Here is a 109,927-nt window from a genome sequence, read left to right as displayed (position 1 = left end):
CGACGCGCAGTTCCACCTTCGTGAAATCGTCCCAGCCGATCTGCTGCATGGCGCCGTCGCCACTCATGTCGTGCTCCCTTGCGTGCGTGCAATCGCGCGCGGCCGCGCCAGTCGCGCGCAGGTCTCGATGGCGGCCAGCAGGCTCGACGGATCGGCGGCGCCCTTGCCGGCCAGGTCGAGCGCGGTGCCGTGGTCGACCGCCACGCGCGGGTAGGGCAGGCCGAGGGTGAGGTTCACCGCGCGCTCGAAGCCGCTGTACTTGAGTACCGGCAGGCCCTGGTCGTGGTACATCGCCAGCACCGCGTCGAAACCGGCGAGCTTCGCCGGCAGGAAGGCCGTGTCGGCCGGCAGCGGGCCGTGCAGCACCATGCCTTCGCCGCGCAGGCGTTCGAGCAGCGGTTCGATCACGTCGAGTTCCTCGCGGCCCAGGTGCCCGGCTTCGCCCGCGTGCGGGTTGAGGCCGAGCACGGCGACGACGGGCGCGGCGATGCCGAAATCGTCGCGCAGCGCGGCGTGGAGGATGCGCAGGGTGCGTTCGAGCGCGGCGGGCGTGATCGCGTCGGCGACCTCGCGCAGCGGCAGGTGGGTGGTGGCCAGCGCCACGCGCACGATGTCGTTGGCCAGCATCATCACCACGTCGCAGCCGGCCTGTGCGGCGAGCAGCCCGGTGGTGCCGGTGTAGGGGATGCCGCCGGCGTTGATGTTGGCCTTGTGCACGGGGCCGGTGACGAGGCCATCGAACCGGCCCGCGAGGCAGCCCGCGGCCGCCTGCTCCAGCGCGGCGATCACCGCGGCGGCGTTGGCCGGTTCGGGCGTGCCGAAGCGCGCGGCAACGGCGTTGGGGAGGTCGACCAGGCGGATCGTGCCCGGCGCGTCGTCGTCCGCATCGGCGGCGGCGAAGGCAACCGGCAGGCCGAGGGTGCCTGCAGCGCGTGCGAGGGTGTCACGGTCGCCGAACACGACGATGTCGGCGGCGTGCGGCTGCTGCATCGCGCGGATGCACAACTCCGGCCCGACGCCGGCCGGTTCACCCGGGACCAGCGCGAGCCGCGGACGCATTCGATCAGCCGCCGCTGCCGTCCGCGGCAGCCGGGGTGCCGGTGCGGATGTCGACGTAGGCCTCGCCGCGCATTTCGCGCAGGTAGCGGTTCCACTCGTCCTCCAGCTTGCGCTGGCCGATGCGCTCGCGCATCTGCGCGCGGCGGTTGTCGTCGGTGACGTTGGCCTGGCGCGAGGCTTCGCGCAGGACGATGTGCCAGCCGGCCTGGGTCTTGAACGGCGCGGACACCTGGCCATCCTGGAGTCCCGCCACCGCGGCGCCGAATTCCGGCCCGAACTGGTCCTGGGTGAACCAGCCCAGTTCGCCGCCCTTGTCCTTGCTGAAGGTGTCGTCGGAATCTTCCTTCGCCACCTCGGCGAAGTCGGCGCCGCCGGCGACGCGCGCGCGCAGGGTGTCGATCCGGGCGCGGGCCTTGGCGTCGTCCGCGCCGTCGCTGCGGACCAGGATGTGGCGCGCCTGGTACTGGGTGACGCTCTGCGCAGCGCCCTGGTCGGCGGCGCGGGTGTCGACCAGCTGCAGCAGCTGGAAGCCGCTGGGGCCGCGGATCGGGCCGATCACCTGGCCTTTCTGCAGGCCGCGGATGGTGTTGGCGAACGCGGCCGGGATCTCGTCGAGGCTGCGCCAGCCCAGGTCGCCGCCTTCCAGCGCGTTGGGGCTGTCGGAGTAGCGCACGGCCGCGGCCGGGAAGGTCATCTCGCCCTTGTCGAGCAACGCCTTGATGCCGTCGACCTTCTGCTGGCCGGTCGCGATCTGCTCGGGGGTGGCACCGTCGGGGAGGGCGACCAGGATGTGCGCGAGGTGGTACTGCTCGCCGTCCTGGGACGCCAGCGCGGCCTCGACTTCGGCCTCGCTGACGCTGATCCGGGTCTGCGCGAAACGCTGCCGCAGGCGCTGGCTCAGCAGTTCGTCGCGCAGCGAGCGGCGGAAGTCGTCATAGGACATGCCGTCGCGGGCGAGCTGCTGGCGCATCTGGTCCGGGCTGAGCTTGTTCTGCGCGGCGATGTTGGAAATCGCGCTGTCGATCTCCTCGTCGCTGACCCGCACGCCGGTCTCGTTGGCCCGCGCCGACTGCAGGTGCACCAAAATCAGGCGCTCGAGCACCTGGCGCTGCAGGATGTCGCGCGGCGGCAGCTGGTCTTCGCGGCCTGCGTACTGGGCCAGCACGTTGTTGAGCGCGAGGTCGAGTTCGCTTTGCAGGATCACGTCCTCGTCGACGACCGCGGCGATGCGGTCGAGCGGCTGGACCTGCTGCGCATGCGCCGCCGTGCCGGACAGCAGGGCGACGGCAAGGAAAGAGGCAATGAGTGTCTTCATGGGGAGTCGTCGGGGGAGTCGTCGTCGCCACTGCGGACTTCGGGCGGCGGTACGAGGTAGAGGTCCTCGCGGTAGTAGCCGAGGATAGCACGGCGCAAACGGCTCTCCGTGTCCGGGCCGGCCGAGCCCAGGCCCTTGAGTTCGATCTCCAGCTGGATCGCGTCGTTCATGTCGCCGCTGCGGTTGCGCACGTAGCGGCGGGCGACCAGGCGGGCTGCCAGGCAGCAGCTGTCCCACTGCACGCCGGCGATGCCTTCGAGCAGCTGCTTGTCCAGCAGCGAGTAGTAGTAGCGGCCGACCAGGCTCCACGACGGCGAGACCGGGTACAGGAACGACAAATCGGCCTGCTCGAGCAGGTCCCGGCCGTTGCCGGCGTTGCGGCGATAGCGGTAGCTCAGGTTGACGATGCCGTCGTCGCCGATCAAATAGCGCGTGCGCACGCTGGCGAGGTCCTCGCGCCCGTACTTGGGGTCCCACTGGTAAGACGCGCCGATGTTCCAGCGGTCGTTGATCGCGTAGCTGGCGTCGGCGACCCACGCCGAACGGCCGCTTTCGAGCACCGGGCTGGTGGAGCGCAGCCCGACCCGGGAGTCCTCGAAATACTTGATCTGGCCGATGCTGGCCGACAGCTTCTCGCGCCCGTCGGACTCGCGGATCAGGCGGCTGGTCACCGCCATGGTCAGCTGGTTGGCGTCGGTCTGGCGGTCGGCGCCGGAGAAGCGGTTGTCGCGGAACAGCTGGCCCCAACTGAAGGTCATCGGGCCGGTGTCGAAAATCGGCAGGTTGTCCTGGTTGCGGTACGGCGCGTTGAGGTAGAACAGCCGCGGTTCGAGCGTGTTGACGTAGTCTTCGTCGCGGAAGCTGACATGGCGGTCGAAGTACAGGCCGGCATCGATCGAGCTGATCGGCAGGCTGCGGCTGGGCGAGGTCTCCGGGGTGCCGGTGCCGGCAAGGTTGTCGGCCAGGTCCTGGTCGAGCCGGTAGCCGGTGTAGCGCCATGCCAGGGTCGGGGTGATGAACCAGCTCGACCCGCCGAGCGGCATGCTGACGTAGGGTTTGAGGTCGACGCGGCTGCCGCCGGGACGGGCATCGCCGTCGATGTGCTGGAACCGCGCCGCCTCGGCGTTGACGCCGGCGGTGAACCAGCGGCCGAAGGACTGTTCCCAGTTGAAGTACGCGCGCGGCAGGCGGTAGTACGGCAGGCTGGTTTCCGACAGCGTGTAGTCGGCCAGCTGGTAATAGTCGGCCATCACGCCGGCGTCCCAGTGGCGGCCGCGACCGTAGACGCCGATGTCGCTGTTGACCCGGTAACTGGACAGCGAGCTGAGGTTGTTGCTGAAGTCCTCGAGGTAGCGCGGGTCGCTGATCCAGTTGAGGTTGGCGCGCGCCTGCCACGACCGGTCGAGGTTCTGCCTGCCGACGAATCCGAAGCGCCCGCGGTCGTCCTTGCGCCGGTTCTCCAGCGGGTACCTGTTGGCCGGGTCCAGGAATTCGGCCAGTTCCTGGTCGCGCTCGCGGCTGGTGAGGTCGTCCGACGGCAGGTAGCCGATGTCGAACTCGCCGCGGCCGCTGGGCGTGAGGTAGCGGAATTCGGTGTTCAGCATCAGGCCGCGCTTGGTCATGAGCCTGGGCTGCAGGGTCATGTCGTAGTTCGGCGCGAGGTTGAGGTAGATCGGCTGGCGCCAGTCGAAGCCGTTACGGCCGGACTGGCTGATGTTGGGATAGAGCAGGCCGGTCACGCGGCGGTCGTCGATCGGGAACCGGAACCAGGGCACGTACAGGATCGGCACCTTGCCGACGCGGATGCTTGCGTTGTGCGCGGTGCCGAAGCCGGAGTCGGTGTTGATGTCGATGCGGCTGGCGTGCAGTTCCCAGTGGCGGTCGTTGGGCGGGCAGGTCGAGTAGGTCGACCCCATCAGCGCGCCCTGGGTGCCCTTCATCCGGATGCTGTCGGCACCGCCGTTGCCGCGCCGCTCGATCAGCTGGTAGCGGACGTTGTCGATCTGGTGGGTGTCCTCGTCCTGGTCGCCGTGCGCGGACTGGGCGACCATGCGCATGCCCGAGTCCTGGTAGCGCACGTTGCCTTCGGCGGCGTACTGCGAACTTTCCTGGTCGAAACGCAGGTTGTCGGCGTGCAGGAACTGGTCGCCGCGCTGCAGGGTGACGTTGCCCTTGCAGACCACGGTCCCGCCCATCACGCCTTCGGTGCTGTCGCAGGCCAGGTCCGTGTCCTGCAGCGCGCGATCGTCCGGCGAGCCGGTCGGGGGCGGCGCATCGGCGAACACCGGGACCGCGTCTTCCACCGGGCACAGCGACCAGTTTTCCGGACGGTCATCGTCGGCATGGGCAGCCAGCGAGAAGGCGATGCACAGCGGCAATGGCAGCAGGCGGAAAACTGGGCGCACGCGGGCATCCGATCGGCGAAAAGCGGCGATTAGCTTGCCGCATCCCCCGTCAAGCGGCAATGCACGCGCGGTTTCCCCTTCAGCTTCGTCGCGGCCGGGGAAAATCCCGGCGGGGGCATGCGCCGCCCCGCAATGCCAGCTGAACGCAACCGCGTGCCGTGGCTTCAGACATCACGCAGCGCGCGCACGTGGGCAACGCTGCATTCGCGCAGCGCCTGCAGGTCGTAACCGCCCTCGAGCGTCGAGACCAGCCGCCCGCAGGCATGCCGGCGGGCGCGCTTGCGCAGCTCCCCGGTGATCCAGGCGAAATCGTCGGCGTCGAGCTGCAGTTGTGCCAACGGGTCGCGCCAGTGCGCGTCGAAGCCCGCCGACACCAGGACCAGCTGCGGCGCGAAGGCGTCGAGCGCCGGCAGCAGGTGTTCCCCCCACGCGGCGCGGAAGCCACGGCTGCCGGTGCCCGGCGGCAGCGGCGCGTTGAGGATGTTGCCGACGCCGCGCTCGTGCGCATGGCCGGTGTCGGGGTACAGCGGCAGCTGGTGCGAACTCAGGTATTGCACGCGCGGCTCGGCTTCGAAGATCGCCTGGGTGCCGTTGCCGTGGTGGACGTCGAAGTCGGCGATCGCCACCCGCGCCAGCCCGTGCCGATCCAGCGCGTGGGCCGCGGCAACGGCAACGTTGTTGAACAGGCAGAAACCCATGGCGGTTTGCGACGTGGCGTGGTGCCCCGGGGGCCGGACCGCGCAGAACGAGGTCGTCGCCTCGCCGGCCATCACCGCGTCCACGGCCGCGACGCCTGCGCCGGCCGCGCGCACCGCGGCTTCGGCCGACTGCGGCGACAGGACCGTGTCCGCGTCCAGTTCAAGCTGGTTCGCCGGCCGCGACTCGAGCACCGTTTCGAGCAGCGATGCCTCGTGCACGCGCAGCAGCTGGCCGCGGGTCGCGCGTGGCGCTTCGCGCCAGTCGAGGTCGTCGAACTCGCTGCGCAGCGCGCTGATCACCGCGCCCAGGCGCTGCGGCTTCTCGGCGTGGCCGGCACCGGTGTCGTGGCCGAGGCAGGCGGAGTGGGTGAAGACCGGCAGGCTCATGGGAATGGCGGGCGCCGGCGGCCGGTCACGACTGCGGCTTGCGGCGCTCGTGCTGCCAGATGACCTCGCCGTGGCCGCTGCCGCGGGCCAGCACGCGCGCGAGCACGAACAGCAGGTCGGACAGCCGGTTGAGGTAGCGGATCGGCTGCGGCCGCACCGGTTCGGCGCGTGCGAGTGCCACGGTCGCGCGCTCGGCGCGCCGCACCACGGTGCGGGCGATGTGGCAGCGCGCAGCGGCATCGCCGCCGCCGGGCAGGATGAATTCCTTCAGCGGCGGCAGCGCCTCGTTGTAGTGGTCAAGGTGCTGTTCGAGGCGATCGATGTCGGCGTCGTTGATCGCGGCGTGGCCGGGGATGCAAAGCTCGCCGCCGAGGTCGAACAGCTGGTGCTGGATCGTGGTCAGCAGGTCGCGGATGTCATCGGGCACATCCGCGGCCAGCAGCAGGCCGATGGTCGAATTGGCTTCGTCCACCGTGCCATAGGCCGTCACCCGCGCCGAATCCTTGCCCACGCGGCTGCCGTCGCCCAGCCCGGTGCTGCCGTCGTCGCCGGTGCGGGTGTAGATCTTCGACAGGCGGTTGCCCACGGCGAGTGACCGGTCAGCGCAGCGTCTTGCGGTCGTGCGCGAGCGGGCCGGCGTTCCTGGCCACCTGCTCGCCCACCGCCTGGGCGATCGCGGCCACGGCCACGAACATCGCCGCGCCCTGCAGGTAGGGCCCGAACCAGTCGCCGTAGTTCTTGGCCCAGCCGGCGAACGTCGGCTCGGCGACGGCGTTGCTCAGCCAGTAGAAGCCGCCCTGCGCGAACAGGTGGCACAGCGCCACGGTCGCGACGAGGCTGGCGGCCAGCCGGCCCAGCGCCGGGACGCTGGCGCCGGCGTAGTTGCGGCGCAGCCACAGGCCGCCCATCCACATCGCCAGGTGCGCAGGCACCAGCAGCCAGTAGCCCGGCGAGACGCAGTAATGGCTCCAGAAACCCTGGCCCTGGCCGGTGATCACCGCCCAGTCGATCCCCACCGCCAGCACCATCAGCAGCGGGAATGCCCAGCGCGACCAGCCGCGCAGGTAGAAGCCGCCGATGAAGAACACCGCCCAAGATGCGTCGGGTACCGGGGTGAAGTGGGAGAAGACGTGCGACCGCGTCGCCGCCATCAGCAACACCAGCAGGGACAGGACGATGGCGCGTTGCAGGTTGGTGTTCATGGGGTGGGCGGCTCCGGGCGCGGCGTGCGAATGGCGACCATTCTAGCGAACTGGCCGCGGCAGGGCCTTATCATGCCGGCATGACCCAGGCTCCCGGCAACAAGAGGCACGACGTGGTGGTCGTCGGTGGCGGCCTGGTCGGCGCCAGCCTGGCGATCGCGCTGGACCGGATCGGGCTGGACGTCGGCCTGGTCGAGGCCGCGCCCGCCGGCGCGCTGCCGGCGGTGTTCGACGAGCGCAACCTGAGTTTCGCCGACGCCACCGTCAACGCGCTCGAGGCGCTGGGGGTGATGGCGAAGCTGCGTGCGCCCACCGGCGCCATCGTCCGCATCCACATCAGCCGCCGCGGCGATTTCGGTCGTGCATGCCTGGCGGCGGCGGACTATGGGCGCGAGGCGTTCGGCCAGGTCGTGGTCGCGCGGGACTTCGGCGAGGCGCTGGAGGCGCGGCTCGGGGAACTGCAGCGGCTGACGCGCTACCGGCCGGCGCGCTTCATCGGCCTCGGCGAGGGCGACGAAGCCACCCGCGTGATCCGGATCGCCGGCGACGAGGGCGAGCGCGAACTGTACGCGCGGCTGCTGGTCGCCGCCGACGGCACCGGCAGCGGCGTGCGCCATGCGCTGGGCATCGAAGCCGACCGCCACGACTACCTGCAGACCCTGTTCGTCGCCCGCCTGCGCGCCGCGCGCGCGCCCGACGGCACCGCCTACGAGCGGCTGGGCGACCACGGCCCGACCGCGCTGCTGCCGCGCGGCGACCGCCACTTCGGCCTGGTGCACGGCGTCGCCCGTGATGAAGCCGCGGCGGTGCAGGCGCTGGACGACGCGGCGTTCCTCGAACGGATCCAGCGTGCATTCGGCTGGCGCGTCGGCCGCTTCGAATCGATCGGCGCGCGCAGCGTCTATCCGGCGATCCGCACGGTCGCGCGCAGCACGATCGCGCCGCGCGCGGTGCTGGTCGGCAATGCCGCGCAGACCCTGCACCCGATCGGCGCGCAGGGCTTCAACCTGGGCCTGCGCGACGCGCTGACGCTGGCCGAACTGATCGAGGCCCGCGGTGGCGGCCAGTCCGTCGATCCGGGCGACGCGGGCCTGCTCGCCGAGCATGCGCAGCGGCGCGGGGAGGATCGCGCCCGCACGCTGGCGATGAGCGATGGCCTGGCGCGGCTGACCGCGAACGACGCGCCGCTGCTGCGCCCGCTGCGCAGCCTCGGGCTGTTCGCGCTGGATCGGGTGCCCTCGGCGCAGGCCCTGCTGGTGGGCGGCGCGATGGGCTATCGCGGGCAGGTGCCGGCGCTGTGCAGGAAGGCCTCGTGAGTCGCGGCGCGCGCAACGACGCGGTGGTGGTGGGCGGCGGCGTGGTCGGTGCCGCGTGCGCGCTGGCGCTGGCCGGGCTCGGCCTCGAAACCACGCTCGTGGAAGCGGCGCAACCGCCGCGCTGGTCGCGCGAGCAGCCGGACCTGCGCGTGTTCGCCTTCGCCCCCGACAACGCCGCGCTGCTCGACACATTCGGCGCCTGGCGCGAGGTGCTCGATGCGCGCGCGCAGCCCTACCGGCGCATGCGCGTGTGGGACGCGGCGGGCGGCGGCGAACTCGCGTTCGATGCCGATGCGGTCGGCCGCGGGGAACTGGGCTGGATCGTCGAGAACGGGCTGCTGATCGACCGCCTGTGGGCCGCGCTGCCGCGTGCCGGAGTCGACGTGCGGGTGCCGGCGCGGGTGGAGGCGCTGGAGCAGGACGACGACGGCGTGCGCCTGCGCCTGGATGACGGCAGCCGCGTCGATGCGCGCGTGGCGGTCGCCGCCGACGGTGCCGAATCGACGCTGCGCCGGCTCGCCGGCGGTGAAGTCAGCCGCCACGATTACGGCCAGCGCGGCGTGGTGGGTTACATCGAGACGCAGCAGCCGCACGCGGACACCGCCTGGCAGCGTTTCCTGCCGACCGGTCCGCTGGCGGTGCTGCCGTTCGCACATGGCCGCAGCTCGATCGTGTGGACGCTGCCCGACGCGCGCGCAGCGCAGGTGCTGGCGCTCGACGACGAGGCGTTTTCGCGCGAGCTCACGCGCGCCTTCGATGCGCGGTTGGGCGGGATGCGCGTGGTGTCGAAGCGGGCGGCGTTCCCGCTGCGCCGGCAGCTGGCGCAATCGCAGCTGGTCGGGCGAGTGCTGGTAGTCGGCGACGCCGCGCACGTGGTGCATCCGCTGGCCGGGCAGGGCGTCAATCTTGGCCTGCGCGACGTGGCCGCGCTGCGCGACGTGATCGCCGCCGCGCAGGGGCGCCGCGCCGACTGGGCATCGCCGCACCGCCTCGCGCGCTGGGCGCGCACGCGCGCCAGCGACAACGCGCTGGCCGCGCACGCCTATGACGGCATCAACCGGCTGTTCTCCAGCGACGGCATGCACCGCACCCTGCTGCGCGGGCCGCTGCTCGGGCTGGCGGGCCGGCTGCCGCCGCTGACCGACGCACTGTGGCGGCGCGCGGCCGGGCTTTAGATTGCCGGTTCGATCGCGGCGTGCTTCGCAACCACCGGCGGTTGCGGAGAAGCCCGCGGCTGAAGTCCACGGATCCCGTGCAAGAAAAAGCCCCGCTTTCGCGGGGCTTTTCGTTGGCTGTGCCGGCAAGGCGCGGCTACATCCAGCCTTCCAGTTCCTGCTTGTCGAGCTTGCCGTCGTGGTTGTTGTCGACCGCGTCGAACTCGGCGCTCAGCGTGGCATTGGAGTTCGCCTCGCTGCGACTGATGCTGCCGTTGCCGTTGCTGTCCATCGCCGCAAAGTCGATCTTGTAGTCGCCGACAATCGAATTCGAAGGGCTTGAAGTGATGGTGACCTGCGGCTCCACCGGGCCGGTGGCGGCCGCCTGCACCGGTGCCGGCTGCGCCGGTGGGGCGTTGACTGCGTCGGTCGCGGCCTGCGCGGCGAGCGAGGCGCCGGTTGCGGCGGCGGTGGCCTGGCTGCTGGCGGCCTGCGCGGCGTTCGCGGCCTGGCGCGCCTGGTAGACGGCATTGTCGGGCTGGCGGGTGCCGCCGGCCGCGGCCGAGTACGCGGCGCCGGCCTGGTTCGCGGCCTGGGTGGCGTCGCGCGCCGCCTGCTCGGCCTGCACCGAAGACTGGTCGGCGACGTAGGCCTGGTACTCGGCATGCGCGGCACCGTCGCTGGTCTGGGCGCCGGCGCGCTTGCTCGCCGCGGCCTGCTGTGCAGCGTCGCGGGCGGCCTGCGCCTGGTTGCGGGCCACGTCGGCCTCGGCAGCCGCGGCCTGCGCCGCATCCCTTGTCGAGGCCTTCGCCGCACCTGAACTCACGGCGGTCTGCGCCTGGGCAGTGCCCGCGGCGAACGCGCCGAGCAGTGCCAGGGCCAGCAGCGAGGGGGTAAGTGAGTGCTTCATGTCGATCTCCGGGCTGGTATGTGTGGCCACGCCGGGATATGCGCAGTGGCGTGGAGGAAAGCGGGCGCTGCGTTCGATCGTGGAACCCGGCGCGGGACGGGACACGGCGGCCGGGTCTTGGCGATGCTGGGCGGGAACCCGGCCGGTCCGTCGGGACATTCCCGGCGAGCCGTCGTGCGGCGAACACTATGCCCGGGGCAATGAATCCGGCGTCAACTGCGCGAAACGGCGCCTGAACGTTCGAACCGCAGCGTGCGGCCGGTCGTCGGCGATCCAGTCGGGATCGCGCCGGCCGCCACGGTCAGGGCTTGGCCGCGGCGAAGACCGTGATCTCCTCGCGGTCGTGGTAGAGCTGGCGCGCGCGCACCACCAGCGGGCGCTGCGCCTGCGCGGCGAGCAGGTCCAGGCACAGCCGGGTTTCGTCCCAGCGCTTCTTCATCGGCAGCTTGAGGTTGAAGATTGCCTGCCTGCACCAGCCTTCGCGCAGCCAGGTGGCCATGCGTTCGGCGACGCGGCGCGGCTGCTCGACCATGTCGCAGACCATCCAGTCCAGCGGCCGCGGCGGCTGCCAGTGGAAACCGTCGGCGCGCAGGTGTTCGACCAGCCCGGTGTCGAGCACGTGCTGGCGCAGCGGACCGTTGTCGATCGCGCTCACGTGCAGGCCGTGGCGGACGAGGACCCAGGTCCAGCCACCGGGCGCGGCGCCCAGGTCGGCGGCACGCATGCCTTCGCGCAGGAACCTGGTGCGCTCGCCGTCGTCGAGCAGGGTCAGCAGCGCTTCTTCGAGCTTCAGCGCCGAGCGCGACGGCGCATCGGGGAGCAGGCGCAGGCGCGGGATGCCCAGAGGCCATGGCGCGCTGTCGGCGACATCGCCGCTGGCGACGAAGGCGTGGTCGCCGGCGGCGAAGCACACGTGCAGCCGCGGCAGCGCGACGTCGTCGCTGGCGGCGAGCAGCCCGGCCTTGCGCAGCGCCGGACGCAGCGCGTTGCCGAACGCGCGTGCCAGCCCGGACAGCGGCTTGCCGGCATCGCTGTCGGGGTGCTCGACCAGCAGCGTGCCGTACCGCAGCGGCCGGCTGGACAGCGCGTCGACGATGGGCGTGATGCGGTCGCGCGGGTCCAGCCCGTGCAGTTCCGCGAGCAGCTGCAGTTTCTGCCGTGCGAACACGAGGCTGCGCCACGGCAACGCGCGCGACAGCGCCTGGGCCTGGTCGCAGGCGAACACCACGAAGCCGCTGCCGCGTTCGGTGCGTGCGTAGCCGGCGAAGCCGGCCTCGGCGGCGCGCGCGGTGAGTTCCGCGGCGAGCTCGGGCTCGAAGCCGGCGCGGCAGTAGCAAAGAAGGCCGGTCATTGGATGCAGCTTACGTAGGAGCGGCGGAAGCCGCGAGGTTTTTGATCCTGGGGTGTTTCGAGAAGCTCGCGGCTTCCGCCGCTCCTACAAACAAAAGCCGTGGCGCTCAATACCGCCGGCCGCCGCGCTCGCCGTAGGCGCGCAGCACCGCGCGGGCGTCGTCGCGGTTGAGGTCGCGCGCGACTTCGATGCCGCGCTTCTCCAGTTCGCCGATCCAGTCCGCCGGCAGCGGGCCTTCGTCGAACTCGGTCAGCTCCATCACGTCCTGCGCGCGCGCGCCGATCAGCAGGCGGTCGATGCCCGCCCAGATCGTGGCGCCGTAGCACTGGCAGCACGGCTGTGCCGAGGTGGCCAGGGTGTAGCGGCCGTCGGGCTGGCCGGCGTCGTCGCGGTTGAGTCGTGCCCGCTGCAGCCGCTGCTGGGCGAGCATGTAGGCCATGGTTTCCGCGTGCCCCAGCGAGGTGTTCTGCGGCAGCACCACGTTGACGCCGACCGCGACGATGCGGTCGTCGGCGTTGAACACCGCGGCGCCGAACGGGCCGCCGGTGCCGGCCTCGAGGTTGCGGCGCGACAGTTCGATCGCCAGCGCGACCTTGTCGTCGTCGGAACCGTAGCTGCGCGCGCGATCGACCGCGTCGTGGACCCATGCGGGCAGGGTGAGGTGGACCTGTGCGTACAACATCAGTGCTTTGCCTCCGGGCGCGACAGTGACTGCGACGGCATGAAGGCCTCGGTCGGTTCGCAGCGCCCGGCGTTGCACGAGCAACTGCTGATCTCGCGGAAACCGCAGACGTCCATGCGGCCTTCCTTCGCGCATTGCGACTGCACGGCGGCGGGATCCGTGGGGCTGTCCTTGTTGACGCAGGCCGGCATCTCGCCGCAGCAGTTGCCGACGTTCTTGACCGCGCAGTCGGTGTCGGCCTTGCAGCTGTAGTCGATCAGCGGCGCCTCGCGCACCCGATTGGCCGGCAGCGGCCGCGACATCGGCGGCGGCGCCTTGGCCGCGGGATCCTGCGGCGCGGCGTCCGCGCTGGTCGCCGGCGCGGTGCAGGCGACCAGCATGGCGCACGCGCACAGGATGACGGCATGGAGGAATCTTGGCATCGTCAGTCTCCCTTCTGCATCCAGGTGTCGCGCAGGCCGACGCTGCGGTTGAAGACCGGCGCGCCTGCGCGGTGGTCGCGGCGGTCGGCGACAAAGTAGCCGGTGCGTTCGAACTGGAAGCAGGTTTCCGGTGCGGCCGCCGCGGCGGCGGGTTCGACATAACCCTGCACCACCCTGCGCGAATCCGGATTGAGGTGGTCGCGGTAGGTCTTGCCCTCGCTCTCGTCGTCCGGGTCGGCGACCGAGAACAGGCGGTCGTAGAGGCGGATCTCCGCGGCCACGGCGCGGGTCGCGTCGAGCCAGTGGATGGTGCCCTTGATCTTGCGGTTGGCGCCCTCCATGCCGGGGCGCGATTCGGGATCGAGCGTGCCGCGCAGTTCCACGACGTTGCCATCGGCGTCCTTGACCACTTCGTCGCAGCGCACGATGCCGGCGCCGCGCAGTCGCACTTCTCCGCCGGGCACCAGGCGCTTCCAGCCCTTGGGCGGGACTTCGGCGAAATCCTCGCGCTCGATCCACAGCTCGCGCGAGAACGGCACCTCGCGCGTGCCCAGCGATTCGTCCTTCGGGTGGTTGGAAAACACCAGCGTCTCGGCGTGGCCCTCGGGCAGGTTGGTGAGCACGAACTTCAGCGGCTCGACCACCGCCATGCGCCGCGGCGCGTGCGCGTCGAGGTCGTCGCGCAGGGCGCCTTCGAGCACCGAGAAGTCGATCACCGAGTTCTGCTTGCTGATGCCGACGCGGTCGACCAGCAGCCGCAGCGACGCGGGCGTGTAGCCGCGCCGGCGCAGGCCCTGCAGGGTCGGCATGCGCGGGTCGTCCCAGCCGTCGACGAGGTTGTCGTTCACCATCGCCACCAGCTTGCGCTTGCTCATCACCGTGTAGTTGATGTTCAGGCGCGAAAACTCGATCTGGCGCGGCTTTGCGGCCTCGTTGGGCAGGCCCCTGGCCAGCAGCGGCGCCAGCAGTTCCGGCGAGTTGGCCAGGTCCACCTTGTCCACGCACCAGTCGTACAGCGGGCGATGGTCCTCGAATTCCAGCGTGCACAGCGAGTGGGTGATGCCCTCGACCGCGTCGCCGAGCGAATGCGCGTAGTCGTACATCGGGTAGATCGGCCAGGCGTCGCCGGTGTTCTGGTGCGCGACCTTCTTGATCCGGTACAGGGCCGGGTCGCGCAGGTTGATGTTGCCGCTGGCCATGTCGATCTTCGCGCGCAGGGTGCGCGCGCCGTCCGGGAACTCGCCCGCGCGCATGCGCCGGAACAGGTCGAGGTTCTCCTCGACGCTGCGCTCGCGGTACGGCGAATTGCGGCCCGGTTCGGTCAGCGTGCCGCGGTACTCGCGCACCTGTTCGGCGGACAGGTCGCAGACGAAGGCGTCGCCCTGGACGATCAGCTTTTCGGCGGCGAGGTAGAACACCTCGAAGTAGTCGGAGGCGTGGCGCAGGCTGGCCCAGTCGAAGCCCAGCCAGCGCACGTCGTCCTGGATCGCCTGCACGAACTCGGGGTGCTCCTTCTCCGGGTTGGTGTCGTCGAAGCGCAGGTTGCACAGGCCGCCGAACTCGGCGGCGATGCCGAAGTCCAGGCAGATCGCCTTGGCGTGGCCGATGTGCAGGTAACCGTTGGGCTCGGGCGGGAAGCGGGTGCGGATCGCCACGTGCTTCCCGCTGGCGAGGTCCTGGCGGACGATCTGGCGGACGAAATCCTGCTTTTCGGCGGGCGCGGCGGGGGCGCCTGCGTCGGCGGCGATACTGTGGCTCATGTGCGGGGGTGCCGGGAAAAACAACAGTTTAGCCGAGCCCGCAGGCCCGCGAGTGCGGCCATCGTCGCCTTCGGATCGGCTCCGAAGTCGCCCTGGAACGCTTTTCTGCGCCTCTGGCATGCAATTTGCGTGCGCCGGGGTACGGAATCGGGGGTGGGTCTGGTGTCACGAGCAGCACCACTGGAACGAATGACCGCGATGGGACGTCCCGTCGGCAGCCGCATGCCCGGAGTTCCCGGGTGAGCCTGCATTCCCTGCGCCGCGTATCGCACCACGAATGGCTGGTCGCCGCCGGCCTGCTGCTGCTGTGCGGGCTGTTTGCCAGCGCCGTCGCCGGTGGCATGCAGGGAGCCGACGCAATGCCGGTGCAGCTGTCGGCGCCGCCCGGGCAGGACGGGAACCGGGCGTCGATCAGTGCCGACGGGCGGGGCATCGTGGTTGCGGGCAAGCCGGGCGAGGCCGTCGCGCGGATGCGGTTCACGCTGCCCCAGCGCAGCGACCGTGACGAGCCATGGGTGGTCTGGGTAGAACGCAAGCCGGTCGAGCGGATACAGCTGGTCCGGGACGGCTGGCGCAGCGAACAGCGAGGGTTCTTCAAACCGCATGCGAATGCCGGACCGCTGCCGACCGGCTACCTGTTCCAGCTGCCCTATGGCTGGGAGGGCGACATCGAGCTGGAGCTGCACGTGACCGGCGCGATGCCGGCGGTGCTGCGTCCGCGGGTGGTCGGCAATGCCGAGGCGTGGCGGGTGGAGCGCCAGGGCGTGGCGATCAGCGCGACGATCTACGCCAGCCTGTTCACCCTGGCACTGCTGGCGCTGGCGCTGTTTTCGGCGGCTCGCGACAGCCTGTTCCTGACCCTGTTCGGCTGCGCTGCGCTGACCCTGCTCACGCTGGCGGCGGTCAACGGCCATCTGTACCAGGTGCAGGGGCTGCGCTGGCTTGCCCTGTGGGGCGCGCAGGGACTGCTGGCGCTGCAGTTCCTGCTGTGCGCGTCGCTGCCGCAGTTGCTGATGCGCTACGCGGGAACGCGGCGGGCGCATCCGGGGGTTGCGCGCGGGGTGGACATCGCCTGCGTTGCGATGGCGTTGCTGGCCGCGACCTGCCTGCTCGACCTGCAACCGATGCTGCGCTGGCTGCAGCCGCTGGCGATGGTGGCGCGCGTCGCGTGCGCGCTGGCCTGCATGGGGCTGGTGCTCGATGCTGCGCGCCGTCGCCTGCCGATGGCATGGCCGCTGGCGATCCTGGCGCTGCTGACCATCGTCGCCGGGGTCGCCAGGCAGTTGATGCTGTGGGGATACCTGCAGGACGTTCCGTGGGTGCGTTCCGGCGACCAGGTCGCGCTTGCCGGCGCCATGGCGATCCTCGCCGTCGGAGTGATCAACCGCATCAGCGACTATCGGGACCAGCGCGACCGCGACCAGCTGGCGCGGCTGGATTCGGAGCGGCGGATGCAGCGCGAGGCCTCGCGGTCGGACCTCAATGCCGCGCTGCAGGTCAAGCTGCGCAGCTGCGCCGAGGGCGACATCGAATGGACCGCCTTCCACCAGCTGCTCGAACACCTCGTGCCGCTGGTGCGGGCGGGCAGGGCGATCGTGCTGGCCCGTGGTTACCACGGGCAGGACGTGCAGGTGGTGGTGCCGGCGGTGCGCAGGGGGGAAGCCGAGGCACTGCTGGGCAAGCGCGAGCTGTCGCTCAAGCGCCACGCAGCCAACGGCATCCCGCTGCAGCAGCCGCTGAGCGTGGGCGACGCCGGCGGGCTGGCGATGGAGGCGCTGGTACCGCTGCCGATACGCGCGCCGGCCTGGGGCATGCTGCTGCTCGAGCGCGCCGGCGGCGAGGGCTTCACCACCGAGGAGCTGGCGCTGGCCGGCGAGTTCGTGCGCCTGGCGCTGGTCCACGTCGACCAGGCGCTGACGGCGATCCAGCTGCGCCGTTCGGCCGAGCTCGACGCCCTGACCGGCACCTTCAACCGCCGCACCATCGACCAGTGGGTGGTGCGCAGCTTCGGCGAGGCCGAGCGCGACGGGCAGCCGATTTCGGTGCTGTTCGTCGACATGGACCATTTCAAGGCCATCAACGACAAATATGGTCATGCCTGCGGCGACCACTGCCTGCGCGAGGTGGCCCGGGCGCTGCGCAATGCGCTGGGCGAAGGCGACCTGCTTGGTCGCTACGGTGGCGAGGAGTTCATCGCGGTGCTGCCTGCGCGCGGCGGTGCGGCGGCGCGGATGGTCGGCGAACTGCTGCGCGGCGACGTCGAGCGGCTGATGCTGGAGTGGGAAGGGCAGCCGCTGCGGCTGACGGTCAGCGTCGGCGTGGCCACCCGGCTGCGCGACGAGCGGCCGCCCGAAACGATCGACCGCGCCGACAAGGCGCTGTACGCGGCCAAGCGCGGCGGCCGCAACTGCGTGCACGTGGCGCCTGCCGTGTTCAGCTGAGGGCCGCAGCGCCAGCGGGCGGGGCATTTCCGCGGGAGCAGCCCGGGGTGCCTTGGCTTGCGATGGAAGCGATCACGGCCACGGCCGGATCCGCCGGAGTCATTACCATGTGCGATCGCCGCTCCGGCGAGGCCATGCAGGCGCGTCGATGACCCATTCGAAGACCGAACCCCGGGCGCTGGCCTGGATGCTGGCCGGCGCCGCGATCATCGGCACCAACGGGATCATGGTGGAACTGGCCGGCACGCCGCCGACGGTGTCGGCGTTCTGGCGCATGGCGTTCGCCGGGACGATGCTGCTCGGCTGGGTGCTGGCGTCGGGCGGCTGGCACGCGCTGGCGCCGCGGACCTGGGGCTGGATCGCGGTCACCGGCGCGTTCTTCGCCGCCGACCTGTGGCTGTGGCATCGCAGCATCCTGCTGGTCGGCCCGGGCCTGGCGACGCTGCTGGGAAATGCGCAGGTGTTCTTCATGGCGCTGGCCGGCGTGCTGTTCTTCCACGAACGCCTCGGCCCGCGCTTCCTGGCCGGGCTGCTGCTGGCCTTCGCCGGGCTGTGGCTGATGCTCGGGTCGAACTGGTCCACCCTGCCGCCGCAATACCGCTGGGGCGTATGGCTGGGCCTGGGCACCGGCGTCTGCTACGCGGCCTACAACCTCACCCTGCGCCGCTCGCAGCGCGAAGCGCACGTCGACCAGGCGCGCTCGGCGCCGGTGGCGCAGGTGCTGGGGATCGCGGCGCTGGTCAGCGCGGCGTTCCTCGGCGGGGCCGGGCTGGCGGAAGGTGCGGCATTCGCGATCCCGTCGCTGAAGTCGCTGGTGGTGCTGCTGGCGCTGGCCGGCGTCGGACACTGCCTGAGCTGGGTACTGATCTCGCGCGCGATGTCGCACCTGCGGGTGGCGCTGGTGGGCCTGTTGTTGCTGCTGCAACCGGTGGTGGCGTTCGTGCTGGACGTCTGGCTGTTCGAGCGGGCCACGCAGCCGCGCGAATGGCTCGGCCTCGGCCTGAGCCTGGCGGGCATTTTCCTCGCCGGCCTGAAGGGCCGTTCGCGGCTGCCCGAACAGCCCGTCTGAGGGAACTCCGGGCAACGCCCTGGCGTTCATGCACATCGCCCGGCACGGGTCGGAAGATCGCGGCTCAGGCCGCGCCTGTCAGAGCGTGGAGGCGTTTGCCCCACGACGCCCGCGCATGCCGGAACCGCCTCGCGGCATCGCCGCCAGTGCCGGCGTGGATCGCGGACTCAGGCGCCCGAGATGCCCGGCGCGTGCGTGAACAGGCTCCCGGCTTCGGCGGTGGGAACCAGCAGGTCGGCGGGCAGCTGGCGGAACACGCCCGACAGCTGTTCCAGGAAACCGGCCATCGCCGAACTCCTGCGCCAGACCATCGCGATCCGCCGGCTTGGCGCGTTGTCGCGGAAGCGGACCAGGCGGATGTTGTCCGAGCGTGCGACCGGCGGCTTCACCGCGAGCGTCGGCAGCAGGGTCACGCCGACGTCCGCCGCGACCATCTGCCGCAGCGTCTCCAGGCTGGTGGCCTGGAACTCGGCCTTCTCGCTGGCACCCGACATGTGGCACACGTCGAGCGCCTGTTCGCGCAGGCAGTGGCCGTCGGCGAGCAGCAGCAGGCGTTCGTTGGCGAGGTCGCGCAGCGACAGCGAATCGTGCTGCGCCAGCGCATGGGCTTCCGGCACGGCAAGCACGAACGGCTCCTCGAACAGGAATTCGACGTGCAGCTGGTCGTCGTGTACCGGCAGCGCGAGCAACGCGGCGTCGAGCCGGCCCTCGTGCAGGCGCGAGAGCAGCACGTCGCTCTTTTCCTCGACCAGCAGCAGTTCAAGCTGCGGGAAACGCGCGCGGATGCCGGGCACCACGTGCGGCAGCAGGTATGGGCCGAGCGTCGGGAAGATGCCCAGGGTGACCGTGCCCGCCTCGGGGTCCTGGCTGCGCCGCGCGGCTTCGCGCATCTGCTCGATGTCGGCGACGACGCGGCGCGCGCGCGCGGCCACGTCGCGCCCGGCGGGAGTCAGCATCACCTTGCGCGGCGCGCGTTCGACCAGCGGCACGCCCAGTTCCTCCTCCAGCTTGCGGATCTGGGTGGACAGCGTGGGCTGGCTGACGAAGCAGGCGGCGGCGGCGCGGCCGAAGTGCAGGTGCTCGGCGAGGGCGACGAAGTACTTGAGGTCACGCAGGTTCATGGGAGGTCCTCTGCTTCATGTCGCCCTTGCCGGGACGGTGCCCGGATCCCCGGGCGCGTTCGTGTTTCACTCCCTCGCGGCGCGGGGGAGGGCAAAGCGCATCCCGGACCGGCAGGCCGCGTCAGGCGACTTCGGCCTCTGCCGCCACCTTCACCGCCGGGCTGCTGGTGCGGATCAGGTGGTCGAACGCGCTCAGCGCGGCCGTCGCGCCGGCGCCCATCGCGATGACGATCTGCTTGTAAGGCGTGGTGGTCGCATCGCCGGCGGCGAACACGCCCGGCAGCGAGGTGCGGCCGGCGTGGTCGACCTCGATCTCGCCGCGCGGCGAGAGCTTGACGGTGCCCTTGAGCCACTCGGTATTGGGCAGCAGGCCGATCTGCACGAACACGCCCTCCAGTTCGATGCGATGGCTGTCGCCGGCGACGCGGTCCCGGTACACCAGCCCGGTGACGCGATTGCCGTCGCCCAGCACTTCCAGGGTCTGGCCGGAGGTGATGACGTCGACGTTGCGCAGGCTGCGCAGCTTGCGCTGCAGCACTTCGTCGGCGCGCAGCTGGTGGTCGAACTCGATCAGGGTGACGTGGGCGACCAGGCCGGCCAGGTCGATCGCCGCCTCCACGCCCGAGTTGCCGCCGCCGATCACCGCCACCCGCTTGCCCTTGAACAGCGGGCCGTCGCAGTGCGGGCAGTAGGCCACGCCCTTGTTGCGGTACTGGTCCTCGCCGGGCACGCCCATCTGCCGCCAGCGGGCGCCGGTGGACAGGACCACGCTGCGCGCGCGCAGCGAGGCGCCGCTTTCGAGCTTCACCGTGGTGATGCCGTCGTCGTCCTGCTCCAGCGCGCTGGCGCGCTGCAGGTTCATGATGTCGACGTCGTACTGGCGCACGTGCTGTTCCATCTGCGCGGCCAGCTTCGGGCCTTCGGTCTCCTGCACGGAGATGAAGTTCTCGATCGCCATCGTGTCCAGCACCTGGCCGCCGAAGCGCTCGGCCACCACGCCGGTGCGGATGCCCTTGCGCGCGGCGTAGATCGCGGCCGCGGCACCGGCTGGGCCCCCGCCGACGACCAGCACGTCGAACGTGTCCTTGCCGTCGATGGCGGCGGCGTCGCGCGCGGCGGCACCGGTGTCGAGCTTCGCGACGATCTGCTCCAGGCTCATCCGGCCCTGGTCGAACGGCGCGCCGTTGAGGAACACCGACGGCACCGACATCACCTCGCGCGCCTCGACCTCGGCCTGGAACAGCGCGCCGTCGATCGCGACGTGGTGGATGTTCGGGTTCAGCACCGCGGCCAGGTTCAGCGCCTGGACCACGTCCGGGCAGCTCTGGCACGACAGCGAGAAATAGGTTTCGAAGCGATACTCGCCCTCAAGCGCGCGCACCCGTTCCAGCAGCTCCTGCGCGGCCTTGGACGGATGCCCGCCCACCTGCAGCAGGGCCAGCACCAGCGAGGTGAACTCGTGGCCGAGCGGGATGCCGGCGAAGCGCAGGCTGATGTCGTGTCCGGGGGAGGTGATCGCGAAGGAAGGCTTGCGCTCGCCGTCGTCGCGGCGCACCTCGACGCCGACCTTGTCCGACAGTGCGCGGATGTCTTCCAGCAGTGCCAGCAGTTCGCGCGACTTGTCGCCGTCATCGACCGAGGCGACCAGCACCACCGGGCGCACCAGGCGCTCCAGGTAGGCGGCGAGTTGGGTCTTCAGGTCATCGTCGAGCATGGCTTCGAGTCTCCGTGTTCAAGGCAAAGGCGTGACGTGCGCCCTGCGCGCGGCAGGTCGCTTCCGGCGTGGGGGTGGACCGCAAACCGCGCCGGCATGCACGGGTTCCGGTCCATCCCCACCCCCGCTCGCGCGGGGATGGAAATGGTGGTGGCGCTTAGATCTTGCCGACCAGGTCCAGCGACGGCTTCAGGGTCTTCTCGCCTTCCTTCCACTTGGCCGGGCACACTTCGCCGGGATGCGCGGCGACGTACTGCGCGGCCTTGACCTTGCGCAGCAGCTCCTTGGCGTCGCGGCCGATGCCCTCGGCGGTGATTTCGACAGCCTGGATCACGCCCTGCGGGTCGATGATGAAGGTGCCGCGGTCGGCCAGGCCAACGCCCGGGCGCATCACGTCGAAGTTGTTGGTGACGGTGCCGGTCGGGTCGCCGATCATCGCGTACTTGATCTTGCCGATCGCGTCAGAGGTGTCGTGCCACGCCTTGTGCGAAAAGTGGGTATCCGTGGACACGCTGAAGATCTGCACGCCGAGCTTCTCGAACTCGTCGTGGTTGAGGGCCAGGTCCTCGAGCTCGGTCGGGCAGACGAAGGTGAAGTCGGCCGGGTAGAACACCACCACGGACCACTTGCCCTTCAGGTCGGCGTCGGTGACTTCGATGAACTCGCCATTCTGGTAGGCGGTGGCGCGGAACGGCAGGATTTCGGTATTGATGACGGACATGCGGGTTCCTCGGTTGGTTGCAGGAAAAGGCCGGCGACTGCCGGCGTCGAAGCACAGGTTAGGGGTTGCCTATCGATATGTAAAATCGATTATATCGATACTATCGATAGATTTCAGCTATCGTGCCAAAGAGTCGCTGATCGCTTCTGTTGGCTTCCAGCAGCTTCCTTTTAATCATAAACCTTTGATTTTACATAAATAAATTAATGAATCATGGCAGTCCGAAGACGATTGACTCGCGCAGGCGCGCCATCGCCACTTCCGTGCCCGGCCGCATGAACGCCGTTCCGATAGGCATGTCGTGGCTCCGGCCGCGTTTCCGTCGACCCGGCGATGCAAAACGGCATGACTGACCAGGCCGGCCGGGAAGTGTCTGCCGACGCCTGCCTGCGCGCCGCGCAGGGCCGCGTCGCCGCCGGCGAGGCCGCGTTGCTGCTGGCGCACGTCCTGGATCGCAGCCGCAGCTGGCTGTATGCGCACGGCGAGGCACCGGTGCCGGAGCGGGACCTGGCCCGCTTCGAGCAGCTGGTCGCGCGCCGCGCCGCCGGGGAGCCGGTCGCCTACCTGCTGGGAACGCGCGGTTTCTGGCGCTTCGACCTGGCGGTGACGCCGGACACCCTGATCCCGCGCCCGGAGACCGAACTGCTGGTCGAACTCGCGCTGGCGCGGATTCCCGAGCAGGCGGCCGCGCGGGTGGCCGACCTCGGCACGGGCAGCGGCGCAATCGCGCTGGCGGTCGCGGGCGAACGGCCGCAGGCGCAGGTGGTCGCCGTCGATCTCAGCCTCGAGGCGCTGGACGTGGCCCGCGGCAATGCCGCGACGCTGGGCATCGGCAACGTGGAGTTCCGGTCCGGCGACTGGCTGGCGCCGCTGTCCGGCGAGCGCTTCGACCTGATCGCCAGCAATCCGCCGTACATCGCCGAAGGCGACGTGCACCTGGCGCAGGGCGACCTGCGCTTCGAGCCGCGCGGCGCACTGGCCTCGGGTACAGACGGACTCGATGCGATCCGCACCATCGTCGCCGCCGCGCCCGCGCACCTGCACGACGGCGGCTGGCTGCTGGTCGAACACGGCTGGGAGCAGGGCGCCGCCGTGCGCGCGCTGTTCGCGGGTGCCGGCTTCGTCGACGTCGCGACCGAGCGCGACCTGGAACAGCGGGATCGCGTCACGCTGGGCCGTCATCGCCTGTCCCGCTAGCGCCGCGAGCTTTCGCTCCATCTCCATGCGACGGCAGGGGGCGAAGCGCGTGCGAACCGTTGGCTCGCGGCCTGGCGAACGCCATCGGGCCGCGCCCGATGGCTGGGCGGGCCGGGAGGTTTGACCGGGGCACGGATGCGGTCCACGGAAGTCCGCCGGATGGCCCGGCGCGGCGAGCCCCGGCGCAACGCCGCCGACACGATGCACTTCGCCTCCGACCCGGCCATCGGAAAGGCGCGCGGACGCGACTGATAGACTCGGCGCACGCTTTTTTCGACGGATTCCACGCATGCGCACGCTCTATCCCGAGATCGAACCCTTCGACACCGGCAGGCTCGAAGTCGACAGCCGCCACACGCTGTACTACGAGCAGTGCGGCAATCCGGATGGCAAGCCGGTGGTGCTGCTGCACGGCGGCCCGGGCGGCGGCTGCAGCGCCAAGATGCGGCGTTTCCACGACCCGGCGAAGTACCGCATCGTGCTGTTCGACCAGCGTGGCAGCGGCCGTTCAACCCCGCATGCGGACCTGGTCGACAACACCACCTGGGACCTGGTCGAGGACATCGAGAAGCTGCGGGTGAAGCTCGGTGTCGACAGGTGGCAGGTGTTCGGCGGCTCCTGGGGCTCGACGCTGGCGCTGGCCTATGCGCAAACGCATCCGAAGCGCGTCACCGAACTCGTGCTGCGCGGCATCTTCATGCTGCGGCGCTGGGAGCTGGAGTGGTTCTACCAGGAGGGCGCGTCGCGCCTGTTCCCGGACGCCTGGGAGCACTACGTCAAGGCGATCCCGGAGGTCGAGCGCCACGACCTGATCTCGGCCTTCCACCGCCGCCTGACCAGCGACGACGAAGCCACGCGCCTGGCCGCCGCGCGCGCCTGGAGCGTGTGGGAAGGCGCGACCAGCTTCCTGCACATCGATCCCGACTTCGCCGACAGCCACGCCGACGCGCGCTTCGCGCTGGCGTTCGCGCGGATCGAGAACCACTACTTCGTCAACGGCGGCTTCTTCGAGGTCGATGACCAGCTGCTGCGCGACGCACCGAAGATCGCGGACATCCCCGGCATCATCGTCCACGGCCGCTACGACGTGGTCTGTCCGATCCAGAACGCCTGGGACCTGCACAAGGCGTGGCCGAAGGCTGAACTTTCGATCTCGCCGGCGTCCGGCCATTCGGCGTTCGAACCGGAGAACGTCGACGCGCTCGTGCGCGCGACCGACGGCTTCGCCTGATGCTCCCGGGCGAGATCAATCCGCAGGCGAGCCGTCCGGGTTGTGCTCGATCATCCACAGCCCGGCCCAGAGCTTGAGGTCGAGCTCATAGCCTTCCGCGTACTTGCGCATCAGCCAGGCCGGCGCCTGCGCGCGCGGGATGCTGTGGACGGTGATGTCCTCGTCGGCAACGCCGCCGCCTTCGCCCACCTTCGTCAGGTCGCGGGCGCGGGCGAAGGCGATGCGTTCGTTGCTCATGCCGGCGGTGGTGGGACCGACCAGCAGCACGTCGATGCGGCCGGCGTCCCAGCCGGTTTCCTCGATCAGTTCGCGGCGCGCGGCGCTTTCCAGGGTGTCGCCGGCGTCGTCGTCGCCGACCAGCCCGGCCGGCATCTCGATCGTCTTCGCGCCCAGCGGCACGCGGTACTGCTCGACGAACAGCACGTGGTCGTCGGGGGTCACCGCGATCACCAGCACCGCCAGGCCGTCCTTGCCGTGGGTGCGTTCGCAGGACTCCCACTGGCCGCGCTTGACCATGCGCAGCCATTCGCCCTGGTAAAGGAGTTCGGGGGTTTCTTTCGTGGTGTCGTTCATCCGCTGATCCTACCGCGGCGGGGTTGGGCCTGGGTTGCCATCACGGGCAGGGGCGAATGGTGCAATATCCCGCTTGCATGGTCGGCGTAGGTCGGGGACACGCCCCCGATGCGCCTCTCGTCGCCGGCTGCAGCGCGGGTCTTGACCCGCCTGCAGTTTGGCCGATATCGCCAGGATCAAGAGCTTTCGCGCCGTGACGGCGCGAGTCACCTTTCTTTGCTTGTGCAAAGAAACGTGACCCAAAGAAACACACCCCGCCTGCGCGCCCGGTGTTGCGCACCGGGTCCGCGGAGCCGGCGGGATTTTCCGAAGGGGCTTCCTGCCCCTGCGGAAAACGCCGCACATCCCTGTGCGGCGCCCTGCGGGTCTTGTCCGCCGGCTCCGCCGCTTCGGAGGGGGCCCGGAAGATCAAGATCAAGGTCAGCAGCAACTGCAACTGCAACGGCAACAGCAACAGCACGACTAAAAGTCGCCTTGTAGGAGCGGCTTCAGCCGCGAGCTTCTGTTCGTCGACGGGCCTTTCGAGAAGCTCGCGGCTGAGGCAGCTCCTGCAGGCCTGGCTCAGACGCCCGGCGAAAACTCGACGCCGGCCGCGGTTTGCAGCCGCCGTCTTGTCATCGGCCCGAAGCGCATCGCCTCGCACAGCGCGAGCAGGGTCGGGGCATCGGCCTTGCCGCGGGCGAACGGCGGCGCGGCGCCGGACAGCGGCGCATCCAGTGCGATCGTCGACAGCTGCCGGTACAGCAGCGCCTGCTCGCGGTGCAGGCGCAGTTTCGCGCCGGCCTGCGCGGCGCCGCGGAAACGCAGGAATTCGATCTCGTCGATGCGTTCAAGCAGCGCGTCGAGGCTGTCGAAGTGGGCCAGCAGCACCGCCGCGGTCTTCGCGCCGATGCCGGGCACGCCGGGGATGTTGTCGACCGCGTCGCCGCTCAGTGCGAGGTAGTCGGCGATCTGCCGCGCCTCCACGCCGTGGCGGGCCTTGACCCCGGCCATGCCCCAGCGCTGGTTGCGGCCGAAATCCCACTGCTCGTCGTGCTCGCCGAGCAGCTGCGACAGGTCCTTGTCGGCCGAGACGATTACGCCGCGGTGGCCGTGCGCGCGCGCTTCGTGCAGGGCAGTGCCGATCAGGTCATCGGCCTCGTAGTCCGAATGCGACAGCGACACCAGGCCGAGCGCGTCGCACAGCGCGCGGCAGTACGCGAACTGGCGCTTGAGCTCCGGTGGCGCCGGGTCGCGGTTGGCCTTGTAGGCGGGATAGATCGCATTGCGGAAACAGGTGTCGAGCGCCTCGTCGAAGGCGACCACGATGTGCTTCGGGCGTTCGCGCTCCAGCAGTTCGAGCAGGAAGCGGGCGAATCCGTGCACCGCGTTGGTCGGCCAGCCGTCGGCGTCCTGGAACTGGTCGGGCATCGAATGCCAGGCGCGGAACACGTAGAGGCTGGCGTCGACGAGATAGAGGGGTTTCATGGGGTCGATGTAACACAAGGCCGCCGCCGCCGCCGCAACCGTGCAGGCTTCGGAACGTTTGCCCAGCGTCGGACCGGGGGTTCCCTTGCGTTGCCAGCGCGAACAACGCGCCGGCTAGGCCGGTTCGCCCACCCAGTCCGAGAGCAGGGTGCTTGCGTCGGGTCGATCGCGTTCCGGAACCGCCACCGCCGGCGTGCCGATGTGGACGAAGCCGACCACGCGCTCGTGCGCGCCCATGCCGAGCAACGCATGCACGTCCGGGTCGTACGCCGGCCAGCCGGTCAGCCAGTTTGCGCCGAAGCCCAGCGCCTGCGCGGCCTGCAGCAACGCGAAACAGGCACAGCCGGCGCTGAGCAATCGCTCCTGTTCGGGGATCTTGGAATCGTCGGGATCGAGGACCGCCAGCACCGCGACCACCAGCGGCGCGTGGCTGAAACGCTGGCGGTCCTTGTCGACGGCCCCGGCGCCGGCCTGCGCGTCCCGTTCCAGAGTGATCGCGGCCAGCGCTTCGCCCAGCGCCAGGCGCGCGTCGCCGGCGATGCGCAGGAAGCGGAACGGCACGCGCCTGCCGTGGTCGGGGACGCGCGAAGCCGATTGCAGCAAACGCAGGAGAGTGTCATGGTCAGGGCCCGGCGCATGGAGCTGCCGGGCCGGAACCGAACGGCGCGCATCGAGCGGTTCGAGCGCAGAAAAAAGCCTGTTTTGGCTATTTGCGGGCTTGGTCACAGACATGAAGCTCCACTTAACGGATCGTATTCAGCTCGGGCATTCCGCCCGTGCGCATTGTCCCCCGAAATGACGCAACTCGACGACATCGACCCCCACGCCACACCGACGCGGCAGCGCGCAGGCAGCGATGCGGTGCGCGTCTACGAGACCTTCAAGCGCCACGCGCTGACCGAGATGGCGGGCGTCCTGTCGGGGTTCTGGGGCAGCATCGAAGAGCAGGTGCGGCTTGCGGCGCTGGCCGGGCACGACTACAGCGCCAACCAGGACGATCGCGTGGCGATCACCGCGCTGCACCAGCGCGCGCTGGAACTGGCGACGCGCTACCGCGACGCGATCGAGCGCGAGTTCACCCGCTGGCTGGATCCGAAACCGCCGCAAACGCTGGAAAAGTCCCTGAGCCTGATGTCCGAGGACGAGCTGGAGATCCATCTCGCCGGGCAGCAGACCACCGAGCTGCTCGACCACCAGTTCCTGCATCCGCTGGAAATGATGGACGAGCGCCTGCAGTCGCTGGCCAACGCCCTGGGCGTGCAGGGCAAGCGCGCCAACCCGCTGCGTCCGGAAGCGGCGGTGTCGGCGTTCACCAGCCTGTTCGAGCGCGATGACCTGACCCCCGGCTTGCGCACGATGGTGTTCCGGCTGCACGAAAAACGCCTGCCGCATGCCCTGGGCGCGATCTACGAACGCACCAACGCCGCGCTCGAGGCTGCCGGGTTCGGCGGGATGGGCGCCAATGGCCCGAAGCAGCAGCGCTACGCCGGCAGGGGAGTAACGGCATCGTCGCCTGCGGGCGGCCGCGCGAATGCGGGCGGCGCAGACGAACTGTGGGTGCCCGACGGCGGCGTGGTCGAGCATACTCAGGGCTTCGTGCAGCCAGGCGCGTTCATGCAGCCTGGCGTCGGCGGACAGCCGGGACAGGTCATGGCCGGGCCGATGGCGATGCAGATGCCCATGCAGCAGATGCCGATGATGCCCGTGGGCGCTTACGGCGCCGCCGGTCCGATGGTGGGGCAGCCCATTGGCGCTTCCCTCGCATCGCAGGTCGCCGCGGCGGGCGGGTCGATGTCGCAGCAGGCCCCCGATTTCGCCGGTCGCGCGCCGCGCTACCGCGACGTCGTCCGCGAGCAGCTGCGCACCTGGCGCACGCGCCAGGCCGAGGCGAACGAGCAGGCCGCGCGGCAGGCCGCCGAGCACGCCGCGGCCGACGCCGCGAACCACGTGCTGGGCACCGAGGACCTGCTGAACGTCGCACGCCTGCTGCAGGGCGACGACCCGGCGCCGTTCGTGCGCGCGCTTTCCGGCCAGAGCGACTATGCCCTGGCCGGCGCGCTGCGCGAGGAAATCCTCGACGGCATCCGCCAGCTCGGCTTCGATCCCGAGGCCACCGCGCTGAGCAATGACGAGCAGGATGCGATCGACCTGGTCGGCATCCTGTTCCAGTCGCTGGTCGAGGCCAATGAACTGATGCAGCGTGCCCGCGCCATGTACGGCAAGCTGGTGGTGCCTTACCTGAAGGTCGCGCTGACCGACGACTCGATGTTCAACCGCCGCAGCCACCCGGCGCGGCGCCTGCTCGATGCGCTCACCGAAGCCTGCGACGGCAATGCCGGCGACACACCGCAGGACCGCGAGACGCTCGATCGCGCCGAGCAGGCCGTCGACCGCGTGGTTGCCGAGTACGACGACGACCAGGCGATCTTCGAGCTGGCCGCCAGCGAACTGCGCGACCAGCTCGACCAGCAGCGCAAGCGCTCCGAACTGGCCGAAAAGCGTACCGCCGAGGCGATCCACGGACGCGAACGCCTGCAGCACGCGCGCCGCGCGGCCGAGGGCCTGGTGGCGTCGCGCGTGGCCGATCGGCCGCTGACCGAGGCAATCGCGAACTTCCTCGACGGCCAGTGGCGCCACTACCTCACCCAGACCTGGCTGCGCGACGGCGCCGACTCGGCGCGGCACCACGCCGCGATCGCGCTGGGCGACGCGATGGTGCAGGTCGATACCGATGCCGCGCACGCCCGCGGCGCAGTGGTGGCCGACCAGTTGCTCGCGCTGCAGGCGCCGCTGGTGGACTGCTACTCCAGCTGTGGACTCGATGCCGGCAGCGCGCGCGACTCGATGGCGCGCATCATCGCCGCGCTCGGACTGCCCGACACCCCGCGCAAGGTGCACGTGCCGCGCGCCGACGAGGGCGGGGCCGATGCCATCGATGACGAGCAGAAGCCGCCGATCCTGCGGGTGGTGGGCGGGCACGACGCACTCGAATTCGACCCGGCCATCGCCGCGCGCATGCGCCGCCTGCGTCCGGGCCAGGGACTGCGCCTGGTTGACGAGGAGGGGCGCGAAACCGCGGCACGCGTGGCCTGGATCAGCCCGCTGACATCGCGGCTGCTGATCGTCAACCGCCGCGGTGCACGCAAGATGGTGGTGTCGCCGGAAGAACTGGCAGTTTTGGTCGGCAACGGCCAGGCGATCGTGCGCTCGGTGGACGCGCCGTTCGACGAAGCGATGAAGCAGCTCTGGCAGCGCCTCAACGAGGTGCCGGCGGCACCGGCATCCGCGGCGAACTGACCCTGCCAATCCCGGTTGCCGGCGCACGCCGGCGTTCCCCGCTGCAGTGGCGCAATCGCGCCACCCCGGGCGATTCGCTACGATGGCGAATGAGCGGACCTCGGAGCCAGGCATGACAGTGACGATCGGAATCGCGCGCGAGACCGCGCCCGGTGAGCGGCGCGTCGCCGTCACCCCGGAAACCTGCAAGAAGCTGGTCGCCGCCGGCGCCACGGTGCGCGTCGAACGCGGGCTGGGCGATGGCGCGCACTTCCCGGATGCCGCCTATGCCGAAGCCGGCGCGCAGCTTGTCGACGGTATCGACGACGCATTGGCGCAGGCCGACGTGGCGCTATGCGTGCAGCCGCCCGAACCCGCTGCGATCGCGCGCCTGAAGCGCGGCGCGGTCCTGGTCGGCAGCCTGCAACCGGACGCCGACCCGGCGCGCGCCGAAGCGCTGCGCGCGAACGCGATCGTGGCTTTCCCGCTCGAACGCCTGCCGCGCACCACCCGTGCGCAGGCGATGGACATCCTCAGCTCCCAGGCCGGCATGGCCGGCTACAAGGCGGTGCTGATCGGCGCGCAGCTGGCGCCGCGGTTCTTCCCGATGCTGACCACCGCGGCCGGCACGATCCGGCCGTCGAAGGTGTTGATCGTCGGCGCCGGCGTCGCCGGCCTGCAGGCGGTGGCCACCGCCCGGCGCCTGGGCGCGCAGGTCGAGTGCTTCGACGTGCGCCCGGAAACCCGCGAGCAGATCGAATCGCTCGGCGGCAAGTTCCTCGACCTGGGCGTCAGCGCCGCGGGCGAGGGCGGCTATGCGCGCCAACTCACCGACGAGGAACGCGCCGAGCAGCAGCGCCGGCTGGGCGAACACCTCAAGGGCATCGACGTCATCGTCTGCACCGCGGCAGTGCCGGGGCGCCCGGCGCCGAAGATCATTTCCGCGACGATGGTGGCCGGGATGAAGCCGGGCAGCGTGATCGTCGACCTGGCTGCCGAAACCGGTGGCAACTGCGAGTTGACGCAACCCGGGCAGACCGTCGAACACGGCGGCGTGGTCATCGCCGGCCCCCTGAACCTGGCCAGCAGCGGCGCTCTGCACGCCAGCGAGATGTACGCGCGCAACGTCTTCAACTTCGTCTCGTTGCTGCTCAAGGACGGCGCGCTGGGTTTCGACTGGAACGACGAGCTGCTCGCGAAGACCGCCTGGCCGGGGCCGCCGGCCGCCTGACCGCTGCTTTATTTGTAGGAGCGGCTTCAGCCGCGAGCTTTTCGAACGGCGATGTCGCCCTGGAAGAGCTCGCGACTGAAGCTGCTCCTGCAGAAGCGAATAAAAGGCCGGCCGATTCGCGGACGCCGGCTCAGTCCTCTGGCGGCGGCGGGTTCTGCTCGACCCACTGGCGCCGCTGTTCGGGCGTCATCCCGTGCCAGCGATCGCGCAGTTCCTTGCGCTGTTCGGGCGACATGCCGCGCATCTGCTGGAACAGTGCGCGCGCCTGCTCCCGCTGTTCCGGATCCATGTGGCGCCAGCGCTTCATGCCGCGATGCGCGCGCTCGCGCTGTTCGGGCGTCATGTCCTGCCAGCGCCGGGCGTGTTCGTACATGCGCGCGCGTTTCTCCGGATTGTCGTTCCAGCGCGCGCGCATCGGTGCGATGAGCGTGTCGCGCTGCGATTGCGTGAGTTGTTCCCATGCCGGCATCGGCCTGGCGTCATCCTCGCCGGCTTGCGGTGGCGAGGCCAGCGCGCTGCATGGCAGCAGCAGGGCAAGGGCGAGTGTGGTGAAGGTTCGCATGGCTTACTCCATGGCCAGGGCGTAGGCATCGTTGGATGCCAGCCACAGGTAGAGGTCGGGATTCTCGTCGAGCACGGCATCGATGTCGTCGCTGTTGTCGGCAACGACGTTGGCGGCGGCGGGAGGTGCCGGCAACGGCGCCGGATCATGCCGCAGCTGCAGGCCGACCATCAGTGCCAGCGCGGCGGCGAACGAGGCCGCCAGCGGCCAGCCGAAGCGATGCGCTGCGGGCCGCACGGTCGAAGTCGTGCGCGCACGCTGCTGCAGCTGCAGCCGGGTGCGCCCGGAAATCCGCTCGGTGGCGACTCCGTGCAGCTGCCGCATCGCCGCGTCGAAGCGTGCGTCGCGGTTGTCTTGGTTCATGCGAAATCCTCCAGTTGCCGTTGCAGCGCCGCGCGTGCGCGCGACAGGTGGGTTTTCACCGAACCCTCGCTGCATTTCATGATCCGTGCCGTATCGGCGACATCGAACTCCTCCAGCACGCGCAGCGTGAACGCCTCGCGCTGGCGCCGCGGCAGTTCGCGCAGCGCCGCCAGCAGCCGGCCGTAGGCCTCGCGCCCGTCGTGCGCGCGCGACGGATCCGGCCCGTCGTCGGCCCAGTCGAGGCTGGCGTCCTCGCCGCCGGGGCCGCTGCTGCCCAGCCAGCCCAGCCGGAACGTGCGCCGTCGCTGTACGTCGATGATGCGGCTGCGCAGGATGCTCCAGAACAGCGGCGTCCATTCGTCCGCCGGGCGCTCGCGGTAGGCCAGCATCTTCATCATCGCTTCCTGCACCGCATCCATCGCGTCCTCGCGGTGGCGCAGGCCGGCCTCGGCGAAGCGGAAGGCGCGTGCGCCCACGCCGGCCAGGAAGCCGTCGAGGGTGACGGCCACCTGCGCGGCGGCGGCGCCCGCGGCGGCGGGATCGACGATGGCGTTGGCATCGGTACTCACCAGGCCGAGCTTAGCGGCAGGGCGGGCAACCGCGGCTGTCCCGGCCGCGGGCCGACGTGCCGCGCGGTGGGGCGCGGAGCGGGGCTGGCGGTCGTGGAGCGTGGCCTCGGGCATGTCATCGGGCATCGCGGCGTGGAAACTCCCATGGGAACGCCCCGCCGCCTGCCGGGTTGACAGCACCGGCCGGCAAGCTTCGACGGGAACCTGCGGCCCGCGGCCGGCCGGTTATGATGCGGGCAACTGGGATGGGGAGAGCGGCGATGGAAGACGGTTTCGTGGCGCTGTACATCTTCATGCTGGCGGCGATCGCCGGCAACGTGATCATCGCGCGGGTGCCGGTGATCCTGCACACGCCGCTGATGTCGGGCAGCAATTTCATCCACGGCATCGTCCTGATCGGCGCCATGGTCGTGCTCGGCCACGCCGACACGCCGCTGGAAAAGGTGATCGGATTCGTCGCGGTGCTGCTCGGAGCGGGCAACGCCGCGGGCGGCTACGTGGTCACCGAGCGGATGCTCGACATGTTCAAGTCCAGCAAGAAGCCGGCCGCGCAGCCGGAGGCAAACTCGTGAGCTGGACGCTGCCGGAAGTGCTGCTGCTGGTCGTCAAGGCCAGCTATCTGGTCGCCGCGACGCTGTTCCTGCTGGGCCTGCAGCGCATGGCCTCGCCGCTCACCGCGCGCAGCGGCATCCGCTGGGCCGGGCTGGGCATGGTGATCGCCACGGTGGCGACCCTGTTCGTGCCGGGCCTGCACAACCTCGGGTTGATCGTCGCCGCGACCGTGATCGGCATCGCGCTGACCTGGTTCTGGGGCAAGAAGGTGGCGATCACCGACATGCCGCAGATGGTGGCGCTGTTCAACGGCATGGGCGGCGGTTCGGCCGCTGCGATCGGCGCGGTCGAGCTGCTGCGCTTCGCCGGCGTCGGCGCGGCGCCGTCGAAGACCACGCTGGTGCTTGGCGTGCTCGGCGCGCTGATCGGCTCGGTGTCGCTGTCGGGTTCGGTCATCGCCTGGGCCAAGCTCGACGGGCGCATGGACAAGCGCTATACGTTCCCGGGGCAGCAGCTGTTCAACGCCGCGGTCGCGATCGCGACGGTGATACTGGGCGGCATCGTCGTGCATTCGCTCGGCGTGCCTGGCTCCGCACAGGCGTTCATCATCGCGTTCTTCATCGCCGCGCTCGCGCTGGGCGTGCTGATGACGCTGCCGATCGGCGGCGCCGACATGCCGGTGGTGATCTCGCTGTACAACGCGCTGACCGGCCTGGCGGTGGCGTTCGAAGGCTACGTGCTCGGCAACGAGGCGCTGATCATTGCCGGCATGATGGTCGGCGCGGCCGGCATGCTGCTCACGCGCCTGATGGCCAAGGCGATGAACCGCTCGATCAAGAGCGTGCTGTTCTCGAACTTCGGCGGTGGCGGCGAGGCGCAGGAGATCACGGGCTCGCAGAAGCCGATCGAGGCCGGGGACGTCGCCGCGATGATGGCGTTCGCCGAGCGCGTGGTGATCGTGCCCGGCTACGGCATGGCCGTGGCGCAGGCGCAGCACAAGATCTGGGAGCTGGCGAAGAAGCTGATGGATCGCGGGGTGAAGGTGAAGTTCGCGATCCATCCCGTCGCCGGGCGCATGCCCGGGCACATGAACGTGCTGCTCGCCGAAGCCGGCGTGCCCTACGACCTGATCGTCGACATGGAAGACATCAACCCCGAGTTCGCCAACACCGACGTGTCGCTGGTGATCGGCGCCAACGACGTGGTCAACCCGGTGGCGAAAACCGACCCGGCCTCGCCGATCTACGGCATGCCGATCCTCGACGTGGTGGATTCGAAGAACACCATCGTCATCAAGCGCGGCAAGGGCACGGGCTTCGCGGGGATCGAGAACGCGCTGTTCTACGCGGACAACACTCGCATGCTCTACGGCGACGGCGCCGAGATGGCCAACGCGCTGGTCAGCGAACTCAAGGCGCTCGACGGCGGGCACTGAGACGGCGGATCGGCCGACGCCCTGTCAACTTCGGCGGGGCGGCTGTGCCGGATTCGGGGTTTGGTTGCGTTCGGCGCGAACGCCGGGGCCGGGATCGAGCAGGCGCTGCACTGGTCGCGCGAGTCAGGACGCGGTGTTCCCGTGCTCAGCGCGAAGCGACCGCTGCGATCACCAGCGCCGCGCCCCACCAGGCGAACTCGACAGGGCCGTTCGCGAGCAGCGTCAGGGTCCAGATGAAGTCCGGGCCGAGCCGGAACATCGACTCCCACGGCAGCAGCGCCATCGACTTGCCGACCTGCCCCGCGACGATGCCCCAGTTGGCCAGTGCGATCGCAAGCGCGGTTCCGAGCACGGCGCAGGCAGCGCGCGGCCAGCCCGGCCGCATGCGCCCCAGGCGCAGCATCAGGGTGACGTCGAGCGCGGCGACCACCGCCAACCAGCCCAGCTGCCGGTCGCTGGCGAGGGCCAGCAGCACCCACGCCGCGGCAATGCCCAGGCTGCCCAGCAGCAGCAATGCGAGTGCGGGCACGGGGCCGCGGAATCCGGTACGTGGGGGCATGGGCCAGCCAGTGGGACGACAGCCCGACAGCATACCGTCGGCGCGGCGATACAATGGCGTCCTTGCGCGGCGGCTGGCCGCCACCGTCCTGGGCCTGTCACGCCTTCCCGGCGAAAGCGACCCTGCGGACCGCATTCCACACAGGCCCACGACCGACCATGTATTCCCGCAGCAGCGAACCCGTCCGTTTCGAACGCGACTGCACCGCCGTCCTGGTGCCGCAGGGCGATGTCGTGACCCTGCCGGCCGGCAGCGTCGGCTACATCACCCAGGCGCTCGGCGGCAGCTACACGGTGTTCGTCGAGGGCAACCTGTTCCGCATTGCCGGCCCGGACGGGGACGCGATCGGCAAGGAGCCGGCCGAGCCGCTGTCGCTGCCCGATGACGCCAGCGACGACGCGGTGGAAAAGCTGGTGTGGCAGCAGTTGCGCACGTGTTTCGACCCTGAAATCCCGATCAACGTGGTCGACCTGGGGCTGGTCTACGAGGCCAACGTCACCCAGGGCGACGACGGCAAGCGCCTGGTGGAAGTCAAGATGACGCTCACCGCGCCCGGCTGCGGCATGGGCGACATCCTGGTCGACGACGTGCGCAGCAAGCTGGAAATGATCCCGACCGTCACCGAGGCCGACGTCGAACTGGTGTTCGACCCGCCGTGGAACCGGGCGATGATGTCCGACGCCGCCAAGCTCGAAACCGGGATGCTGTAGCGCCGGTCCGGCGCCCGGGATTCCACCCGGGCGCTGGGTTGTTCGATTCTTCCGCCGGCCAATGCGCACCATCGGGCGCCGGCCACTGCCCGCGATCGCGGGAATCCGCGACTTGCGCAGTCCTGACGGGCTGCCCGCTCCCTTCGTGCCCGATGGCGCGCGTCCCTGCGCGCGACCCGGCCGCGCACGTCAATCCGCAGGCTCCGGGGCTGGCTGCGGGTTCGCCATCGAGCGTGAGGTTGGTCACAGATCAATCAATTCCTCGCTGCAATTTCAGTGTGAACGTCCGCTGAGTTGCCGTTTTTCGTCAGTATCAGGACGCACAGGGTCATGTTCCGGGGGATGTCCGGGGCGGTGTTCGATGGTGGCGGAACCCTCTTTTCGCGGCTGGCCGACGGCTTGCGGCTGAAGCGGCAGTCCGCGCATCGAAGCCGGATGCTGTGTCCATGGGGTATCGCGGGACTGTTCTCCAAACCGGTCCCGCGCTTGGTTCCACTTCTTCGATGAAGGAGGTTCGTGCGGCAAGAAGCTGCGGAAGAAGCGATGGGCATCCATCGCGCCACGGGGTCCACGAAGACGCCGGGGGCGTCCGGCACGCGCCGGATATCAGGACAGCAGCAGGGATGCGACGGCTGGAAGGGGGTGGCCGTGCGCAGTCGTTGGAAAGCAAGAGAGGGGCCGGCCAGGCGGCCGGTCGCGTGTCCAACCATCGGGAGATCCACTTACGTGATCCACTCAAAGAAGCGTTCCCTACAGCTCGTCACACTCACGCCGCTGGCGTTCGCCTGCATGGCGATGTCCGCCCAGGCCGCCACGCGGACCAACCTGCACCACGAGGATGTTTCCAGCATCAATGCGCGCTACGCGCAGGCCAGCGTGGCGATCGGCATCAGCAAGCAGGCCAGCATCCGCCACGCGGAGATGCTGGGCCTCGGCCAGGATTCCGCGCTGGCAGTGCTCAGTACCCGCACCACCCGCAACGGCGTGCGCAACACCCGTTACCAGCAGACCTTCCGCGGCGTGCCGATCTACGGCGAGCACGTGGTGGTCAGCGAGGACGCCAACGGCGCGATCCGTGCGCTGTTCGGCCGCAAGGTCGGCGGCCTCGAAAGCGAACTGCCGGCGGTGGCCGCGAAGGTCAGCGGCGCGCAGGCGCTTGCCGCCGCCAAGCGCGCCGCGCTCGGCAGCCGCCTGCTCGCCATGCGCGTGCAGGGCGAGCAGGCCCGCCAGGTCATTTTCGTCGACGACAACAACCGCGCCCACATGGCCTGGGAAGTGTCCTTCTTCGCGGATTCCGCGAAGGGCGGCTCGCCGACCAGCCCGAAGGTGATCGTCGACGCCGCCAGCGGCGCCATCCTCAAGCAGTTCGACAACCTGAAGAACGCCGAGATCGGCACCGGCCCCGGCGGCAACGAGAAGACCGGCCAGTACGAGTACGGCACCGACTTCGGTTTCCTCGACGTCGAGGAAAACGGCACCACGTGCACGATGAACAGCGCCAAGGTCACCACGATCAACCTCAACCATGGGGAGACCGGATCCACGCCGTGGAGCTATACCTGCCCGCGCAACACGGTCAAGGCGATCAACGGTGCGTTCTCGCCGCTCAACGACGCGCACTTCTTCGGCCACGTCGTGTTCGACATGTACAGCGACTACCTGCAGACCTCGCCGTTGACCGGCAAGGTGACGCTGAAGGTGCACTACAGCACCAACTACGAGAACGCGTTCTGGGAGCCGGCCACGCAGACGATGTACTTTGGCGACGGCGCCAGCATGTTCTATCCGCTGGTGGGCCTGGACGTGCTCGCGCACGAGGTCTCGCACGGCTTCACCGAGCAGAACTCGGGCCTGGAGTACTCCGGCCAGTCCGGCGGCATCAACGAATCGTTCTCCGACATCGCCGGTGAAGCCGCGGAGTTCTACTTCAAGGGCGGCAACGACTTCCTGGTCGGCGGCGAGATCTTCAAGGCGCCGGGCGAGGCGCTGCGCTACTTCGAGGATCCGACCCTGGACGGGATCTCGATCGGCAGCGCCAACGACTACTACGACGGCCTGAACGTGCATTACTCGTCGGGCGTGTTCAACAAGGCGTTCTACCTGCTCGCGCACACCGCCGGCTGGGACACGCAGAAGGCGTTCCTGGCCTTCGCCGGTGCCAACCGCGACTACTGGACCCCGGACGTGAATTTCTATGACGGCGCGTGCGGCGTCGAGACGGCCGCCGAGGACCTGGGCTACGCCAAGGCAGACGTGACCGCGGCCTTTGCCGGCGTCGACGTCGAATGCGGCGGCGGCCCGCCGCCCGACCCGGATCCGGTCGCGCTGGAGAAGGGCGTGCCGGTGACCGGCATGGAGATCGCCAAGGGACACGCGCTGCGCTACACGCTCGAAGTGCCGGCGGGCGCGGCGAACCTGTCGTTCACCATCTCGGGCGGCACCGGCGACGCCGACCTGTACGTGAAGTTCGGCGAAGAGGCCACCGACACGGTGTACGACTGCCGCCCGTACAAGGCCGGCAACAGCGAGGTGTGCGAGTTCGCGGCGCCGTCGGCGGGAACGTACTACGTCCGCGTCAAGGCGTATTCGTCGTACAGCGGCGTCTCCCTGGTCGCGAACTATGACGGCGATGGCGGCGGCGACCCGGGCGGCGGCGACGAGGTGCAGACCTACACCAACGGCGACGACTTCGTGATCTACGATCGCGGTTCGTTCCGCAGCCCGGTCACGGTGGCTGATCGCACGGGTTCCGGGCTGGCCGAAACCCAGGTGAAGGTGGACATCACGCACACCTACATCGGTGACCTGAACGTCGACCTGATCGCGCCGGACGGCAGCGTCTACAGGCTGCACAACCGCACCGGCGGCAGCAGCAACAACATCAACAAGACCTACACGGTCGATCTGTCCGGTGAAAGCCTCAATGGCGTGTGGAACCTGCGCGTCAAGGACAACGGCAAGGGCGACACCGGCGTGCTCAACAGCTGGAGCGTGACCTTCTGATCGCATCCGGTCCCGGCCAGGACGGCCGGGGCCGGCTTCGTCGAGGAGGCAGGGATGCCTGGGCGGGCGGGGACTTCCCCCGCCCGTTCGCATGTCCGGCCCCTGGAAACCGTGTCCGGTGGCCGCTCAGGACAGGCCGCTGCGTGCCAGCGCCGCGCGCAGCGGATCGAGCAGTTCGCGGTAGCGGCCGGTGCGGGCGGTATCGGATTGCAGCGGCTGCCGGACCTGGGTCGCGCTGGCGGTACGCACGCTGCGCCGTGCGTCCTTGAAGGCCAGGCAGGCCGGGTCGAAGGGCAGGCCGCACGCATCGAGCAGCTCGCGGATTGCCGCGTCCGGGTCGTGCAGCAGGGCCTCGTACGATTGCAGGTGCACGTGGCCGGGATCGCGTTCGCGCCAGGTGTCCATCGCACGCTGGCTGTCGCGCATGAAAGCTGCGATGTCGCCGAAGTCGCAGGAAAAATGCGGCAGCCGGTAGAAGTGCTGCCGGTAGCACGACCACGCGGTTTCGATCGGGTCGCGGCGGGTTTCGAGCACCGTTGCGCCGGGCAGCATCGCGCGCAGCACGCCCGCGTGCAGCCAGTTCTCCGGCATCTTGTCGGTGAAGCGCGGACGTCGCTCGCGCCAGCGCGCGGTGCGCTGCAGGTAGTCGCGGCCGAGCCGTTGCCAGTCGTCGGCATCGGCCTGCGCGATCCACTCCGGGAACGCCCGTTCGCGCCGGGCCGACTCCTCGTCCAGCACGTAACCAAGGTCGGGCAGTTCGCTCGCACCTTCGACCTGCGGATGGGCGGCGAGGATCTGTTCGAACAGCGTCGAGCCCGAGCGCGGCATGCCGGCGATGAAGATCACTTCGCTGCCGAGCGCCCGATCGATGGGCGCCGGCAACCGCGCGGTGGCGGCGATGATCGCGTCCACGCGCGCGCTGAAGGCGGCCGCATCCCACGGCGCTTCGCTGCGCAGGCGCGCGTTGGCCGACTGCAGTGCGGCGAATGCTTCGTCGTGGCGGCCATGGTCCTCGCAGACCTTGCCCAGCGCGTAGCCCATCGCGACGCGATCGGGTTCGCCGATGTCGGCGCGGCCGTGGTTGAGGGCGAGCTGCTCGCGGTCTTCGCCGGACAGCGGCCGGGTCTTCATGTTGGCCAGCCCGCGCCACGCATCGCCGCAGGCGGGGTTGCGCCACAGCGCCTCGCGATAGTGCGCGTCGGCCTCGTCGAAATGCCCGGCGTGCACCAGCGCGTCGCCGAGCAGGATGCGCGCGGGCATGAAATCCGGGGCCAGTTCCACCGCGCGCGACAGCATGGCGATCGCGTCGGTGGTGTGGCCTTCGAGCTGCAAGTCGCGGCCGAGGTTGTACCAGGGCATCGGGTGTCTCGGCGCCAGTTCGCATGCCTTGCGCCAGCTGGCGCGCGCGGCAGCCTGGTCGCCGCAGCGCTGCTGGGCGTTGCCCAGGTCGATCAGCACCAGGGCATCGTCGGGCCGCTGCTCATGCGAGCGCTGCAGCGCGTCGCGCGCGAGGTCGTGGCGGCCGCTGGCGTTGTGCGCGATGCCGGCCAGGCGCAGGGCTTCGGGGTGCTCCGGCGCAATGGCGAGGACCTCCCCGGTCAGTCGCAGCACCGCCATCGCATCGCCTTGCCGGATCGCCTGCATCGCCGCGTGCATCCGTTGCACCGCCTCTGGCGGAAGCGCCGCGAGGCGCGGGTCGATGGCGTGAGAGTTCGGTGGGGAATGCGGCATTGCAGCGCCGGGGATCGGGGAGCACCGATGATAAGTGGCCTCGACCGGCGATGCCCGGCTGCGGAATGATTGCTGCCGCTCGCTGGGCCGTGCCGGTCCGCGCCAGCGATCTTCGCGATCCGGCTGCTCGCTGTGCCAAGGCGCTTGCGGCAGCGCCCGCGCAGGACGCCGGCTGTGCCATGGCGGCTGGTGAAGCCGGCGGGTAGCGCCTCGCCGTGAATGCGCGTCCCGGATTAGTTCCGCATGTAACCGTCTACATTCCGGAATCGGGAGATCCATCACGATTAGCGCGCGGAAATTGCTGCACTTGCAGCGTGAATATTTTCCGGGCTGTCATTTATCGTCAATACAGGACGCATTGCGTCATGCGTCTGTTCCCGGTGGACGGGGTTCGACACGATCCACCGGTTCTCCGCCAGCGGCGGTCCTTCCAGCACGAGGCTACCCATGCGCGGCCTTTTCCGGAGCTTGGCTTCAAGCCGGCCACTGCCGGTAGTCCCGGCGCTCGAGGCGCCCGGCGTCGCGGCGCGGGAAGCGGGTCGTGCGTGCGGGGGAACGCGGCCGGGGGCAGCGCCGACGGAAGCGTGGGTGCGCATTGCGGGACATCTGTCGGACCCATCAACGATCGATATCTGAAGAAGCTGCGGGGACCTGGACCAGCGGGCGGGGGGCCGTCGCCGCTGGTGGCTCGGGTCCGGAGAAAAGCAGTGCTCAAGCCGGACGCGGGCGATGCAGGCCCGTGCCGGTGCAGTTGGAAAAGCGTCGAGAGAGGTCGCCATGCAGGCGATCGACATATCCAACCATTCGGGAGAAATGCAATCGTGACCCATTCCAGCAACCATCCGCTCGCTCTTTTCGTGGCGACGCCGCTCGCGCTCGCGCTCGCCGCGGTTTCGGCCCAGGCTGCAACCCGCGTCGACCTGCAGAAGCAGGACGTGGCAGCGATCAACAGCCAGTACGCCAACGCCAGCGTGGCGATCGGCGTCAGCAAGCAGGCCAGCCTGCGCCATGCCGAGATGCTCGCGCTCGACGCGCATTCGGCGCTGTCCGTGATCAAGGCCCGCACTGCAGAGAACGGCGTGCGCAACTATCGCTATGCGCAGACCTGGAACGGCATCCCGGTGTACGGCGAGCAGATCGTCGTCAGCGAGGACGCCAACGGCCAGGTGCGCGCAATGTTCGGCCGCAAGGTGACGGGCCTGGAGAGCGAACTCCCGGCGTCGGTCGCACCGAAGCTGACCAGCGCGCAGGCACTGGCCGCGGCCAAGCGCGCGACCCTGGGCAACCGCCTGCTGGCGATGCGCGTGGAGCGCGAGGAAAGCCGGCAGATGGTCTTCATCGACGACAACGACCGTGCGCACATGGCGTACGTGGTGTCGTTCTTCGCCGATGCCGCCAGGGGCGGCAGCCCGACGCGCCCGGTGGTGATCATCGACGCCAACAGCGGCCGCATCCTCAAGCAGTTCGACAACCTGCAGAACGCCGAGATCGGCACCGGCCCCGGCGGCAACCAGAAGACCGGCCAGTACGAATACGGCACCGACCACGGCTTCCTCGACGTCACCCAGAGCGGCAGCACCTGCACCATGGACAACGCCGTGGTGAAGACGGTGAACCTCAACGGCGGCACCAGCGGCAGCACCGCGTTCGGCTACACCTGCCCGCGCAACACGGTGAAGTCGATCAACGGCGCCTATTCGCCGCTCAACGACGCGCACTACTTCGGCAAGATTATCTTCGACATGTACGACGCCTACGTCGGTTCGGCGCCGTTGACCTTCAAGCTGACGATGAAGGTGCACTACAGCAGCAACTACGAGAACGCGTTCTGGGACGGCTCGTCGATGACCTTCGGCGATGGTGCCAGCACCTTCTATCCGCTGGTCAGCCTGGACGTGTCCGCGCATGAGGTCTCGCACGGTTACACCGAGCAGAACTCCGGCCTGCAGTACAGCGGCCAGCCCGGCGGCATGAACGAGGCGTTCTCCGACATGGCCGGCGAGGCCGCCGAGTACTTCTTCAACGGCGGCAGCAACGACTTCCTGGTGGGCGCGCAGATATTCAAGGGCAGCGGCGCGCTGCGCTACATGGCCAACCCGCCGCAGGACGGGCGTTCGATCGGCCACGCCGATGATTACTACAACGGGCTGGACGTGCACTACTCATCGGGCGTGTACAACAAGGCGTTCTACCTGCTGGCCAACAAGAGCGGCTGGAACACGCAGAAGGCGTTCCAGGCCTTCGCGCGCGCCAATCGCGACTACTGGACCGCGAGCAGCAACTTCAACCAGGGCGCCTGCGGCGTCGAGACCGCGGCCACCGACCTGGGCTTCACCAAGGCCGACGTGACTTCCGCATTCGCCAGCGTTGGCGTCAGCTGCGATGGCGGCACCGGCCCCGGCCCGAATCCGGACCCGGGCACCGTCGTGCTGAGCAAGGGCGTCCCGGCGACCGGCCAGTCCGGTTCGTCCGGCACGTCGCTGACCTACACGCTGGCCGTGCCGGCCGGCGCGTCGAACCTGGTGTTCACCATGTCCGGCGGCAGCGGCGATGCCGACCTGTACGTGAAGTTCGGCAGCGCGCCGACCGACAGCTCCTGGGACTGCCGTCCGTACAAGGCCGGCAACAACGAGAGCTGCACGTTCGCCGCGCCGTCGGCGGGCACCTACCACGTGCGGATCAAGGGCTACTCGGCGTTCTCGGGCGTGAGCCTGGTCGGTGACTACGCCACCGGCGGCGGCGGTGGCGGAACCCAGACCTACAGCAACTCGGCCGACTACGCGATCAGCGACTACGCCACGGTCAACAGCCCGATCACGGTGTCCGGCCGCAGCGGCAAGGCGTCGACGAGCAGTTCGGTGAGCGTGAACATCAAGCACACCTACATCGGTGACCTGAAGGTGGACCTGGTCGCGCCGGACGGCAGCGTGTACGGCATGCACAACCGCACCGGTGGCAGCGCCGACAACATCATCGCCACCTATACCGGCGACCTGTCGAGCGAAAACCTCAACGGCACGTGGAAGCTGCGCGTGACCGACTACGGTTGGGGCGACACCGGCAAGATCGACAGCTGGAGCATCACGTTCTGACCTGCAGTACAGGGGCCCCGGTCGGTCGACCGGGGTCTCTTTTCCGCGTAAGCGGGCCTAGCGGCCGGCGGGGCAGGATGCCTGCCGATCGGCATGGCCCGCTTTGCGTGCGTTCCGGCCCGGCCTTTCCGGCGGCCAGCCCCCTCTGCATCCCTGTCCCGAACAATCCGGTCTGCCGTTCCGCGCGGCGGGCCGCCAAGGAGCCATCCCGATGAAACCGTATTCCCTGCTCGCCGGCCTGCTTGCCGGCGCGTTGCTGTCCGGCGCGCCCGCCGTGCACGCCGGCGCATCCCCGCACGACCACCACGCGGACGAAACCGCCGCGCTGGCGCGGTCGGCCGATCCGTTCGCGCCGGTCTACATCGTTGCCTCGCACGAGACGTGGCGCGGCGGCCTGCAGGCGATCGCCCGCGACGGTGTCGAGCGCCGCGACAGCGTCGGCACGGCGCTGATGCTGGCCCGGATCCAGGCCAACCAGCTCGCCGAGGTCAGCCACCTGGTGCACACGCGCGAGAAGCGCTGCGGCGGCTACTTCGCGTTCCCGACCCGCGAGGAGGCGGAAGCCTTCCTCGCCGCCGACCGCTCCGCACTGGCGCGCAGCGCCGTATCCGTCGCCGACTACACGGTCGACAACCAGGCCACCGTCGGCCCGTGGCTGCCGCAGGTGAGCGAAGCGAACATCCGCGACACCATCGAGCACCTGTCCACCGCCTGGCCCAACCGCTACTACAGCAGCACCCACGGACAGGCCGCGGCGGAATGGATCCGCGACACCTGGCTGGCGCTGGCCGGTGGCCGCAGCGACGTGAGCGCCGAATTGTTCACCGGCTGCAGCGACTGTTCGACCCAGCCATCGGTGATCCTGACCGTGCAGGGCACCGAACTGCCCGGTGAAGTCGTGGTGCTCGGCGGGCACCTGGACTCGATTTCCTACGCCGGCAGCGGCGACAACATGGACGCACCCGGCGCCGACGACGACGCCTCGGGCATTGCGACCCTGACCGAAGTGATCCGCGTCGCGCTGGCCAGCGGCTGGCAGCCGAAACGGACGGTGAAGTTCATGGGCTACGCCGCCGAGGAAGTCGGCCTGCGCGGCTCCAACGCCATCGCGCAGTCGTTCCAGGACCAGGGCGTCAACGTGGTCGGCGTGCTGCAGCTGGACATGACCAACTATGCGATCGGCGCCAGCGACGACATGCAGCTGGTCACCGACTACAGCAACGCCGGGCTGCAGCAGTTCGTGCGCGACGTGTTCGACGCGTACCTGGCGCCGCTGGGCCTGACCCGCAGCACCTACACCTGCGGCTACGCGTGTTCGGACCATGCCTCGTGGACCAGCGCCGGCTTCCCGTCGGCGATGATGTTCGAGGCCGGCTTCAACAACGACATCCACACGCCCGACGACACCCTGGCGAACATGGGTGGAAATGCCTCGCCGAGCGTGCCGTTGGCCAAGCTCGGCCTGGGCTTCCTCGGCGAACTGGCCAAGACCGCGGGCGGCGGCGCCGAGAACGCCCCGCCGGTGGCGGACTTCAACGCGGCGGTCGATGGCCTGTCGGTCGCGTTCACCGACGCTTCGAGCGACAGCGACGGCAGCATCGTTTCACGCAGCTGGGACTTCGGCGACGGCGGTACTTCCACCGATGCGAACCCGGTCCACGCCTACGCGGCGGCCGGCACCTACGACGTGGCGCTGACCGTCACCGACGATTCTGGCGCCATCGGCAGCAGGACGCTGGCGGTGACCGTGGAAGCAGGCGGCGGCGGTGGCGCGCTGGAGAAGGGCGTGCCGGTGACGGGCCAGTCCGGCAGCGCGGGCCAGTCGCTCGCTTACACGCTTGAAGTGCCCGCCGGCGCCTCGAACCTGGTGTTCACGATGTCCGGCGGCAGCGGCGACGCCGACCTGTACGTGAAGTCCGGCAGTGCGCCCACCGACAGCACCTACGACTGCCGGCCATACAAATCGGGCAACAGCGAAGCGTGCACGTTTGCATCGCCTGCGGCCGGGACCTGGCACGTGCGGATCAAGGGCTACTCGGCGTTCTCGGGCGTGAGCCTGGTGGGCGACTACGGCGTCGACAGCGGCGGTGGAACGACGCAGGTCTACGCCAACACCGATGACGTCGCGATTGGCGACTACGCGACGGTGTACAGCGCGGTCACGGTATCCGGTCGCGGCGGCAAGGCGCCGGCGTCCGCGCAGGTCGATGTCGACATCCGGCACACCTACACCGGCGACCTGCGGGTCGACCTGGTGGCGCCGGACGGCAGCGTGTACCTGCTCCACAACCGCAGCGGCGGCAGCAGCGACAACATCATCCGCGCCTACACCGTCGACCTGTCGGCCGAGAGCCTCGACGGCACCTGGCGCCTGCGCGTCAGCGATCGCGGTCGGGGCGACACCGGCAGGATCGACAGCTGGAGCGTCACCTTCTGACGGGTAGCGCCTTTGGAGCAATGGAATCCCGGCAAGAGCCGGGATTCCTTTTTTCCTGTAGGAGCGGCTTCAGCCGCGAGCTTTTTGCGGCGTGCCGGCAAGCAATCGTGTCGCGCCGCGGGCATTGGCCACACGTGCCCTGACGCCCATTCAAGCGCCGATTGGCTGCTTGCCCGTCATCGCCATCAAAAGCTCGCGGCTGAAGCCGCTCCTACCAAAGGCAGTGTGCGGGGCGATCGGCCCTCAGATCGCCTCGAACCGGTTCGCGTCCACGTTCTTGCGCACCTTGAGCGGATCCCAGATGCGACCGTTCATGGCGATGTAGACCCCCGGCGCGAGTGACTGCACCGCGCCGACCGCGCAGCCGATGTTGAACTCGGCGTCCGAGCCGCGGAAGCGGGCCGGGTTCAGTGCGCCGGTCAAAACAATGGTCTTGTCGGCAATCGTGGCAAGCACCTTGGCGGTGTCGACCATGGTGTCGGTGCCGTGTGTCACCAGCACCTGCCGCGCCGGCTGCGCGGCGATGGTCGCGCGCAGCAGCTCGCGGTCTTCGGCGTTGATGTGCAGCGAGTCCTTGCGGATGATCGGGATCACCCGGAAGCGGAACGCGACGCCCAGCTCCTCGAGGATGCGGCCGATCTGCGGCTCGCCGACCTGGTAGTCGGACTTGTCGTCGAAGTACACCTTGTCGATGGTGCCGCCGGTGGTGACGACGAGAAGCTCGTCCATCCTGTTCATCCTGTACTGCAATGGGAACGTGGTTGCGGTTGTTTTGGAAGCGGCCCTGGCTGCTCCCACCGGCGTGGATTCTAGCGCCCGAAGCGAGCGCGCAGCCCGGGCCAGTTCGCCGCCGCGATGATCACCAGCGCCAGCACGATCTCTGCCCAGGCGTAAGCGCCGTCGGCAGGCCGGCTCCAGGCCACCATCACCCCGTGCGAAAACCAGAACAAGCCGAGGACGCCGGCCCAGAATCCGCCCTTCGACGCGGTCGTGCCGCCGCGCAGCACCGCGGCCAGGGCAAGCAGCGGCGGCAGCGTGAACACCAGCATCGCGGCGAGGCGGTGGCGGTCGTCGTGGAACCACAGCGCGAACAGCAGCGACAGCGCGAACAGCGCGGCCGCCAGCACGATGCGTGACGTATCGCGCCCGGTCATGCCAGCTTCGCCGCGATCGTGGCCACGCGCCGGCCCAGCGCGCGTGCCAGCTGCGCTTCGTCGTCGCTGGGCTGCGGATCGTCCTGCAGGCCGGAGACGTGGCTGGCGCCGTAGGGCGTGCCGCCGCTGCGGGTGGTGTTGAGCGCCGCCTCGGTGAACGGGATGCCGACGATCACGCAGCCGTGGTGCAGCAGCGGCACCATCATCGTCAGCAGCGTCGATTCCTGGCCGCCATGCATCGTCGCGGTGGAAGTGAACACCGCCGCCGGCTTGCCGACCAGCGTGCCGCTGGCCCACTGCGCGCCGAGGCCGTCGATGAAATGCTTGACTGGCGCGGCCATGTTGCCGAAGCGGGTGGGGCTGCCGAGGATCACGCCCGCGCATTCGTCCAGGTCGCTGGCCTGCACGTAGGGCGCGCCGTCCTCCGGCACCGGCGGCGCGGCGACCTGGGTGGCCGCTGCGACCGGCGGCACGGTGCGCAGCCGGGCGGACATGCCGTCGACTTCGCCGATGCCGCGCGCGACGTGGCGTGCGAGGCGGGCGACCGAGCCGCCGCGGCTGTAGTAGAGGACGAGGATGTCGGGCATGGCGTTCGCCGCGGTGCGGAAATGAACGCATTGTCGCAGGTCGGGGGAGGTGCGTGCCGCCCTTCGCCCTTTGCTACCCTTCGCCCGATGGAGCCGCTCGACACCCTCTACCGCTGGAGCGAACGCATGCACGACCGCGCGCGGACGGGGACGTTCCTGCGCTTCCTCTGGCGCCGGTTCCTCGACGACCGGCTGTTCGAATCGGCCGGCGCGCTGTCGTTCACGATGGTGTTCGCGCTGGTACCGCTGTCGATGGTGGTGTTCGGGGTGCTGTCGGCATTCCCGGTGTTCAACAAGTGGAGCGACCAGCTCAGCGACTACATCTTCTCCAACTTCGTGCCCGGCTCGGCGCGCGCGATCGAGGGCTACCTGCGCGAGTTCTCGCAGAACACCGGCCAGCTCACCACGGTCGGCGTGATCGCGCTGGTGGCGTCGCTGCTGATCACGCTGGTCAGCGTCGAGGCCACGTTCAACAAGATCTGGCGGGTGAAGACCGCGCGCCCCAAGTTCAGCCGCTTCCTCGTCTACTGGACGGTCTTGACCCTCGGCGCCCTCGTGGCCACCGCCAGCCTCGCGCTGTCCACGCGTTTCTTCGCGCTGGGCATCTTCAAGACCGCGTCCGGGCAGTGGCTCGAAAGCGTGATGCTGCAGCTGGCGCCGATGGTGATCGAATGGCTGGCCTTCACTGCAATCTACCGGGTGGTGCCGCATCGCACCGTGCAGTGGCGACACGCCATCGCCGGGGCGGCGCTGGCGGTGCTGCTGCTCGAATGCGTCAAATGGGGCATCGGCCTGTATCTGGGCAGCTTCGGTGCCTACGCGAAGATCTACCAGAAGCTCGCCTTCGTGCCGATCTTCCTGCTGTGGATCTACTTCGGCTGGGTCTCGATCCTGCTCGGCGCCTCGTTTGCGTCGTCGATCTCGGCCTTCCGCTACCAGCCGGCCTCGATGCGGCTGCCGATCGGGCACGAGTTGTACGGCCTGCTGCGCATGCTCGGGCGCTTCGCGATCGCGCGCCAGGCCGGCAAGGGCCTGCACAGCGACCAGATCCAGGGCATGGAGCCGATGCTCACCGACGCCCTGGTGCAGCAGATGCTGGCGCAGCTGAGCGAGATCGGCCTGGTCACCCGCGCCGAATCCGGCGAGTGGCTGCTCGCGCGCGACCTCGACGACCTGTCGCTGGCCGAGCTCTACGAGGCGTGCAACCTGCGCATCCCGATCAACGAAGCGCACCTGCCATGCCGCGACGATGCGCTGGGCATCAACGCCATCCGCACGCTCGACGAGTTGCGCATCCCCTTGCGTGAACTGCTCAAGCGCCGCGTCTCCAGCCTCTACGACCTCCCCCGGGAACCATCATGAACCACCGCCACCTGATCGCCCTGTGCCTGCTCGCCGCAGTGCTCGTTGCCTGCAAGCGGCCCGCGGACGACGCAACGGCGCCATCGCCCGAAGCGGCGCAGTCGCAGGCGCCCGTCGCGGATGCCGCGAAAACACCGGAAACACCGGAAACACCGGAAACACCGCCGGCGGCCGAAGCCGCCGGCAAGCCGGAGATCCCCACCCTGCGCACCACCACCCTCGACGGCAAGCCGTACGACCTGGCCCAGCATCGCGGCAACTGGGTGGTGGTGAATTTCTGGGCGACCTGGTGCGCGCCGTGCCGCAAGGAGATGCCGGAGCTGTCGGCGCTCGACGCCATGCGCCAGCACGTCGAGGTCATCGGCCTGGCCTACGAGGACATCGATCCCGCGGAGCTGCGTGCGTTCCTCGAGAAGCACCCGGTGGTCTACCCGATTGCGATCGTCGACGTCTACAACCCGCCGGCCGACTTCACCACGCCGCGCGGCTTGCCGATGACCTACCTGATCGCGCCCGACGGCAAGGTGGCCAGGCAGTTCCTCGGCCCGGTGAGCGCCAGCGAGATCGAGGGCGCGATCGCCGCCGCTGGCGGCCCAGCCGTGGAACCCGAGGCGGCAGCCAAGGGCTGAGAGCTGATGGCAGCCGCGCGTTTCCTGGTCGAAGGCAAGGTGCAGGGCGTGTTCTTCCGCGCCAGCACGCGCGAGCAGGCGCTACGGCTGGGGCTGCGCGGCATTGCCCGCAATCTTGCCGACGGTCGCGTCGAGGTGGTCGCGGCCGGCGCCGATGACGCCATCGAGGCATTGGCGCGATGGCTGCAGCACGGTCCGCCCGCCGCGCGCGTGGACACCGTGCAACGCGAGGATTTCGACGCCGCGGCGGTTGCGGCCGCCGGCTTCACCACCGGCTGAGCGCGCCGGCAGACGCATCGGCCGACCTGTCGCGGGACATGGACCGATATCTTCAGCGCGGCTGCGCGCCGGGCACCGGCGATGCCGGCTGCAATGCCTGCGAACGGTCCATCTGCGCATCGTCGAGCGGAGGCGGGCGGGCGATCGCAGGCTGCACCGGCTGCTTCCAGCCCGGCAAGGTGCGCGCGGCCGTTGTCATGCCGCGGATCATCTGCTGGCCCAGCCACGCCGGCACGCCGCCGTCCAACCCGAACTGCTCGGCACTGCGTGGCGGATGCCAGTTGCGCTGAAGGTGTTCGCGGAATTGCTGTTGCGCAGTCGGAGGCCGCTGCGCGGTGACGTGCAGCGTGTCCAGCGTCGCCGCGTCGTCTTGCGGCCGGTCGTCCCGCCCCGGCGACGTGCCGGGTGTCTGCGCAGGCGCAGGTTGGCTGCATGCCAGGACGGCGAGTAGCGCGATCGCGATGGCTTGCGTCGACGCGCGAACCCAAGGCATGGCCGGGCGACTCAATCGTCGAATGACCGGATCGGTTCCAGCACGCCGAAGCGTTCCTTGAGCGGCTTGCCCGGCAGCGGCGGGAGCTCGGCGTCCATGGGGGGCTCCCGGGTATCGGGCAGGCGGTCGAGCAGGTCGCGGATCAAGGTCAGGCGGCCGCGCTTCTGGTCGTTGAAATCCACCAGCGTCCATGGCGCATGCTTCGTGTGCGTGGCCTTGAGCATCGCCTCGCGCGCGCGGGTGTATTCGGCGTACGCGCTGCGGGCCTTGAGGTCGATCGGCGAGAGTTTCCAGCGCTTGAGCGGGTCGTCGAGGCGCTCGGCAAAGCGCTTTTCCTGCTGCGCCTGGTCGGTGCACAGCCAGTACTTGAACAGCACGATGCCGTCGTCGACCAGCAGTTTCTCGAATGCCGGCGCCTGCTGCATGAATGCCTTGACTTGCGCCGGGCTGGCGAAGCCCATGACCTTTTCGACGCCGGCGCGGTTGTACCAGCTGCGGTCGAACAGCACCAGTTCGCCGGCCGCGGGCAGGTGCGACACGTAGCGCTGGAAATACCACTGCGTGCTTTCGCGCTCGTTGGGCTTCGGCAGCGCGACGATGCGGCACTGGCGCGGATTGAAGTGGCTGGTGATGGCCTTGATGACGCCGCCCTTGCCCGCGGTATCGCGGCCTTCGAGCAGCACAACGATGCGCTTGCCGGAATGGGCGAGCCAGCGTGCCATCGCCACGAGTTCGAGCTGCATCGGCTCGAGCTGTTTTTCGTAGGCCTTGGACTTGAGTTTCTTCATGCGAAGCTCCTGGTCTGCGGCATGCGGCGCGCCTGCCGCGGGCGTCGCGGGGCGAACGCCGGCTACGCTTACTTGCGCGGCGCCTTGTGACCGGCCATGCCGCGGGCGACTTCCAGCAGCGCGCCCTGCTGGCGCGTGTTGAGGTCGCGGTAGGCGGCCAGCAGGTCGTGCTCGCCCTTGGTGCGCGCGGGGTCGAAGGTGCTGGCCAGCTCCGACAGCAGCGCGCCGGCGGGAACGCCAAACGTGCGGGCGAGGGCGTCGAGCTGGTCCTTGCCGGGCAGCTTGTCGCCGCGCATCCACGCCGACACGGTGGCCACGCCCGCGCGCGGGATCGCGGTGGCGATGTCGGTCACGCTCAGGCCGCGCGCCTTCGCCAGCAATCGCAGGGTCTGGTCGATGGACATGTTCACTCCTTCAGGCGCGGACGCAGGGTGGCGAGGTTGCACGGCCGCGTGCGCGCGTCGAGCTGCGCGCGGATGATCCGTTCCCACGCCGTGCGGCAGGCCGACGTGGAACCCGGCAGGCAGAACACGAACGTGCCGTTCGCCAGGCCGGCGAAGGCGCGCGACTGCAGCGACGAGGTGCCGATTTCCTCGAAGCTGATCGCGCGGAACAGCTCGCCGAAGCCTGGCATTTCCTTGTCGAGCAGCGGCAGCAGCGCCTCGGGCGTGGAATCGCGGCCGGTGAAGCCGGTGCCGCCGGTGACCAGCACGCCGTCGACGGCGTCGTCGGCGATCCACCGCGAGACCACGGCGCGCAGGCGGTAGCGGTCGTCGGGCAGCAGGGTGCGTTCGTGCAGGCGGTGGCCGTCGGCTTCGAGCGCGGCGACGAGGTAGTCGCCGGAGCTGTCCTGCGCCAGCGTGCGCGAGTCCGAAACGGTCAGCACGCACAGCTGCAGCGGGATCGGGTCTGTCGTGGCGGTCATGCGGGCAGGCTAGCGCAATCGATGGCGGGGTGCGCGATGCAGGCGGCGTGCGGTCACGCGAATGACAGCGAGTACCACCGGGTCGCGTCTTCGCGCCAGCCGGCGTCGCGGTACAGGGCGCGGGCTGCGGCATTGTCGCGGGTGGTTTCGAGGCTGATGCCGGCCGCGCCATCCTCGCGCGCGAAGGTGGCGGCGGCGTCGAGCAGGGCGCGGGCCACGCCCATGCGGCGCGTGGCGGCGTCCACGTAGAGGTCGTTGAGGATCCAGGTGCGGCTGGTTCGCACCGAGGAGAACATCGGGTACAGCTGGACGAAACCGGCAACTGCAGGGCCGTGCCGGGCCACCAGCACCACCGATTCGCCGAAGCGCAATCGTTCGCGCAGCCACTGTCGCGCGCGCGGCAGGTCCGGTGCCTGTCCGTAGAACTGCCGGTAGGCGTCGAACAGCGCGGCCAGTGCATCGAGATCGGCCGGGCCGGCGCGCGAGATCGTGGTGGCGGTCCTGGTGCCCACGGTCAGGCCTCCTGGGTCAGCCGCGCGAGTTCGTCGGCCTGGTGTTCGCGCGTCAGGCGTTCGACCAGCGGGTCCAGCGCGCCTTCCATCACGTTGGGCAGGTCGTACAGGGTCAGGCCTTCGACGCGGTGGTCGGTGATCCGGCCCTGCGGGTAGTTGTAGGTGCGGATGCGCTGGCTGCGGTCGCCGCTGCCGACCTGGAGCTTGCGCGAGGCGGCGGTCGCGGCGGCCTGCTTCTCGGCCTCGGCCTCGGCCAGCATCGCCTTGAGCCGCTTCATCGCCTTGTCGCGGTTGGCGTGCTGCGAGCGCTCGGTCTGCGACTCGACCACGATGCCGCTGGGCACGTGGGTGATGCGGATCGCCGACTCGGTCTTGTTGACGTGCTGGCCGCCGGCGCCGGAGGAGCGGAAGGTGTCCACCTTCAGGTCGGCCGGGTTGATCTCGATCGGCGGGCCGTCCTCTTCGACCGGGATGATCGCCACCGTCGCCGCCGAAGTGTGGATGCGGCCCTGTGATTCGGTTTCCGGCACGCGCTGCACGCGGTGGGTGCCGGACTCGAACTTCAGGTGCGCGTACGCGCCGCGGCCTTCGACGCGGGCGATCACCTCGCGGAAGCCGCCGTGCTCGCCGGGACTGGCCGATTCGATTTCCACCCGCCAGCCCTGGCGCTCGGCGTAACGCGAATACATGCGCAGCAGGTCGCCGGCGAAGATCGCCGCCTCGTCGCCGCCGGTGCCGGCGCGGACCTCCAGGTACAGGTCGCCTTCGTCGCGTGCGTCGCGCGGGACCAGCAGCGCCATCAGGGTGTCGTCGAGTTCGGCCAGCCGCGCGTTGGCGGCGGCGATCTCCTCGTCGGCCAGTTCGCGCAGTTCGGGATCCGCCTGCATCGCCTGCGCGGCGGCGAGGTCGTCGCGCGCCTGGCGTTCGTCGGCGAGCGCGGCGGCGACCGGTTCGAGCTGCGAGAACTCGCGCGAAAACGCTCGGAAGCGATCCTGGTCGGCCGCGACGCCGGGATCGGCGAGCAGGCGTTCGAGTTCGTCGCGTCGTTCGGCCAGGGCCTCGAGCTTACGGCGCAGAGTCGGCAGCATCGTCGTCCTTGTCGGCGGCCGCGCCATGCATCAGCCGGTCGACGGCGTGCATCAGGTCGGTGTCGCCGCTGATCGCGGCCTCGCGCAGCGCGATGGTCGGCGCGTGCAGGAGGCGGTTGGTGAGGGTGTGGGCGAGGAAGTCCAGCACCGCCTCCGGCGATTGCCCGGCGGCGAGTTGCTGCTTGGCCTTCGCCAGCACTTCGGCGCGGGCGCTCTCGCCGCGCGCGCGCAGGCGCTTGAGCGGCGCGTTGCGGGTGCCGGCGGCAAGGGCCTCGACGTAACGCGCGACCTGCAGGTCGACGATGGCTTCGGCCTCGTCGGCGGCCTCGCGGCGGCTGCGGCGGTTGTCCTCGATCGAGCGCTCAAGGTCATCGACGGTGTAGAGGAAGGCGTCCTTGAGCGTCGCTGTGTCCGGCGCGATGTCGCGCGGCACGGCCAGGTCGAGCAGCAGCATCGGCCGGTGGCGGCGCGTAGCCAGGGCCGCGGCGACCTGCGCCTTCGACAGGACCGGCTCGCGCGCGGCGGTGGCGGAAAACACGATGTCGGCGAGGAACAGGTGGCGGTCGAGTTCGTCCAGAGGCAGCGCCACGCCGCCGTGGCGCGCGGCCAGGTCCTGCGCATGCGCGTAGGTGCGATTGGCGACCAGCAGCTGCTTCACCCTGGCCTGGGCGAGGTGGCGCGCGGCCAGCTCGATGGTCTCGCCGGCGCCGATCAGCAGCACGGTCGAATCCGACGGCTGCGCGAACGACTCCTGCGCCAGCCGCACCGCCACCGACGCCACCGACACCGGGCTGTTGCCGATCCGCGTTTCGGTGCGTGCGCGCTTGGCGGTGACGAAGGCGTGCTGGAACAGGCGGTCGAGCTGTCCGCCCAGCGTGCCGGCGCCGCGCGCGGTGGCCCAGGCATGCTTGACCTGGCCGAGGATCTGCGGCTCGCCGAGGACCAGCGAATCGAGCCCGGTGGCGACCCGGAACAGGTGCCGCACCGCATCGCCATCCTGGTGGCGGTACAGGTAGGCGCGCAGGTCGCCGCTCTCGGACGGGTGCGTGGCCAGCCAGTCGACCAGCGCGCTGCCGTCGTCGTCGGTCACCGCATAGAGTTCGGTGCGGTTGCAGGTCGACAGCAGCGCCACCTCGCGCACCTGCGGCAGCGCATGCAGGCCCGCCAGCGCAGGCGCCACCGCGTCGTCATTGAAGGCGACGCGCTCGCGCAATGCGACCGGTGCGGTCTGGTGGTTGATGCCGAGTGCGAACAGGCTCATGGATGGCGGGCTGCCGTTCGGGGAGGGCGGCGGGGCCTCCTCCGTTCAGGCGCTTGCGATAAGCTCATTGGACTTGAGGCCCACATTTTACGGCCCGGCTGCTCCAGATGCCCGTGACACTGCGTTTTTCACTTCCGACCCTGCTCCCGACGCTGCTGTTCGCCGTGTGTTTCGCACCCGTGGCGGGGTTCGCCAGGCCGCCGGCGACCACCCCGCCCGACGCGCTGGCCGCCACCATGGCCGGCGAATACGCGCTGCGCGCGGGGCGCCTGGACGAGGCCGCCGACTGGTACCTGCAGGCCGCGCGCAGCGTCGAGGGCGACGCCGGCCTGGCCGAGCGCGCCACCCGGATCTCCCTGCTGGGCAACGACAACAAACGCAGCGGCGAGGCGTTGAAGCTGTGGCGCAAGCGCGCACCGCGTTCGCTGGCCATGGGCGCGGCCGAAGCCACCCTGGCGCTGCGAGACGACCGGCTGCAGGAAGCGCGCCGGGCGCTCGAGGCGCTCCTGCGCGACCCGGATCCGAAGGGCTGGCGCTACGCGGTGGAGGCCATGAGCAGCGGCGGCAAGGATCCCAAGGCTACCGCCCGGGTGCTGGGCGAACTGGTCGACTCCGGCGCCATTCCCGATGACCTGCAGCCCTGGCTGGTGCTGGGTGGCCTGGCGCAGCGGCTGGGCGATGCCGCCCTCACCGAGCGCATCGTTGCCGCGGTGATCCAGCATTTCCCCGACCAGCCGCGGGTGGCCCTGCTCCGGATCAGCCAGCTGCGCGAGGCCGACAAGCCCGACCAGGCGCGTGCGGTGCTGGAGAGCCTGGCCAGGACCGAACCCATGGCGCCGGACCTGCGCCTGTCGATTGCGGCCGAGTACGACGCTCTTGGCGACAGCGCCACGGCCGCCGCCGTGCTCGCCGGCGGGCCGCAGGACGACCAGCTTTACGGCCTGCGGGCCTCGCTGCTGGCCAAGGCCGGCGACAAGCCGGCGCTGGGCAAGCTGTACGAGGAACTGAAGCAGGGGTCGGCCAACCCCGACCCGTCGCGGCGCCTGCTGCTCGGCCAGGCCGCGGAGTTCCTCGATCGCCACGCCGAAGCGCTGGAGTGGTACCGCAGCGTCGCCGGCGGGCCGCAGCGGGCACAGGCGCGACTGCGCATCGCCAAGGTGCTGCACGACCTGGATCGCGATGATGAATCATGGACCGCCCTGCGCGAACTGCAGGCCGATGCCTCGGTCGACGACGACGCGCGCCGCGACGGCTACCTGCTGGAGGCAGAGCTGCGCAAGGATGACGGCGATGCCGAGGGCGAACTCGACGCCTACGCGCGTGGCCTGGCGGCGTATCCGGACGAACCCGAGCTGCTGTACTCGCGTGGCCTGATGTGGGAGCGCCGCGACGACATCGCGCGGGCGGAGGCCGACCTGCGCCGGATCCTGGTCGCCGATCCGGAGAACATCGCAGCGCTCAACGCGCTGGGCTACACGCTTGCCGACCGCACCGACCGTTTTGACGAGGCGTTGCAGCTGATCGACCGCGCCCGCGTCGCCGACCCCGACAACCCGGCGATCATCGACAGCCACGGCTGGGTGCTCTATCGCCTCGGCCGCAACGACGAGGCGCTGGCCGAGCTGCGGCGCGCGTTCGCACTGCAGAAGGATGCCGAAATCGGCGCCCACCTCGGCGAAGTGCTGTGGGTGACGGGCCACGAGGACGAAGCGCGCAGGTACTTCGAGGAAGCGCGCAAGCTCGACCCGGACAACCGCTCGCTCAAGCGCGCGCTGGAAAAGACCGGCGCATGAAGCCGTTGCAACGCGTTGGCGTGGCCGCCTGCCTGCTGCTGGCCGGTTGCGTCACCGTCCCGAACGAAAAAGGCGCGTCGATCGGCGAACTGTCGGCGAGTGCGGAAGCGGCCGCGATGGCGGCGCAGCAGGCGCGCGAACAGCGCCTGCAGGCGCTGCCGATGCTCGCCTTCAGCGGCCGCGTCGCGCTGTCCAATGGCCGCAGCGGCGGCAGCGGGCGGATCGAATGGCAGCAGTCCGGCGATCGTTACGAAGTGACCCTGAGCGCGCCGGTGAGCCGGCAGAGCTGGCGGCTCACCGGCGATGCCGCTTCCGCGCGGATCGATGGCATCGACGGTGGCCCGCGCAGCGACACCGACGTGGAACGCCTGCTGCGCGAAGCCACCGGCCTCGACATCCCGGTTGGCGCGATGGCAGCCTGGGCTGGCGGCGCGCGCGCCGATGCCGCGACGTTCGGTCCGGCGCGGCTGGCATTCACCGCCGACGGGCAGCTGGCGCGGATCGAGCAGGACGGCTGGACCGTCGACTACCTGGGCTGGCGCGAGGCGCATCCCGGCGATGGCGAGCCGGCGGGCGACGGGCCCGATGGCAGTGGCCCGCTGCTGCTGCCCGACCGCATCAACGCCACGCGCGGCGAGGCCCGGGTGCGACTGGCGATCGACGCCTGGTCGTGGGCGCCGGAGCTGCCGTGAATCCCGTGGCTGCCGACGCCGGCTGGTCGCGGTGGCCGGCGCCGGCCAAGCTCAACCTGTGCCTGCGCATCGTCGGCCGCCGCGCCGACGGCTACCACCGGCTGCAGACCGTGTTCCGGCTGCTGGACTGGGGCGACACGATTGCGCTGCGGCCCCGGCTCGACGGCATCGTGGCCCGCCATGGCGCATCAGCGAAGGGCGTCGAGGAGGCCAATGACCTGACGGTGCGTGCGGCAAAAATCCTTCAAAAGGAGACGAAAACGCCGCTGGGTGCCGACATCGTCGTTGAAAAAAACATCCCCGTGGGTGGCGGATTCGGCGGCGGCTCGTCCGATGCGGCCACCGTGCTGCGCGCCCTGGATCGCCTCTGGGGGCTGGACCTGGGCCTGGAGCGGCTGGCCGCGCTGGGCCTGCAGCTCGGCGCGGACGTGCCGGTGTTCGTCCGCGGCCACAACGCCTGGGCCGAGGAAGTCGGCGAGCGGCTGACCCCGCTGGACCTGCCGCCGGCCTGGTACGTGCTGGCCGATCCCGGCGTCCACGTCGCCACCGCTGAACTGTTCCAGAGCGCTGAATTGACGCGAAATGCCGCGCCCGCGACAATATCGGACTTCGTTTCAGGCAGATCGCTCGGCAACGCGTTCGAGCCCGTGCTGCGCCGCCGTGAACCCGCCGTCGAAGCGGTGTTCGCGATGCTGGCGCAGGTGGGGTCGCCGCGACTGACCGGGACCGGCAGCGGCTGCTTCGTCGAATTCCCCGACCGGGACTCCGCCGAAGCCGCGCTGGCGCGATTGCCCGCTGGCCTCCGGGCCTGGATGGTGCGGGGCGCGGCGCACTCGCCGCTGCTCGACGCGCTTGGAACGTGGCAACAGCGGCAGGCAGGCACGGCGGCGCAAACTTCATCTTGATTCTGCAGGGGCGTCGCCAAGAGGCCCAAGGCACCAGGTTTTGATCCTGGCATTCGCAGGTTCGAATCCTGCCGCCCCTGCCAATCCACGCGGATCGCTCCGCAAAACGCCTGCGCGCCTGCGCGCCGGTTTCCACGACACAACCCGTGCACGGATGCGCGAGTCCCGGTGTTGCAACGGTGGTTTTGCAACGGTCAGTTCGCAACGGTCAGGGCGCAGCGGAGCACGAGCATGAAGAACGAGGACGGCAACCTGCTGATCTTCTCCGGCAACGCGAACCGGCCGCTGGCCAAGGCGGTGTGCCGCGAACTCGGCGTGCGCCAGGGCAAGGCGCTGGTGTCGACGTTCTCCGACGGCGAGGTGCAGGTCGAGATCGAGGAAAACGTGCGCCGGCAGGACGTGTTCGTGCTGCAGTCCACGTGCGCGCCCACCGCCGAGCACATGATGGAGCTGCTGGCGCTGATCGACGCGCTCAAGCGCGCATCGGCGACCAGCGTCACCGCGGTTGTGCCGTACTTCGGCTACGCCCGGCAGGACCGTCGGATGCGCTCGTCGCGGGTGCCGATCACCGCCAAGGTGGCGGCGAAGATGTTCACCGCCGCCGGCGCCGACCAGATGCTGACCGTGGACCTGCACGCCGACCAGATCCAGGGCTTCTTCGACATCCCGGTCGACAACGTCTACGCCTCGCCGCTGCTGCTGGCCGACATCTGGCGCGCGCATGGCACCGACAACATGGTGGTGGTTTCGCCGGACGTCGGCGGCGTGGTGCGCGCGCGGGCGATCGCCAAGCGCCTGGACGACGCCGACCTGGCCATCATCGACAAGCGCCGGCCGAAGGCCAACGTGGCCACGGTGATGAACATCATCGGCGACGTCGCGGGCAAGACCTGCGTGCTGGTCGACGACATCGTCGACACCGCCGGCACCCTGTGCGCGGCGGCGGCGGCGCTCAAGGCGCAGGGCGCGACCAAGGTGGTCGCGTACTGCACGCACCCGGTGCTGTCGGGCGCGGCGATCGACAACGTGACCCGCTCCGAGCTCGACGAGCTGGTGGTCACCGACACGATCCCGCTGTCGGACGCGGCGAAGGCCTGCGGCAGGATCCGCCAGCTCAGCGTGGCCGAGCTGCTGGCCGAGACGATCCGCCGGATCGCGTTCGGCGAATCGGTCAGTTCGCTGTACGTGGATTGAGGAGCCGGGAATCGAGAATGGGGAATGGGGAATCGTAGAAGCGGGCTTCTGGTCTTTCGCCCTTCCGATTCCCGATTCCCGATTCCCGATTCCCGGGATCAACGGCTCACCTGGTCGCGGGTGAGCTTCACAACCGCCGCGAGGCGGTCAACGACAAGCAAAGCGAGTAAACAAAATGTCAGATCAGAAACTTTCGGCGACCGGCCGCAAGGACGAGGGGAAGGGTGCGAGCCGCCGCCTGCGTCGTGCGGGCCGCATCCCGGCCATCATCTACGGCGGTGGCGCAGAGCCCCAGAGCATCCAGCTGGAGCAGGAAAAGACCTGGGTCGCCAGCCAGAAGGACTGGTTCTATTCCTCGATCATCGAGCTCGACGTCGATGGCAAGGTCGAGAACGTGCTGCTGCGTGACATGCAGCGCCACCCGTTCAAGCAGATCATCATGCACCTGGACTTCCAGCGCGTGAACAAGAACGAGGCGATCCGCATGTCGGTGCCGCTGCACTTCATCAACGGCGACATCTCGCCGGCCGGCAAGATCGCCGACGTGGTGATCATGCATGAGTTGACCGAAGTGGCGATCAGCTGCCTGCCGGGCGACCTGCCGCTGAACATCGAAGTCGACCTGTCGGCGCTTGAAGTCGGCGACACGGTGCACCTGTCGAAGCTGGTGCTGCCCAAGGGCGTCGAGATCCCGCAGCTCAAGCTGGGCCCGGACCATGACGTGGCCGTGGTCGTGGCCCGCCATGGCCGCGTCGAGGCCGAAGAAACCGCCGAGGGCGGCGAAGCCGCTGCCGAAGCACCGAAGGCCGCCGAGGCCAAGGGCGAGCCGGAAGGCGACGAGAAGTAATCGCTTCGCCCGTTGCACCCGCCATGGGTGCAACGGGCGATTGCGCCTGGAATGGAAGGCTTGCGACTCATCGTCGGGCTGGGCAACCCCGGCCCGGAACACGCGCGGACCCGGCACAACGCCGGGTTCCGCTTTGTCGACGTGCTCGCGGACAAGGCGGGCGAGCGCTTCAAGGTCGACGCCAAGCTGTTCGGCGAGACGGCGAAGGTCGGCCTCGGTGGCCAGAATGTCTGGCTGCTCAAGCCCGCGACGTTCATGAACCTCAGCGGCAAGTCGGTGCTGGCGGCGATGCGGTTCTGGAAGATCGAGCCGGAGGAAACGCTGCTGGTGCACGACGAACTCGACCTGCCGCCCGGCGTGGCGCGGCTCAAGTTCGACGGCGGCCATGGCGGCCAGAACGGCCTGCGCGACACCATGCGCCTGCTCGGGCACGGCAGGTTCCATCGCCTGCGCATCGGCATCGGCCATCCCGGCCACAAGGATCGCGTCACCCCGTGGGTGCTCGGCCGCGCTTCGGAAGGCGACGACATCGAGATTGCAAGGGCGATCGACGATGCGCTCGACGTGCTGCCGCTGGCAGTGCAGGGCGACTTCAACGAAGCGATGAAGCGGTTGCACACAAGCAGGGATTAGGGATTGGGGATTCGGGATTTGGTGGAGCGCCTGCTTTTCCGAATCCCGAATCCCGAATTCCAAATCCCGGATCCACATGGGCATCAAATGCGGCATCGTCGGCCTGCCGAACGTCGGCAAGTCGACCCTCTTCAACGCACTGACCAAGGCCGGCATCGCCGCGGCCAACTTCCCGTTCTGCACGATCGAGCCGAACGTGGGCGTGGTGCCGGTGCCGGACCCGCGCCTGAACGCGCTGGCGGAAATCGTCAAACCGCAGAAGGTGCTGCCGACGGCGGTCGAGTTCGTCGACATCGCCGGACTGGTGGCCGGCGCGGCCAGCGGCGAGGGCCTGGGCAACAAGTTCCTCGCCCACATCCGCGAGGTCGACGCGATCACCCACGTGGTGCGCTGCTTCGAGAACGACGACGTCATCCACGTCAACAACAAGGTCGACCCGATCGCCGACATCGAGACGATCGACACCGAGCTGGCGCTCGCCGACCTCGATTCGGTCGAAAAGGCGCTGCAGCGCGCCGAACGTTCGGCCAAGACCGGCGACAAGGACGCCAGGGCGCGCGTGGAGGTGCTCGCCCGCGTGCGCGCCGGCCTCGATGCCGGCAAGCCCGCGCGCGCGCTGGACCTGTCCGACGAAGACCGCGAGCAGCTGCGCGACCTGTTCCTGCTGACGCTCAAGCCGGTGATGTACGTGGCCAACGTGCTGGAGGACGGTTTCGACGACAACCCGCACCTGGACGCGGTGCGCGCGCGCGCCGCCGGCGAGGGCGCGGAAGTGGTGCCGGTGTCGGCGGCGATCGAGGAAGAGTTCTCGCAGCTCGACGATGCCGACCGCGACGAGTTCCTCGCCAGCATCGGGCTCGAGGAGCCCGGCCTGAACCGGGTGATCCGCGCCGCCTACAAGCTGCTCGGCCTGCAGACCTACTTCACCGCGGGCGTGAAGGAAGTGCGCGCGTGGACGGTCAAGGGCGGTTCGACCGCGCCGCAGGCCGCCGGCGTGATCCACACCGACTTCGAGAAGGGCTTCATCCGCGCCGAGACGATCGGCTACGACGACTTCATCAGGTACAAGGGCGAAGCCGGCGCCCGCGACGCCGGCCGCCTGCGCCTGGAAGGCAAGGAATACCGCGTGCAGGAAGGCGACGTGCTGCACTTCCGCTTCAACGTCTGATCCTCGGACACGCGGGTGGCATCGCAAGGCCCCGCATCGCGGGGCCTTGTCGTAATCATTGGCGGACAGTCCATCTTGCGTTGCCTTGGCCCCCGGGGCACGTGCTGACTCTCGGGAACAGAGCAGGGGTTTGCGGGCAGGCGCAACGGCTGTCCGCGTGCCGATGGCGCGCTGGGAAAACGGCAAGGCCCGCCGATGGCGGGCCTTGCTGGTGTTGCCCGGAGGCGGTGCGGCTGGCTTACAGCGGCTTGCCGCCGAGCTTCCAGGTGACCTGCAGGTAGTAGCTGCGGCCCATGCTGTCGAACCACGAGGTGTCGTAGTACGGGTAGTTCGACCAGGTGGGGTCCCGCGGCGGCATCTTGTCGAGCAGGTTGTTGACCGACAGCGAGACGCGCAGGTGGTCGTTGACGTCGTAGCGCGCGCCGGCGTTGAAGCGCCAGGTGGCCTGGGTCCATGCGTCGTTGTCGTAGTTGGCGACGCGGCCGAGGTAGGTGCCGAACAGGCTCGCGCCCCAGGCATCCCGGTCCCAGTTCACGCCCAGGTTGCCCTTGGTGCGGGGCAGGGTGGTGGAGCTGAAGCTCACGTCCAGCATGTCCTCGGTCGGATCGCCCGGGTACTGCTGGCGGGTGTGGCGGTGGGCCCAGTTGTAGTTGCCGGTGAAGCGGAAATCGCCGGCGCTGGCGGTCTGCACGCGATAGTTCGCGGTCACGTCGATGCCAGAGGTCTGCTCGTTGGCGATGTTGATCGGGCTGAAGTGCACGCTGGTGATGACGCCGTCGGCATCCCGGATGACGCGGGCGAGCGCATCGGCGCAGGTTGCCGAGTTGACGTCGACCGAAGCGCCGGTGTCGGTCACCCCCAGCCGGCAGTTGGCCTCGTCGATCTTCAGGCGCTCGCGGCTCTGCGCCTGCACCTGGTTCTCCACGCGGATCTTGTAGTAGTCCATCGCCAGGTCGAAGTTGGCGGTCGGCGACCACACGAAGCCGGCGGTGAACGACTTGCTGGTCTCCACGTCCAGCCGCGGGTTGCCGTTGTAGACGTCGAAGGTGCTGACGTCGTAGCTGCCGTCGTCGAAGCAGTAACCGTCGCTGGCGCCCGGCTCCGCGGTCCGGCAGGTGTAGTAGTCGGTGGAGAAGCGCGTGCGGTAGTAGTCGTCGCCGGCGAACAGGTAATGCATGTCGGGCGCGCGGAAGCCGGTGCCGTAGGAGCCACGCAACAGCAGCGTGTCGACCGGGCGCCATTCCAGGCCTGCGCTGTAGGTGAACTTGCCCGGGTTGCTGTCGCCGTAGCTGTAGCGGTCGTAGCGGCCGGCAAGGCTCGCATCAAGGCTGGACAGCAGCGGCATGCGCAATTCGCCCGCCGCGCTCCAGCGGGTCCGGCTGCCGCCGCCGTCGCCGTAGCGCGGCCCGAAGTAGGCGTCGGCGGTCAGGGCGAGCGGGTCCGGGTTGATGCGGTAGGACTGGCGGCCGTACTCGACCGCGCCGGCAAAGCCGGCGTCGCCGGCCGGCATCGAGAACAGCGCCGGCGTGTCGGTGGTGAAGCTGACGTTGTCGTTCTTGGCGACCGGGTGCCAGTTGGACATCACGCCGAAGGTGGCGAACTGGGCGGGGGTCAGCGGGCTGAAGAAGCGCGTCGGATCGGCGTTGTAGATCGCGTAGCCGTCGGCGTCGTAGCCCAGTCGCTCGCCCAGGAAGAAGCGGTTGGCCGCATCGGCACTGATGCGCGGCATGCCCACGTCGGCCTTGTACTGCGAGTGGTTGTAGGCCGCTTCCCAGTTCCAGCTGTCGGCGAACATGCCCTTGAAGCCCGTGGTCACCGCGGCGGTCTTCTCGGTGGTGACGTTCATGCGGTTTTCCAGGCCGCCGATTTCCTCGGGCGAGAACTGCCGCACCCACATCTCGTAGCGGCCGGTGGCGGCGTTGTAGAAGACGCTGTTGCGGTAGTTGTCGGTCGACGCCGGGTCGTGGAACTCCCAGCCCATGTGGTCGCTGCTCACGTCGTTGCCGTTGGTGCCGGTCAGCAGCTTGACCTTCTGGTGCCCCAGCTGGACGTCCGCGAACCAGGCCAGCGCGTCGGAGAAACGGTACTCGAACGAGCCGTACGCGTTGACGCCCTTGCGCTCGTTCTGGATCGTGCGATACGCGATCGCGCGCTCGCTTCCGCAATAGGGATCGCCGTAGCGGTCTTCGGCCAGCACGGTGGTGCCTTCGTTCAGGCCCGCCATCGCGGCGCAGCCGCCGACCGGGTCGATGCCGACGTCGTCGTCCCAGTTGTAGGTCTGGGCGATCAGGCGGGGCAGTCGCCGGCGCGCCGTCGGCGCATCGAGGGTGGAGTCCTGGATGTTGCGGTCGGTGCCCCACAGCGGGCGCTTGTCGAGCAGTTCCAGGCCGACGATTCCGCTGAAGTTGCCGGTCTCGAAACCGCTGGTCAGCGACAGCCTGTGCGACTCGCCGCCGCCCTGGCTGGTATCACCGTAGCGGTAGTCGATGGTCGTGCCGTCGGCGGACTTCTTGAGGATGAAGTTGATCACGCCGGCCATCGCGTCCGAGCCGTAGACGGCCGAAGCGCTGCCGGTCAGGACCTCGATGCGGTCGATCATCCCCAGCGGGATGTTGCCGATGTCGGTGAAGTTGCTGCGGCTGTTGAGCGGCAGCGGGAAGTCGGCGATGCGGCGGCCGTTTACCAGCACCAGGGTGTGGTTGGGGCCCAGGCCGCGCAGGTCGACGGCCTGCGCGCCCGGCGTGGACTGGGCGTTGGTGGTGTTCTGCTGGCCCTGCACGCTGCCGCTGTTCTGGCTGAGCGAACGCAGCAGGTCCGGGACGTTGGTCAGGCCGGATGCCTGGATTTCCTGCGCGGTCATCACGGTGATCGGCGCCGGGCCTTCGATCTGCGCGCGCGGGATGCGCGAGCCGGTGACCTGCACCGTCTGCAGTTCGGTGGTTTCCGGCTCGACCTGTGCCGGTTCCGCCGCGGGCGGCGGCGGTGGCGGCGCGGCAGGACGCGGCGCCGCCTGGGCATGCTGCTCGCCCTTGACGATGATCACCGCGCCCGACGCGTCGCGCCTGGGCACGTAGCCGGTGTCCTTCAGCAAGCGGTCGAGCGCCGCGTCGGCTGGCAGGTTGCCCTGCACGCCGCGGGTGCGGGTGCCGCGAAGCTGGTCGGCACGATAGATCAGCTGCGTGCCCGACTGCTTGGCCAGGCTGTCGAGCGCGGCGGCCAGGTCGCTGGCGGGAATGTTGATCGGACGCGCGGGTTCGGCCTGCGCGTAGGCGGACATCGCAAGCAGGCAGGCTGCTGCGATTGGAAGCATGCGGATTCGACTGGACAACACGACCCCTCCCCAATGATGCGGACGATGCCCGCTCTCTCCCACAAGGTGACGAACGAACGACCCAAATCCCACCCGTCCCGCCCCGGTGCGCGGACGCGGGCTAGCGGTCGTGCAGGACGATCGCCGCCTCGCCGTACTCGGCACGCACCGGGAATCCCTGTTCCAGCAGCCGCACGAACGCCTCGGCGTTGGACCAGCGGAAGCTGCCGCCCACCCGCAGCGCAGCGACCGACGGGTCGGCGATGACGATCTTGCGGGCGTTGTAGCGATTGAACTCCGCGGCCGCGGTGGCCAGCGAGGTGTCGTGGAAGGCGAGGAAGCCGTCGCGCCAGCTCAGGACCTGCCTGGCCTGGTCGATGCTGCCCGACTGCACCACCACGCCGTGCGCATTGGCCAGCGCCACGCTGCCGGCCGGCAGCAGGGTGGTGGGCTGGCGCCGGCCGTCGGCGGCTGGCTCGGATTCCAGCCGCACCAGGCCCTCGGTGACCACCACCCGCATGCCGTCCGGGTCGCGGCGCACGGAAAAGCGGGTGCCGACCGCGACCGCCTGGTGCCCGGCCGCGGCGACCACGAACGGACGTGCCGGGTCCTTGGCGGCGTGGAAGAAGGCTTCGCCCCGCTGCAGTTCGATGTGGCGCTGGCGGCGCGACAGCGCGACGACGATGCGGCTGTCGCTGCTGAGGATCGCTTCGGAACCGTCGGCGAGCGAGGCCGTTTCCAGAGTGCCGACGGCGGTGCCGTAGGCCACCGGCTGCACGGCGGGCGAATGCAAGTGCCAGCCCAGGGCCAGCGAGGCCCCGATCGCCACTACAGTCGCGGCAGCGGCCACGCGACTGTGCAGGCGCGGCTCCGGCTCTCGCTGCCGGGGCGCGAACACCAGGGCCGCCGGATCCAGCGCCGCATGCCGCGCCGCGCCGGACGGCGCTCCATGAACGGGCTGCGGCTTGGCCATGCGCAGGGGCGGATGCGCCGGCTGGCCTTGCTGCGACGGCGGCGTCCAGCGCCCGGGTGCGGGAATCTGGCCCGCAGGCAGGCCGGCACCAAGCGCCTTGAGCCGACCGCTTTCGCGCCAGGCCGCCTGCAGCCGCAGCCATGCCACCTTGTGCGCGGTCGAGGCGGCCAGCCAGTCATCGAGTTCCGCCTGGTCATGGGCGGCCCAGCCGGCCGCATCGCGCCGGGCCAGCCAGGCCGCGGCGGCGCGCTCAATCCGGATGCTGCTGGCGATGTCCTGTTCCATCCTCGGCCTCCGGCCCGCCGGCCCGCGAGGCCCGTTGCGCCTGTCCATTGCCATAGAAGTGGCTGGCCAGCAGCCGGACTCCCTTGGCGACTTGCTTCTCCACCGTCTTCTCGCTGATGCCGAGCCGGGCGGCGACTTCCTTCTGCGGCAATTCCTCGACCCGGCGCAGCCACATCACCTCGCGGCAGCGCGGGGGCAGGCGGTCGAACGCCGCTGCCAGCCGGTGCAGCACCTGGTGCGCATGCAGCCGCCGTTCCGGGGATACCTCATCTATCAAGACGTTCAAGGTGTCCAAATCACCCATCGGCTCGATCGACACCACCCTCGCCCGGCGCGCGCGATCGGCCAGCAGGTGGCGCGCGCTGGCGAACAGGAAGGCCTTGGGCTGCGTCGGCAGCGCCTTGCCGGCGGCCTCGTAAACGCGGACGTAGACCTCCTGGCGCAGGTCGTGGATCTCGGCGCGGTGCGGCCAGCAGCGCTGCAGATAGCGCAGCAAGGCCTCCTCGTGGACGAGGATTTCCTCGGTGAACCAGATGTCCAGCGGCGATGCCATCGGGCGAAGATAGCCCAATCCTGGAGTGCGATGGCGATGCCGCCGGAGGGAAATGCCGCCGACGTTCGTCTACTCTCGGTATGCCTGAAGGCTTTGGCGCAATGGGGAAGACGATGAAGCAACGCATGTGGTGGCCGTTGATCCTTGCCGCGGTGATGGGCATGCATTGTTCGGGCGCGATGGCGGCCGACGTGGGTCATTACGTACTGGGCGATACCGCGGCCAAGGTGCCAGGCACGCCATCGCCGGGCCTGCTGCTGATGGGCGGCGGCGACCGCAATTACGATGCGATGCGCTGGTTCATGAAGAAGGCCGGCAATGGCCACATCGTGGTGCTGCGCGCCTCGCAGGCCGGCGAGATCGGCGAGGAGTTCTACAACGACGTCGGCGGGATCGCATCGGTCGAGACGTTCGTGTTCAACGACCGCGAGGCCGCCGACGACCCGAAGATTCTCGCCGCGCTGCAACGGGCGGACGGCATCTTCATTGCCGGCGGCGACCAGGCCCGCTACGTGCGGTACTGGCGCGGCACGCCGGTGGCGCGGGCGCTGGACGCGCACGTGCGCGCCGGCAAGCCGCTGGGCGGTACCAGCGCCGGGCTCGCCATGCTGGGCGAGTATGTATACGGAGCGATGGACGGCGGCAGCCAGGTCAGCCCGCGCGCGTTGGCCGACCCGCTGGGCGCGAACAACACCATCGAGACGAATTTCCTGCACATTGCCTTGCTCAAGGGCATCATCACCGACACCCACTTCAGCGAACGCAACCGGCTCGGCCGCCTGATCGCATTCGTGGCCAAGGCCGAATCGATGGCGGGCCATCCGATGGTCGGCCTGGGCGTGGATGAAGACGCCGCGGTCGCGGTGGAGGGCGATGGGAGTGCGCGCGTCTACGCCACGTCGCCCAACGCCGGCGCGACGGTGGTGAAGGGCGGGTTCGCCAAACAGGCCGAAGACCAGGCCATGCAGCTGGAGCGCGTGGACACCATCGGCGCCGGCGTGGACTCCGTGCTGCACCTGCCGGAGGCCCGCGTGGAGCGGCCGATGTTCCAGCGCCACTACGCGGTGCGCGACGGCGTGCTGGCCGCGATGGATGCCCCGCTGCTGGTGATCCATGGCGGCGCCGGCGTCGAGCGCGCCGGGACCGGTCCGGCCGAAGCCGCGGCCGCGCGGCAGGCGCTGGAAGCGGCGCTGCGCGCGGGCCACGCGCAGCTCAAGGCCGGCAAGCCGGCGGTGGACGCGGTGTCCGCTGCGATCCAGGTGCTGGAGGACGCGCCGCAGTTCAATGCCGGCCGCGGCGCGGTGTTCACCCACGACGGCCGCAATGAACTCGACTCCTCGATCATGGACGGCGCCAGCGGCAAGGCCGGCGCGGTGGCCGGCGTGCACCGGGTCAGGAACCCGATCACGCTGGCGCGCGCGGTGATGGAAAAGTCGCGCCACGTGATGATGGTCGGCGACGGCGCGGAGATCTTCGCCGAGCAGCAGGGCATCGAACTGGTCGACCCCTCGTACTTCCGCACCGAAAAGCGCTGGCAGCAGTTGCAGGAGGCGTTGAAGGAAGAGGCGCAGGCGCAGGCGAGCAACACGCCGCTGGTGCTGCCCGGCAAGGCCTATTTCGGCACGGTCGGCGCGCTGGCGCTGGATGCGCAGGGTCATCTCGCCGCCGGCACCTCGACCGGCGGCATGACCAACAAGCGCTACGGCCGGGTCGGCGATTCGCCGATCATCGGCGCCGGGACCTGGGCCGACCAGCGGTGCGCGGTTTCCGGCACGGGCTGGGGCGAGTACTACATCCGCGATGCCGCCGCGCACGAGATCTGCGCACGCGTGCGCCTGGCCGGGCAATCCATCGGCCGCGCAAGCGACGGCGTGATCAACGGGGACATCCCGAAGGCCGGCGGCGATGGCGGCGCGATCGCGCTCGATGCGCAGGGCGTGGCCGCGTTCCCCTTCAACACCGAAGGCATGTACCGGGGCTGGATCGGCGCGGACGGCGTGCCGCACGTGGCGGTCTACAGGGATGATCCGCTGCCGATGCCGGCGTACTGAGCGGGCTGGCGCTGCAGTTGCGGCAGCGCGCGCTGGAGAGTGGCGCCGCCGGGCAGGTCAGTCCCGGGTAGAAGGCTTTCGCCAGGCACGCCGGCAGCGCCGGCGGCCAGGTCCCGGGCGGGCAGGGATACCTGGCGGCCGGCATGGCCTCCGGCGCACGGCCGACCGCGGCTGCGGCCGGGTTGGCGCCGCAACTGCTTCAACCCCGGAGATGCAGTGGCCGGCACCAGGCGGAGAGTGGATCCCGCATTCGTGTCTCGGTGATTTGTGAGATTCTTTCAGGTAAGGTCGCCTGAAGGAAGAATCCCTGTCCGGCCGGTCTGGCGGGCGCGGCGATGATCGCGTGGGGAATCCCCCGATGCCGGGCGATGGCCAGGCCATCTTGCCGGGCGTCGGCGGCCAGGTTGCCACGCCGATCAGACTCGCCGATCAAGACAAAGGCGTGGCGCGGGACCGGATCGTTGCCGAGGCCCCGTCCGCGAGGGCTTGCGTCCGGGCGAATCGCTGTCGTTTCCGCGCGGGGGCGGCCGCACCTTTGGACGGGGTAGCCGCCCGCGGTAGGATTCCGGCCCCCGGGGACCGCGGAACAGCGCGCCCGGGAAAGAAAGATGATCCCCACCGTTGACATGAATTCCCGGCAGCGTCAAAATCGCGGGCTGTTTCATGGGTTTGCACAAATACCGGAGGGATACCCAAGCGGCCAACGGGGGCAGACTGTAAATCTGCTGGCTTACGCCTTCGGTGGTTCGAATCCACCTCCCTCCACCAACCGGTTCCGCATGTCGCGGGAGTAGTTCAACGGTAGAACCTCAGCCTTCCAAGCTGATGGTGCGGGTTCGATTCCCGTCTCCCGCTCCACCGCGGATCTTCCATTGACATTCCTGCGGCACGCATACATCTACATCGCTCACGTAGCTCAGTCGGTAGAGCACCTCCTTGGTAAGGAGGAGGTCGATGGTTCGATTCCATTCGTGAGCACCACTTCCAGCTCCAAAGCTCCATCCAACATTCCGATTCCAGTCATCCAACAGTTCAGCGAGAAGCACAGTCATGGCCAAGGGTAAGTTCGAGCGCACCAAGCCCCACGTGAACGTGGGCACGATCGGTCACGTGGACCACGGGAAGACGACGCTGACGGCGGCGCTGACGAAGATCGGCGCGGAGCGTTTCGGCGGCGAGTTCAAGGCCTACGACCAGATCGACATGGCGCCGGAAGAGAAGGCGCGCGGCATCACGATTTCGACCTCGCACGTGGAATACGAGTCCCCGACGCGCCACTACGCCCACGTCGACTGCCCGGGCCACGCCGACTACGTGAAGAACATGATCACCGGTGCGGCGCAGATGGACGGCGCGATCCTGGTGTGCTCGGCCGCGGACGGCCCGATGCCGCAGACGCGCGAGCACATCCTGCTGGCGCGCCAGGTGGGCGTGCCGTACATCGTGGTCTACCTGAACAAGGCGGACATGGTGGACGACGCCGAGCTGATGGAGCTGGTGGAGATGGAAGTGCGCGAGCTGCTCTCCAAGTACGAGTTCCCGGGCGACGACACCCCGATCATCAAGGGTTCGGCGCTCAAGGCGCTGGAAGGCGACCAGTCGGAGATCGGCGTGCCGTCGATCCTGCAGCTGGTGGACGCGCTGGACACCTGGATTCCGGAGCCGGAACGTGACATCGACAAGCCGTTCCTGATGCCGGTCGAGGACGTGTTCTCGATTTCGGGTCGCGGCACGGTGGTGACCGGCCGCATCGAGCGCGGCGTGATCAAGGTGGGCGAGGAAATCGAGATCGTCGGTATCCGCCCGACCCAGAAGACCACGGTCACGGGCGTGGAAATGTTCCGCAAGCTGCTGGACCAGGGCCAGGCGGGCGACAACGCGGGCCTGCTGCTGCGCGGCACGAAGCGTGACGACGTCGAGCGCGGCCAGGTGCTGGCCAAGCCGGGCAGCATCACCCCGCACACCGAGTTCGAAGCCGAGGTGTATGTCTTGAGCAAGGACGAAGGCGGCCGCCACACGCCGTTCTTCAAGGGCTACCGCCCGCAGTTCTACTTCCGGACCACGGACATCACCGGTGCGGTCACCCTGCCCGAGGGCGTGGAGATGGTGATGCCGGGCGACAACGTGAAGATGGTGGTGGCGCTGATCAACCCGGTGGCGATGGACGAAGGCCTGCGTTTCGCGATCCGCGAAGGCGGCCGCACGGTCGGCGCCGGCGTGGTGGCCAAGATCATCAAGTAAGCATCCGTCAGTCCGGCGCCCAGGCGCCGGGCTGGCAGCAGATCCTCGTCCCGGATGTTCCAGGCGGGACCTGTTTTGCTTGCGGGTTTCCGGGCAGGGCGAGCCTGCCCCGTCAAAAAATGATCCAAAACAGGCTTGCAATGGTTTTGGGCTGCCCGCTATAATGTTCGACTACTTCACGGATCGCCCGCGCGGCAAGTCGTGAAGACCGCGAAATGAGGTGCAGGACGCGCTTCGTTTTCGCCAGACAGGGAAATGTCGCGTGGCAGTGCTTCGCCCGCCCCGAAGTTCTTCGGGGCACATGGGGAGGAGCCAGCCGTCGCGTCTGCGATTCTCAGTCTGGCGGACCGGGTAACCGGTCCGTTTTCTTTGTCCAGGATACTGCCGAGGCGCGAAACACTGCTTCGGCAAGTCATTGTTTCCACGGGGTTTTGCGCATCAAGCCGCGGAACCTGTCGCTCTTTCAACGAAGGAATCTCCGTCATGGCGGACCAAAAGATCCGGATCCGGCTGAAAGCGTTCGATCATCGCCTGATCGACCGTTCGGCCAGCGAGATCGTCGAAACGGCCAAGCGGACCGGCGCCCAGGTGTGTGGCCCGATCCCGCTGCCGACCAAAATCGAGCGTTACACCATCCTGACGTCCCCGCACGTCGACAAGGATGCGCGTGACCAGTACGAAACCCGCACGCACAAGCGCGTGCTCGACATCATCGACCCCAACGACAAGACCGTGGACGCGCTGATGAAGCTCGAGCTCGCGGCTGGCGTCGACGTCCAGATCAAGCTGACCTGAGGGCCACGACCATGACCGCGAAGAAGTATTCGTTGGGCATCGTCGGCCGCAAGGCCGGCATGAGCCGCATCTTCACCGAGGATGGCGTGTCCATTCCGGTGACGCTGATCGAAGCAACCCCGAACCGCATCACCCAGGTGAAGACCCCCGAAACCGACGGCTACAGCGCCGTGCAGGTTGCCGTTGGCGTCAAGCGCGCCGCGCTGGTCAACAAGCCCGAGGCGGGCCACCTGGCCAAGGCCAAGGTCGAAGCGGGCCGCGGCCTGTGGGAGCTGCGCGTGGCCGACGACAAGATCGGCGATTTCAGCGTCGGTGGCGAGATCAAGGCCGACATCTTCGAGGCCGGCCAGATCGTCGACGTCGAGGGCGTGACCAAGGGCAAGGGCTTCCAGGGCACGATCAAGCGCTGGAACTTCAGCATGGGCGACGCGACGCACGGCAACTCGCTGTCGCACCGCTCGCCGGGCTCGATCGGCCAGCGCCAGACGCCCGGCCGCGTTTTCCCGGGCAAGAAAATGTCCGGCCACATGGGTGCCGTGCGCCAGAGCACGCAGCGCCTCGAAGTGGTCCGGGTCGACGCCGAGCGCGGCCTGATCGCGATCAAGGGCGCCGTGCCGGGCGCGCCGGGCGGCGACGTCATCGTCCGCCCGTCGAGCAAGGCATAAGGAGAGACGACGATGGAACTTGCCATCAGCAATAGCAAAGAGAAGCTGTCGGTTTCCGACGCCGTGTTCGGCCGCGAATTCAGCGAGGACCTGGTCCACCAGGTCGTCGTCGCCTATCGCAACGCCGGTCGCGCCGGTACCAAGGCGCAGAAGACGCGTTCGGAAGTCAACGGCACGACCAAGAAGTCGAAGAAGCAGAAGGGCGGCGGTGCGCGTCATGGCGCGCTGACGGCCCCGATCTTCGTCGGCGGCGGCGTGACGTTCGCGGCCAAGCCGCGCAGCTTCGAGCAGAAGGTCAACCGCAAGATGTACCGCGCCGCGATCGCCGCGATCCTGTCGGAGCTCAACCGCCAGGGCCGCCTGAAGGTCGTCGACGCATTCGACGTCGAGGCGAGCAAGACCAAGGCGCTGGTGTCGAAGCTGAAGGACCACGAGCTCGGCCGCCGGCCGCTGATCGTGACCGAAGAGGCTTCCGAGCACCTGTACCTCTCCGCTCGCAACCTGCCGTACGTCGAGGTTCGCGACGTGCAGGGCCTGGACCCGGTGGCGCTGGTCAGCGCCGACAGCGTGCTGGTCACCAGCGACGCGGTGAAGAAGATCGAGGAGTGGCTGGCATGAACGAGGCCAAGCTCTACAGCGTGATCCGCGCACCCCGCGTGTCCGAGAAGACCGCGCGCCTGCAGGAAGTTTCCAACCAGTACGCGTTCGAAGTCGCCAAGACCGCGACCAAGGCCGACATCAAGACGGCCGTCGAACAGCTTTTCAGCGTCAAGGTCGAAGCGGTCAACGTGGTGAACGTGAAAGGCAAGAACAAGGCCTTCCGCAACCGCCAGGGCAGCCGTGGCGACTGGCGCAAGGCGTACGTGACGCTGGTCGACGGCCAGTCGATCGACGTGATGACGGCCAAGGCCTGAGGACGGACCGATGCCATTGATGACATTCAAACCCACTTCCGCCGGCCGCCGCAGCGCGGTTCGCGTGGTCACGCCCGACCTGCACAAGGGTGCCCCGCATGCGCCGTTGCTCGAGAAGCAGAGCAACAGCGGCGGCCGCAACCACCACGGCCGGATCACCACCCGCCACATCGGTGGTGGCCACAAGCAGCATTACCGGATCATCGACTTCAAGCGCGACAAGGAAGGCATCCCGGCGCGCGTGGAGCGGATCGAATACGATCCCAACCGCACCGCGCACATCGCGCTGCTGTGCTACGTCGATGGCGAGCGCCGCTACATCATCGCGCCGAAGGGCCTGAAGGCCGGCGACCAGGTGATCGCGGGCAACGACGCGCCGATCAAGACCGGCAACACGCTGCCGCTGCGCAACATCCCGGTCGGTTCCACCGTGCATTGCATCGAGATGAAGCCCGGCAAGGGCGCGCAGATCGCGCGTGCCGCCGGTGCCGGCGTGCAGCTGGTCGCCCGCGAAGGCGTCTACGCAACGCTGCGCCTGCGTTCGGGCGAGATGCGCCGCGTGCCTTCCGAGTGCCGCGCGACCATCGGCGAAGTCGGCAACGTCGAACACAACCTCCAGAAGCTGGGCAAGGCCGGTGCCGCCCGCTGGCGCGGCATCAAGCCGACCGTCCGCGGTGCAGCGATGAACCCGGTCGACCATCCGCACGGCGGTGGCGAGGCCAAGGCCGGGCAGGGCAACCCGCATCCGGTCACCCCGTGGGGCGTGCCGACCAAGGGCTACAAGACCCGACACAACAAGCGGACGCAGCAGTTCATCGTGCGCGATCGCAGGAGCTAATCGACCATGGCACGTTCACTCAAGAAGGGTCCCTTCGTGGACCACCACCTCGTCAAGAAGGTGGAAGCGGCCGGCAACACCAAGCGCCCGATCAAGACCTGGTCGCGCCGCTCGATGATCCTGCCGGAAATGGTGGGTTACACCATCGCCGTGCACAACGGCAAGAACCATGTCCCGGTGCTGGTCAACGAGAACATGGTCGGCCACAAGCTCGGCGAGTTCGCCCTGACCAGGACCTTCAAGGGTCATGGCGGCGACAAGAAGTCGGGGAAGTAAGGGGATGAACATGGAAGCGAAGGCAATCCTGCGCACCGCGCGCATCTCCCCGCAGAAGGCACGCCTGGTCGCCGACCAGGTGCGCGGGCTCTCGGCCGAACGCGCCGTCAACCTGCTGAAGTTCTCGGACAAGAAAGCCGCCCACCTGATCAAGAAGGTGGTGGAGTCGGCGATCGCCAATGCCGAGAACAACCAGGGCGCCGACGTCGACGAGCTTAAGGTCAAGACCATCATGGTCGACGAGGGCCCGACGCTGAAGCGTTTCATGGCGCGCGCCAAGGGTCGCGGTACCCGCATCCTCAAGCGCACCAGCCACATCACCGTCGTCGTCGGCGAGGGGAAGTAACTCATGGGTCATAAAGTTCATCCGACCGGAATCCGCCTTGGCATTTCCAAGGACTGGAACTCGAAGTGGTACGCCGGCAAGAAGGAATACGCCGGTTATCTCGCCGCCGACCTCAAGGTCCGCGAGATGCTGCGCAAGAAGCTGGCCGCCGCCGGCATCAGCCGCATCATGATCGAGCGCCCGGCGAAGACCGCCCGCGTCACGATCCACACCGCCCGCCCGGGCGTGGTGATCGGCAAGCGTGGCGAGGACATCGAGAAGCTGCGCAAGGAAGTGTCCGACCTGATGGGCGTCCCGGCGCACATCAACGTCACCGAGGTCCGCAAGCCGGAACTCGACGCGCAGCTGGTCGCCGAGTCGATCGCGCAGCAGCTCGAGCGCCGCATCATGTTCCGCCGCGCGATGAAGCGCGCCGTCGGCAACGCGATGCGCCTGGGCGCGCTGGGCATCAAGGTCAACGTCGGTGGCCGCCTCAACGGCGCCGAGATCGCGCGTTCGGAGTGGTATCGCGAAGGCCGCGTGCCGCTGCATACGCTGCGCGCCGACGTCGACTACGGCTTCGCCGAAGCCAAGACCACCTACGGGATCATCGGCATCAAGACCTGGGTCTACAAGGGCGAGATCTTCGATTTCTCCCAGGTTGGCCAGGAAAAGCAGGACGACACGCCGCGTGGCGATCGCGGTGACCGCGAGCGCCCGCGTGGGCCGCGTCGTGAACGCGAGGCGAGGGACTGATCATGCTGCAACCCAAGCGAACCAAGTACCGCAAGATGCACAAGGGCCGCAATGACGGCCTGGCATGGAACGGCAACCTCGTCAGCTTTGGCGAGTACGGCCTGAAGGCCACCCAGACCGGGCAGATCACCGCGCGCCAGATCGAGGCCGCGCGCCGTTCGATCAGCCGCTACGTCAAGCGCGGCGGCAAGATGTGGATCCGCGTGTTCCCCGACAAGCCGATCACCAAGAAGCCGATCGAAGTCCGCATGGGCTCGGGCAAGGGCGCCGTGGAATTCTGGGTCGCGCAGATCCAGCCCGGCCGCATGATCTACGAGATCGAGGGCGTCGACGAGGCAACCGCGCGCGAGGCGTTCCGCCTGGCCGCCGCCAAGCTCTCGGTCACCACCACTTTCGTGACCCGGACGGTGCGCTGATGGAACTCAAACAACTCCGCGAGAAGTCGGCCGACGAGCTCAAGGCCCACCTGCTCGAGCTGCACAAGGAGCAGTTCTCCCTGCGCATGCAGAAGGCCACCGGCCAGCTCTCCAAGACCCACGACGTGCGTCGGGTCCGCCGCGAGATCGCCCGCGTCAACACGCTGCTCGGCACGAAGCAGTAAGGACCATGACCATGGACAACATTGATAAAAAGCAGCGCACGGTCGAAGGCCGCGTGGTCAGCAACAAGATGGACAAGACGGTGACGGTGCTCGTCGAGCGCCAGGTCAAGCACGCGCTGTACGGCAAGTACATCCGTCGCTCGACCAAGCTCCACGCCCACGACGCCGAGAATGCCTGCAACGAAGGCGACGTCGTCCGGGTGACGGAGATCGCACCGATGTCGAAGACCAAGAACTGGCGCGTCGTCGAGATCGTCTCGCGCGCGACCGAATAAGAGGAGGCTGAACCATGATCCAGATGCAAAGCCACCTCGACGTGGCCGACAACTCCGGCGCCAAGGAAGTGATGTGCATCAAGGTGCTCGGCGGCTCCAAGCGCCGTTACGCCGGCATCGGCGACATCATCAAGGTGTCGATCAAGGATGCGATCCCGCGCGGCAAGGTCAAGAAGGGCGAGGTCTACGACGCCGTCGTGGTGCGCACCCGCAAGGGCGTCCGCCGCGCCGATGGCTCGCTGATCCGTTTCGACGGCAACGCCGCCGTGTTGCTCAACAACAAGCACGAGCCGATCGGCACGCGCATCTTCGGGCCCGTGACCCGTGAACTGCGTTCCGAGAAGTTCATGAAGATCGTCTCGCTCGCGCCTGAAGTGCTCTGAGCGGAGGAAACAGACATGAACCGTATCAAGAAGGGTGACCGCGTGATCGTCACCGCCGGCAAGGACAAGGGCAAGCAGGGCGACGTGGTGCGCGTCATCGGCGACAAGGTCGTCGTGTCGAACATCAACATCGTCAAGCGCCATACCAAGCCGAACCCGCAGATCAACCAGCCCGGCGGCGTGATTGAGCGAGAAGCACCGATCCACGTGTCCAACGTGATGCTTTTCAACCCTGCTTCCGGCAAGGGCGAGCGCATCGGTACCAAGGTCCTCGAGGATGGACGGCGCCTGCGCGTTTTCCGCTCGAGTGGTGAGGCGATCGACGCCTGAGGAATGCAGAAATGACGACCCGTCTGGAAAAGTTCTACAAGGAAGAAGTGGTGCCGAAGCTCATGGAGAAGTTCGGCTACACCAACCCGATGCAGGTGCCCCGGCTGAACAAGATCACGCTCAACATGGGCGTGGGCGAAGCGGCGACCAACAAGAAGATCCTGGAGAACGCGGTTGCCGACATGGCGAAGATCGCGGGCCAGAAGCCGATCGTGACCAAGTCGCGCGTCTCGGTGGCCTCGTTCAAGATCCGCGATGGCTGGCCGATCGGCTGCAAGGTGACCCTGCGTCGCTCCAGGATGTACGAATTCCTGGATCGCCTGGTCAACGTGTCGCTGCCGCGCGTGCGCGACTTCCGCGGCGTGTCGGGCCGTTCGTTCGACGGCCGCGGCAACTTCAACATGGGCGTGAAGGAACAGATCATCTTCCCGGAAATCGATTTCGACCAGGTCGACGCGCTCCGCGGGATGGACATTGCCATCACCACCACCGCCAAGACCAACGAAGAAGCCAGGGCGCTGCTCGAAGCCTTCCGCTTCCCGTTCCGCTGATCCGAGGATAGAACCATGGCAAAGACTTCAATGGTCAACCGCGAAACCAAGCGGGAAAAGCTGGCGAAGAAGTTCGCTGCCAGGCGCGATGCCCTGAAGAAGGTCATCAGCAGCCAGGAAGCGAGCTACGAGGAGAAGATGGAGGCCGCGGTCAAGCTGCAGAAGCTGCCGCGCGACTCGTCGCCCTCGCGCCAGACCACGCGCTGCGCCCTGACCGGCCGCCCGCGCGCCGTGTACAGCAAGTTCGGCCTGGGCCGCAACAAGCTGCGCGAAGCCACCATGCGCGGCGACGTGCCGGGCCTGCGCAAGGCGTCCTGGTAAGCAACCGCAACCGTCCCCCATCCGGCGGGACTCCACGAAGACATTCGCGAAAGCGGATATCGGTGCACTCAAAGGTAATCATCAATGAGCATGACTGATCCCATCGCCGACATGCTGACCCGCATCAGGAATGCGGCAGCGGTTGGCAAGCCGACGGTGAAGATGCCGTCGTCCAGGACCAAGGTCGCCATCGCCAAGGTCCTGCAGGACGAGGGCTACATCGGCGGTTCGCGCGTGATCGAGAACGGCGCCAAGGCCGAGCTCGAGATCGAGCTGAAGTACTACGAAGGCCGCCCGGTGATCGAGCGCCTGCAGCGCGTGTCGCGCTCGGGCCTGCGCCAGTACCGCGGCAAGGACGCGCTGCCCAAGGTCCTCAACGGACTGGGCGTCGCGATCATCTCCACCTCCAAGGGCATCATGACCGATGCGCAGGCGCGCCAGCAGGGCGTCGGCGGTGAAGTCCTGTGCTTCGTGGCCTAAGGGAGTAACGAACATGTCCCGAGTAGCCAAGAAGCCGATCGTCCTGCCGAAGGGCGTCGAGTTGAACGTCCAGGCCGACAGCGTCAGCGTCAAGGGCCCGAAGGGCACCCTGTCGATCGCCAAGCCCGCCGGTATCGAGATCAAGATCGAGAACGGCCAGGCGCAGCTGTCCGCCGGCGATGCAGAGCAGATTGCCATCACCGGCACCCTGCGCTCGATCGTGGCCAACATGGTGCACGGCGTGTCCGAAGGCTTCGAGCGCAAGCTCGAGCTGGTCGGCGTCGGTTACCGCGCCGCGATGCAGGGCAAGGACCTGAACCTGTCGCTGGGCTTTTCTCATCCGGTGCTGTTCAAGGCCCCGGACGGCATTACCATTGCCACCCCGACCCAGACCGAGATCGTGGTGACCGGCGCCGACAAGCAGCGCGTCGGCGAGGTTGCAGCCAAGATCCGCGGCTTCCGTCCGCCGGAGCCGTACAAGGGCAAGGGCGTGAAGTACGCCGGCGAGAACATCATTCGTAAGGAAGCCAAGAAGGCCTGATCCCGCGAGGGATCCCAGGGTTTTCAGCTTCCGCCAGGAGCAAGAAGATGGACAAGAAAATCGCACGCCTGCGCCGCGCCAAGTCGACCCGCGCGCACATCCGCGAACTCGGCGTGCCGCGCCTGTCGGTGCTGCGCACCGGCCAGCACGTGTACGCGCAGCTGTTCAACGCCGACGGTTCGAAGGTGCTGGCCGCTGCCAGCACCACGCAGGCCGACATCCGCGAAGGACTCAAGAGCGCCAAGAACACCGAGGCCGCCGCCAAGGTGGGTCGTGCCATCGCCGAGAAGGCCAAGGCCGCGGGCATCGAGAAGATCGCCTTCGATCGTTCCGGTTACCGCTACCACGGCCGGATCAAGGCGCTGGCCGATGCCGCGCGCGAGGCTGGCCTGCAGTTCTGATGCTTGAACGCATGGGGCATCGTCCCCATGCACTGTCGTCCCTGCCGGCGCGGGTTGCGCCGGGCGCCGCGGCGGGTTTCCGCCACGACGATGCACCCGATCCATATCCCAACAATAAGCGGCAGCAGCCGTAATCAACCTTTCAAGACAGGAAACGACAATGGCAAACGAACGCGATTCGCGCGGGCGCAACAACCGCGAGGAAATCGACGACGGGATGATCGAAAAGCTCATCGCCGTCAACCGCGTCTCCAAGACCGTCAAGGGCGGTCGGCAGTTCACCTTCACCGCGCTGACGGTGGTGGGTGACGGCAACGGCAAGGTCGGCTTCGGCTACGGCAAGGCGCGCGAAGTGCCGGTCGCGATCCAGAAGTCGATGGAGTATGCGCGCAAGGGCATGTCCAACGTGGAGCTCAACAACGGCACCCTGTGGCACGCGGTGAAGTCGGGCCACGGCGCGGCGCATGTGTACATGCAGCCGGCGTCCGAGGGTACCGGCGTGATCGCCGGCGGCGCGATGCGCGCCGTGCTCGAAGCCGTGGGCGTCAAGGACGTGCTGGCCAAGGCAACCGGTTCGCGCAACCCGATCAACCTGGTGCGCGCCACGCTCAAGGGCCTGACCGAGATGCATTCGCCGGCCCGCATCGCGGCCAAGCGGGGCAAGAAGGTGGAGGATCTGCAGCATGGCTAAGAACGAAAGCAATGGCGGCACCGTCAAGGTGCGCCTGGTCAAGGGCCTGCGCGGCTCGCAGGCGAAGCATCGCCTGTCGGTCAAGGCGCTGGGCCTGAACAAGTTGAACGACGTCCGGGAACTCAAGGACAGTCCGCAGGTCCGTGGTCTGATAAACAAGGTCCACTACCTCGTCCGTGTGGAGGAATAAGACATGCGCATGAATACACTTTCGCCCGCAGACGGCGCCCGCCAGGAACGCAAGCGCGTCGGTCGTGGCATCGGTTCGGGCTTGGGCAAGACCGCGGGCCGCGGCCACAAGGGTTCGTTCGCGCGCTCGGGCAAGGGCAAGATCAAGGCCGGCTTCGAAGGCGGCCAGATGCCGATGCACATGCGCCTGCCGAAGATCGGCTTCCGCTCCAAGCTCAAGAACGACACCGCGCAGGTCATGCTTTACCAGCTCGACAAGCTCGAGGGCGACATCGATTTCGCCGCCCTGCGTGCCGCCAAGCTGGTCCCGGCAAAAGCCAAGCAGGCCAAGATCGTGAAGAAGGGCGAGGTTTCGAAGAAGCTCGTGCTCAAGGGCCTGCTGGCCACGGCGGGCGCCCGCGCGGCGATCATCGCTGCCGGCGGAAAGTTCGAGGAGTAAGCGGCGCATGGCACGGAGCGGCAACGCGGTGGGCGGGCTCGGCAAGTTCACGGAACTGCGCCAGCGGCTGCTGTTCGTGCTCGGCGCGCTGCTGGTCTATCGCATCGGTTCCTTCATCCCCGTGCCGGGCGTCAACCCGCAGGCGATGCTGGCGCTGATGGAGCAGCAGAAGGGCACCATCGTGGACATGTTCAACATGTTCTCCGGTGGTGCGCTGTCGCGCTTCAGCCTGTTCGCGCTGAACGTGATCCCGTACATCTCGGCCTCGATCGTGATCCAGCTGCTGGTGCAGATCATGCCCAGCCTCAAGGCGATCCAGAAGGAAGGCGAGTCGGGTCGCCGGCGCATCACCCAGTGGTCGCGCATCGGCGCGATCCCGCTGGCGATCTTCCAGGCCGCCGGCATCGCCACGGCGTTGCAGGGTGGCGGCGCGACGGGTGGCATCCAGGCGGTCTACAGCCCCGGCATCGGCTTCATCATGACCGCGGTGGTGGCACTGACCGCGGGCACGATGTTCCTGATGTGGGTGGGCGAGCAGGTGACCGAGCGCGGCGTCGGCAACGGCGTGTCGCTGATCATCTTCGCCGGCATCGTCGCGGGCCTGCCCGGCGCGGTCATCACCACGCTGGAGAGCTTCAGCAACGGCGACATGAGCGCCATCACGCTGATCCTGATCGTGCTGGTGGTGTTTGCGTTCACCTTCTTCGTGGTGTTCGTCGAAAGTGGCCAGCGCCGGATCACGGTGAACTACGCGCGGCGCCAGGGTGGTCGCGGCGCCTACATGAACCAGAGCTCGTTCCTGCCGCTCAAGCTCAACATGTCCGGCGTGATCCCGGCGATCTTTGCCTCGTCGATCATCATGTTTCCGGCCACGGTCACGACCTGGTTCGGCGGGCAGGGCGCCGGCGGCTTCCAGCTGACGCTGCAGAAGATCAGCCAGGCGCTGTCGCCGGGCGAGCCGCTGTACCTGATCCTGTTCGCGGCCCTGATCACCGGCTTCACCTTCTTCTACACCGCGCTGGTCTTCAATTCGCAGGAGACCGCCGACAACCTCAAGAAGTCGGGTGCGCTGATCCCGGGCATCCGCCCCGGCAAGGCGACGGCGGACTACGTGGATTCGGTGCTGACGCGGCTGACCGCTGCCGGCGCGGCCTACATGGTGCTGGTCTGCCTGCTCCCGGAATTCATGCGCAAGGACCTGGGCGCCTCGTTCTACTTCGGCGGCACTTCGCTGCTGATCGTGGTGGTGGTGGTGATGGACTTCATTGCCCAGATCCAGGCCCACCTGATGTCGCACCAGTACGAGAGCCTGCTCAAGAAGGCAAACCTGAAGGGCGGGGCCCGGGCACGCTAGGCCGGGTGGCCTCCAGGCCGGCGGCAACCACCCGCCCCGGCGGCTGGTGGTAAGAGTATGAAAGTCCACCCATGGAGAGGGCGGACGATGGCAAGCAGGCCCACCAGGGCCACGCCAGGACGGCGGCAATACCCCTCCCGAGAGGAGGGCTGATGGGCAACCCGGGCGGCGGTCTCGCGCACGGGTGGGCCAGTGCCGGTCCCCGCGCTTGAGTGGCGAGGGGCGGGCGGGGCGCCGGATTACGGCGCCGCGTCCAGCGCGGGTCCGTTGCCGGAGCATGGGCACACTCCCCATGCCGGAAAGGGGCATTGGCCGGTTGATCGGCCGGATGCAGGCAGGATGCCGGTCCCCCTTCCTAGCAACCCGAGACCCTGTTAGAATTTCGTGTTCACTCCGCCGGATTTCCCTGTCCGGCCGCCAAACAGTTGGAGATCTCGCGCATGGCGCGTATTGCAGGTGTCAACCTGCCTGCCCAGAAGCATGTCTGGGTCGGGCTGCAAAGCATCTACGGCATTGGCCGTACCCGTTCGAAGAAGCTTTGCGAATCGGCCGGCGTCAACTCGTCGACCAAGATCCGCGACCTGTCCGAGCCGGAAGTCGAGCGCCTGCGCATCGAAGTCGGCAAGTACGTGGTCGAGGGCGACCTTCGCCGCGAGATCGGCATGGCCATCAAGCGCTTGATGGACCTGGCCTGCTACCGCGGCCTGCGCCACCGTCGCGGCCTGCCGCTGCGCGGCCAGCGCACCCGGACCAATGCCCGCACCCGCAAGGGTCCGCGCAAGGCCATCAAGAAGTAAAGGACACAGACCATGGCCAAGCCAGCAGCAGCCAAACCGAAGAAGAAGATTAAGCGCGTCATTACCGACGGTATCGCGCACGTCCACGCTTCGTTCAACAACACCATCGTCACGATCACCGACCGCCAGGGCAACGCACTGTCGTGGGCGACTTCGGGCGGCGCGGGTTTCCGCGGTTCGCGCAAGTCCACCCCGTTCGCAGCCCAGGTCGCCGCGGAGAAGGCCGGCAAGGCCGCCCTCGACTACGGCGTGAAGTCGCTGGAAGTGCGCATCAAGGGTCCGGGTCCGGGCCGCGAGTCGGCCGTACGTTCGCTCAACAACGTCGGCTACAAGATCACCAACATCATCGACGTGACGCCAATCCCGCACAACGGGTGCCGTCCGCCGAAGAAGCGTCGCGTCTGAGGAGCTGAGAAGAGATGGCTCGTTATATCGGTCCCACCTGTAAGCTCGCCCGTCGCGAAGGCGCCGACCTGTCGCTCAAGAGCCCGACGCGTGCGTTGGATTCCAAGTGCAAGCTGGAGCAAAAGCCCGGCCAGCATGGCGCAACCAACACCCGTCGCGGCAAGCTGTCCGACTATGCCACCCAGTTGCGCGAGAAGCAGAAGGTCAAGCGCATCTACGGCCTGCTCGAACGCCAGTTCCGCAACTACTACAAGAAGGCCTCGACCCGGAAGGGCAACACCGGCGAGAACCTGCTGCAGTTGCTCGAGACCCGCCTGGACAACGTCGTCTACCGCATGGGCTTCGCCGTGACCCGCCCGGCCGCGCGCCAGCTGGTGTCGCACCGTGGCATCACGGTCAACGGCAAGTCGGTCAACCTGCCTTCGTACCAGGTCAAGGCCGGCGACGCGATCGCCCTGTCGGAAAAGGCGCAGAAGCAGCTTCGCGTGCAGGAAGCGCTGAACGTTTCCTCGACGATGGACCTGTCCCCGTCGTGGATCGAGGTCGACTCGAAGAAGTTCAGCGGCGTGTTCAAGGCGGTCCCGGACCGCGGCGACCTGCCTGCCGACATCAATGAAGCGCTGATCGTCGAGTTGTACTCGAAGTAAGCAAGCGCCCGCTTCAGCATTCCCGAAGCATTTGCATGGCATCGCCGGCCCCACCGGCGAGCCCCAGGAGACACCAGAACATGACGGCTAACGCCAACCAGGTCTTGCGCCCGCGTGGTCCCCAGATCGAACGCCTCGCCGGCAACCGCGCGAAGGTCGTGATCGAACCGCTGGAGCGCGGCTACGGCCACACCCTCGGCAACGCGCTGCGCCGCGTGCTGCTGTCGTCGATCCCCGGCTTCGCGATCACCGAGGTCGAGATCGACGGCGTGCTGCACGAGTACAGCACGATCGAGGGCCTGCAGGAGGACGTGCTCGAAGTCCTGCTCAACCTCAAGGACGTCGCCATCCGCATGGGCACCGGCGAGAGCTCCACGCTCACGCTCGCCAAGTCCGGCCCCGGCGTTGTCACCGCCGCCGACATCAAGACCGACCACAACGTCGAGATCCTCAACGGCGAACACGTGATCTGCCATCTGACCAAGGATGCGTCGATCAACATGCGCCTGAAGATCGAGCGCGGCTTCGGCTACCAGTCGGCCGCCTCGCGCCGCCGCCCGGACGAGGAAACCCGCACGATCGGCCGCCTGATGCTCGATGCCTCGTTCTCGCCGGTCCGCCGCGTGGCCTATGAAGTCGAGGCTGCGCGCGTCGAACAGCGCACCGACCTGGACAAGCTGGTCATCGACATCGAGACCAACGGCACGATCGACGCCGAGGAAGCCGTGCGCACCGCCGCCGACATCCTCACCGACCAGCTCAGCGTGTTCGGTGACTTCACCCACCGCGACCGCAGTGCGCCGAAGGCCGCGCCGACCGGCGTCGACCCGATCCTGCTGCGCCCGATCGACGACCTCGAGCTGACCGTGCGTTCGGCCAACTGCCTCAAGGCCGAGAGCATCTACTACATCGGCGACCTGATCCAGAAGACCGAGGTCGAACTGCTCAAGACGCCGAACCTCGGCAAGAAGTCGCTCACCGAGATCAAGGAAGTGCTCGCCCAGCGCGGCCTTTCGCTCGGCATGAAGCTCGAAAACTGGCCGCCGGCCGGTGTTTCCGCCCACGGCATGCTCGGCTAAGCCGGGAATCAACCAGGAACCAAGACCATGCGCCACCAGAAATCCGGACGCAAATTCAGCCGCACCAGCGCGCATCGCGATGCGATGTTCACCAACATGGCCGCCTCGCTGTTCAAGCACGGGCTGATCAAGACCACGCTGCCGAAGGCGAAGGAACTGCGTCGCGTCGCCGAGCCGTTGATCACGATGTCGAAGACCGACGGCGTTGCCAACCGCCGCCTCGCCTTCTCGCGCCTGCGCGACAAGGAAGCGGTGGGCAAGCTGTTCGTCGAGCTTGGCCCGCGCTACCAGAGCCGCCCGGGCGGCTACCTGCGGATCCTCAAGTGCGGCTTCCGCGACGGCGACAACGCGCCGATGGCCTACGTCGAACTCGTCGACCGGCCGCAGGCGGCCGAGTAAGCCGACCGGACCCAGGCGTGCCACCAGAAACCCCGGCCTCCGCGCCGGGGTTTTTGCTAACGTGGCGCCGGTGCGGCGGGCGACCACCGCAATCGATCCGAAGAACCCAAGGTGTGCCCGTGACCCTCAATCCATCCCGCTGGTCCTTCCGCAGCCAGTGCTTCGCCGGTTTCGTCGTCTGCGTGGCGCTGGTGGGCTTTGCGATCTTCTCGCAGTTCCAGTGGGGGCTCGAACCCTGCCCGCTGTGCATTTTCCAGCGCATCGCCTTCGCAGCGCTTGCGCTGGTGCTGCTGGTGGCCGGGCTGCATTCGCCGCGGGGCGCGACGGGGCGTCGCGCGTACGGCGTGCTTGCGCTGGTGCCCGTGCTGGCCGGCATCGCCATTGCCGCGCGCCATGTCTGGCTGACCCATCTGCCCGCCAACGAAGTGCCCGCCTGTGGCCCGCCGCTGTCGTTCATGATGGAAGCGAATCCGCTGACCGACGTGATCCGCCAGGTGCTGACCGGTTCGGGCGAGTGCGCAAGGGTCGACTGGACCTTCCTCGGGCTGTCGATGCCGGCCTGGAGCCTGCTGTGGTTCGTGCTGCTGGGCTTGCTGGTGCTGTCGGCGGCATTCCGGCGTCGCTGAACCCGATGCACATGATGGGTTGCAGCGAGGCGCCTTCGGGCAGATGATGGGTTTTCGCTGCGACGCAACATAAGCTGCCCGACGATGGCCCGTTCCGACCAGTCCGCCCTGCATTCCGTCAGCCTGCCCGAGGGCTGGACGCCGTCCAGCTGGCGCGCGCGCCCGGCGCTGCAGCTGCCCACCTACCCCGATCCCGACGTGCTGGCCGGCGTGCAGGAAGAACTGCGCGCGCTGCCGCCGCTGGTGACCTCTTGGGAAATCATGGCGCTGAAGCAGCAGCTGGCGGACGCGCAGGAAGGCAGGCGCTTCCTGCTGCAGGGCGGCGACTGTGCGGAGAACTTCTCCGACTGCAATTCCGACGTGATCTCCAACCGGCTCAAGGTGCTGCTGCAGATGAGCCTGGTGCTGGTGCACGGGCTGCGCCTGCCGGTGGTGCGCGTCGGCCGTTTCGCCGGGCAGTACGCCAAGCCGCGTTCTGCCGATACCGAGACCCGCGACGGCGTCACCCTGCCGAGTTATCGCGGCGACATCGTCAACTCCCCGGGGTTCACCGCGCAGGCGCGCACGCCGGACCCGCGGCGCATGGTCAAGGCGCACGCGCGTTCGGCGATGACGATGAACTTCGTGCGCTCGCTGATCGATGGCGGTTTCGCCGACCTGCATCACCCCGAGTACTGGGATCTGCGCTGGGTGGGACATTCGCCGCTGGCCGACGAGTACCACCGGATGGTGTCGGGCATCGGCGACGCGGTGCGCTTCATGGAAACGCTGTCCGGGACCTCGGTGAACAACCTCAACCGGGTCGATTTCTTCACTTCCCACGAGGCGCTGCTGCTGCCCTACGAGGAAGCGCAGACCCGGCAGGTGCCGCGGCAGTGGGGCTGGTTCGACCTGAGCACGCACTTCCCGTGGATCGGCATGCGCACCGCGGCGATCGATGGCGCGCACGTCGAGTACTTCCGCGGCATCCGCAACCCGGTGGCGGTGAAGGTCGGCCCGTCGGTGACGCCCGACCAGCTGCTGGCTCTGGTCGACGTGCTCAATCCCGACGACGAGCCCGGTCGGCTGAGCCTGATCCACCGGATGGGCGCGGCGCACGTTGCCGACAAACTGCCGCCGCTGCTCGATGCGCTCAAGCGCAATGGCCGCCGTGTGCTGTGGATCTGCGACCCCATGCACGGCAACACCGAAGCGACCAGCAACGGGTACAAGACCCGGCGTTTCCGCAACATCCGCAGCGAGATCGAACAGTCGTTCGACATCCACGCCGCCGCGGGCACGCGCCTGGGCGGCGTGCACCTGGAGCTGACCGGCGAGGACGTCACCGAATGCACCGGCGGCGCCCGCGACCTCAGCGACCTCGACCTCGAGCGTGCGTATCGCTCCAGCGTCGATCCGCGCCTGAACTACGAGCAGGCGCTGGAAACCGCGATGCTGATCGTGCGCAAGCAGGCGCAGCTGGCAGCGCCGGCTTCGGCCTGACGCTTCCGCCCGCATTGCTTCGGCCCATCGCGCGCCGGGCATGGGATGACATCGAGCGGGCCTCGGCCGCGGCTTGGCGCCACCGCCGCATCGGCCGGGCCGGCAGCGACGATCATCGCGCCGCGCGCATCGAGATCGTCAGTTGGTGACCAGCTTCGGCGCTGGAACCATGATCTCCGGCGTGACGCTCTGCAGGAACTGCGGCGGCTTGCGCGCGCGGGTCTTCTGCTCGAACGCGTAGGCCAGTTCCAGCAGTCGCGGCTCGCTCCAAGCCGGCCCCATGAACACGATGCCCAGCGGCAGCCCATGGCTGTCGCCCATCGGCACGGTGATGCTGGGCGTCCCGGCGACGGCAGCCACGCCGTAGCCGGCGCCGGTGAAGTGGTCGCCGTTGATCGGGTTGGTCAGCCAGGCGGGCGACATCGATGGCGCGACGAGCGCGTCGAGGTCTTGCGCGGCAAGCGCGGCATCGATCCCCTCCGGTCCCGCCAGGCGCCGCGCCTTCGCGCGCGCGGCAATGTATGCCGGTTCGGTGAGCGGTCCCTTGGCCTGGGCCTGCTCGAAGATGTCCTGGTCGAAGTACGGCATTTCGCGCGGGGCGTGGCGCCGGTTGAATTCGATCAAGCCGGCCAGGGTCCTGATCGGCGCGCCGCTCTTGCGCAGGTACGCTTCGACGCCGGCCTTGAACTCGTACTGGAACACTTCGAACTCGGCGTCGTTCCATTGCGCCAGCGTCGGAATCCGCGCGTCGACCACGGTTGCGCCGGCGGCCTTGATCGCCTCGATCGCGCGTGCCATCGCGGCGTCGACATCGGGGTGGTAGCCCATCAGCTCGCGTACCACGCCGATGCGCGCGCCCGCGAGTCCGTCGGCTTTCAGGTGCGGCGCGTAATCGGCGATCGCGTGGCCGGTGCCTGCCTGCGTGGCGGCGTCGGCGGCGTCCCGGCCCGAGATCGCCGCCAGCAAGGCCGCGGCATCGGCAACGCTGCGCGCCATCGGGCCGGCGGTGTCCTGGCTTTGCGAGATCGGGATGATGCCGTCGCGACTCACCAGCCCTACCGTCGGCTTGATGCCGACCAGCGCGGCGACCGCGGATGGGCAGATGATGCTGCCGTCGGTCTCGGTGCCGATCCCGACAACGGCGAGGTTGGCTGCGATCGCGCTGCCGGTGCCGGCGCTGGAGCCGCAGGGGCTGCGGTCGAGTGCGTAGGGGTTGCGGGTCTGGCCGCCGCGCGCACTCCAGCCCGACGTCGAGCGCGATGAACGGATGTTGGCCCACTCGCTGAGGTTGGTCTTGCCGAGGATCACCGCGCCGGCTTCGCGCAGGCGACGCACGAGGAAGGCGTCTGTCTTCGGATGATGGTTCGCGAGCGCGAGCGAGCCGGCCGAGTTCGCCATCGGCGTCGCGTCGATGTTGTCCTTCAGCAATACCGGGATGCCGTGCAGCGCGCCGCGCACCTGGCCCGCCTTGCGTTCGGCATCGCGCGCGTGCGCTTCGTCGAGCGCACGCGGATTGAGTTCGATCACCGCGTTGAGCGTCGGCCCGGCGTCGTCGATGGCGGCGATGCGGTCCAGGTAGGCCCGGGTCAGTGCGTGGCTGCTCAGTTCGCCACTGCCCATGCGCGCCTGCAGGTCGGCGATGTCGGCTTCCTCGAAGGCGAAGGAGCCAGGTGTGGTGGCGTTGTCCGGGGCGGTCGGCTGGCCGGCTGCGGCGGAGGGCACGGCGAGCGTGGTCGCCTGGGGTTGCCTGCCGCAGGCGGCGAGCAGCGTACAGGCGAGCAGCAGCGCGAACGGTGGTCGGTGCGGCATGATCGTGCTTCCCGCGATGGCAGCGTGCAGCATCGCGCGGCATGGCGGCGCGGGCAAGGAGCTTGCGGCTGGAGACGCTTCTGCAAGGGCGGTGAGGTTGCAGGACCGGCTTCAGCCGCGCGCTTTCAACGGGCCACGTGCGCGTGCCAGCGAATCAGCGCCGGCGGCGGAGCAGGTCGCGCGCCAGCACCCAGACCACGATGACATTGACCGCCACCACCGCCAGCGCGATCCAGCCCGGGTGCACGAACAGCGCATAGACATCGAACGGCAGATAGGCCGCCGCAGTCACGCAGCCCAGCCACGACGCCCATGACTTCGCCCGCCACAGGCCCCAGCCTTCGAGCAGGTGCAGCGCACCGTAGAAGAACACCGCGGCCGCGGCCAGATGCACGGAATCGGGGCTGATCGCATGGGCGAGCCACGCCATCGCGCCGTGGTCGGGGTCGAGCTGGAAGCGGGCGATCAGCACCTGCACGAAATGCTGCAGTGACGCCGGGCCCAGCAATTCCAGCCCGCTGGCCGCAAGCACGGCCAGCGCACCCTTGGTGGCTTCGACGATCGCGATGATGTGCAGTCCCGGATGCGCGTGTGGATCCGGGTTGTAGTGCGGATGCCCTGCCTGCGGGCCGGCGGCGTCGCCGGGACGCGTGACGCGCTCAGGCTGGCCGCTCGTGCCGATGGCGTCGGACTCAGGCGGCGCGCGAGGCGCGCTTGCGGTCGGTCTCGGTCAGGAACTTCTTGCGCAGGCGGATTTCCTTCGGCGTGACTTCCACCAGCTCGTCGTCCTCGATGAAGTCCAGCGCCTGCTCCAGCGTGTACTTGATCGCCGGGGTCAGCTGGATCGCATCATCCTTGCCCGAAGCGCGCATGTTGGTCAGCGGCTTGGTCTTGATGACGTTGACGGTGAGGTCGTTGTCCTTGCTGTGGATGCCGACCAGCTGGCCCTCATAGACCAGGTCGCCTTCGGCGGCGAACAGCTTGCCGCGTTCCTGCAGCGGGCCGAGCGAATAGGCGGGCGTCGCGCCGGGGGCGTTGGCGATCATCACGCCGTTCGGGCGCTTGGCGATCGCGCCCTGTTCCTTCGGCCCGTAGTGGTCGAAGACGTGGAACAGCAGGCCGGTGCCCTGGGTCAGGGTCTTGAACTCGTTCTGGAAGCCAATCAGGCCGCGGGCCGGGATCATGTAGTCCAGGCGCACGCGTCCCTTGCCGTCGGATTCCATGTTCTTCAGCTGGCCCTTGCGGATGCCGAGCTTTTCCATCACGCCGCCCTGGTGCACTTCCTCGATGTCGACCACCAGCTGTTCGATCGGTTCCATCAGCTGGCCGTCGACCTCCTTGATGATGACTTCCGGGCGCGACACCGCCAGCTCGAAGCCTTCGCGGCGCATGGTCTCGATCAGCACCGACAGGTGCAGTTCGCCGCGGCCGGAGACCAGGAATTTGTCCGGGTCCGAGCCTTCTTCGACCTTCAGCGCGACGTTGTGCAGGGTCTCGCGCTCGAGCCGCTCGCGCAGCTGGCGGCTGGTGATGAACTTGCCGCCGCTGCGGTCCTTGTTGCCGGCGAACGGCGAGTTGTTGACCTGGAAGGTCATGCTGATGGTCGGTTCGTCGACGGTCAGCGCCGGCAGCGCCTCGGGTGCGTCCAGCGCGCAGATCGTGTCGGAGATGCTCAGGTCGGCGACGCCGGACAGGGCGATGATGTCGCCGGCCTCGGCCTCTTCGACTTCAACGCGCTCCAGGCCCATGAAGCCGAGCACCTGCAGCACCTTGGCCTGGCGCTTCTTGCCGTGGCGGTCGACCACGCTCACCGGCATGTTGGTGCGCACCTTGCCGCGCTGGATGCGGCCGACGCCGATCAGGCCGACGAAGTTGTTGTAGTCCAGCTGGCTGATGCGCATCTGGAACGGGCCGTCGAGGTCGACCGTCGGCGGCGGCACGTGCTTCATGATCGCCTCGTACAGCGGGGTCATGTCGCCGTCGCGCGCGGTGTCCTCGAGGCTCGCGTAGCCGTGCAGCGCCGAGGCGTAGACGATCGGGAAGTCGAGCTGCTCGTTGGTGGCGCCAAGCTTGTCGAACAGGTCGAACACCTGGTCGATCACCCAGTCCGGGCGCGCGCCGGGGCGGTCGATCTTGTTGACCACCACGATCGGCTTGAAGCCCATCGCGAACGCCTTCTGGGTGACGAAGCGCGTCTGCGGCATCGGCCCGTCCATCGCGTCGACCAGGATCAGCACCGAGTCGACCATCGACAGCACGCGCTCGACTTCGCCGCCGAAGTCGGCGTGCCCGGGCGTGTCGACGATGTTGATGCGGTTGCCCTGCCAGGTGATGGCGGTGTTCTTGGACAGGATCGTGATGCCACGTTCCTTTTCCTGGTCGTTGCTGTCCATCACGCGCTCGGCGAGCACCGTGCGTTCGGAGAACGTGCCCGACTGCTTGAGCAGGCAGTCGACGAGGGTGGTCTTGCCATGGTCGACGTGGGCGACGATGGCGATGTTGCGGAGGCGTTCTATGGACATACGGGAACGGGCAAGGCGCACCGGGGCTGGAGGGCAGGGCGCGGCTATCAAAGTGGAGGGAGCCGATTAGTATACCTTGCCGCGGTGCCGCAAACGCATCCTCCGGGGGGCGATTGAATCCCCTCCTTCAGCCCGCATATCGGCCGGGCATTCCCACCCCAACGAGGCACCACCCATGTCCCTGAACGCCGTCTTCGACACCGACCGTGGCCCGATCAAGGTCGAGCTGTACCCCGACAAGGCCCCGCTGACCGTGGCCAACTTCGTCAACCTGGCCCGGCGCGGCTTCTACGACGGACTCAAGTTCCACCGGGTGATCCCTGACTTCATGATCCAGGGCGGCTGCCCGCAGGGCACCGGCACCGGCGGCCCGGGCTACAAGTTCGAGGACGAGACCGGCAACGGCGTGAAGCACGAGCGCGGGGTGCTGTCGATGGCCAACGCCGGCCCCAACACCAACGGCAGCCAGTTCTTCATCACCCACATCAAGACCGACTGGCTGGACGGCAAGCACACCGTGTTCGGCAAGGTGGTCGAAGGCCTCGAAGCGGTGGACGCGGTCAAGCAGGGCGACGCGATCAAGTCGGTGAAGATCGAAGGCGACGCCGACGCGGCGCTGGCCGCGAAGGCGGACCGCGTCGCCGAATGGAACAGGATCCTCGCCGCCTGACGCATCGGCGCCATCGTCTCCGGTGCCTGCCCGGCACCCGCCCGGCACGGCCGGCGCGGGTGCCGGGCGTGCTAAAATTCAGCCCTGCAGCAGCGCGCAAGAAGCTCCATGTCGCCGCGCCATCCCGCAGTCTCCGCTCCCCAAACTTCCGAGGTTCCCGCGATGCCCCAGCTCGCCAAGCGCATGGGCCGTGCCAAGCCCAGTGCGATCATGGTGGTGGCCGAAAAGGCCAAGCAGCTCAAGGCCGAAGGCCGCGACATCATCAGCTTCTCGATCGGCGTTCCCAACTTCCTGCCGGGCGAGCATGTCTACGCCGCCGCGCGCAACGCGCTGGAACACGACTCCGGCCAGTACGGCAGCAACCGCGGTTCCAACGAGCTGCTCGACGCCTTCCTCAAGCACATCGAACAGGTCGGCCTGACCGGTTACACGCGCGCCAACTGCGCGACCGGGATCGGCGCCAAGCACGTGCTGTACAACCTGTGCGAAGCCCTGCTCGACGAGGGTGACGGCTTCGCCTTCGCCACGCCGTACTGGACCAGCTACGTCGACATCGGCGAGATCCTCAATGCCGACATCCAGCTGCTGCCGTGCCCGGCGGAGCAGAACTACAAGCTCACGCCCGCACAGCTGGACGCCGCGCTGGCCAGGAAGCCCAAGGTCTTCCTGTTCAACAACCCGTCCAACCCGACCGGCATGGTCTACACGAAGGACGAGATCTCGGCGCTGGCCGACGTCATCGTGAAGCACCCCGACACCTGGGTGATCACCGACGACATCTACAACCGCATGGTGTTCGACGGCATCGGCTACCACAACTTCGTGCACGCGCGCCCCGAGCTGCGCGACCGCGTGGTGTTCATGGATTCGCTGTCCAAGACCTACGGCATGCCGGGCTGGCGCGCCGGCTTCATGGTCGGCCCGGAGGTGGTGGCGAAGGCCGTCGCCACGATGAATTCCAACCACATCACCAACATCCCCGAGATCGTGACCGCGGCTGCTGTCGCCGCGCTGTCCGGCCCGCAGGACGTGCCCACCGCGCGCTGCGTCGAGTTCCAGGCCAAGCGCGACCAGGTCGTTGCCGCGCTCAAGGCGATCCCGGGCGTAACCTGCCCGGTGCCCCAGGGCGCGTTCTACGCCTTCCCGGACATCAGCGTCGCGTTCGGCAAGTCGCACAACGGCAAGGTCATCGGCAACGACGTCGACCTGTGCAACGCGCTGCTCGAAGCCAAGGGCGTGGCCTGCGTGCCCGGTTCGGCCTTCGGCGAGCCGCGCGGCCTGCGCATCAGCTACACCTGCCCGACGCCGCAGCTGGCGCCGGGGCTGCAGCGCATCCAGGAGTTCTTTGCCGAGTTGCAGTGAGTGGTGATTGGCAAGTCGTGATTCGCATCAGCGGATCACGACGTCCGTCGCCTACTGCCTGTCCCAGCCACGAATTACCCATCACGAATCACGGAGTTTCCCCATGAAACAACCCGTCCGCGTCGCCGTCACCGGTGCAGCCGGCCAGATCGGCTACTCGCTGCTGTTCCGCATCGCCTCGGGCGAAATGCTCGGCAAGGACCAGCCGGTCATCCTGCAGCTGCTCGAGCTGCCGATGGAGAAGGCGCAGGCCGCGCTCAAGGGCGTGATGATGGAACTCGACGATTGCGCGTTCCCGCTGCTGGCCGGCATGGTCGGCACCGACGACGCCGAGGTCGCGTTCAAGGACGCCGACATCGCCCTGCTGGTCGGCGCGCGTCCGCGCGGCCCGGGCATGGAGCGCAAGGACCTGCTGCTGGAGAACGCCAAGATCTTCACCGCACAGGGCGCGGCGCTGAACAAGGTCGCCTCGCGCAACGTCAAGGTGCTGGTGGTCGGCAACCCGGCCAACACCAACGCCTACATCGCGATGAAGTCGGCGCCCGACCTGCCGGCGAAGAACTTCACCGCGATGCTGCGACTGGACCACAACCGCGCGCTGAGCCAGCTCGCCGCCAAGGCCGGCGTCGCCGTAGGCGACATCGAGAAGCTGGTGGTGTGGGGCAACCACAGCCCGACCATGTACCCGGACTACCGCTTCGCCACCGCCAACGGCGTGTCGCTGAAGGACAAGATCGGTGATGCCGCGTGGAATGCCGACACGTTCATCCCGACGGTGGGCAAGCGCGGCGCCGCGATCATCGAGGCGCGCGGGCTGTCCTCGGCCGCCTCGGCCGCGAACGCCGCCATCGACCACATCCATGACTGGGTGCTGGGCTCGAACGGCAAGTGGGTGACCATGGGCGTGCCGTCCGACGGCAGCTACGGCATCCCCGAAGGCGTGATGTACGGCGTGCCGGTGACCACGAAGGACGGCGAGTACGCCCGCGTCGAAGGCCTGGAGATCGACGACTTCAGCCGCGCGGCGATGGACAAGACCCTGGCCGAGCTGGAAGAGGAGCGCGCCGGCGTGGCGCACCTGCTGTAAACCGCGGATCCAGGTGATCCAGCGAAGGGCCGGCTCGATGCCGGCCCTTCCTTTTGGGCCAGTCCTGGACCTCGCGGTTCCTGCGTTGCAACCGGGTGGAGTCCGCGCGGCCGCGGCGGCCGCGGGAGCACGGGCGCGGCCGCCGGCCAGCCTGCCGGTGCGCCGCGAGCGCCGGCGCGGGCCACGGCAGGTGACGGCAGATGGCACGATCCAGGCTGATCCGCGAGCTGCGCCGCCGCCACGTGTTCCGCGTGGCGATCGCCTACGGCGTGGTCGCCTGGGTGCTGATCGAGGTCGCTTCGACCATCATCCCTGCGCTGCACCTGCCCGACGGCCTGACCACCGCGATCGTGGTGCTGCTGATGCTGGGCTTGCCGGTCGCGGTGGTGCTGGCCTGGGCGTACGAGCTGACGCCCGACGGCGTGCGCCGCACCGAGCCGGCGCATTCGCCGGATGCCCGGCCGCCCGGGCAGCATCGGCAGGTCGGCCGCCGGCTGGACTTCGTCATCATCGCGGTGCTGCTGCCGGCCGTGGCCGTGTTGGCGTGGCGACAGTTCGGCCAGCATCGCGATCGACACGCCACGACGCCGGCCGCGACCGCGGTGCCTGCACGCGCCGCAGCCGCTCCGCCGGCGGCGCCGGCGCGATCGATCGCAGTGCTGCGTTCGAGAACCTTTCCGCCGACAGGGACGACGAATACTTCGTCGCCTGCATGCAGGGCCTGATCCTGACCAAGCTGGCCGACATCGGCAACCTGAAAGTGATCTCGCGCGCCTCGACGCTGCGCTACGGCAGCCATCCGCGCGAGCTGGAGGCGATCGGCAGGCAGCTGGGCGTGGCGACGCTGCTGGAAGGCAGCGTGCAGAAGGCCGGCAACGAGGTGCTGGTCAGCGTGCAGCTGGTCGACGTGGCAACCAGCGCGCACCTCTGGGTCGGGAGCTACCAGCTGCGCGCGCTGAAGCGCGGCGCCGACGCGGGGGAGTGACGCGTTCGCCTCGGCCAGGGCGCCGCGGCCGGGCGAGGGCTCGCTGTTTCCGGCGCCGTCGCCACGGCATCGGCTAAAATCGCGTTTTTGCCGGAGTTCCCATGAGCGCATCCACATCCGCCGGCGCCCGCTTCCGCGCCGCGCTGGCCGAGGAATCCCCGCTGCAGGTCATGGGCGCGATCACCGCCTACGCCGGCCTGATGGCCAGGCGCACGGGTTACAAGGCGCTGTACCTGTCCGGCGGCGGCGTCGCCGCCAACTCGCTGGGCATGCCCGACCTGGGCATCTCGACGATGGAGGACGTGCTGATCGACGCGCGTCGCATCGTCGACGCCACCGGCATGCCGCTGCTGGTCGACATCGACACCGGCTGGGGCGGGGCGTTCAACATCGCGCGCACGATCCGGAACTTCGAGCGCGTCGGCGTGGCCGCGGTGCACATGGAGGACCAGGTGGGACAGAAGCGCTGCGGCCATCGCCCGGGCAAGGAAGTGGTGCCGAAGGCGGAGATGGCCGACCGGGTCAAGGCCGCGGTCGATGCGCGCACTGACGCCGGCTTCGTGATCATGGCGCGCACAGATGCGGCCGCCAGCGAAGGCATCGATTCGGCGATTGAACGCGCCGTGGCCTACGTCGAAGCCGGCGCCGACATGATCTTCCCCGAGGCGATGAAGACGCTCGACGACTACCGGCGCTTCAAGGCCGCGGTGAAGGTGCCGATCCTGGCCAACCTCACCGAGTTCGGTTCCACGCCGTTCTTCACCACCGACGAGTTGCGCGACGCCGGCGTCGACATCGCGCTGTACTGCTGCGGCGCCTATCGCGCGATGAACAAGGCCGCGCTCGGCTTCTACGAGGCCGTGCGCCGCGAAGGCACGCAGAAGAACATCATCGACCGCCTGCAAACGCGAGAAGAGCTGTACGACTTCCTCGGCTACCACGCCTACGAGCGCAAGCTCGACGAGCTGTTCTCGAAGGAATAGGCGGGCCGGCGGCGCGGGCGCCTTTCGCGGGTGGGTAGTCGGCCGGCGGGCCTGGAGAGAAGTCACTTGAGTCCGAGCCAGCCCCCTCTGGCCAGACCCCACCGGCGCGTTGGTTCGCGACGCGGACTCGATCCGCTGGTCGCGTGGCAGCGGTGCCGCACTGGCATCGCCCCCGTCGTCCCAGTCAACGCGGGCGGCACGGCGAAGCGGACAGGCCAGCGGCTGAAAGCCGTAAAATGCCCGCATCGCAAAGCAAACAAGACCGGAGCATGCCGATGAGCGACACCCCGAGCACCCTGCCGAAGCCGAAGAAGTCGGTGGCCTTGTCCGGCACCGCCGCCGGCAACACCGCGCTGTGCACGGTCGGCCGCAGCGGCAACGACCTCCACTACCGCGGCTACGACATCCACGACCTGGCGACGAAGTCCACTTTCGAGGAAGTGGCGCACCTGCTGGTGCACGGCGCGCTGCCCACGGCTTCGCAACTCAAGGCGTACAAGGCCAAGCTGGCGCGGCTGCGCGGCCTGCCCGCGATCGTCCAGGAGGCGCTGGAGCTGGTGCCCGCCAACGCGCATCCGATGGACGTGATGCGCACCGGCTGCTCGGTGCTGGGCACCGTGCTCCCCGAGCGCGATGGTCATCCGGCATCCGAGGCGCGCGACATCGCCGACCGCCTGATGGCGAGCTTCGGCTCGATGCTGCTGTACTGGTGGCACTTCACCCGCAACGGCCGTCGCATCGACGTCGAAACCGATGACGACTCGATCGCCGCGCACTTCCTGCACCTGCTGCACGGCCAGGCGCCTAGCGAGCTGCACGCCGATGCGATGGACAAGTCGCTGATCCTGTACGCGGAGCACGAGTTCAACGCCAGCACGTTCACCGCGCGGGTGATCGCCGGCACCGGCAGCGACATGCATTCGTGCATCACCGGAGCGATCGGCGCGCTGCGCGGCCCCAAGCACGGCGGCGCCAACGAAGTGGCGATGGACATCATCTCGCGCTACGGCAGTGCCGACGAGGCCGAGGCCGACATCCGCGCCCGGGTGGAGCGCAAGGAGATCGTGATCGGCTTCGGCCATCCGGTCTACACCATCGGCGACCCGCGCAACCCGATCATCAAGGACATCTCGCGCAGGCTGTGCCAGGACGGCGGCAACATGACCCTGTTCGACGTGTCCGAACGGATCGAGAACGTCATGATGGAGATGAAGAAGATGTTCCCGAACCTCGACTGGTTCAGTGCATCGAGCTACCACATGATGGGCGTGCCGACGCCGATGTTCACCCCGCTGTTCGTGATCGCGCGTACCGCGGGCTGGAGCGCGCACGTGATCGAGCAGCGCGAGGACGGCAAGATCATCCGCCCCAGCGCCAACTACACCGGGCCGGAAGACCGCGCCTACGTGCCGATCGGCAAGCGCTGACCATCGTCTTGTCCTGGAAGAAGGGGCCGCGCGTTGCGCGACCCCTTTTTTTTTGCCAGCGTTCTGCGCCGGCCAGGACGGGTGGGGCAGGGAAGTGCGATCTTCTACGCCGTTGCGCCCGGTCCGTGCCCATCGGCCCTGATCAGCGGCAGGACCTGCGCTTCGGCAGCCGGGAATCCGCGCCTCACGACGCGACGGCTTCCGCCTTCAGCACCCGCTGCACCGCGGCGTCGGATTCGATCCGTGCAATGAAGTTTTCGAGGTTGCCGAGCCCCGACAGGTCGATGTCGTTCCCCTTCGCCCAGCGCGTCACCACGTACAGGTAAGGGTCGGCGATGGAACGGCTGCCGGCGATCCAGTCGTTGCCTGCGAGCTGCGCGTCGATGCGTTCGAACATGCCGCGCAGCGTCTTGCGCGCCACGCCCTTGCCCTTCTCGATGGCTGCGTCGTCGCCGAGCCAGGCGAGCGTGCCGAACAGCGGCTTGAACGCCGGATGCATGTCGGAGTTGACGAACGCCAGCCAGCGGTTCACCTCGGCGCGGCCCTTCGGCGTGCCGTCGCCGCCGAGGCCGGCTTCGGGGAATGTGTCGGCGAGGAAATTGAGGATCGCGGCGTTCTGGGTCAGCGTCCAGTCGCCGTCCTGCAGCACCGGCACGGCGCCGGCGGGATTGAGCTTGAGGAAGCCCGGCAGCTTGCGCTCGTCACGCGAAACGCGGACGGCCTCGTAGGGCTTGCCGATCCATTCGAGCACGATGTGGTCGGCGAGCGAGCAGGCGCCGGGGGAGTAGTAGAGCTTCATGCGTCAGTTCCAGGCGGTTCGGGAAACCACCATGATGACGACATCGCCGTGAGGACGTGGTGGCGCCAGTGGAACGGACCGTCGCGCCGCGCGGATCGGTCAACCGTGGCGCGGTTTGAGGTTCTGCACCTTGAGGAAGGTGTGGCCGCCGATCGTCGCGACCTGGTAGGCGTTGCGCCAGCTCGGGCTGGCGATGTCGTGGGCCATGAAATGGCTGGCGCCGGGCACGATCTCCTTGCGCTCGCCGACGGGCAACGCCCAGTTGCGCTCGGATTCGATCGCGATCGTCACTGCCTGCGACCACGCCTCGACGTTGCCCAGGCGGGTATTGGGCGACACCAGCGACGGCGCGAACTGTTTGCGCGCGGTCACCACATCGCACATCGAGTCGCCCCACAGGCCGCTGTCCTGGCGACGCAGGGCCACCTCGGCCACGGCCTGCTGGCCGCGGTTGGACTGGTCGCGGGCCTCGAGGTACACCGTGGTGCTGAGGCAGAGCGAATCGGCGGCTTGCGGCGGCAGCACGGTGGCCAACCACAGGATCCATGCCAGTTTCATCGAACAACTCCTTGCTGCGTTGCGCCCGCCGGCATCACCAGGGCCAGGGGGCTCGGTGTTCCAACGGGCATGGCGTATTGGGGAGGGCAGCGGCTCTATGGCGCTTTCGCCCGGGCTCCGAAGACCGCAGAAGGGCGGTCCGGGCCGGTCCCGCCGGAATCGGGCGGCGGGAAAAGTTGGCGCACGGTAGCGGGCGGTTTCCCAACGCAACCTGAACGCCAATCGCGAAAAATGACTGACTGGATTGGAGTTTTTACTCCGGATTGCCGCGCGGAGCGCGCCTGCTCAGAGCGCGGCGGCGACCTGCGCCGCCTGCGCGATCGCGCGCTTGGCGTCGAGTTCGGCGGCGACGTCCGCACCGCCGATGACCTGCACCGCGATCGAAGCGGCCTGCAGCGGGGCCAGCAGGTCGCGCCGGGATTCCTGTCCGGCACAGATGACCACGTGGTCCACGGCGAGGCGCTGTTCGGTGCCGTCGATGCGCACGCGCAGGCCGTCGTCGTCCACGCCCAGGTACTCCACGCCACCGAGCATCCGCACGCCCTTGGCCTTCAGCGTGGCGCGGTGGATCCAGCCGGTGGTCTTGCCCAGCCGCGCGCCGGGCCGGCCGGGGCTGCGCTGCAGCAGCCACAGCTGGCGCGGCGACGGTTCGGGTCGCGCCGGGGCCAGGCCGCCGCGGGCGTCGAAGCGCGGATCCACGCCCCATTCGGCCATCCAGCGCCGTGGGTCGAGGCTGGGTGAGGGCGTGTCCTGGGCGAGGAACTCGGCCACGTCGAAACCGATCCCGCCGGCACCGATGATCGCCACCCGCGCGCCCGGCACGACGCGTCGCTGCAGCACGTCGAGGTAGCCGACCACCTTGGGATGGTCGTGGCCGGGGAAATCGACCTTGCGCGGGGTCACGCCGGTGGCGAGCACCACCTGGTCGAAGCCGGCCAGCAGCTCGGGCGTGGCTTTCGTCGACAGCCGCAGCTCCACCCCGGTCTCGTCGATGCGGTGGCGGAAGTAGCGCAGGGTTTCGTTGAACTCTTCCTTGCCCGGGATGATCTTGGCCAGGTTGAACTGTCCGCCGATCTCGTCCGCGGTGTCGAACAGGGTGACGCGATGCCCGCGCCCGGCGGCGATCGTGGCGCACGCAAGGCCCGCCGGGCCAGCGCCGACCACGGCCATGCGCCTGGGCGTGGCGGTCGGCGTGTAGTTGAGCTCGGTCTCGGCGCAGGCGCGCGGGTTGACCAGGCAGCTGGCCCTTTTGTTCTGGAACACGTGATCCAGGCAGGCCTGGTTGCACGCGATGCAGGTGTTGATCGCGTGCGCCTTGCCCGCGCGTGCCTTCGCCACCCAGCGTGGGTCGGCCAGCAGCGGCCGCGCCATCGATACCATGTCCGCGCCGCCCGAGGCGAGGATGCGCTCGGCCATGTCGGGCATGTTGATGCGATTGGTGGCCACCAGCGGCAGCGCCACGTGCGGTCGCAGCTTGGCGGTGACGCCGGCAAACGCGCCGCGTGGCACCGAGGTGGCGATGGTGGGCACGCGCGCCTCGTGCCAGCCGATGCCGGTGTTGATGATCGTCGCGCCCGCGGCTTCCACCGCCTTGGCCTGCGCGACGATCTCGTCCCAGTCGTTGCCGCCGTCGACCAGGTCGAGCATCGACAGCCGGTAGATGACGATGAAGTCCGGCCCGCAGGCCTCGCGCACGCGGCGCACGATCTCCACCGCGAAGCGCATGCGGTTCTCCGCGCTGCCGCCCCAGCGGTCATCGCGCTTGTTGGTGCGCGCAACCGTGAACTGGTTGAGCAGGTAGCCCTCCGAGCCCATGATCTCGACGCCGTCGTAGCCGCCGTCGCGCGCCAGTTTCGCCGCGGTGGCGAAGGCATCGACCTGGCGTTCGACGCCGCGCGCCGACAGCGCACGCGGGGTGAACGGGTTGATCGGCGCCTTGATCCGCGATGCCGACACCGACAGCGGATGGTAGGCGTAGCGGCCCGCGTGCAGCAGCTGCAGGCAGATCTTCGCGTCGTGCGCGTGCACCGCAGCGGTGACCTGGCGATGCTTGCGCGCTTCCCACGGCCAGCCGAGCTTGCCGGCGAAAGGCTTGAGCCAGCCGACCAGGTTCGGCGAGAAGCCGCCGGTGACCATCATCCCGACGCCGCCCTCGGCACGCTCGGCGAAGTACGCCGCCAGCTTCGGGAAGTCGCGGCGGTGGTCTTCGAGCCCGGTGTGCATCGATCCCATCAGCACGCGGTTGCGCAGGGTGGTGAAGCCGAGATCCAGCGGCGAGAACAGGTGCGGGTAGGGCGGGTGCGCTGCGTCGGGCATGGGGATACGTAGGCGTATGGATTGCCCACGATGCCGCCAAACGGTGTTTGCGGCAAGCCGGGCGGCGGTGGTGGTGCTGCGTCCCTCCAGTACAGTCGTCGCACGAAAGGAGCGACGCGCGGAGTGAAGGGATGGACGTATCGACACAGGCGAAGTTTCGCGGCCCGCCTATCGGGCGCTGGTTGTGGCTGACCCTTGCGCTGGCCATGTCCGCGGCCGGCGGTTGCCAGCCGGCCGACACGGCCGAGCCGGAGTCGCAGGCCGTTGCCGCACCCACGGTGGTCCATGCCGGCGCGCAGGTGCAGGACCGGATCGACGGGCTGGACCTGGCGACCGGTGCTGACGGCAGCGTGCATCTGGTCTGGCGCGAGCGGCCCGGCCTGCACGGCAAGACCAACCGCTCCGCACGACTGATGTACCAGCGCGGCCACGGCGACCCGCTGCGCTGGGGCGCACCGGTCCAGCTGGCCGATGGCATCGCCGGAACGCCACGGGTCGTCGCCGCCCGCGACGGCCTGCACGTGCTGGCGGGATCGCGGCTCGACCACTGGTGGCTGCCGGCCGGCGCCGACCGGTGGCAGCCGCAACCGGCGCTGCTTGGTGACCACGTGCCGCCCGCGACGACGTTCGATGCCGTGGGCATCGATGGAAGTCTGTTCATCGTCTATGCAACTGGGGGCGCTGCCGGCGACCAGGTGCTGAATACCCTGCGATGGCGTGGCGGACAGGCTGGGCCGGTGATGCCGCTGGCCAGCCTTCCCGCGGTACGCCGCACGCGGGTCGGCAGCATCGCGCAGCTGCACGATCCGGTGCTGGCGCAGCGCGACGGCCGCCTGCTGTTGCTGTGGGGGACACGGATCCCGACCGAAACCGGTCCGAATGTGCGACTGGAGTCCAGAGTGCAGGCCGCATGGAGTACCGATGGCGGGATGGGGTGGAGCGAGCCGGGACGCGTCACCAGCGATGGGGCGGATGACTACGTCAACGACCTGGCCGTCGACATCGGAGGTACCACGCCGCTGGCCCTGTTCGTTGCGCACGGGCTGTTCGCAAGTCACTGGGATGGCGATGCGTGGTCCCCGCCACGGCGCCTCGCCGGTTACGACATCGGCTCGCTGTCCGGCAGTGCCAAGGCGTTCCGCGTCGCCGCCGCCTCCTGTGCGGGCCGGCCGCTGGTGGCCTGGGTCGACGGCCGCCACCAGGGCAGCGACCGGCGTTGGTGGAATCCGCTGGGCGGGTTCCCGTGGTCGGACTCGCCCGAGTGGACCAACAACGACCTGTTCGTGCTGGCCGGTGACGCTCTGGCGGCAGAGCTGGATGGCCGCTCAGCCACGCCACGGCAGCAGACCGTAACGGGTGGCCAGGTCGAGGACGTCGCCGTCGTGGACCGTGGCGACCATGCACTGCTGGTGTGGTCGGGCCGCAAGCAAGTGCGCAAGTCGTCGACCGACATGGGGACACCACCGACGATCTGGCATCGGCGTATCGAGTGCGACTGAATGCCCGTGCCGCGTCGCCATGCCGGGCACCGGGCCGGATGCGATAATCACCGCCATCACGTTCCGCGGCCGGCCTTTCCATGCTCGTTCGAGCGAAGGGCGGTCCGCGTGCGCGTCGTCGCCCACGCTGGAGAGCCGATACCCGCATGAATACCGATTTCCGCAAGCCGCTGCCCGGCACCGATCTCGACTACTTCGACACCCGCGCCGCCGTCGAGGCGATCAAGCCGGGTGCCTACGACGCGCTGCCGTACACCTCGCGCGTGCATGCGGAAAACCTGGTGCGCCGCGCCGATCCGGCCCGGCTCAGCGACTACCTCACCCAGCTGGTCGAGCGCCGCCGCGACCTCGATTTCCCCTGGTTCCCGGCGCGGGTGGTCTGCCACGACATCCTCGGCCAGACCGCGCTGGTCGACCTGGCCGGCCTGCGCGACGCGATCGCGCGGCGCGGCGGCGACCCGGCGCAGGTCAACCCGGTGGTGCCGACCCAGCTGATCGTCGACCACTCGCTGGCGGTGGAGGCACCGGGCTTCGACAAGGACGCGTTCGGCAAGAACCGCGCGATCGAGGATCGCCGCAACGAGGACCGCTTCCACTTCATCGAGTGGACCCGGCATGCGTTCCGCAATGTCGACGTGATCCCGCCGGGCAACGGGATCATGCACCAGATCAACCTGGAGAAGATGTCGCCGGTGGTCTACGTGCAGGACGGCGTCGCGTTCCCCGACACCTGCGTGGGCACCGACAGCCACACCCCGCACGTCGATGCGCTGGGCGTGATCGCGGTCGGCGTCGGCGGGCTGGAAGCGGAGAGCGTGATGCTCGGCCGCGCCTCGTGGATGCGGCTGCCGGAGATCGTCGCCGTCGAGCTGGCGGGCCGGCCGCAGCCGGGCATCACCGCCACCGACATCGTGCTGGCGCTGACCGAGTTCCTGCGCCAGTCGAAGGTGGTCGGCGCGTACCTGGAATTCCGCGGCGAAGGCGCGTCCGCGCTGACCCTGGGCGACCGCGCGACGATCTCCAACATGGCGCCCGAGTACGGCGCGACCGCGGCGATGTTCTTCATCGACGACAACACCATCGACTACCTGCGCCTGACCGGCCGCGACGACGCGCAGGTGAAGTTGGTCGAGACCTACGCGAAGCACACCGGCCTGTGGGCCGACGCGCTGGCCACCGCGCAGTACGAGCGCACGCTGGCGTTCGACCTGTCGACCGTCACCCGCAACATGGCCGGCCCGTCCAACCCGCACCGGCGCCTGCCGACCAGCGCGCTGGCCGAGCGCGGCATCGCCGGCAACCTCGACGCCGCGCGCGCCGAGGAAGCAAAGGGCCTGATGCCCGACGGCGCGGTGATCATCGCCGCGATCACCAGCTGCACCAACACCTCCAACCCGCGCAACGTCGTCGCCGCCGGCCTGCTGGCGAAGAAGGCCAACGCGCTGGGGCTGGTGCGCAAGCCGTGGGTCAAGACCTCGCTGGCACCGGGCTCGAAGGCGGTGCAGCTGTACCTGGAGGATTCGAAGCTGCTGCCGGAACTGGAGCAGCTGGGCTTTGGCATCGTCGGTTTCGCCTGCACCACCTGCAACGGCATGAGCGGCGCGCTCGATCCGGCGATCCAGAAGGAGGTCATCGAGCGCGACCTCTACGTCACCGCCGTGCTGTCGGGCAACCGCAACTTCGACGGCCGCATCCACCCCTACGCCAAGCAGGCCTTCCTTGCCTCGCCGCCGCTGGTGGTCGCCTACGCGATCGCCGGCACCGTGCGTTTCGACATCGAGAAGGACGTGCTCGGCACCGACGCGCAGGGCAATCCGGTCACCCTCAAGGACCTGTGGCCGAGCGACGAGGAGATCGACGCGATCGTGCGCGCGCACGTCAAGCCCGAACAGTTCCGGCAGGTGTACGAACCGATGTTCAACGTCCGCGTCGCGCGCGACCAAAAGGCCGAGCCGCTGTACGACTGGCGCCCGCAGAGCACCTACATCCGCTGCCCGCCCTACTGGGAAGGCGCGCTGGCCGGCGAACGCACCCTGCGCGGCATGCGCCCGCTGGCGGTGCTGGGCGACAACATCACCACCGACCACCTGTCGCCGTCGAACGCGATCCTGCCGACCAGCGCCGCCGGCGAGTACCTGGCGAAGATGGGCTTGCCGGAAGAGGACTTCAATTCCTACGCCACCCACCGCGGCGACCACCTCACCGCGCAGCGCGCCACGTTCGCCAACCCGAAGCTGCTCAACGAGATGGTGCGCAACGCCGACGGCAGCGTGCGCCAGGGTTCGCTGGCGCGGATCGAGCCGGAAGGGCAGGTCACGCGCATGTGGGAGGCGATCGAAACCTACATGGACCGCAGGCAGCCGCTGATCATCATCGCCGGCGCCGACTACGGACAGGGCAGCTCGCGCGACTGGGCCGCCAAGGGCGTGCGCCTGGCCGGCGTGGAGGCGATTGCCGCCGAGGGTTTCGAGCGCATCCACCGCACCAACCTGATCGGCATGGGCGTGCTGCCGCTGGAGTTCCAGCCCGGCACCGACCGCAACACGCTCGGCATCGACGGCACCGAGACCTTCGATGTCGACGGCACGCCGGCGCCGGGGGCGACGCTGACGCTGGTGATCCACCGCAAGGACGGCGAGCGGCTGGACGTGCCGGTCACCTGCCGCCTCGATACCGCCGAGGAAGTGTCGATCTACGAGGCTGGCGGCGTGCTGCAACGCTTCGCCAACGACTTCTTCGAGGCGGCGCAGGAGGCGTAGGCGGTCCGCGCCCGCGCTCCAGATTCCACCGCGCCACAACACCCCACTTTCCGGAAATCGTCCATGCCCCATGTTCCGCAGCTCCGCATCCCCGCCACCTACATGCGCGGCGGCACCTCCAAGGGCGTGTTCTTCCGTCTTCAGGACCTGCCGCAGGCGGCGCAGGTGCCGGGGCCGGCGCGCGATGCGCTGCTGATGCGCGTGATCGGTTCGCCCGATCCCTACGCCAAGCACACCGACGGCATGGGCGGGGCGACGTCGAGCACCAGCAAGTGCGTGATCCTCTCGAAGGCGTCGGTGCCCGATCACGACGTCGACTATCTCTACGGCCAGGTCGCGATCGACAAGGCCTTCGTCGACTGGAGCGGCAATTGCGGCAACCTGTCGTCCGCGGTCGGTCCGTTCGCCATCGCCAATGGCCTGGTCGACCCGGCGCGCGTTCCCCGCGACGGCACCGCGGTGGTGCGCATCTGGCAGGCCAACATCGGCAAGACGATCATCGCGCACGTGCCGGTCGCGGATGGCCAGGTGCAGGAAACCGGCGATTTCGAGCTCGACGGCGTCACCTTCCCGGCGGCCGAAATCAGGCTGGAGTTCCTTGATCCGTCCGAGGAGGGCGAAGGCGATGGCGCGGCGGCGGGCATGTTCCCGACCGGCAACCTCGTCGACGAACTGGACGTGCCCGGCGTGGGCAGGTTCACCGCGACGCTGATCAACGCCGGCATCCCGGCGATCTTCCTCGATGCCGCCGAACTGGGTTACCGCGGCACCGAACTGCAGGCCGCGATCAACGACGACGCGGCGGCGCTGGCGCGGTTCGAGGCGATCCGCGCCGCCGGTGCCGTGCGCATGGGCCTGATCGCGACGGCCGCCGAGGCCGCCACGCGCCAGCACACGCCCAAGGTCGCCTTCGTCGCGCCGGCGCAGGACTACGTGTCCTCCAGCGGCAAGGCAATCGCCGCCGGCGAGATCGACCTGCACGTGCGCGCGCTGTCGATGGGCAAGCTGCACCACGCGATGATGGGCACCGCCGCGGTTGCCATCGGCACCGCGGCATCGATCCCCGGCACCCTGGTCAACCGCGCCGCCGGCGGCGGCGAGCGCGAGTCGGTGCGCTTCGGCCATCCGTCCGGCACGCTGCGGGTCGGCGCGCAGGCGCAATTGGCCGATGGCCGATGGACCGTCACCAAGGCGATCATGAGCCGCAGCGCGCGGGTGCTGATGGACGGTGCGGTGCGCGTTCCCGCAGGGACGCTGTGACGCGGGGAGGCCTGCCGCGCGGTACGAACGCGTCAGCGCAACGCCGTTGGAAGCCGCGGCTGCATGATTCGCTTGATGCGCCTGGCCGGGCGGCCACACTTGGCCGGCACGCCCGTCGGCGCACAATGCCCGCGTCCTTTTCCCGGAGGCCGGTCATGACCAGCACAGACATCCGTTCCGCCGCGCGCCCCGATCCCGACCAGTCGATGGTCGACATCGCCGACTACGTGATCGAGTACGAGGTCGATTCGCAGGAGGCCTTCGACACCGCGCGCTACATGCTGCTCGACTCGCTGGCCTGCGCGATGCTGGCGATGAAGTTCGAGGGCTGCGTGAAGCACCTCGGGCCGCTGGTCGCCGGCGGCGAGATCCCTGGCGGCGCACGCGTGCCGGGCACGGCGTTCGAACTCGATCCGGCCCAGGCCGCGTTCAACATCGGCACCCTCGTGCGCTGGCTCGATTTCAACGACACCTGGCTGGCGGCCGAGTGGGGCCATCCCTCGGACAACCTCGGCACCATCCTCGCGGTCGCCGACTGGCTGTCGCGCAAGGCCGAGCGGGCAGGCGGCAAGGGCATGACGGTGCGCGACGTGCTGGGCTGGGCGATCAAGGCGCACGAGATCCAGGGCGTGTACGCGCTGCGGAACTCGTTCAACCGCGTCGGCCTGGACCACGTGATCCTGGTGCGCCTGGCCTCGACCGCGGTCGCCACCGCGATGTTCGGCGGCGGCAAGCAGGAGGTGATCAACGCGGTGTCGCATTCGTGGATCGACAACGGCGTGCTGCGCACCTACCGCCACGCGCCCAACACCGGCCCGCGCAAGAGCTGGGCCGCGGGCGACGCCTGCCGCCGCGCGGTCATCCACGCGATCAACGCCGTCGACAAGAAGGTGGTCGGCTACCCGAGCGCGCTGAGCGCCAGGACCTGGGGCTTCCAGGACGTCGCCTTCGGCGGCAGGGCGTTCGAGTTCGAGCGCCCGTTCGGCAGCTACGTGATGGAGAACATCCTGTTCAAGATCAGCTTCCCGGCCGAATTCCACGCCCAGACGGCCGTGGAATGCGCGATGCAGCTGCACGGCCAGGCCAGGGAACGTCTCGACGACATCGAGCGCATCGAGATCCAGACCCAGGAAGCCGGCGCGCGCATCATCGACAAGACCGGGCCGCTGGCCAACTACGCCGACCGCGACCATTGCATCCAGTACATGGTCGCCGTCCCCCTGATCTTCGGCCGCCTGACCGCCGCCGACTACGAGGACGACGTCGCCGCAGATCCGCGCATCGACGCGCTGCGCGCGAAGATGACGGTGGTGGAGAACCCGCGGTTCACCCGCGACTATTTCGATCCCGACAAGCGGTATATCGGCAATTCGGTGCAGGTGTTCTTCAAGGACGGCAGTGCGACGCAGCAGGTCTCGATCGACTACCCGATCGGCCACCGCAAGCGCCGGGCCGAGGGCATTCCGGTGCTGATGGCCAAGTGCGAAAGCGCGCTGCGGGCGCATCTCGCGCCGGGCAGGGCGGAGCGGCTGATGGCGCTGGCCGCGGACCCCGCGGCGCTCGACGCGCTCCCTCTTTCCGACTTCATTCAGCTTTACCAACAATAATGGCCCGTTCAGCGGACCTGTTACGCCGGCGTTAACAGCGCCTTCACGGCCATCGCCCTAGGGTTGCGCCGGGCGTTCCCCGCGGTCCTCTTGAACGACATAAAGACAACCAAGAAGCGTCAACAAGCAAGCCTTCCCCTGAATCAAGGAGCTGAACCCGAATGAACAAGAAACTGCTCTGTGCCGCGCTCCTCGCCGGCATCGGCTTTGCGCAGGCCGCCAATGCGCAGGAGTTCGACGACCGCTGGTACCTGACCGGCAGCGTCGGTTACAACTTCCAGGACAG

The 109,927-nt window shown here is 68.8% G+C and carries 108 protein-coding genes, 4 tRNA genes and 2 pseudogenes (1 of these 114 cut by a window edge); 72 read left to right on the top strand and 42 right to left on the bottom strand.

The features are described 5' to 3' along the window. The 7 genes from H570_RS0110575 to H570_RS17225 form a co-directional block, all read right to left on the bottom strand. Positions 1-67, bottom strand: partial view of a tRNA-binding protein gene (locus H570_RS0110575; RefSeq protein ID WP_425411562.1) — the 5' end (the start) only. Its footprint begins 290 nt before the window's first position; the window shows 67 of its 357 coding nt (coding positions 1-67); its start codon is at positions 65-67; its stop codon lies beyond the left edge, outside the window. After that, positions 64-1,059 (bottom strand): 4-hydroxythreonine-4-phosphate dehydrogenase PdxA, encoded by a 996-nt coding sequence (gene pdxA / locus H570_RS0110570; RefSeq protein WP_027080705.1) that lies wholly within the window; start codon positions 1,057-1,059, stop codon positions 64-66. Before pdxA ends, H570_RS0110575 begins: the two co-directional genes overlap by 4 nt. Positions 1,060-1,063: 4 nt before the next feature. Beyond that, complete coding sequence (locus tag H570_RS0110565) at positions 1,064-2,374, bottom strand: peptidylprolyl isomerase (protein WP_027080704.1); 1,311 nt, start codon at positions 2,372-2,374, stop codon at positions 1,064-1,066. Further along, positions 2,371-4,779: an LPS assembly protein LptD gene (gene lptD, locus H570_RS17230; protein WP_156899949.1), complete on the bottom strand. Its 2,409-nt coding sequence runs from the start codon at positions 4,777-4,779 to the stop codon at positions 2,371-2,373. The genes H570_RS0110565 and lptD overlap by 4 nt, the downstream gene beginning before the upstream one ends. A 164-nt stretch (positions 4,780-4,943) precedes the next feature. Next, positions 4,944-5,858 carry a histone deacetylase family protein gene (locus H570_RS0110555; protein ID WP_027080703.1) on the bottom strand — a complete coding sequence of 305 codons (915 nt, stop codon included), beginning with the start codon at positions 5,856-5,858 and terminating at the stop codon, positions 4,944-4,946. Between the two features lie 31 nt (positions 5,859-5,889). Beyond that, positions 5,890-6,450 (bottom strand): cob(I)yrinic acid a,c-diamide adenosyltransferase, encoded by a 561-nt coding sequence (locus H570_RS0110550; RefSeq protein WP_027080702.1) that lies wholly within the window; start codon positions 6,448-6,450, stop codon positions 5,890-5,892. A 13-nt stretch (positions 6,451-6,463) separates the two neighbouring features. Continuing rightward, positions 6,464-7,066, bottom strand: a complete 603-nt coding sequence (locus tag H570_RS17225) for a hypothetical protein (RefSeq protein ID WP_036135965.1) — start codon at positions 7,064-7,066, stop codon at positions 6,464-6,466. 80 nt (positions 7,067-7,146) lie between these two features. Between H570_RS17225 and ubiH the strand changes: the two genes are divergently transcribed. After that, on the top strand, positions 7,147-8,382 hold the full coding sequence (gene ubiH, locus H570_RS0110540; protein WP_027080701.1) for a 2-octaprenyl-6-methoxyphenyl hydroxylase: 1,236 nt from the start codon (positions 7,147-7,149) through the stop codon (positions 8,380-8,382). Further along, entirely contained in the window at positions 8,379-9,557 is a 1,179-nt protein-coding gene (locus H570_RS0110535; RefSeq protein ID WP_027080700.1) for a UbiH/UbiF family hydroxylase, read from the top strand. The genes ubiH and H570_RS0110535 overlap by 4 nt, the downstream gene beginning before the upstream one ends. Before the next feature lie 136 nt (positions 9,558-9,693). Here H570_RS0110535 and H570_RS18245 read toward each other — a convergent pair whose 3' ends face one another. From H570_RS18245 to H570_RS0110510, 5 genes are all read right to left on the bottom strand, one after another. Continuing rightward, positions 9,694-10,446: an EF-hand domain-containing protein gene (locus tag H570_RS18245; protein ID WP_051176311.1), complete on the bottom strand. Its 753-nt coding sequence runs from the start codon at positions 10,444-10,446 to the stop codon at positions 9,694-9,696. Positions 10,447-10,747: 301 nt separating this feature from the next. Further along, positions 10,748-11,797 carry a 23S rRNA (cytidine(2498)-2'-O)-methyltransferase RlmM gene (gene rlmM / locus H570_RS0110525; RefSeq protein ID WP_027080699.1) on the bottom strand — a complete coding sequence of 350 codons (1,050 nt, stop codon included), beginning with the start codon at positions 11,795-11,797 and terminating at the stop codon, positions 10,748-10,750. 106 nt (positions 11,798-11,903) lie between these two features. Next, positions 11,904-12,479, bottom strand: coding sequence for a nucleoside deaminase (locus H570_RS0110520; protein WP_027080698.1), 576 nt, complete (start codon positions 12,477-12,479; stop codon positions 11,904-11,906). After that, entirely contained in the window at positions 12,479-12,901 is a 423-nt protein-coding gene (locus H570_RS0110515) for a hypothetical protein (RefSeq protein ID WP_027080697.1), read from the bottom strand. The genes H570_RS0110520 and H570_RS0110515 overlap by 1 nt, the downstream gene beginning before the upstream one ends. Positions 12,902-12,903: 2 nt before the next feature. Beyond that, on the bottom strand, positions 12,904-14,661 hold the full coding sequence (locus tag H570_RS0110510; RefSeq protein ID WP_027080696.1) for a glutamine--tRNA ligase/YqeY domain fusion protein: 1,758 nt from the start codon (positions 14,659-14,661) through the stop codon (positions 12,904-12,906). A gap of 239 nt (positions 14,662-14,900) precedes the next feature. On the opposite strand from H570_RS0110510, the gene H570_RS18240 reads away from it, so the two are divergent. Both H570_RS18240 and H570_RS0110500 read left to right on the top strand, forming a co-directional pair. Next, positions 14,901-17,102 carry a sensor domain-containing diguanylate cyclase gene (locus H570_RS18240; RefSeq protein WP_051176309.1) on the top strand — a complete coding sequence of 734 codons (2,202 nt, stop codon included), beginning with the start codon at positions 14,901-14,903 and terminating at the stop codon, positions 17,100-17,102. 148 nt (positions 17,103-17,250) lie between these two features. Further along, the gene (locus H570_RS0110500) at positions 17,251-18,171 is read left to right on the top strand and encodes a DMT family transporter (RefSeq protein ID WP_051176308.1); all 921 of its coding nucleotides are present in this window, start codon (positions 17,251-17,253) and stop codon (positions 18,169-18,171) included. A gap of 167 nt (positions 18,172-18,338) precedes the next feature. On the opposite strand, the gene H570_RS0110495 is transcribed toward H570_RS0110500, so the two are convergent. From H570_RS0110495 to ahpC, 3 genes are all read right to left on the bottom strand, one after another. After that, positions 18,339-19,292: a LysR substrate-binding domain-containing protein gene (locus H570_RS0110495; protein WP_027080694.1), complete on the bottom strand. Its 954-nt coding sequence runs from the start codon at positions 19,290-19,292 to the stop codon at positions 18,339-18,341. A 121-nt stretch (positions 19,293-19,413) separates the two neighbouring features. Beyond that, positions 19,414-21,006 carry an alkyl hydroperoxide reductase subunit F gene (ahpF, locus tag H570_RS0110490; protein WP_027080693.1) on the bottom strand — a complete coding sequence of 531 codons (1,593 nt, stop codon included), beginning with the start codon at positions 21,004-21,006 and terminating at the stop codon, positions 19,414-19,416. Between the two features lie 157 nt (positions 21,007-21,163). Continuing rightward, positions 21,164-21,727 carry an alkyl hydroperoxide reductase subunit C gene (ahpC, locus tag H570_RS0110485; RefSeq protein ID WP_027080692.1) on the bottom strand — a complete coding sequence of 188 codons (564 nt, stop codon included), beginning with the start codon at positions 21,725-21,727 and terminating at the stop codon, positions 21,164-21,166. Positions 21,728-22,072: 345 nt separating this feature from the next. Between ahpC and prmC the strand changes: the two genes are divergently transcribed. Further along, a complete protein-coding gene (gene prmC, locus H570_RS0110480; RefSeq protein ID WP_027080691.1) occupies positions 22,073-22,924 on the top strand; it encodes a peptide chain release factor N(5)-glutamine methyltransferase in 852 nt (283 codons plus the stop codon). 289 nt (positions 22,925-23,213) lie between these two features. Beyond that, entirely contained in the window at positions 23,214-24,155 is a 942-nt protein-coding gene (gene pip / locus H570_RS0110470) for a prolyl aminopeptidase (RefSeq protein WP_027080690.1), read from the top strand. 15 nt (positions 24,156-24,170) lie between these two features. Here pip and H570_RS0110465 read toward each other — a convergent pair whose 3' ends face one another. The 3 genes from H570_RS0110465 to H570_RS18935 all read right to left on the bottom strand — a co-directional run bounded on the left by H570_RS0110465 (position 24,171) and on the right by H570_RS18935 (position 26,927). Next, positions 24,171-24,728 carry an NUDIX hydrolase gene (locus H570_RS0110465; protein ID WP_027080689.1) on the bottom strand — a complete coding sequence of 186 codons (558 nt, stop codon included), beginning with the start codon at positions 24,726-24,728 and terminating at the stop codon, positions 24,171-24,173. 561 nt (positions 24,729-25,289) lie between these two features. Next, positions 25,290-26,195, bottom strand: coding sequence for a 5'-3' exonuclease (locus H570_RS0110460; RefSeq protein ID WP_051176307.1), 906 nt, complete (start codon positions 26,193-26,195; stop codon positions 25,290-25,292). A gap of 114 nt (positions 26,196-26,309) precedes the next feature. Further along, positions 26,310-26,927: a nitroreductase family protein gene (locus tag H570_RS18935; protein ID WP_051176306.1), complete on the bottom strand. Its 618-nt coding sequence runs from the start codon at positions 26,925-26,927 to the stop codon at positions 26,310-26,312. A gap of 63 nt (positions 26,928-26,990) precedes the next feature. On the opposite strand from H570_RS18935, the gene H570_RS0110450 reads away from it, so the two are divergent. After that, the gene (locus H570_RS0110450; RefSeq protein ID WP_027080686.1) at positions 26,991-29,492 is read left to right on the top strand and encodes a DUF1631 family protein; all 2,502 of its coding nucleotides are present in this window, start codon (positions 26,991-26,993) and stop codon (positions 29,490-29,492) included. A gap of 112 nt (positions 29,493-29,604) precedes the next feature. Further along, positions 29,605-30,702: an NAD(P) transhydrogenase subunit alpha gene (locus H570_RS0110445; RefSeq protein ID WP_027080685.1), complete on the top strand. Its 1,098-nt coding sequence runs from the start codon at positions 29,605-29,607 to the stop codon at positions 30,700-30,702. Positions 30,703-30,832: 130 nt separating this feature from the next. On the opposite strand, the gene H570_RS0110440 is transcribed toward H570_RS0110445, so the two are convergent. From H570_RS0110440 to H570_RS0110430, 3 genes are read right to left on the bottom strand one after another with little or no spacing between them, the layout of a single operon-like run. Continuing rightward, positions 30,833-31,264 carry a DUF3106 domain-containing protein gene (locus H570_RS0110440; protein WP_027080684.1) on the bottom strand — a complete coding sequence of 144 codons (432 nt, stop codon included), beginning with the start codon at positions 31,262-31,264 and terminating at the stop codon, positions 30,833-30,835. A 3-nt stretch (positions 31,265-31,267) separates the two neighbouring features. Next, positions 31,268-31,627, bottom strand: coding sequence for a hypothetical protein (locus H570_RS0110435; protein ID WP_027080683.1), 360 nt, complete (start codon positions 31,625-31,627; stop codon positions 31,268-31,270). Then, the gene (locus H570_RS0110430; protein WP_425411561.1) at positions 31,624-32,196 is read right to left on the bottom strand and encodes an RNA polymerase sigma factor; all 573 of its coding nucleotides are present in this window, start codon (positions 32,194-32,196) and stop codon (positions 31,624-31,626) included. The genes H570_RS0110435 and H570_RS0110430 overlap by 4 nt, the downstream gene beginning before the upstream one ends. 260 nt (positions 32,197-32,456) lie before the next feature. On the opposite strand from H570_RS0110430, the gene H570_RS0110425 reads away from it, so the two are divergent. Continuing rightward, positions 32,457-32,768 (top strand): NAD(P) transhydrogenase subunit alpha part 2, encoded by a 312-nt coding sequence (locus H570_RS0110425; protein WP_027080681.1) that lies wholly within the window; start codon positions 32,457-32,459, stop codon positions 32,766-32,768. Then, positions 32,765-34,183, top strand: coding sequence for an NAD(P)(+) transhydrogenase (Re/Si-specific) subunit beta (locus H570_RS0110420; RefSeq protein WP_027080680.1), 1,419 nt, complete (start codon positions 32,765-32,767; stop codon positions 34,181-34,183). Before H570_RS0110425 ends, H570_RS0110420 begins: the two co-directional genes overlap by 4 nt. 145 nt (positions 34,184-34,328) lie before the next feature. Here H570_RS0110420 and H570_RS0110415 read toward each other — a convergent pair whose 3' ends face one another. Next, complete coding sequence (locus tag H570_RS0110415; protein ID WP_156899947.1) at positions 34,329-34,712, bottom strand: hypothetical protein; 384 nt, start codon at positions 34,710-34,712, stop codon at positions 34,329-34,331. A gap of 188 nt (positions 34,713-34,900) precedes the next feature. Here H570_RS0110415 and sufT point away from each other — a divergent pair, with 188 nt between their 5' ends. Together sufT and H570_RS17210 are read left to right on the top strand one after the other, a co-directional pair. Beyond that, positions 34,901-35,452, top strand: a complete 552-nt coding sequence (gene sufT, locus H570_RS0110410; RefSeq protein WP_027080678.1) for a putative Fe-S cluster assembly protein SufT — start codon at positions 34,901-34,903, stop codon at positions 35,450-35,452. Between the two features lie 726 nt (positions 35,453-36,178). After that, positions 36,179-38,455, top strand: a complete 2,277-nt coding sequence (locus tag H570_RS17210; RefSeq protein ID WP_169447762.1) for a M4 family metallopeptidase — start codon at positions 36,179-36,181, stop codon at positions 38,453-38,455. Positions 38,456-38,581: 126 nt separating this feature from the next. Here H570_RS17210 and H570_RS0110400 read toward each other — a convergent pair whose 3' ends face one another. Next, positions 38,582-40,111, bottom strand: a complete 1,530-nt coding sequence (locus H570_RS0110400) for a tetratricopeptide repeat-containing sulfotransferase family protein (protein ID WP_245559590.1) — start codon at positions 40,109-40,111, stop codon at positions 38,582-38,584. 896 nt (positions 40,112-41,007) lie between these two features. Here H570_RS0110400 and H570_RS0110395 point away from each other — a divergent pair. Then, complete coding sequence (locus H570_RS0110395) at positions 41,008-43,278, top strand: M4 family metallopeptidase (RefSeq protein ID WP_156899946.1); 2,271 nt, start codon at positions 41,008-41,010, stop codon at positions 43,276-43,278. 211 nt (positions 43,279-43,489) lie between these two features. Then, positions 43,490-45,715, top strand: a complete 2,226-nt coding sequence (locus H570_RS19215) for a M20/M25/M40 family metallo-hydrolase (protein ID WP_051176303.1) — start codon at positions 43,490-43,492, stop codon at positions 45,713-45,715. 243 nt (positions 45,716-45,958) lie between these two features. Here H570_RS19215 and H570_RS0110385 read toward each other — a convergent pair whose 3' ends face one another. The 3 genes from H570_RS0110385 to wrbA form a co-directional block, all read right to left on the bottom strand. Then, complete coding sequence (locus H570_RS0110385) at positions 45,959-46,444, bottom strand: asparaginase domain-containing protein (RefSeq protein WP_027080675.1); 486 nt, start codon at positions 46,442-46,444, stop codon at positions 45,959-45,961. A gap of 80 nt (positions 46,445-46,524) precedes the next feature. Further along, a complete protein-coding gene (locus H570_RS0110380) occupies positions 46,525-46,869 on the bottom strand; it encodes a DUF2069 domain-containing protein (RefSeq protein ID WP_027080674.1) in 345 nt (114 codons plus the stop codon). After that, positions 46,866-47,456: an NAD(P)H:quinone oxidoreductase gene (gene wrbA / locus H570_RS0110375; protein ID WP_027080673.1), complete on the bottom strand. Its 591-nt coding sequence runs from the start codon at positions 47,454-47,456 to the stop codon at positions 46,866-46,868. Before wrbA ends, H570_RS0110380 begins: the two co-directional genes overlap by 4 nt. Positions 47,457-47,543: 87 nt before the next feature. On the opposite strand from wrbA, the gene H570_RS0110370 reads away from it, so the two are divergent. The 3 genes from H570_RS0110370 to H570_RS0110360 are packed head-to-tail and all read left to right on the top strand — an operon-like array spanning position 47,544 to position 49,726. Then, positions 47,544-48,818 carry a YihY family inner membrane protein gene (locus tag H570_RS0110370; RefSeq protein ID WP_027080672.1) on the top strand — a complete coding sequence of 425 codons (1,275 nt, stop codon included), beginning with the start codon at positions 47,544-47,546 and terminating at the stop codon, positions 48,816-48,818. After that, positions 48,815-49,447 (top strand): TlpA family protein disulfide reductase, encoded by a 633-nt coding sequence (locus tag H570_RS17200; RefSeq protein ID WP_051176302.1) that lies wholly within the window; start codon positions 48,815-48,817, stop codon positions 49,445-49,447. The genes H570_RS0110370 and H570_RS17200 overlap by 4 nt, the downstream gene beginning before the upstream one ends. Before the next feature lie 6 nt (positions 49,448-49,453). Continuing rightward, positions 49,454-49,726, top strand: a complete 273-nt coding sequence (locus tag H570_RS0110360; protein WP_027080671.1) for an acylphosphatase — start codon at positions 49,454-49,456, stop codon at positions 49,724-49,726. 52 nt (positions 49,727-49,778) lie between these two features. On the opposite strand, the gene H570_RS17195 is transcribed toward H570_RS0110360, so the two are convergent. The 7 genes from H570_RS17195 to hemA all read right to left on the bottom strand — a co-directional run bounded on the left by H570_RS17195 (position 49,779) and on the right by hemA (position 54,793). Further along, positions 49,779-50,219 (bottom strand): hypothetical protein, encoded by a 441-nt coding sequence (locus H570_RS17195; protein WP_036135961.1) that lies wholly within the window; start codon positions 50,217-50,219, stop codon positions 49,779-49,781. A gap of 11 nt (positions 50,220-50,230) precedes the next feature. Continuing rightward, a complete protein-coding gene (ppk2, locus tag H570_RS0110350; RefSeq protein WP_027080669.1) occupies positions 50,231-51,007 on the bottom strand; it encodes a polyphosphate kinase 2 in 777 nt (258 codons plus the stop codon). Between the two features lie 68 nt (positions 51,008-51,075). Continuing rightward, a complete protein-coding gene (locus H570_RS17190) occupies positions 51,076-51,411 on the bottom strand; it encodes a helix-turn-helix domain-containing protein (RefSeq protein ID WP_036135959.1) in 336 nt (111 codons plus the stop codon). A 2-nt stretch (positions 51,412-51,413) separates the two neighbouring features. Continuing rightward, on the bottom strand, positions 51,414-51,932 hold the full coding sequence (gene moaB, locus H570_RS0110340; protein ID WP_027080668.1) for a molybdenum cofactor biosynthesis protein B: 519 nt from the start codon (positions 51,930-51,932) through the stop codon (positions 51,414-51,416). A gap of 53 nt (positions 51,933-51,985) precedes the next feature. Next, the gene (locus H570_RS0110335) at positions 51,986-52,450 is read right to left on the bottom strand and encodes a GNAT family N-acetyltransferase (RefSeq protein WP_425411566.1); all 465 of its coding nucleotides are present in this window, start codon (positions 52,448-52,450) and stop codon (positions 51,986-51,988) included. Beyond that, complete coding sequence (gene prfA / locus H570_RS0110330) at positions 52,447-53,532, bottom strand: peptide chain release factor 1 (protein ID WP_027080666.1); 1,086 nt, start codon at positions 53,530-53,532, stop codon at positions 52,447-52,449. Before prfA ends, H570_RS0110335 begins: the two co-directional genes overlap by 4 nt. After that, positions 53,510-54,793 carry a glutamyl-tRNA reductase gene (gene hemA / locus H570_RS0110325; protein WP_027080665.1) on the bottom strand — a complete coding sequence of 428 codons (1,284 nt, stop codon included), beginning with the start codon at positions 54,791-54,793 and terminating at the stop codon, positions 53,510-53,512. The genes prfA and hemA overlap by 23 nt, the downstream gene beginning before the upstream one ends. A 107-nt stretch (positions 54,794-54,900) precedes the next feature. Here hemA and H570_RS0110320 point away from each other — a divergent pair, with 107 nt between their 5' ends. From H570_RS0110320 to ychF, 8 genes are all read left to right on the top strand, one after another. Beyond that, positions 54,901-56,586, top strand: coding sequence for a tetratricopeptide repeat protein (locus H570_RS0110320; RefSeq protein WP_027080664.1), 1,686 nt, complete (start codon positions 54,901-54,903; stop codon positions 56,584-56,586). Next, positions 56,583-57,278, top strand: coding sequence for a lipoprotein insertase outer membrane protein LolB (lolB, locus tag H570_RS0110315; RefSeq protein WP_027080663.1), 696 nt, complete (start codon positions 56,583-56,585; stop codon positions 57,276-57,278). The genes H570_RS0110320 and lolB overlap by 4 nt, the downstream gene beginning before the upstream one ends. 5 nt (positions 57,279-57,283) lie before the next feature. Then, positions 57,284-58,183: a 4-(cytidine 5'-diphospho)-2-C-methyl-D-erythritol kinase gene (ispE, locus tag H570_RS17185; RefSeq protein ID WP_051176301.1), complete on the top strand. Its 900-nt coding sequence runs from the start codon at positions 57,284-57,286 to the stop codon at positions 58,181-58,183. Between the two features lie 6 nt (positions 58,184-58,189). Further along, positions 58,190-58,266, top strand: a tRNA-Gln gene (locus H570_RS0110305). A 148-nt stretch (positions 58,267-58,414) separates the two neighbouring features. Further along, entirely contained in the window at positions 58,415-59,377 is a 963-nt protein-coding gene (locus H570_RS0110300; protein ID WP_027080662.1) for a ribose-phosphate diphosphokinase, read from the top strand. A 175-nt stretch (positions 59,378-59,552) separates the two neighbouring features. Continuing rightward, positions 59,553-60,224 carry a 50S ribosomal protein L25/general stress protein Ctc gene (locus tag H570_RS0110295; RefSeq protein ID WP_027080661.1) on the top strand — a complete coding sequence of 224 codons (672 nt, stop codon included), beginning with the start codon at positions 59,553-59,555 and terminating at the stop codon, positions 60,222-60,224. Between the two features lie 51 nt (positions 60,225-60,275). Continuing rightward, complete coding sequence (gene pth, locus H570_RS0110290) at positions 60,276-60,857, top strand: aminoacyl-tRNA hydrolase (protein WP_027080660.1); 582 nt, start codon at positions 60,276-60,278, stop codon at positions 60,855-60,857. Positions 60,858-60,933: 76 nt separating this feature from the next. Continuing rightward, positions 60,934-62,025: a redox-regulated ATPase YchF gene (gene ychF / locus H570_RS0110285; protein ID WP_027080659.1), complete on the top strand. Its 1,092-nt coding sequence runs from the start codon at positions 60,934-60,936 to the stop codon at positions 62,023-62,025. A 238-nt stretch (positions 62,026-62,263) separates the two neighbouring features. On the opposite strand, the gene H570_RS0110280 is transcribed toward ychF, so the two are convergent. From H570_RS0110280 to H570_RS0110270, 3 genes are all read right to left on the bottom strand, one after another. Then, positions 62,264-65,335 (bottom strand): TonB-dependent receptor, encoded by a 3,072-nt coding sequence (locus H570_RS0110280; RefSeq protein ID WP_036135957.1) that lies wholly within the window; start codon positions 65,333-65,335, stop codon positions 62,264-62,266. 121 nt (positions 65,336-65,456) lie between these two features. Further along, entirely contained in the window at positions 65,457-66,593 is a 1,137-nt protein-coding gene (locus tag H570_RS0110275; protein ID WP_036135955.1) for a FecR family protein, read from the bottom strand. Beyond that, entirely contained in the window at positions 66,559-67,146 is a 588-nt protein-coding gene (locus H570_RS0110270) for an RNA polymerase sigma factor (protein WP_027080656.1), read from the bottom strand. Before H570_RS0110270 ends, H570_RS0110275 begins: the two co-directional genes overlap by 35 nt. On the opposite strand from H570_RS0110270, the pseudogene H570_RS19550 reads away from it, so the two are divergent. From H570_RS19550 to H570_RS0110100, 35 genes and pseudogenes are all read left to right on the top strand, one after another. Then, positions 67,140-68,012 (top strand): annotated as a pseudogene (locus H570_RS19550) (cyanophycinase); the annotation flags it as partial. The gene H570_RS0110270 and the pseudogene H570_RS19550 overlap by 7 nt on opposite strands. Positions 68,013-68,189: 177 nt before the next feature. Beyond that, positions 68,190-69,197 (top strand): isoaspartyl peptidase/L-asparaginase family protein, encoded by a 1,008-nt coding sequence (locus H570_RS19415; RefSeq protein WP_245559601.1) that lies wholly within the window; start codon positions 68,190-68,192, stop codon positions 69,195-69,197. A 682-nt stretch (positions 69,198-69,879) separates the two neighbouring features. After that, a tRNA-Tyr gene (locus H570_RS0110260) sits at positions 69,880-69,965 on the top strand. Between the two features lie 16 nt (positions 69,966-69,981). After that, positions 69,982-70,055 (top strand) — tRNA-Gly (locus tag H570_RS0110255). 47 nt (positions 70,056-70,102) lie between these two features. After that, positions 70,103-70,178, top strand: a tRNA-Thr gene (locus tag H570_RS0110250). A gap of 69 nt (positions 70,179-70,247) precedes the next feature. Continuing rightward, positions 70,248-71,438 (top strand): elongation factor Tu, encoded by a 1,191-nt coding sequence (gene tuf / locus H570_RS0110245; RefSeq protein ID WP_027078971.1) that lies wholly within the window; start codon positions 70,248-70,250, stop codon positions 71,436-71,438. Positions 71,439-71,921: 483 nt separating this feature from the next. Further along, positions 71,922-72,233 (top strand): 30S ribosomal protein S10, encoded by a 312-nt coding sequence (gene rpsJ, locus H570_RS0110240; RefSeq protein WP_027080654.1) that lies wholly within the window; start codon positions 71,922-71,924, stop codon positions 72,231-72,233. A gap of 11 nt (positions 72,234-72,244) precedes the next feature. Then, a complete protein-coding gene (gene rplC, locus H570_RS0110235; RefSeq protein WP_027080653.1) occupies positions 72,245-72,898 on the top strand; it encodes a 50S ribosomal protein L3 in 654 nt (217 codons plus the stop codon). Positions 72,899-72,910: 12 nt separating this feature from the next. Then, on the top strand, positions 72,911-73,516 hold the full coding sequence (rplD, locus tag H570_RS0110230) for a 50S ribosomal protein L4 (protein ID WP_027080652.1): 606 nt from the start codon (positions 72,911-72,913) through the stop codon (positions 73,514-73,516). Beyond that, entirely contained in the window at positions 73,513-73,812 is a 300-nt protein-coding gene (gene rplW, locus H570_RS0110225; RefSeq protein WP_027080651.1) for a 50S ribosomal protein L23, read from the top strand. Before rplD ends, rplW begins: the two co-directional genes overlap by 4 nt. Positions 73,813-73,822: 10 nt before the next feature. Then, complete coding sequence (rplB, locus tag H570_RS0110220) at positions 73,823-74,650, top strand: 50S ribosomal protein L2 (protein ID WP_027080650.1); 828 nt, start codon at positions 73,823-73,825, stop codon at positions 74,648-74,650. A gap of 6 nt (positions 74,651-74,656) precedes the next feature. After that, positions 74,657-74,926, top strand: coding sequence for a 30S ribosomal protein S19 (gene rpsS, locus H570_RS0110215; RefSeq protein WP_027080649.1), 270 nt, complete (start codon positions 74,657-74,659; stop codon positions 74,924-74,926). 10 nt (positions 74,927-74,936) lie between these two features. Next, positions 74,937-75,272 (top strand): 50S ribosomal protein L22, encoded by a 336-nt coding sequence (rplV, locus tag H570_RS0110210; RefSeq protein WP_027080648.1) that lies wholly within the window; start codon positions 74,937-74,939, stop codon positions 75,270-75,272. A gap of 3 nt (positions 75,273-75,275) precedes the next feature. Beyond that, positions 75,276-76,007, top strand: a complete 732-nt coding sequence (gene rpsC, locus H570_RS0110205) for a 30S ribosomal protein S3 (protein ID WP_027080647.1) — start codon at positions 75,276-75,278, stop codon at positions 76,005-76,007. Between the two features lie 2 nt (positions 76,008-76,009). After that, positions 76,010-76,423 (top strand): 50S ribosomal protein L16, encoded by a 414-nt coding sequence (rplP, locus tag H570_RS0110200; RefSeq protein WP_027080646.1) that lies wholly within the window; start codon positions 76,010-76,012, stop codon positions 76,421-76,423. Next, a complete protein-coding gene (gene rpmC, locus H570_RS0110195) occupies positions 76,423-76,608 on the top strand; it encodes a 50S ribosomal protein L29 (protein WP_027080645.1) in 186 nt (61 codons plus the stop codon). Before rplP ends, rpmC begins: the two co-directional genes overlap by 1 nt. 11 nt (positions 76,609-76,619) lie before the next feature. Then, a complete protein-coding gene (gene rpsQ / locus H570_RS0110190) occupies positions 76,620-76,883 on the top strand; it encodes a 30S ribosomal protein S17 (protein WP_027080644.1) in 264 nt (87 codons plus the stop codon). Between the two features lie 14 nt (positions 76,884-76,897). Continuing rightward, entirely contained in the window at positions 76,898-77,266 is a 369-nt protein-coding gene (rplN, locus tag H570_RS0110185; protein WP_027080643.1) for a 50S ribosomal protein L14, read from the top strand. Between the two features lie 15 nt (positions 77,267-77,281). After that, positions 77,282-77,596, top strand: coding sequence for a 50S ribosomal protein L24 (gene rplX, locus H570_RS0110180; RefSeq protein ID WP_027080642.1), 315 nt, complete (start codon positions 77,282-77,284; stop codon positions 77,594-77,596). Between the two features lie 11 nt (positions 77,597-77,607). Continuing rightward, positions 77,608-78,147: a 50S ribosomal protein L5 gene (gene rplE, locus H570_RS0110175; RefSeq protein WP_027080641.1), complete on the top strand. Its 540-nt coding sequence runs from the start codon at positions 77,608-77,610 to the stop codon at positions 78,145-78,147. 15 nt (positions 78,148-78,162) lie between these two features. Next, positions 78,163-78,468, top strand: a complete 306-nt coding sequence (gene rpsN / locus H570_RS0110170) for a 30S ribosomal protein S14 (protein ID WP_027080640.1) — start codon at positions 78,163-78,165, stop codon at positions 78,466-78,468. Positions 78,469-78,552: 84 nt separating this feature from the next. Next, positions 78,553-78,948, top strand: a complete 396-nt coding sequence (rpsH, locus tag H570_RS0110165) for a 30S ribosomal protein S8 (protein WP_027080639.1) — start codon at positions 78,553-78,555, stop codon at positions 78,946-78,948. A 13-nt stretch (positions 78,949-78,961) separates the two neighbouring features. Continuing rightward, positions 78,962-79,489: a 50S ribosomal protein L6 gene (gene rplF / locus H570_RS0110160; RefSeq protein WP_027080638.1), complete on the top strand. Its 528-nt coding sequence runs from the start codon at positions 78,962-78,964 to the stop codon at positions 79,487-79,489. Between the two features lie 47 nt (positions 79,490-79,536). Next, positions 79,537-79,890 (top strand): 50S ribosomal protein L18, encoded by a 354-nt coding sequence (gene rplR / locus H570_RS0110155; protein ID WP_027080637.1) that lies wholly within the window; start codon positions 79,537-79,539, stop codon positions 79,888-79,890. A 160-nt stretch (positions 79,891-80,050) separates the two neighbouring features. Further along, complete coding sequence (rpsE, locus tag H570_RS0110150) at positions 80,051-80,581, top strand: 30S ribosomal protein S5 (RefSeq protein WP_036135949.1); 531 nt, start codon at positions 80,051-80,053, stop codon at positions 80,579-80,581. Then, positions 80,574-80,771: a 50S ribosomal protein L30 gene (rpmD, locus tag H570_RS0110145; protein ID WP_027080635.1), complete on the top strand. Its 198-nt coding sequence runs from the start codon at positions 80,574-80,576 to the stop codon at positions 80,769-80,771. Before rpsE ends, rpmD begins: the two co-directional genes overlap by 8 nt. A gap of 3 nt (positions 80,772-80,774) precedes the next feature. Next, entirely contained in the window at positions 80,775-81,209 is a 435-nt protein-coding gene (rplO, locus tag H570_RS0110140; protein WP_027080634.1) for a 50S ribosomal protein L15, read from the top strand. A gap of 7 nt (positions 81,210-81,216) precedes the next feature. Next, complete coding sequence (secY, locus tag H570_RS0110135; RefSeq protein ID WP_027080633.1) at positions 81,217-82,563, top strand: preprotein translocase subunit SecY; 1,347 nt, start codon at positions 81,217-81,219, stop codon at positions 82,561-82,563. Positions 82,564-83,003: 440 nt separating this feature from the next. Continuing rightward, positions 83,004-83,360 carry a 30S ribosomal protein S13 gene (gene rpsM / locus H570_RS0110130; protein ID WP_027080632.1) on the top strand — a complete coding sequence of 119 codons (357 nt, stop codon included), beginning with the start codon at positions 83,004-83,006 and terminating at the stop codon, positions 83,358-83,360. 12 nt (positions 83,361-83,372) lie between these two features. Beyond that, a complete protein-coding gene (gene rpsK, locus H570_RS0110125; RefSeq protein WP_027080631.1) occupies positions 83,373-83,765 on the top strand; it encodes a 30S ribosomal protein S11 in 393 nt (130 codons plus the stop codon). Positions 83,766-83,779: 14 nt separating this feature from the next. Next, complete coding sequence (rpsD, locus tag H570_RS0110120) at positions 83,780-84,412, top strand: 30S ribosomal protein S4 (protein WP_027080630.1); 633 nt, start codon at positions 83,780-83,782, stop codon at positions 84,410-84,412. An 80-nt stretch (positions 84,413-84,492) separates the two neighbouring features. After that, the gene (locus H570_RS0110115) at positions 84,493-85,491 is read left to right on the top strand and encodes a DNA-directed RNA polymerase subunit alpha (protein WP_027080629.1); all 999 of its coding nucleotides are present in this window, start codon (positions 84,493-84,495) and stop codon (positions 85,489-85,491) included. Positions 85,492-85,518: 27 nt separating this feature from the next. Then, positions 85,519-85,890, top strand: coding sequence for a 50S ribosomal protein L17 (gene rplQ, locus H570_RS0110110; RefSeq protein ID WP_027080628.1), 372 nt, complete (start codon positions 85,519-85,521; stop codon positions 85,888-85,890). Positions 85,891-86,009: 119 nt separating this feature from the next. Beyond that, complete coding sequence (locus H570_RS0110105; protein ID WP_036135945.1) at positions 86,010-86,516, top strand: disulfide bond formation protein B; 507 nt, start codon at positions 86,010-86,012, stop codon at positions 86,514-86,516. An 84-nt stretch (positions 86,517-86,600) separates the two neighbouring features. Next, a complete protein-coding gene (locus H570_RS0110100) occupies positions 86,601-87,998 on the top strand; it encodes a class II 3-deoxy-7-phosphoheptulonate synthase (protein WP_027080626.1) in 1,398 nt (465 codons plus the stop codon). Positions 87,999-88,136: 138 nt separating this feature from the next. Here the strand turns inward: H570_RS0110100 and H570_RS17180 are convergent, their stop codons facing one another. From H570_RS17180 to typA, 3 genes are all read right to left on the bottom strand, one after another. Then, a complete protein-coding gene (locus H570_RS17180; RefSeq protein ID WP_084500208.1) occupies positions 88,137-89,807 on the bottom strand; it encodes an amidase in 1,671 nt (556 codons plus the stop codon). Positions 89,808-89,961: 154 nt separating this feature from the next. Continuing rightward, entirely contained in the window at positions 89,962-90,384 is a 423-nt protein-coding gene (locus H570_RS0110085) for a DUF2127 domain-containing protein (protein ID WP_245559600.1), read from the bottom strand. 115 nt (positions 90,385-90,499) lie between these two features. Next, a complete protein-coding gene (typA, locus tag H570_RS0110080) occupies positions 90,500-92,329 on the bottom strand; it encodes a translational GTPase TypA (RefSeq protein ID WP_027080624.1) in 1,830 nt (609 codons plus the stop codon). A 175-nt stretch (positions 92,330-92,504) separates the two neighbouring features. On the opposite strand from typA, the gene H570_RS0110075 reads away from it, so the two are divergent. The 7 genes from H570_RS0110075 (at position 92,505) to prpC (ending at position 98,843) form a co-directional block, all read left to right on the top strand. After that, a complete protein-coding gene (locus H570_RS0110075; protein ID WP_027080623.1) occupies positions 92,505-92,999 on the top strand; it encodes a peptidylprolyl isomerase in 495 nt (164 codons plus the stop codon). A 162-nt stretch (positions 93,000-93,161) separates the two neighbouring features. Then, positions 93,162-94,361: a pyridoxal phosphate-dependent aminotransferase gene (locus H570_RS0110070; protein WP_027080622.1), complete on the top strand. Its 1,200-nt coding sequence runs from the start codon at positions 93,162-93,164 to the stop codon at positions 94,359-94,361. A gap of 103 nt (positions 94,362-94,464) precedes the next feature. Beyond that, complete coding sequence (locus H570_RS0110065; RefSeq protein ID WP_027080621.1) at positions 94,465-95,448, top strand: malate dehydrogenase; 984 nt, start codon at positions 94,465-94,467, stop codon at positions 95,446-95,448. Between the two features lie 200 nt (positions 95,449-95,648). Further along, positions 95,649-96,173, top strand: coding sequence for a hypothetical protein (locus H570_RS0110060; RefSeq protein ID WP_027080620.1), 525 nt, complete (start codon positions 95,649-95,651; stop codon positions 96,171-96,173). Continuing rightward, a complete protein-coding gene (locus tag H570_RS0110055; protein ID WP_027080619.1) occupies positions 96,161-96,433 on the top strand; it encodes a hypothetical protein in 273 nt (90 codons plus the stop codon). Before H570_RS0110060 ends, H570_RS0110055 begins: the two co-directional genes overlap by 13 nt. Positions 96,434-96,534: 101 nt before the next feature. Next, positions 96,535-97,416, top strand: coding sequence for a methylisocitrate lyase (gene prpB, locus H570_RS0110050; RefSeq protein ID WP_027080618.1), 882 nt, complete (start codon positions 96,535-96,537; stop codon positions 97,414-97,416). 275 nt (positions 97,417-97,691) lie between these two features. After that, the gene (prpC, locus tag H570_RS0110045; protein ID WP_027080617.1) at positions 97,692-98,843 is read left to right on the top strand and encodes a bifunctional 2-methylcitrate synthase/citrate synthase; all 1,152 of its coding nucleotides are present in this window, start codon (positions 97,692-97,694) and stop codon (positions 98,841-98,843) included. Positions 98,844-99,027: 184 nt separating this feature from the next. Here the strand turns inward: prpC and H570_RS0110040 are convergent, their stop codons facing one another. From H570_RS0110040 to H570_RS0110030, 3 genes are all read right to left on the bottom strand, one after another. After that, positions 99,028-99,642 carry a glutathione S-transferase family protein gene (locus tag H570_RS0110040; protein WP_027080616.1) on the bottom strand — a complete coding sequence of 205 codons (615 nt, stop codon included), beginning with the start codon at positions 99,640-99,642 and terminating at the stop codon, positions 99,028-99,030. 99 nt (positions 99,643-99,741) lie between these two features. Continuing rightward, on the bottom strand, positions 99,742-100,200 hold the full coding sequence (locus H570_RS0110035; RefSeq protein ID WP_027080615.1) for a cell wall hydrolase: 459 nt from the start codon (positions 100,198-100,200) through the stop codon (positions 99,742-99,744). 285 nt (positions 100,201-100,485) lie between these two features. Then, on the bottom strand, positions 100,486-102,516 hold the full coding sequence (locus tag H570_RS0110030) for an NADPH-dependent 2,4-dienoyl-CoA reductase (RefSeq protein WP_027080614.1): 2,031 nt from the start codon (positions 102,514-102,516) through the stop codon (positions 100,486-100,488). 131 nt (positions 102,517-102,647) lie between these two features. Between H570_RS0110030 and H570_RS0110025 the strand changes: the two genes are divergently transcribed. From H570_RS0110025 to H570_RS19610, 5 genes and pseudogenes are all read left to right on the top strand, one after another. Continuing rightward, on the top strand, positions 102,648-104,015 hold the full coding sequence (locus H570_RS0110025; RefSeq protein WP_156899944.1) for a hypothetical protein: 1,368 nt from the start codon (positions 102,648-102,650) through the stop codon (positions 104,013-104,015). A 146-nt stretch (positions 104,016-104,161) separates the two neighbouring features. Beyond that, a complete protein-coding gene (acnD, locus tag H570_RS0110020) occupies positions 104,162-106,774 on the top strand; it encodes a Fe/S-dependent 2-methylisocitrate dehydratase AcnD (RefSeq protein ID WP_027080612.1) in 2,613 nt (870 codons plus the stop codon). Between the two features lie 63 nt (positions 106,775-106,837). After that, a complete protein-coding gene (prpF, locus tag H570_RS0110015; RefSeq protein ID WP_027080611.1) occupies positions 106,838-108,034 on the top strand; it encodes a 2-methylaconitate cis-trans isomerase PrpF in 1,197 nt (398 codons plus the stop codon). A 155-nt stretch (positions 108,035-108,189) separates the two neighbouring features. Continuing rightward, the gene (locus H570_RS0110010) at positions 108,190-109,641 is read left to right on the top strand and encodes a bifunctional 2-methylcitrate dehydratase/aconitate hydratase (RefSeq protein ID WP_027080610.1); all 1,452 of its coding nucleotides are present in this window, start codon (positions 108,190-108,192) and stop codon (positions 109,639-109,641) included. A 161-nt stretch (positions 109,642-109,802) separates the two neighbouring features. Further along, positions 109,803-109,927: pseudogene (locus H570_RS19610) on the top strand (OmpA family protein); the annotation flags it as partial.

Source organism: Luteimonas mephitis DSM 12574 (assembly GCF_000422305.1).
GTDB classification, from domain to species: Bacteria; Pseudomonadota; Gammaproteobacteria; order Xanthomonadales; family Xanthomonadaceae; genus Luteimonas; species Luteimonas mephitis.
The sequence above is the reverse complement of the archived record's forward strand: the minus strand, read 5'-3'. Positions and strand labels throughout refer to the sequence as shown.

What these genes read in the sequence shown, in the direction of transcription:
- H570_RS0110510 (WP_027080696.1), bottom strand. Translation starts at nt 14,661, where the DNA reads ATGAGCCACAGTATCGCCGCCGACGCAGGCGCCCCCGCCGCGCCCGCC.
- H570_RS0110070 (WP_027080622.1), top strand. Translation starts at nt 93,162, where the DNA reads ATGCCCCAGCTCGCCAAGCGCATGGGCCGTGCCAAGCCCAGTGCGATC.
- H570_RS0110320 (WP_027080664.1), top strand. Translation starts at nt 54,901, where the DNA reads ATGCCCGTGACACTGCGTTTTTCACTTCCGACCCTGCTCCCGACGCTG.
- rpsE (WP_036135949.1), top strand. Translation starts at nt 80,051, where the DNA reads ATGGCAAACGAACGCGATTCGCGCGGGCGCAACAACCGCGAGGAAATC.
- H570_RS0110435 (WP_027080683.1), bottom strand. Translation starts at nt 31,627, where the DNA reads ATGAACCAAGACAACCGCGACGCACGCTTCGACGCGGCGATGCGGCAG.
- H570_RS0110060 (WP_027080620.1), top strand. Translation starts at nt 95,649, where the DNA reads ATGGCACGATCCAGGCTGATCCGCGAGCTGCGCCGCCGCCACGTGTTC.
- hemA (WP_027080665.1), bottom strand. Translation starts at nt 54,793, where the DNA reads ATGAGCCTGTTCGCACTCGGCATCAACCACCAGACCGCACCGGTCGCA.
- H570_RS18935 (WP_051176306.1), bottom strand. Translation starts at nt 26,927, where the DNA reads ATGTCTGTGACCAAGCCCGCAAATAGCCAAAACAGGCTTTTTTCTGCG.
- rpmD (WP_027080635.1), top strand. Translation starts at nt 80,574, where the DNA reads ATGGCTAAGAACGAAAGCAATGGCGGCACCGTCAAGGTGCGCCTGGTC.
- rplP (WP_027080646.1), top strand. Translation starts at nt 76,010, where the DNA reads ATGCTGCAACCCAAGCGAACCAAGTACCGCAAGATGCACAAGGGCCGC.
- H570_RS0110295 (WP_027080661.1), top strand. Translation starts at nt 59,553, where the DNA reads ATGTCAGATCAGAAACTTTCGGCGACCGGCCGCAAGGACGAGGGGAAG.
- rplV (WP_027080648.1), top strand. Translation starts at nt 74,937, where the DNA reads ATGGAAGCGAAGGCAATCCTGCGCACCGCGCGCATCTCCCCGCAGAAG.
- H570_RS0110370 (WP_027080672.1), top strand. Translation starts at nt 47,544, where the DNA reads ATGGAGCCGCTCGACACCCTCTACCGCTGGAGCGAACGCATGCACGAC.
- H570_RS17195 (WP_036135961.1), bottom strand. Translation starts at nt 50,219, where the DNA reads ATGCCTTGGGTTCGCGCGTCGACGCAAGCCATCGCGATCGCGCTACTC.
- H570_RS0110065 (WP_027080621.1), top strand. Translation starts at nt 94,465, where the DNA reads ATGAAACAACCCGTCCGCGTCGCCGTCACCGGTGCAGCCGGCCAGATC.
- moaB (WP_027080668.1), bottom strand. Translation starts at nt 51,932, where the DNA reads ATGACCGCCACGACAGACCCGATCCCGCTGCAGCTGTGCGTGCTGACC.
- rplO (WP_027080634.1), top strand. Translation starts at nt 80,775, where the DNA reads ATGCGCATGAATACACTTTCGCCCGCAGACGGCGCCCGCCAGGAACGC.
- rplB (WP_027080650.1), top strand. Translation starts at nt 73,823, where the DNA reads ATGCCATTGATGACATTCAAACCCACTTCCGCCGGCCGCCGCAGCGCG.
- H570_RS0110520 (WP_027080698.1), bottom strand. Translation starts at nt 12,479, where the DNA reads ATGTTGTACGCACAGGTCCACCTCACCCTGCCCGCATGGGTCCACGAC.
- lolB (WP_027080663.1), top strand. Translation starts at nt 56,583, where the DNA reads ATGAAGCCGTTGCAACGCGTTGGCGTGGCCGCCTGCCTGCTGCTGGCC.
- ahpF (WP_027080693.1), bottom strand. Translation starts at nt 21,006, where the DNA reads ATGCTCGACGATGACCTGAAGACCCAACTCGCCGCCTACCTGGAGCGC.
- wrbA (WP_027080673.1), bottom strand. Translation starts at nt 47,456, where the DNA reads ATGCCCGACATCCTCGTCCTCTACTACAGCCGCGGCGGCTCGGTCGCC.
- rplX (WP_027080642.1), top strand. Translation starts at nt 77,282, where the DNA reads ATGAACCGTATCAAGAAGGGTGACCGCGTGATCGTCACCGCCGGCAAG.
- rlmM (WP_027080699.1), bottom strand. Translation starts at nt 11,797, where the DNA reads ATGACCGGCCTTCTTTGCTACTGCCGCGCCGGCTTCGAGCCCGAGCTC.
- pdxA (WP_027080705.1), bottom strand. Translation starts at nt 1,059, where the DNA reads ATGCGTCCGCGGCTCGCGCTGGTCCCGGGTGAACCGGCCGGCGTCGGG.
- rplN (WP_027080643.1), top strand. Translation starts at nt 76,898, where the DNA reads ATGATCCAGATGCAAAGCCACCTCGACGTGGCCGACAACTCCGGCGCC.
- H570_RS0110270 (WP_027080656.1), bottom strand. Translation starts at nt 67,146, where the DNA reads ATGGCATCGCCGCTGGACATCTGGTTCACCGAGGAAATCCTCGTCCAC.
- prmC (WP_027080691.1), top strand. Translation starts at nt 22,073, where the DNA reads ATGACTGACCAGGCCGGCCGGGAAGTGTCTGCCGACGCCTGCCTGCGC.
- H570_RS19215 (WP_051176303.1), top strand. Translation starts at nt 43,490, where the DNA reads ATGAAACCGTATTCCCTGCTCGCCGGCCTGCTTGCCGGCGCGTTGCTG.
- rpsM (WP_027080632.1), top strand. Translation starts at nt 83,004, where the DNA reads ATGGCGCGTATTGCAGGTGTCAACCTGCCTGCCCAGAAGCATGTCTGG.
- acnD (WP_027080612.1), top strand. Translation starts at nt 104,162, where the DNA reads ATGAATACCGATTTCCGCAAGCCGCTGCCCGGCACCGATCTCGACTAC.
- H570_RS0110100 (WP_027080626.1), top strand. Translation starts at nt 86,601, where the DNA reads ATGGCCCGTTCCGACCAGTCCGCCCTGCATTCCGTCAGCCTGCCCGAG.
- H570_RS0110425 (WP_027080681.1), top strand. Translation starts at nt 32,457, where the DNA reads ATGGAAGACGGTTTCGTGGCGCTGTACATCTTCATGCTGGCGGCGATC.
- H570_RS0110040 (WP_027080616.1), bottom strand. Translation starts at nt 99,642, where the DNA reads ATGAAGCTCTACTACTCCCCCGGCGCCTGCTCGCTCGCCGACCACATC.
- ubiH (WP_027080701.1), top strand. Translation starts at nt 7,147, where the DNA reads ATGACCCAGGCTCCCGGCAACAAGAGGCACGACGTGGTGGTCGTCGGT.
- H570_RS18245 (WP_051176311.1), bottom strand. Translation starts at nt 10,446, where the DNA reads ATGAAGCACTCACTTACCCCCTCGCTGCTGGCCCTGGCACTGCTCGGC.
- prpB (WP_027080618.1), top strand. Translation starts at nt 96,535, where the DNA reads ATGAGCGCATCCACATCCGCCGGCGCCCGCTTCCGCGCCGCGCTGGCC.
- H570_RS0110495 (WP_027080694.1), bottom strand. Translation starts at nt 19,292, where the DNA reads ATGAACCTGCGTGACCTCAAGTACTTCGTCGCCCTCGCCGAGCACCTG.
- H570_RS17225 (WP_036135965.1), bottom strand. Translation starts at nt 7,066, where the DNA reads ATGAACACCAACCTGCAACGCGCCATCGTCCTGTCCCTGCTGGTGTTG.
- H570_RS0110515 (WP_027080697.1), bottom strand. Translation starts at nt 12,901, where the DNA reads ATGCCAAGATTCCTCCATGCCGTCATCCTGTGCGCGTGCGCCATGCTG.
- H570_RS17190 (WP_036135959.1), bottom strand. Translation starts at nt 51,411, where the DNA reads ATGTCCATCGACCAGACCCTGCGATTGCTGGCGAAGGCGCGCGGCCTG.
- H570_RS0110450 (WP_027080686.1), top strand. Translation starts at nt 26,991, where the DNA reads ATGACGCAACTCGACGACATCGACCCCCACGCCACACCGACGCGGCAG.
- H570_RS0110300 (WP_027080662.1), top strand. Translation starts at nt 58,415, where the DNA reads ATGAAGAACGAGGACGGCAACCTGCTGATCTTCTCCGGCAACGCGAAC.
- rplD (WP_027080652.1), top strand. Translation starts at nt 72,911, where the DNA reads ATGGAACTTGCCATCAGCAATAGCAAAGAGAAGCTGTCGGTTTCCGAC.
- rpsK (WP_027080631.1), top strand. Translation starts at nt 83,373, where the DNA reads ATGGCCAAGCCAGCAGCAGCCAAACCGAAGAAGAAGATTAAGCGCGTC.
- prpF (WP_027080611.1), top strand. Translation starts at nt 106,838, where the DNA reads ATGCCCCATGTTCCGCAGCTCCGCATCCCCGCCACCTACATGCGCGGC.
- prpC (WP_027080617.1), top strand. Translation starts at nt 97,692, where the DNA reads ATGAGCGACACCCCGAGCACCCTGCCGAAGCCGAAGAAGTCGGTGGCC.
- pth (WP_027080660.1), top strand. Translation starts at nt 60,276, where the DNA reads ATGGAAGGCTTGCGACTCATCGTCGGGCTGGGCAACCCCGGCCCGGAA.
- H570_RS0110465 (WP_027080689.1), bottom strand. Translation starts at nt 24,728, where the DNA reads ATGAACGACACCACGAAAGAAACCCCCGAACTCCTTTACCAGGGCGAA.
- H570_RS0110025 (WP_156899944.1), top strand. Translation starts at nt 102,648, where the DNA reads ATGGACGTATCGACACAGGCGAAGTTTCGCGGCCCGCCTATCGGGCGC.
- H570_RS0110055 (WP_027080619.1), top strand. Translation starts at nt 96,161, where the DNA reads ATGCAGGGCCTGATCCTGACCAAGCTGGCCGACATCGGCAACCTGAAA.
- rplR (WP_027080637.1), top strand. Translation starts at nt 79,537, where the DNA reads ATGGACAAGAAAATCGCACGCCTGCGCCGCGCCAAGTCGACCCGCGCG.
- H570_RS0110360 (WP_027080671.1), top strand. Translation starts at nt 49,454, where the DNA reads ATGGCAGCCGCGCGTTTCCTGGTCGAAGGCAAGGTGCAGGGCGTGTTC.
- H570_RS0110460 (WP_051176307.1), bottom strand. Translation starts at nt 26,195, where the DNA reads ATGAAACCCCTCTATCTCGTCGACGCCAGCCTCTACGTGTTCCGCGCC.
- H570_RS0110030 (WP_027080614.1), bottom strand. Translation starts at nt 102,516, where the DNA reads ATGCCCGACGCAGCGCACCCGCCCTACCCGCACCTGTTCTCGCCGCTG.
- rplE (WP_027080641.1), top strand. Translation starts at nt 77,608, where the DNA reads ATGACGACCCGTCTGGAAAAGTTCTACAAGGAAGAAGTGGTGCCGAAG.
- rpsD (WP_027080630.1), top strand. Translation starts at nt 83,780, where the DNA reads ATGGCTCGTTATATCGGTCCCACCTGTAAGCTCGCCCGTCGCGAAGGC.
- H570_RS0110380 (WP_027080674.1), bottom strand. Translation starts at nt 46,869, where the DNA reads ATGACCGGGCGCGATACGTCACGCATCGTGCTGGCGGCCGCGCTGTTC.
- rplF (WP_027080638.1), top strand. Translation starts at nt 78,962, where the DNA reads ATGTCCCGAGTAGCCAAGAAGCCGATCGTCCTGCCGAAGGGCGTCGAG.
- secY (WP_027080633.1), top strand. Translation starts at nt 81,217, where the DNA reads ATGGCACGGAGCGGCAACGCGGTGGGCGGGCTCGGCAAGTTCACGGAA.
- H570_RS17180 (WP_084500208.1), bottom strand. Translation starts at nt 89,807, where the DNA reads ATGCCGCACCGACCACCGTTCGCGCTGCTGCTCGCCTGTACGCTGCTC.
- rplW (WP_027080651.1), top strand. Translation starts at nt 73,513, where the DNA reads ATGAACGAGGCCAAGCTCTACAGCGTGATCCGCGCACCCCGCGTGTCC.
- rplC (WP_027080653.1), top strand. Translation starts at nt 72,245, where the DNA reads ATGACCGCGAAGAAGTATTCGTTGGGCATCGTCGGCCGCAAGGCCGGC.
- ppk2 (WP_027080669.1), bottom strand. Translation starts at nt 51,007, where the DNA reads ATGAAGAAACTCAAGTCCAAGGCCTACGAAAAACAGCTCGAGCCGATG.
- H570_RS0110035 (WP_027080615.1), bottom strand. Translation starts at nt 100,200, where the DNA reads ATGAAACTGGCATGGATCCTGTGGTTGGCCACCGTGCTGCCGCCGCAA.
- tuf (WP_027078971.1), top strand. Translation starts at nt 70,248, where the DNA reads ATGGCCAAGGGTAAGTTCGAGCGCACCAAGCCCCACGTGAACGTGGGC.
- rpmC (WP_027080645.1), top strand. Translation starts at nt 76,423, where the DNA reads ATGGAACTCAAACAACTCCGCGAGAAGTCGGCCGACGAGCTCAAGGCC.
- H570_RS0110115 (WP_027080629.1), top strand. Translation starts at nt 84,493, where the DNA reads ATGACGGCTAACGCCAACCAGGTCTTGCGCCCGCGTGGTCCCCAGATC.
- H570_RS0110445 (WP_027080685.1), top strand. Translation starts at nt 29,605, where the DNA reads ATGACAGTGACGATCGGAATCGCGCGCGAGACCGCGCCCGGTGAGCGG.
- rpsN (WP_027080640.1), top strand. Translation starts at nt 78,163, where the DNA reads ATGGCAAAGACTTCAATGGTCAACCGCGAAACCAAGCGGGAAAAGCTG.
- prfA (WP_027080666.1), bottom strand. Translation starts at nt 53,532, where the DNA reads ATGCTGCCGACTCTGCGCCGTAAGCTCGAGGCCCTGGCCGAACGACGC.
- ahpC (WP_027080692.1), bottom strand. Translation starts at nt 21,727, where the DNA reads ATGTCCGTCATCAATACCGAAATCCTGCCGTTCCGCGCCACCGCCTAC.
- typA (WP_027080624.1), bottom strand. Translation starts at nt 92,329, where the DNA reads ATGTCCATAGAACGCCTCCGCAACATCGCCATCGTCGCCCACGTCGAC.
- rplQ (WP_027080628.1), top strand. Translation starts at nt 85,519, where the DNA reads ATGCGCCACCAGAAATCCGGACGCAAATTCAGCCGCACCAGCGCGCAT.
- H570_RS19415 (WP_245559601.1), top strand. Translation starts at nt 68,190, where the DNA reads ATGTTCCAGCGCCACTACGCGGTGCGCGACGGCGTGCTGGCCGCGATG.
- H570_RS0110500 (WP_051176308.1), top strand. Translation starts at nt 17,251, where the DNA reads ATGACCCATTCGAAGACCGAACCCCGGGCGCTGGCCTGGATGCTGGCC.
- H570_RS0110400 (WP_245559590.1), bottom strand. Translation starts at nt 40,111, where the DNA reads ATGCACGCGGCGATGCAGGCGATCCGGCAAGGCGATGCGATGGCGGTG.
- pip (WP_027080690.1), top strand. Translation starts at nt 23,214, where the DNA reads ATGCGCACGCTCTATCCCGAGATCGAACCCTTCGACACCGGCAGGCTC.
- H570_RS0110280 (WP_036135957.1), bottom strand. Translation starts at nt 65,335, where the DNA reads ATGCTTCCAATCGCAGCAGCCTGCCTGCTTGCGATGTCCGCCTACGCG.
- H570_RS0110565 (WP_027080704.1), bottom strand. Translation starts at nt 2,374, where the DNA reads ATGAAGACACTCATTGCCTCTTTCCTTGCCGTCGCCCTGCTGTCCGGC.
- rpsS (WP_027080649.1), top strand. Translation starts at nt 74,657, where the DNA reads ATGGCACGTTCACTCAAGAAGGGTCCCTTCGTGGACCACCACCTCGTC.
- H570_RS0110075 (WP_027080623.1), top strand. Translation starts at nt 92,505, where the DNA reads ATGTCCCTGAACGCCGTCTTCGACACCGACCGTGGCCCGATCAAGGTC.
- H570_RS0110010 (WP_027080610.1), top strand. Translation starts at nt 108,190, where the DNA reads ATGACCAGCACAGACATCCGTTCCGCCGCGCGCCCCGATCCCGACCAG.
- rpsH (WP_027080639.1), top strand. Translation starts at nt 78,553, where the DNA reads ATGAGCATGACTGATCCCATCGCCGACATGCTGACCCGCATCAGGAAT.
- sufT (WP_027080678.1), top strand. Translation starts at nt 34,901, where the DNA reads ATGTATTCCCGCAGCAGCGAACCCGTCCGTTTCGAACGCGACTGCACC.
- rpsJ (WP_027080654.1), top strand. Translation starts at nt 71,922, where the DNA reads ATGGCGGACCAAAAGATCCGGATCCGGCTGAAAGCGTTCGATCATCGC.
- rpsQ (WP_027080644.1), top strand. Translation starts at nt 76,620, where the DNA reads ATGGACAACATTGATAAAAAGCAGCGCACGGTCGAAGGCCGCGTGGTC.
- H570_RS0110385 (WP_027080675.1), bottom strand. Translation starts at nt 46,444, where the DNA reads ATGGACGAGCTTCTCGTCGTCACCACCGGCGGCACCATCGACAAGGTG.
- H570_RS17200 (WP_051176302.1), top strand. Translation starts at nt 48,815, where the DNA reads ATGAACCACCGCCACCTGATCGCCCTGTGCCTGCTCGCCGCAGTGCTC.
- H570_RS0110440 (WP_027080684.1), bottom strand. Translation starts at nt 31,264, where the DNA reads ATGCGAACCTTCACCACACTCGCCCTTGCCCTGCTGCTGCCATGCAGC.
- rpsC (WP_027080647.1), top strand. Translation starts at nt 75,276, where the DNA reads ATGGGTCATAAAGTTCATCCGACCGGAATCCGCCTTGGCATTTCCAAG.
- H570_RS0110275 (WP_036135955.1), bottom strand. Translation starts at nt 66,593, where the DNA reads ATGGAACAGGACATCGCCAGCAGCATCCGGATTGAGCGCGCCGCCGCG.
- ychF (WP_027080659.1), top strand. Translation starts at nt 60,934, where the DNA reads ATGGGCATCAAATGCGGCATCGTCGGCCTGCCGAACGTCGGCAAGTCG.